Genomic DNA, 112409 nt, shown 5'->3' with positions numbered 1-112409 from the left:
GTCCTCGTGGCGGGCGATGTCGGCCTCGTGGGCCTGCCGGAACGCGGGTCCGAGGTCTTCGGCCACTGCGACGGCGGAGTTGATCGCGCCGTAGATGTCGTCGAAGCCGTCGGCGACTTCCTTCTCCAGCGGGAACTCGGTGTCGGAGCGCTCCGCGAGGATCCGCATGACGTTCGCGATCGACGTCAGGGCCTCGGGCAGGCCTTCGATCATGGCGAGGATCTCCATGGCGCTCTCGGGCTCGTAGGCCTGGGCCGCCTGCTCCATCTCGGCGGCCAGTTCCTCGAACCTGAACCCGGAATCGGTGCTCATGCTGCGTACTCCTTGGCTGGCGGGAGGTGCGGGAACGTTCTTGGCGGGACGAGCGGCCGTATCGCCGAGGAGGTCGGCCTCGGTGTCCTGGTCTCGCTCGGCGGCGGCCTGCTCTTCAGCCGCGGCTTCGTCTTCTTCGAGCTGGGCGCGGATCTCCTCATCACGGGCTTCGCGCTCGGCGCGGGCCCGGCCGACGAGGAACTGGTAGAGGCGCCGGCCGGGGAACATCAGCCAGCCGAAGCGGAGCTTGCGGCCGAGTGGAGTGGTCACCATCCCGAGGACGCCGAGGGCCGCGCCGAGCGCGACGGAGAGGGCTCGACGGGCCTGGAAGCGTGCGGCGGAGCGGCGCAGGGCTCGGCGTGCGGCCTTCCGTGCGGGGGCCTGTAGGGCGGTTACCCGCCTGCGGTGTGCTGCTTCCTGCACCCCGGTACGGCCTTGGGCGACTGCACGTTGAGCGTTGCGATCCCGTGCAGCCCGGGTGGCACGGACGGCCTTGTCGCGGACGGCGGCGGCCTTGCCCATGGTCTGGGCGAGGGTGCGGGCCGCCAGACCGTGCGCCTTCCTACCGGTGGAGGCGCTGCGCTCGGCGGCCTTTGTCGCCCGCCGGGTGTCGGCGACCTGTCGGCGGGCCTGAACTGCAGCCGTGCGGGCGGCGGATCGGGTCGGGGCCTGTGTCTTGGCCTGCGAACGCAAGCCGGCGACCTGCCCTGCCCGGCCGCCAGCCAGACGGCCAGCGGCCTGCCCGGCCCGCTGACGGACGGATGGCGTCACCGCCTTGGTGGATGAGCTGCCGGATCGGCCACCGGCGGTGCCGGCCGCGCGGTGGCGGGCCTGCCCACCAACACTCCGACGAGATCCAGATCCACCACCCGTACGCGGGCTAGTGCGGGGCTGAGAGGGGATCCGCCCCAAGGTGCCGCGACCTTTGCCGCCCCTGGCGGTCCGGTTGGCGACAGGGGCGGGCTTGGCCGCGGGCTTCTTCTTGCGGTCCTTGGCTCGCTGGTGGGTTGCGGCAGTACCGAGGACGGCGGCGCCGGTCATCGCGATCGCAGCGGCGATCGGGCCGCCGGCCAGTGCGGCGGTGGCCAGCAGTCCGGCGGCGGTATTCGTCCCGGTCAGGGACAGCGGACCCACGGGGAAACCGCCCGGGGTGTGCTCCACCTCCTTGGCCCCGGCGGTGGGCTCCGTCGGGGCCGGGCTGGTCGTGGTTTCTTGAGGCGGGGCCTGCGGTTCGACGGTGGTCTCGGTCATGCTGAACGTGCTCCTTCAGGGGAGAAGAGGGCCCGGCCGACGCTGTGAGAGGTAGGCGGCCGGGCCCTGCTGAGTGGTTCAGGGACGTCGGGCTCAGGTCATGCACCAGCCGGAGTCGCATCCGGGGTCGGTGTCGTCGAAGGGGAGGGTGTCTACGCCGTCGGGGATTGCGGCCCGCAAGGGCCGGCCGAAGCGGGTCAGGTAGACGTGGTCCTTGCCGAGCGCGTCGCGGCGCTGGTTGAGGAGGTCTTCAAGCTGGCAGGCCTTCTCGAAGAGTTCGGGCTGTTCGCGGCGCATGTCGTGCCAGGCCTCGGGCCGGTGGAATGGGCAGAACCAGCACGACGACTTCGGGGGAACCGGCAGGCCGGCGGAGCGGATGATGCGGGCGCAGTCGATGCGGCGAATCCCGCGTTCCAGCAGCGGGTACTCGATCTGCTCGTACGGCTCGCAGCGGCGCTTGTTCGCGCGGCCGATCTCATCGAGGCTGATGCCGATCCCGACCGTGGCCGGCTGGTCCTTGGTGGCGCCGCGTCGTTTCAGCTCCCGGCCGATGACCTTGATTTTGTAGTCGGCGGTGCAGGAGCGGGTGCCGGGGGCTCCGTTGCTCATCCGGACCGGGATCTTCAAGGACTTCGAGCCCTCGCGGGTGAGTTCCCCGTACAGGGTGCGGGTCTCCTTGGAGCGGACCATGACCCGGTCCAGGAGGACCAGCTCCAGGCCGTGCTCTTCGGCGTAGGGGCGGGCGTAGTGGTCGAGGTAGGCCATGGTGCCGGGGTTCTCGGAGTCGTCCCCGACGTTGGCCATCAGGAACGTCCGGTAGTCGATCTCACCGGTCGCGGCGAGGACCATGGCGGCCATGGACTGCCAGCCACCACCGAAGCTGAACGCCTTGAGATTCTCCGGGGCCGTCATGCCATCGCCCCGGTGGTGAGTGGGTGGTGCTCGCCCTCGCGGGTGGCGAGGATCTGCTTGCGGCCCCAGGACTCGCTCATGCCGTACGCCTCACCGAGCGCACGGGCGGACAGGGGGCGTGCGGCCTGTACGGATTCGGCGTACGTGCGGCGGGCTTCCTGTCGCAGCCGCTCCAGTTCGGCCTCCTCGTACACGTCCTCCAGCACCGGATCCCCGCCAGGGGGTGTGGGCTGTGCGGGGACGATGTGCGGGGTGTGCGGATCTGCTGCCCGCACACCATCTGCATGGGCGGTGAGCTGCGGCAACGCGTCTCGTGCGGAGAGATGAGGGGTTTGCGGGATCTCGGTGTCAGGGCGGTCGATCTCGACCGTGTCGGGGGTGTGCGGGACCCGTACGGGCTCCTCCGCACGCACCCCGTACGGCTGAGCGTCCCGTGGCTGCGGGCGGTGATGGAGGACCTTGGCGACGAGGTCGGAGCCGAAGTAGATCGACCCGACCGGCAGCGACGTGGCCAGGAGCACCAGGGCATAGTTCGCGGGGTTCCACTCGGCCAGCCGCATCCACTCGACCTCGGTCGAGTGGAGCGCCGGCACGAGCCCATGGACGTAGTTCAGGACCAGCGACGCGCCTGTGTAGGCGGCGAGGACCCGCAGGGCGAATTTGCGGTCCTCGTCGGTCAGGACGAGCGCGGCCACGAGCGCGAGGGCCATCAGTCCGTCGACCACGAACGGGTACAGCGTGGCCGCCGTGTCGTCCGCGCCGATTGCCCTGGCCACGTCCCGCAGGGCGTTCCAGGAGACGCGGAAGGCCATGGCGACTACGACGACCAGGGCGAGGACGAGCGCGGCCTTGGCCTTGCGGTTCATGCCGCGTCCCCCGGCATGCTCGTGTTGGCGGTGCGGTTGGTCGCGTCCCGCCGGGCCGTCAGGACCCGGTTGCGGGCCCGGCGGATCCGGCGGGCGTCGAACTCGGACGCCGGCCGGTCGAGCTGCGAGATCAGCGCGTCGAGCAGGTCGACCTCCGCCAGGATCAGCGGCATCTCACGCTCGATCGCGTCCAGCTCCGCGTCCGACGGCTCCAGACCATCGGACCACGGGGTAACAACGTCGTGAAGTGCGACGATGGGCTTCATGGGTTTGCTCCTTCTGAGGAGGAACAGGACTCAGCGGCCTCCGGCGTTCCAGCGCTGGGGGCCGCACTGCGTTGGGGGGTTCAGCGGTTGACGACGGGCTTGTGCAGGTCGCGGTGGTGGAGCGTGACCGTGTGTCCGCCGCCCGTGAGCAGGAGGGACAGGGTCCGGGCGACGGTCGCGGCGCGGTGCCGCCCGCCCTGGCACCCCATGGCGATGACGAGATCGCCACCGCCGGGCCCGGCCGCGAACGCGTCGACGGCGAGCAGGGTCGCGGTGATGAGCGGCATGATTCCGGGGGTGGCGAGCACTGCGTCGCGCACGGGCTCGTCCTCGGCGGTCAGGTACCGCAGCTCCGGCGACACGTGCGGGTCCCGGAAGTGGCTGCGCAGGTCGAGCGTGAGGTGAGCCGCGGGCGGCGCCGCGTGCAGGTAGCCGAACGAGACGATCTCTACGTTCACAGCAACTCCTTTGGGCAGGAGCGGGGGTTCCGGCTCCCCACCACCCCGCCCGTACGACACCCCAGAAGGGAGCCGGACGGGCGGAGGAGGCAGACGGCCGCCGCACCATCAGTGCGGCGGAGGGTCGAACGACGCGAGGGGCGCTCCTGCCCGCACCGGTCCAGTGCGGGCGGGGCCCAGGGTCTTAGCGGATCACTGCTGCCTCCGTGGAGGATGCGGGTGAGGGAAGGCTTCGCCACCGCCGTTGCCGCAGCGGAGGGCCCGAGCCTTGATCGGTGCGTCATCGTCACTGCTCTGACGCCAGCAGGCCGCCTGCGCGAATCGGTGCAGGGTGGCGTGCCGCCGACGACATCACCCGGTCGTCGCGGGGGCGGTCTCACTCTTGCCGCCACGTGCGTTGGGGCCACGCTGTACCTCCCCACACCCAAGTCCGGGTGGCGCCTGCCAGGCGCATAGGGGGAGCCGGTGTCCATCACGGCGGTTTGCCCCCGGACCCTCGCCCTAGGCACCTACCGCGACCGCCGACTCGCGTCAGCCCCGCACGATCACTCTTCAGTTCTCAAGATGAAGCCGGTGACTCTTCCGACGAGCGCGGTAACCCCGAAGGGCTCCCGTAAGAACGGGACACGCCGGACGCCAAGAGGTACTGCGGGCACTCGGAGCAGCCCAAAGAAGGCCCCTCATGAGTTGGTTGTCAGCGACTGAGCCGCCGTTTCCGGTGGCCTCGTTGCTTGTGGCAAGCCTGTCCGGGCAGAGCTCCGGAATCGAATGACGGCTTGTCATATGAGGCCTGCCGCTCGCTCGCTGCCCTCCGAACAACATGGTGCACCTAGTGCACCATGTTGGCAAGTGGCTCGACCGAGGTCTGGAGGGAATGGATCCAGGGAGACTGGTGTACTAGGTGCAACACCTGCGAGCGGAGGAGCACCCCGATGACCGAGTTTCGAGGGCAGCCGGCATACCTTCAGCTGGCCGACGACCTGCGGGAACGCATCCGAAGCGGCGACCTGCCCGACGGTTCCGCGCTGCCTTCGGCGCAGGACCTGATCAGCAGCTCCGGTGCATCAAGCACCGTGGTGAAGAATGCCGTGTCCCTGCTGCGAGCGGAGGGGTACGTAGTCGGGCACCAGGGCAAGGGGGTCTTCGCCCAGTTTCCGCCGCGGCTCTCGGATCACTCGCGCGGCGCCGCAGATTGGGCCTTGCCGCTTCTGCAAGCAGGCGTGGAGGTTGAAGCAGCTCTGCGCGAGGCGTTGAGCAAGGTCGGAACCGGCGCAGCGAGCAGCGAAGCGGCCCTTGAGCGCTGGCATGTGGCGTTCGCCAACCTGCCGGAGAGAGTCAAGGACCGCTTGGGGAAGTCTTAGCGGCTGCCGTCGGACACGGCCGACCATGCGTCGCCGATCAGCTGCTTAAGGCTGGACCGCTCGGGCTTCCAACCGAGATCAGTTGTGATCCGGGAGATGTCGGCCACCAGCCGCGGTGGTTCGGGCTGAGGTGCGCGGTGCACTACAGGCACATCCCTGCCGGATACCCGCTCCACCGTGGCGACGATCTCCCCCATGCTGGCTGCTGTGGCACCGACGTTGTAGATCCGGTAGGCGGCCGAGACATCAGCCTCAAGGGCCAATACATAGGCCCGCGCTAGGTCATCTACGTGCACGAAGTCCCGGACTGCGTCCCCGTCGCCGTTCATTTCTAGGTGCGGGTAGCGGCCGGCAGCCACGGCGACCGCCTTCGGAATGATGCGGCTCTCATCCGTGTCCCCTACGCCGCTGACGGCGCCCGAGATGTTGAAGCACCTCAGGCTCACGGCCTTGACCCCTCCGGCCTCTGCTCGGGCCCGGAGGGCTTCGTCTGCGGCCAGCTTCGACGTCCCGTAGGGATTGCTCGGAGCGGGCACGGTGTCCTCGCCGATGGGCTGCTGCTCGGGCGCTCCGTAGACGGCCGCAGTCGAGCCAAGGATGACCGTAGGGGTTTCCGATCCTGCCGAGGTAGCAGACAGCGCATCGAGCAGTGCCACCGTGCCGCCAGCGTTGACGGCCTGGTACTCCGCCGGTCGCTCGAAGGACTCGCGGACTCGGGTCAGAGCTGCGAGGTGGCAGACGCCCTGGACACCGTCGAGAGCTGCCCTCAGGGCCGCCTCGTCCCGGATGTCGCCGTGGAAGACCTGGGAAACCGGCAGCTCCGGACGGGGGCTACCGGCCGGCCGATGCGTGAGCGCCACAGGTTCGTGGCCTGCCTCGGCGAGCCGTCGTACAACCGCGTTGCCCACGAATCCGTAGGCGCCGGTAACAAGTACGCGCACTGATCTGCCTCTCATCCCAAAATGAGCCCGCGGTGCTGCCACGCCAGGTCTAGGCACGCGGCGGCAGCGGACGCCAGGGGTTCGTTGTCCAGTAGACGTCGGATGTTGGCCTCGGTGAACTCGACCCCGGCACTCCTGTCGCCAGGCCGTCCAGCGATGACCGTGCCCTCGGAATTCCGGGACACCATGCTGGAGAAGACGGAGTCGTACACGTCGGAGTCGATGACCACCACGCTGAGGATCTCGCCGGCCAGCGTGAGCGGGTCTAGACCGATCCCGAAGCAGTACGGGCGCACCTTGCCCTCACGACGGGCATGGTTGAGGGTCCGGAACGGTTCGGTGGAGTCGTAGTCGATCGGCTCGCCGCTGCTGCCGTCGGCCTCGGGGTCCCCGAGGAACTCCTCCGCGTACTCCCGGAGCACGTTGCGCCAGAGGTTGAAGTCGTTTGACTGGTCCCAGGGCATGACGGACGAAGGCTGGAAGACCCCGGCTGGCATGACGTGGTAGTTCCCGCCGGCCAACGCGACGTTGCTCGCGGAACGGTGGTGGAGCGGGAACGAAGCACCTTCCGGGCCGAGCCGAATGGTCAGGGTGTCGATGGACGGCAGCAACGCCCTGTGGCCGAGGTCGAAGGGATCTCCGACCAAGCTCCGGAAGGGAAGTTCCGCCCAGCTCGGATCGCTGATCCATCCCGGATCACTGCCGGTCTTCAGCCAGGCGCTCGCTAGCTCGTGCGCCACGCCTTCGCAGACGTCAGCCATGTCGAAGTAGGTCGTGTAGCCGAAGGACAGCTTCGGCTGGCCCTCAGCCTGAGCAACATCGAGCAGGCGGAAACTCGGTCGATTGACGAACAGGGACGGGCGGTCGATCATCCGGATCGCCTGGGTGTAGCGATCGAACTTGGTGCCTTGAGGGGCGAGAGGTCGGACGCCCTCAGATTCCTTCTCCTGCCCAGTGATTTCCGGTGGGCTGGTCTGGGTGAGCCAGGCCAGCTCGATGTCTGCGAAGTCGACCGGTGCGGGCCACATCCAAGATTCGCGGGTGAGCACCGGACTGTTGCCAGCGCGGGAGAGGTCCGGGTACAGCCGGGCTGCAGCCTTCGTGAGATCCGCCCGGTGGCGATTGAGCTCGCGGCGGGTCATGCGCCAGCGCCGTTGGTCGTCCACCGCGGCGAGTGGCCCCTCCCTGGTGGGGTCGCCGGCCGGGACCGCGACCGCGACTACAGCCTCCGCCGACGGGAGTAAGCCGAGCTCATCCTCCGGGAGCGCCAGCGCACGGGCTAGCCTGCGGAGCTCGTCCATGTCTCGGATGCTGCGCTTGCCGCGTTCGAGCAGCGAGACGTAGGACTGGTCGTAGCCGAGCAGGTCGGCAAGATCCTGCTGCTTGAGCTTGTGGAGTGCCCGGTAGGCCTTGAGGACGTCGGCCAGGTTCGAGCCGTCGGGAGGGGCCGCCCGTTCTGTATCGCTGGCGAGCCAGTGGGGCGACGAGTCGGCTGCCGCGGTGCGTACGGGGCTGCCTGAGACCGCGTTTGAGATCTGTCAGCGGATGCGTTGCAGTGGTCGTCGTCCGGTCCGGACGACGGGCCTGCCGCGTGTGAGCCGTCGCAGTATGACGTCGGTCATGGCCCAGCGGATCATGGTTTCGGAGTGGGCCGGGCTGCGTTCGTAGTCGCAGGCCAGGCGCCGGCGCATGGTGATCCAGCTGAACGTACGCTCTACCGCCCACCGCTTGGGCTGGACCTGGAAGCCGCGCTGTCCGGGCTGTTTACGGACGATCTCCACGGTGCGGCCGAGGATCTCCTGGGCCCAGACCACGAGGCGGCCGGCGAATCCCTGGTCTGCCCAGATCAGCCGTACCGTCGGGTGGTCCAGGCGGGTCCACAGCAATGGCCGCTTGGCGCCGTCCCGGTCCTGGACACTCGCTGCAACGACGTGCACGGCCAGCAGCAGGCCGAGGGTGTCGGTGACGATGAACCGCTTGCGGCCCTTGGTCTTCTTGCCCGCGTCGTAACCGCTGGTCTCCTTCGGCACGGTGTCGGCGGCCCGCACGGACTGCGAGTCGATCAGAGCGGCCGACGGTTCTGAGGAGGCTGGATGGCTAGACGCCGACCACCGCAGCCCAGGGACAATCGAGGGCGGTACACGAAGACCGGCATACCCCTTTGGTTCGGTGTCGCCGCGGTCGTGCTGCTCGTCGTCTCCTATGTCCGCTAGTAGTTGACGGCAGTTTTTGCCGGCAACGTCACCGCACGCCGGAGAAATCCGGCAGACGGGTGGGTGGCTTCTGCGTCTAGCTGCCCCACCGGGAGCCCTGGACGTCGGGTGGGGCGGGCGAGCTGCCACTGAAGGGCGTTGACTGGATCTCGGACGAGTTGGGTCGCGCACCGAGCCCGGAGCCCATCAGCTACCCAACTCTCATCCCGTGTGCCGTCGACCCGCACCTCGTGGAACGGGTGCCGTGTCGGGCCTGCTCGGCTCTGCCGGGGTCGATGGCAGACGGCATGGGAGAAGGCGCGCAGCCCAGGCGGTAGAAATCACTTGTAGTCGCGAGATCGATACTCTCTGTAGCCAGTCATCTGTGCCCAACTTTGCCATATCGCGCGGGGCTGGTCACAGATTCCGAAAACCGCCCGAACCCTGTGTCCAGTGCGTAAAATCTGCTCACCGACGCGCAGGCTGCAACCCGCACGGAACACTGCGGGGAGACGGGGTGGGCATGAAGCACAAGGTATTCCTTGGGTACTCAAAGAACCCTCAGGAAGTTTCTCAAGAAATCCTCCATGCAGCGAGTACGATCAATAAGAGCGGGATCGCCGAAACCCAAACTTGGGAAGACACTCCAGCAACCGGTCGCTTGATTATCGAGACCGTCCTCAAAGCAATCGACGACAGCACGATCTGTCTGTTCGACGTCACCACCCTGAGTCAGAACGTGCTCTTTGAAGTCGGCTACGCATTCAGCCAGCAGAAGCATGTGGTGCTGTCATTCCGAAAGACGAAAGAATCGCTGCCCCTTTGGCGTGCCTTCGATGTATTCTCCACGATCGGCTGCATCTTCTACGAGACAGGACCTGAACTTGCTGGAAGGTTCCTGACAGGCCTCGCAGCCGCAAGTGAAAGGACGCTCTGGGACGACGTCTCCCAGACGCTAGACGCTCATGCCCCCAACACTCTCTTTTATGTTCCCACTTATCACACTTCCGAAGCAGAGCGAAATCTTCGCAGAATTATGGGCCGGGAAAAAGACCTCGGGACGAAAGTGACGACCGCAGATCCTGCAGAGCAAGGGTCTGCGCCCCTGGGCTGGTATGTGAATGCCGTCTACTCATCGACAGCCACACTGTTGCAAATGTCTGGCGAAGACCACGATCGCAACAGGCTACACAATGCGCGCACAGCGTTTATTGCAGGCTTGGCTAGAGGGCTAAATCGCCCTCTGATGATTGTTGTAGATGAAGAGTACCGTGGACCGGTCGACTACAAAGACATCCTCTATAGGTACCACAACAAGAAGAAGCTGTCGGAACATCTCAAGCTCTGGACAAAGAATGCGTTCGAGGTGTGGAATCGGGAGAATTTCACACCTGCGGCTACTAGCCCTCCGAAAGTTGCACTGACCGCCGAACTCAAGAACCTAAAGTTCGGAGAGTACGTAGCGGAAAACGAGGCAGATACACTCGACGAATACTTCGTTGAGACTGCTGAATACGAGGCCGTGCTGCGCGAAAATAGTGTGGTATTTGTCGGACGCAAGGGTATGGGTAAGTCCGCAAACATGATTCGGGCGTCACAAACACTCAGGAACGACAGGAGGAATCTCGTTTGCCTAATCCGCCCCACAAATTACGACATGGATGGCCTCGTCAGTGTATTGCAGTCACTAGGAGACGGGAACCAGGCCTTCCTTGTCGAGAGCTTTTGGAGGTTCCTGCTTTACTCTGAAATCGCCTTGTCTGCCGTTTCGGCAGCGGAGCGGTTGCCGGCGGGTATTGCTCCTGGCACCCCTATAGCAACCCTTCGTGACTACCTCAACCAAAAGGGCATCAGTGACGAGTTTTCGGTTCGCCTAGAGAAAGTGATCGAGGATTCTCGAACCGATTCCACACCTCGCGGCCAGTCGCTTCAGAAGCAGAGAGAGCGCATCACCCAGGCTTTGCATGGGGATGTCGTAGGAAACCTTAGGCGGCTTTTGGGAGAGGCCCTACGCGATCGCCATCGAGTCGCGCTGCTTGTGGACAATCTTGATAGCGCGTGGACACGGTCAGCTCAACTCCAGTCTCAAGCCTTTCTTCTTGTTGGCCTGCTAGGGACGGTAGGTCGCATCGCCGAGGATTTCCAGAAGGAGAATAATCGCCTGCGTTCCGTGAACGTGACGGTCAGTGTATTCCTCCGCTCGGACATTTACGACGAAGTCATTAAGGAGGCGCGGGAGCCCGACAAGATCAACACTAAGCGAATCGACTGGACTCAGCCAGAACTATTGAAGCGCGTGATGGAAGAGAGGTACGTGGCCTCGCGGCCGGCCGGAACGTCGCCTGATGAGCTGTGGCAGCGCTTCTTCTGTGAGGAAGTCGATGGTAGGTCAACTCTTGAACACATTCTCAGCGTGATCCTGCCGCGCCCTCGCGACCTCGTCTTCTTCTGTAAGGCTGCAGTTCTGAACGCGGCCAATGCGCGACACTCGGTGGTTGAAGAAGCTGATATTCGCGAGGCGGAAAAGAGCTACAGCAAATTTGCCCTGGATGCCCTAATAGTCGAATACGGGCCGACTATAAAGGGTCTGGTGGACGTCATCTATGAGTTCACGGGGAGCGAAAGGGTAATCCGTCGATCGTCAGTGCTTGAACTAATTGGAAGCGTCTTGGGTGACGCTGACGCAAAGGCGGTGGAAGAGTGTCTTGAAGGGCTATTGCAGATTTCATTCTTGGGTATTGAGGTGCGGGAAGAGGAGTTTGCGTACCCAGACAGAGCTGACGACCTTCGCAAGGCTAAGGTGCTCGCGCGCAATCTCTACCGCAAGACTAAGAGGGAGATGCGGTACCAGATTCACCCGGCATACCAAAACTTCCTGGATATCCTAGATGTGGAATAGCCGCCCACGGGGGATGTGGCCAACACGGCGACCTGAAAGGCATCTCATGCCGGACGAACTCGAAGAACTGCGCAATGCTGTCTGGAGCGCTGATTGGGTCGCCGAAAACCCTTCTCCGCTCCATCAGCAACAATTCCATCACTACCTGCTTGAGCAGTACAAAGTTTACGTCGAGATGGCGGATAGGGTGAGTGCTCGACGAGCTTTGACTAACTCATTCTTCCTGGCGGTAAATCTCGCCGCAATCGGCGCATTCGGCACTGTCGTAATGAGGGACTTCGCGCGACAGAGCGAAGTCGTTCCATTGATCGCCAGCCTAATCCTAATGGGTCAGTGCTTCACTTGGTTTCACACTCTCCGTTCGTACCGAATGCTAAGCAAGGCTAAATACTCGGTCATCGAAATACTTGAAGAGAAACTCCCTGCCCGAGTCTACTCCAAAGGGGAGTGGGGGGCTTATGTGAGATCAGGGAAGAAAGGGAGATATCTTCGGTTGACGACTGCAGAACAGATGATGCCTATCATCTTTGGGGCTGGTTACTTTTCGGTCCTTCTCTATTCAATCTGGTCGTGGTGACCATGATTGGATTGCATGTAAGGTCATCTCGCACCGCGGTGTGCCGCCGGTGACATTGTGAACTCTCGGGATGTCGGTCAGCTTCAATCGCTTCTTTCGGCGAGAGGCTGGTGTTTCCTGCGAAGTGGATAAGGCTTCTGGGGTGTTGGTTTCGAGTTGGCAGAAAGTATTCAGCAGAGCCTGTGGATTCTTTATGAACTGCTATCTAGAGTCGCCTTCGTCCGGCGCCGTTTCGTCGTCGTTGAGGACGCGCCAGGCGCGCCGCTGATCCTTGTACGCGCCCAGCCCGCCCAGGTCCTGGGGTCGGTCCTTGCAGGAGGCGTCCCGCCGGGGCCTTCAGGCGCTTGTCGACTGCCGTACATGGGGCCGGGGGCGTTGGCGATGCGCGTGGGTGGTCACATCCTTGACGGCAACTCTTGACGGCAACGGTTACGCACGACGGCGACACGCAAATGATCAGGATGTGAGGGTTGGAAGGTGGGAGAGCAGGTTGCCCGAGGTCATCCTCATAACTGGGGGAGCTTACAAAGCAGATGTCGGCGGTTCGAAACCGTCCGCGCCCACCAGCCAAAAGACCCCCCGCCGATCACGGCGGGGGGTCTTTTGCATCCAGATCTGACTTCAATGGGAGCGGACTGGGAGCGCCGCCCGCTTCGCGCCGTGTGCCCTGCACGACGTGCGCGTAGACGTTCATGGTGACGGCGATCTGCGACTGCCCGAGGACTCCATGACGACCCGGGGCGGAACGCCGGCAGCGGTCACCACCGTCGCCGTCCCATGCCGCGCGTCATGCAACCGAATGACCCGCAGCCCGGCGTCCGTGGCCACATGCCGAAGCCGAAGAACCCGTCACTTAGAACTCATCGAGACCGAGGTCTGACCTAAGCCTGTTTCGCAACAGGCTAAGACTGCGACTGGCTCTACGTAGATGATCCTCAAGGCCTTCGGGTAGGCGGACCGAGGTTGCTCAGCGTGCACCAGCTACGGAAGTTGAGCCAGACTCCCTTCGTGCGGGCACAGCCGCTGCCTCCTACCGTCTGGGCGCTGATTGCCCTCTGCGGTAGCCGGCCGAGCCCCTCTGAGCTCCCAGCGCGTTGCTGTGCGCCCTTCCTGCTCCTCGGAGCTTCCGGCACGGTGCAAGGGGTGCTCATGTCGGGTGAGCGGGAGGGAGCGGGGTGACGCAACCGAGGTGCGGCGCGGTGACCAAGCGCGGAGGGCGGTGCCGGAACAAGGCGATCGTCGGGAGCGGCCAGTGCGCCAAGCACCAGGGGCGCTGGACTCGACAGGGAAACGCGCAGGTAGAGGCCAAGGAAGCTCAAGCCAAGATGCGGGAGCCGCGGAAGAAGAAGTGGGCCTGGTGGTGAGCGGCCTTTGCCCTCCATGGCCGACATCGACGGAAGCCGTCGGTGACGACCGGGCCGCGTGGGAGCTCACCGGCGACGCAGAGTCGGGTTGAGCCCGGCAACTCCGAGCTGGGGTCCACCAGCGAGAAGCCCCCTGCCGTTCACGGCGGGGGGCTTTCGCGTGGGTTCGGGCTGGGGTGGTTCGGGTGGGTGTGTGGGGCGGTGACGGGGCGTTCGTGGAGCGGGATAGTGGGGGTATGTGCCGATCGATTAAGACGTTGCGTCCGCCCGCGATTCCGGAGAAGGCGACCGAGGAGGAGATCAGGGCCGCCGCCTTGCAGTACGTGCGGAAGGTGTCCGGTTTCAGGGTGCCGGCCGCGCACAACCAGGAGGTGTTCGTAGCCGCCGTCGACGCGGTCGCGGAGGCTACGAGGGAGCTGCTCGAGGGGATTCACGTCAGGGGGGCGGGGGCTGCCGTGGCCGGGTGAGGGCAGGGTGGGCGGAGGGTCGGGCGCGGGGTCAGGCGGCTGCCGGGACGGCGTTCTCTTCCAGGGGGACCACCGCGACGGGGCAGCCGGTGTGGAGCAGTACCGCGTTGGTGACGGAGCCCAGGCGGGGGGAGAGCGGGCGCTTGCGGTGGCGGCCGATGACGAGCAGGTCCGCGGCCTGGGAGACGGCCACCAGGTGACCGGCCGCGTCGCCGGGCGCCGACACCTGCTCGATCTCCACCTCCGGGAACCGGTCGGCGTACGGACGCAGGTGCGCGGCTGGGCGTCCTCGCCCAGTACGGGGTCGTCGTCAAGGCCCGGCTCGTTGAAGCCCCCGGCCAGGGCCGCGCCGATGCCGTTCATGGAGAGGCGGGCGTGCACGATGCGCAGCGTGGCTCCGGCCGTCAGGGCTTGGGAGATGGCTCATTCCAGGGCCCGGGTGCTGTTCGCGGAACCGTCGACGGCGGCGATCACGGGGCGCGGGCTCCGGCCCATGGCGGGCTCCTCGGGGGCAGCGGTGCGTGGACTGTGCCTTGGGGGAGGGGGCTCCGGGCGGGAGTGGGGAAAGTCCCGAGTGGGGCGGGACCATCGGCCACTCCCGTGGTGGGGAGGGGAGCGCGGGTTCGGGGCGGGTGGGTGTGCGGGTGCGTGGACGGGTGGGTGGGTGCGCGGGGACGTCGGGCCGGGTCGGCTCAGGAGGCGTGGCCCGTGCGGCGGCGCAGGATCCAGGCTCCGGCGCCCAGTGCACTGGCCACGAGGGCGCCGCCGATGGCGATCTGGCCCGGGCTCATGGAGCCGACGCTGCCGCCGAGCCCACCGCGGGCGGCGCCCGGGGTGATGTTCAGCGCCACGGTGACGCGTTCGCCGCCGGGGCCGCCGCACTCGAAGGTGACGGGATGTGAGCCGGCGCTGATGTTCCGGGAGGTGATGGCGGAGCCGAAGAGGTTGGTCGCCTCGGCGTTCCCGGGGGTCAGCCAGACGTCGCCGAAGGCGCGGGAGGTGGCCTTGCCGGTGCGTGTGCCGCAGCCGGTGACGTTGAGGCTGACCCGGCCCCCGGGGGCGACGTTGGTCGGGGAGACGCTCCCGGAGGGCTGGGCCTGGGCGACGGTCGGTGGAGCGGCTGCGGCGAAGGCGACGGTCGCGGCGGCGACGGCCAGCAGGCGGGGGAGGGGGCGGTACCGGCGGGGGCTGTGGGGGGTGGCGGGCATGGAGAGGACTCCTCGGGCTCCGGGAACGTCGCGGCGCGGATTCGAGTGCGCACCGTTCTCTGGACGCTAGGAGCCCGGCGCGGCCCCGGCGATCGCTGCCGGGTGAACGGGTGAGCCACTGCTCCGCCCGGGGGAGGCGGGATGGACCGGGCGGCGTGAGTGGCTTGGGTGGGGATGGGGTCCGGGTCTGGCCCCGGGCTCGGCCGCGGGCCTCCGTGCCCGGGGCGCTTTATCGGGGCAGGGGCAGGGGCAGGGGCAGGGGCGGCGGGGGCGGGAGCAGGGGGTGCAGGGGCCGAGGCGGAGCTTTGGGCGCCAGTGCCCGGGTCAGGTACCCGGAGCGGAGCGTGTGTGGGACCGGGGGCGGAGGTTGGACCACCGGGGGGCCTGAGCCAGGCGGCCGAACCGGGACAGGGTTCAGGGCCCCGCAGCCTGGGTTGGGCAATCGGAGTTGGGGCGGGGCTGGCGCCCCGAAGTCTTGGGGCGAGGCTGCTTCGGAGCCGGAGCCGGGGCCGGGGCCGGGGCCGGAGCCGGGGCCGTAGCCGGGGCCGGAGCCGTAGCCAAAGCTGGGGAGCGAGACGTAGCCGTAGCTGGGACCGAGCCCGAGCCCGACCCGGAGCCGTAGCTGGGGAGCGAGACGTAGCCGTAGCTGGGACCGAGCCCGAACCCGAGCCGTGGCTGGGGAGCGCGCCGGAGTCTGGGGCTGGCTGCCGGAGGGCCGGGTGCGCGGGTTGGGGGTCGGCTCGGGGTGTGAGGGCGTGGGCCGGAGGTGCGCGGGTTGGACCCGGGGTGTGGGGCCGGAGGGGAGTCGGTGTGCGGCCGGTGAGGGGTGTTCGAGGGAGGCGGTGCGGGTTGGTGGGGGAGGGCGGCCGGGCGTGGGTGGGGGGTTAGGTGGCGGCGGGTGGGGCGGGGCGGCGGACTACGAAGGCTGCCAGGGAGCCCGCTGCGAAGAGGGCGATCAGGGAGATCGCCGTGCCGAGCCAGGTGGTGCCCAGCCACTGGGTGCCGAAGTAGCCGAGGGCGACGCTGTAGCCGGCCCAGGCGATGGCGGCCAGGACCGACCAGGGCAGGAAGTCCCTGACCTTGCGGTGGGTCTTGCCCGCGCCGAGGGAGACCACCGAGCGGCCGGCCGGGGCGAAGCGGGCGACCACCACCAGGGCGCCGCCGCCGCGCGCGAGGGCGGTGCCGAGGCGCTCGTGGGCCCGGGTGAGCCGGCGGGAACGGGCGATGGCCCGGTCGAGACGGGCACCGCCCCGCCTGGCCAGCCGGTACGCGGCCATGTCGCCCAGTACCGAGGCGGTGACGGCCGTCACCAGCAGCGCCAGGATGTCCGGCACCTGGGACTGCACGGGCACGGGTCCCGCGGCACCGGCTGCCGCCGCGGCGGCAGCAGCAGCCGTGACCACCAGAACCCCGCTGGGCAGCACCGGCAGGAACACGTCGAGCAGGATGGACAGCGCCACGAGGGCGTAGATCCATGGGCTCGAAGTCAGCGAGCCCAGAGTCTCAAGCAAAACGGGACTCCCCAGTCCGGTTGACGTGCCTCGGCGTGAGGCGCCGCGACGTCGCGGGGAGCGGCAGGGGCGGCTGACAGCGGAACAGCGTACGCCGGGCGTCCACGGGCCGGGCGCCCGGGGCTGTGCTCCGGCGTGACGGGTCGCCCCGCCGCGCGTCAGAGGGGAGGTGTGAGGTCACGGTCCAGGACCGTCACCAAGCGGGGGCCCTTGCGTGCCTGGTCCAGGCTCAGCCGCGCGGAGCGCCCCGACAGCGCGAGCGTCATGAGCTGGTTGCCGAACCACGGGCCGCCCGTACGCCGCCAACTCAGCGGGGGCCGGCCCGTCCGGCCGTGCCGGGAGAAGCCCCGGCCCAACCAGCGGCCCGTCCGCGACCAGCCCAGCCGGAAGCCCCATTTCACGGCGGTGTGGATGGAGTTGTGGACCGGGGAACAGGTGAGCTGGAACACCTGGGCCGTGCTGGGTATTCGGGGTTCGGCCACGTACGCGTGGTGCACGTCCCCCGAGAGCACGCAGACCGTCGCCGGCGCCCGCGGGCCCGTGCCCACCTCCTCGATCAGGTCGCTGAGCATGGCGAACGAGGCCGGGAACGCCGCCCAGTGCTCAAGGTCGCTCCGCCGGCGCAGGTTCTCCCCGATACGGGCCCACCTCGGGCCCCGCTCCCCGCGGCACAGGGCGGCATTCCACACCTCCGCGTCGTGTACGAGCGGAGGCATCAGCCAGGGCAGTGACGAGCCGATGAGGAGGTGGTCGTAACCCCCGTGTCCGGCCAGGGCGTTCTCGCGGAGCCACTGCCGCTCCGCCGGGTCGAGCATGGCCCGCCCGTCCTCGGCGAGCAGCCGGGCGGCCCGGGTGTCCACCATCAGCAGCCGGGACCGGCCGAAGTCGCGGCGGTAGCTCCAGCGCACCTTGGCCGGGTCGGCGTCCGCCGAGGTGGCGAAGGCCCGTAGCGCGTCGGTGCCGTCGGGGGTGGCCCGGACCGCCTCCAACACGGGGTCGGCCGCCAGCTCGGCGGGGGAGAGGTTGCCGAGGTGCTGGTACACCCAGTACGACATCAGGCCGCTGACCACCCGCTCCTGCCACCACGGGGTGGCGCGCATCTCCGCCAGCCACGCGGCGCTGGTGTTCCAGTCGTCGATGACGTCGTGGTCGTCGAACATGTGCAGGCTCGGGACGGTGGACAGGAGCCAGCGGATCTCCGGGTCGAGCCAGGACTCGTAGTAGAGCCGGGTGTACTCCTCGAAGTCCGCGACCTGGGCGCCGGGGGCCTCGCGGAGGTCCCGCCGGGCCGCCAGCCACTGGCGGGTGGAGCGGGAGAGCTGGTCCGCGTACACCTGGTCGCCGAGGAGGAGCAGGACGTCGGGCCGCACCGCCTCCGGGTCGGCGGCGAGATCGGCGGCGAGGGTGTCGAGCGCGTCGGGGCCGTGCGGTCCGCGCCGGTCGGCCGGCGGGGCGGCCTGGCGGCAGGAGCCGAAGGTCAGGCGGAGGTCGGGAGCGGTCGTGGAGCCCGGCCTGCCCGCGGGAGGGGTGGTGATGGTGCTCGGCGGGAACTGGCTGTCGGGCAGGGGCCAGACCTTGAGTCCGTCGAGGAGGACCTCGTAGGCCGTGGTGGAGTCCGGGGTGAGGCCGGTGACGGTGATCAGGGCGTAGTGGTGGCCGGCTATCTGGAAGGTGTGGACGCTGCCGCCGGAGCCGTCGGCGCAGCGGACCTCGGCGGTGCACGGGCGGTCCGCCTCGATCCATAGCGTGGCGGAGTCGCCCGCGTCCCAGTCGACGTGGCGCAGCAGCGGTCCCAGGCGCAATGCCCCCATGCAACTCCCCCTCCTTCATCAGACGTTGCCGTTTGATCACCGTACGACGGGGAGGGGGTGGTCCACCTCCCCCTGGCGGGGGAAAGATCCTTGGCCAGGGGTGGGGTGGGGTGGAGAGCGGGTGGGTGGGGGCGAGGTGCGTGTGGGGTGCGTGTGGGTGTCAGCAGGCGTTGAGGATGTTGACCAGGGCCGTCTTCTCCGTCGAGTCCATGCTCAGGGCCCAGTACTGCTTGACCCCGACCCACATGCGCGCGTAGGTGCAGCGGTAGGCGGTGCGCGGCGGCAGCCACTTGCCCGGGTCGAGGTCGCCCTTCGACTGGTTCACGTTGTCGGTGACCGCGATGAGCTGCGGGCGGGTGAGGTCGTTGGCGAACTGCTGGCGCTTGGTGGTGGTCCAGGAGTTGGCGCCGGAACGCCAGGCCTCGGCGAGGGCGACGACGTGGTCGATGTCGAGGTCGGAGGCGGCCGTCCAGGTGGCGCCGTCGTACTCGGAGTACCAACTGCCGCTGACGGCCGCGCAGGCGGAGTCCTGGACCACGCCCGAACCGTCGCGCTTGAGGACGGTCTCGCGGGTGTTACAGGTACCGGAGACGGTGCTCCAGTGGGGGAAGAGGTCACGGCTGTAACCGGTGGTGGAGCCTTCGGTCTTCGGGGTGACGGTCGCGAGGTAGGAGCGGGCGGCCGCGGCGCTGATGGGGGTGGGAGGGGAGGCGGCGGCGGTGGGGGCGGTGAGGAGGGTGGTCAGGGAGGCCACCGCGAGTATGGAGGCGAGCGCGCCGAGTCGACGCGCGTAGACGGAGGGCGTGGAGGGGTGCTTGGAGGGCATGAGGGGCTCCTGGGTGGGGGTGGGGGATGGGGGTGGGCGGGTGGGTGCGCTGTGGGGCGTGGCCATGCTGGCCGCGCCGGGTTTCGTGGGGGTGGGCGCAAGGTGACAGTTTGAAGGCATGAGCATGTCATGGCGAGGTGGGTGACAGGCCTTGGGGTGGGGGGAGTTGGGATCCGGGGTGGGGTTGGGTGGGGGTGGGGCTAATGTCCCGGTCCCGGTCCCGGCTCTGTCCCCGGCTCTAGATGATTGATTCCAAGGGGTAGCTGAACGGACGCGAGGGTGCCCACTCTCAGTTTGTGACGACCGAGATAGACACCCTCGCAACTGCACTGTACGTGCGGGTCGATGACCTTTTGAAGGCTTCGCCGCATCTTGCTCCGTGGCGGCCGCGGGTGGGTCTGGAGCCGAAGCTCAGCGATGCGGAACTGGTCACCCTGGCGGTGATGCAGGCCCTGCTGGGCTTCGTCTCCGAGGCCCGCTGGCTGCGCCATGCCCGTGCTCACCTGCGGCATCTCTTCCCGTACCTGCCGCAGCAGCCGGGCTGGAACAAGCGGCTGCGGCGGGCGTCGGGCCTGGTCAGGCAGGTCCTGCGTGAGCTGGCCACCGACACCGCCCTGTGGGGCGATGACGTGTGGATCGTGGACTCCACACCGGTGGAGTGCGGACGCTCCCGCGAGACCGCGAAACGCTCTGACCTGGCCGGATGGGCCGAGTACGGCTACTGCGCCAGCCACTCACGGTTCTTCTGGGGCCTGCGCCTGCACCTGGTCTGCACTCTGCACGGCCTGCCCATTGCCTTCGCGCTGACCGGAGCCAAAGCCGTCGAACGCGAAGTGCTGCTGGACATCTTCCAGGTAGAACCGGGACTGCTCGCCAACCGGCCACCACCGACGCTGCTGGCGGACAGGAACTACTACGGCCGTGCCTTCGAGAGGGACCTCGCCGACCTGGGGGTCCGGCTGCTGCGGCCGGCCCGCAAGGGTGAACCCGAGCGGGCCGGAGCCGAACTGTTCAAGCCACTGCGCCAGCTGATCGAGTCGGTCAACCAGACCCTCAAGGGACAACTCGACCTCGAACGGCACGGCGGCCGCACACCCGCCGGGGTCACCGTGCGCGTCCTACAGCGACTCCTCGCCCTGACCGCCGCGATATGGCACAACCACAAGACCGGTGGACCGGTCATCCGATCACTGACCGTCTACGACCACTGAAGCCTTGGAATCAATCATCTAGTTCGAGTTCGGCCCCGGCTCTCGCCCCGGGCCCGTTTCGGCGGCGGGACCGGCCGTCGTGGTGGCGGCGGGCATGGCAACGGCGCCGCGCCCGGTCGTTCCGGGGGCGGCGCCGTGGTCTGGAATCAGAGCCTGGTGGGGAATGGGTTGTTGTGGACCGAGTTGGAGTTGTAGGTGGTCCGGTCCTTGCGCAGTTGCTCGGTGCGCTCCAGCTCGATCAGGCGTCCCTCCGCCGGCTCCGGGCGGCGGCGCTTTTCCCGGCGCAGCGATGTGGCGACGGTGTACATACAGCCCCACGGTCCCCACCAGGGGGAAGGCGATCAGTTCGGTCATGACGCTTGCCCCGCGGGCGCGCTCTCGGCCTGCGCATTCCAGTGGTTCGGTGTGCCGTGGCCGACCGCACCTTCTGTTGTCAGTGCGGATTGCGAGGCTGAGGCCATGGAGACCACGTTGCAACTGACCATCGACTGCGCCGATCCGAAGGTGATGGTGACGTTCTGGACCCAAGCGCTGGGCTACCTGCTGGAGCCGGCGCCGGACGGGCACGCGACCTGGCGCGCGTACTGGGAGGGCATGGGGGTACCCGCGGAGGAACTGCCCGATGGGGTGGGGGAGGTACCGGAATCGATCGTGGATCCGTCCGGGCGGGGGCCCCGGGTGTGGTTCCAGCAGGTTCCGGAGCCCAAGGCCGGCAAGAACCGGGTGCATCTGGATCTCAAGGTCAGCGGTGGGCGCGGGGTTCCGATGGAGCTGCGGACGCGGCGGGTCGACGAAACGGTGGAGCGGCTGACCGGGGCGGGGGCGAGTGTGCTGCGCGTGCTGGACGAGTTGGAGACGCACTACGCGGTGGTGCTGCAGGACCCTGAGGGGAACGAGTTCTGCGTCGCTTGAGCCGGCCGGCCCGGGGTGGGGTGGCTTGGTCGGTCAGGTGTGCCCGGCGGGGTGGGTCCGCTGGGCGGGGCGGGACTTGGTTGTTGGGGTCTGGCTGGGTGGCCGGGTTGGGCCGGCCTGCGGACCGGGTGTGGTCTGCCCATTGGGTCGCCCGGGTCGGAGAGTGTCCCCGGCTGTCTAGGTGTGGCCCGCCTGGGTCAGGTGGAGTGAGGCTGGCTACTTGGGTCTGATTGCCCGGGGCCGACTGTCGGGGTGGGTTGCGCCTTGGGCTGGCCGCTCGGGGGAGGCTCGCTGGGGGAGGTCAGCCGGGGGTGGCCCGTTCGGGGCGGGTTGCCGGGCCGTCGGGGCTTGGCTGGGTGGCCCGGCCAGCCAGGGCAGGTTGCTTGGGCCTGACTGTCCGGTCCTGCTGGCAGGGGCGGGAGGACACCGAATCCGATTCCCCGGGTCAGGCCGGCTGGGCTTGGCGGGGCAGGCTCGCTGGGGCAGGGCCCTTGGATCGGGTCCCCCGGGAACGGTCCCCCAGGTCTGGTCGGCCGGGTTAGGGCGACCGGGGCGGCTCCCTGGGTTTGGCTGCCCGAGTCGGGCTTGCTGGGGCAGGCCGACCTGGTCAGGTGATCCGGGTCAGGCCGGCCAGGTCAGGCCGATCGGTCAGCCGACTCGGGGCCGCCACCCGGGTGTGGCCGGGCGGGGTAAGTCGCCCGGGGCGGTCCGCGGGTTTGGTCGCTCGAGTCAGGCTTGCTGGAGCGGACTTGCCCGGGTCAGGGTTGCCCGGGTCAGGGTTGCCCGGGTCAGGCCGATCGCGGCAGCGACCGGGGGGCACAACCCGGGGCTGGCGGCTCTGGGTAGGCCGACCCGGAGGGGGCCCTGGGTTTGGCTGCCCGAGTCGGGCTTGCTGGGGCAGGCCGGCCGGGTCAGGTCGGTCGGGTCGGTCGACCGGGGGTCGCCACCGGGTCTGGCTGGGCGGGGTGGGTCGACCGGGGGCGGCCCGCGGGTTTGGTCGCTTGAGTCAGGTCTGCTGGAGCGGACTTGGCCGGGGCAGGTTGCCCGGGGTAGGCCGATTCGGTCAGCTGGCCGGGGGGCTAACCGGGTCTGGCTTACCGGGGTGGGTCGACCGGCGGCGGCCCTATGGGTTTCGCTGCGCGGGTCAGGTTGCCCTGGGTGGACTGACCGGGGCAGGCCCGCCGGGGCAGGTTCGCCAGGGGCGGTTTGCCCGGGATGGGCCCGCCGGGTCAGGTCGGCCGGGTCAGGCTGCGCGGGTCAGGCCGATCGGGTCAGGCTGCGCGGGTCAGGTCGGCCAGGTCAGGCTGCGCGGGTCAGGTCGGCCAGGTCAGGCAGCCCGGGGCAGGTCCGCCAGGTCAGGCAGCCCGGGGCAGGTCCGCCAGGTCAGGCTGCGCGGGTCAGGTCGGCCAGGTCAGGCAGCCCGGGTCAGGTCGGCCAGGTCAGGCTGCGCGGGTCAGGTCGATCGGGTCAGGCTGCGCGGGTCAGGTCGGCCAGGTCGGGCTGCCTGGGTCAGGTCGATCGGGTCAGGCTGCGCGGGTCAGGTCGGCCAGGTCGGGCTGCCTGGGTCAGGTCGGCCAGGTCAGGCTGCGCGGGTCAGGTCGGCCAGGTCGGGCTGCCTGGGTCAGGTCGGCCGGGTCAGGCTGCGCGGGTCAGGCCGATCGGGTCAGGCTGCCTGGGTCAGGTCGGCCAGGTCAGGCAGCCGGGGCAGGTCCGCCAGGTCAGGCTGCGGGGGTCAGGTTGTTTGGAGGGTGAGGGTGATGGAGCCGTCGGGGGAGGTGGTGAGGGTGACCGTGGTCAGGTCGAGGACGTGGGCGGTGGGGCCGTGAGCGGCGGCGCGGGGGCCGACGCCTATGACCCGCATGCCCGCGGCCTGGCCTGCGGCGATGCCGGCGGCCGAGTCCTCGAAGACGATGCAGTCGGCCGGGTCCACGCCGAGGGCGGCGGCGCCCATGAGGAAGCCCTCCGGGTCGGGCTTGCTGGCCTGCACGGACTCGGCGGTGATCCGGACCTCGGGCATCGGCAGGGCGGCGGCCGTCATCCGGGCCGTGGCCAGGGCCATGTCGGCGGAAGTGACCAGGGCGTGCGGGAGGGTGCTGAGGGCGGCCATGAAGGCGGGCGCGCCGCCGATCGGGACCACGCCCTCGGTGTCGGCGGTCTCACGGGCGAGCATCACCGCGTTCTCGGCGAGGTTCTCCTCCATGGGGCGGTCCGGGAGGAGGATCGCCATCGTGGCGTAGCCCTGGCGGCCGTGGACCACCTTGAGGGCTTCCTCCGGATCCAGGCCGTGGGCGACGGCCCAGTCGTACCAGCAGCGCTCGACCACCGCGTCCGAGTTGACGATGGTGCCGTCCATGTCCAGGAGCAGGGCCTTGGCGGTCAGGACGGCGGGGGCGGTGGTGGTGCTGGCCGGCATCGGAGGGGCTCCAGACGGGACGGGAAAGAGAAGAAGTGGTTCCGTCCACCGGTCAGGGAGTGAGGACGGAACCACTTTGTTCCTGAACAATACAAAACGGGGAGGGGTGCTCGCCACCGGATCCGGTGTGTTCTATCCCTCCAAAGCGCGGCGGGTCGCCGGCCCGTAGACACCCCAAGGGTCCTCGTCGATGTCGTTGTACGCCTGGAACGTCGAGACCGCCGATTCCGTACGGGCGCCGTACCTGCCGTCGTACTTGCCGCGGTAGATGCCCTGCGCTGCCAGCAGGCGCTGGAGCTTCTCCACTTCGGGGCCCGAGTCCCCGTACCTGAGGGTCGGCCCCGCGGGGGGCCGGGAGGTCGGCGCGGAGGAGCGGCTCGGGGTGGGGGACGCGGTGCGGGACGGGGTGGCCGAGGGGGTCGACGAACGGCTCGGGGTGGGAGACGGCGAGGGGGACGCGGACCGGGAGGGGCTGGGGGAAGGTGACGGGGACGGGCCGGTGCTCTTGGCGGGCTGTGACGGGGTGACCTGGGTGAGGCTGATCGGGGGCGAGGAGGGCTTCGCGTCGAGGAGGGTGGTCTCCGGCGCGGCCGAGCCCGAGAACGCCCTCAGGACGAGGACCGCTGCGCCGATCACCGTGGCGGCGGCCGCGGTGATGGGGAGCGCGCGGATGCGGCGGCGCGGGGGCTCGGAGGAGTGCGCCCCGTCCGCCCCGTCCGTGCCGTATGTCCCGTCCATCCCGTACCCGTAAGCCGGGCCGGCCTGGTCCCACGTGGGGGCCTCGGGCGACCCGTACGAGCCGTGGGCCCCGGGCGTCGCGTGCGGCTCGTGCGGCGCGTACGCCGGGATCGGGCGCAGCTGCATCGTTTCTTCGGGCAGGGAGGCTACGGGTGTCCCGTACGCGGGAGTCTCAGCCCCGGGCGGCAGTGGCGCGGTGCGGGTCGGGTCGGTGGTGGGTCGTGGCGTGGTGGCCGCCTGGCCGGGGCGCGGCGAGGCGGTCTCTGGCCGGCCTGCGTCCGGGTGCGTCGTGTCCGCCTGGACGGGGCCTGGTGTGGCCCCCGTCGGGCCCGTCGGGCCTGGATGGGGCGGAGTGGTCTCCGGCCAGCCTGCGTGGGGTGGCGTCGTGCCCGCCTGCGGCGGGTGTGGTGTGGCGCTCGCCTGGACCGGGTGTGCCGTGCTGCCCGGCTGGGCGGGGTGTGCCGCGTTGCCCGGCTGGGCCTGGTGTGCCGTGTTGCTCGCCTGGACCGGGTGTGCCGCGTTGCCCGGCTGGCCGGGGTGTGCCGTGCTGCCCGTGTGGCCGGGGTGGGGTGGGGGGTTCGGCGGGGTGGGGCCGGGGGTGGGTGGGGTGGGGTTGGGGAGGGATACGTAGGGGCGGACGCGCAAGGGTTGGAAGCCCGGTGGGCAGTCGCAGGCCCCTCCCTTGGTGCTGCATTCCGGACATTGTTCAGTGCTCACTCGAATCCCTCCCCTGGCCGCTGCCTGCGATTATGCAGACCTCCGGTAACCCGCCCAAGCCGCCCGACAGGCCATAACCGGACACACCGCTCAGGATGGAGGAGTCGATCAGGCCCGAGGAGGAGCCGATGGTGCAGGACGTGACCACGGAGCCCGACCCGCGGAAGCGGGCATCCGGCCCCAGCGCCGAACACGCCTCACGCGAGGTGCTCGTCTCCATCGGTGCGCTGCTGCTGGGGCTGCTCATCTCTTCGCTCGACCAGACGATCGTCTCGACGGCCCTGCCGACGATCGTCAGCGATCTCGGCGGGATGTCGCACCTGTCGTGGGTGGTCACGGCCTACATGCTCGCCTCGACGGCCGCCACGCCGCTGTGGGGCAAGCTCGGGGACCAGTACGGGCGCAAGAAGCTCTTCCAGTCCGCCATCGTGATCTTTCTGATCGGGTCCGCCCTGTGCGGCCTGGCGCAGAACATGCCGCAGCTCATCGGCTTCCGCGCGCTGCAGGGGCTGGGCGGCGGCGGGCTGATGGTGCTGTCGATGGCGATCGTCGGAGACATCGTCCCGCCGCGCGAACGCGGCAAGTACCAGGGGCTCTTCGGCGCGGTATTCGGGGCCACCAGCGTGCTGGGCCCGCTGCTGGGCGGACTGTTCGTGGACCACCTGTCGTGGCGCTGGGTCTTCTACATCAACCTCCCCATCGGTCTCGTCGCACTCGTCGTCATCGCCGCGGCCTTGCGCATCCCGGTGCGCACCGAGAAGCACACCATCGACTACCTCGGCACCTTCCTCATCGCCTCCGTCGCGACCTGCCTGGTGCTCGTGGCCTCGCTCGGGGGCACCTGGGGCTGGAGCTCCCCGGAGATCATCGGGCTCGCGGTACTCGGCCTCGTCCTGCTGGTCGCCTTCGTCATCGTCGAGCGGCGGGCCGTGGAGCCGGTGCTCCCGCTCAAGCTGTTCCGGATCCGGACCTTCACCCTCTGCTCGCTGATCAGCTTCATCGTCGGTTTCGCGATGTTCGGCGCGATGGTCTACCTGCCGACCTTCTTGCAGGTGGTCCAGGGCGTCTCCCCGACCATGTCGGGCGTCCACATGCTGCCGATGGTGCTCGGACTGCTGATCACCTCCACCGTGTCCGGTCAGATCGTCAGCCGCACCGGGCGCTGGAAGGTCTTCCCGATCGCGGGCACGGCCCTGACCGCCCTCGGGCTGCTCCTCCTGCACCAGCTGGAGCGCACCAGCTCCACCTGGGAGATGAGCCTCTACTTCTTCGTCTTCGGCGCCGGCCTCGGACTGGTCATGCAGGTGCTCGTCCTAGTGGTGCAGAACTCGGTCAGTTACGCCGACCTCGGTGTCGCCACCTCGGGTGCCACCTTCTTCCGCTCCATCGGCGCCTCCTTCGGCGTCGCCATCTTCGGCACGATCTTCACCAACCGGCTCGACGACGAGCTGGCCGGTGCGCTCAAGGGGATCCCGCTGCCGCCGGGGCTGGACGTGAGCACACTGGAGGCCGACCCGCGCGCCATCGGCGCCCTCCCCGCCGCGCTGCGACCGCGCGTGCTCGACGCCTACTCCACCTCCATCACCGACGTCTTCCTCTACGCGGCACCCGTGGTGCTGGTGGCCTTCGTCGTGGCCTGGTTCCTCAAGGAGGACAAGCTGCGCGGTTCGGTGACGGCGCCCGATGTCACCGAGACCCTCGCCTCCAACCCCGTCCAGCGCTCCTCGCGGGATGAGGTCGCCCGCGCCCTGACCGTGCTCGGGACCCTCCAGGGCCGCAAGCACGTCTACGAGAAGATCACCGCAAAGGCGGGCTACGACCTGCTGCCCGCCGCCAGCTGGCTGCTGCTGCGGATCAACAGGTACGGCAGCGCTGACCCAGCCGTCCTGGCGGAGAAGACCATGGTGCCGCTGCGGGCCATCACGGACGCGGGCCGCCAGATCGAGGAGCGGGGGCTGGCCGTCCGCGACGGACTGCCGCTCGTCCTGACGGCGAAGGGGCGCGAGAGCGCGCTGAAACTGTCCGCCGCGCGGGAGGAGTCGCTCGCCGAGCTGCTCGGCGACTGGTGGACCGCGGACCGCCCGACCGACCTGTCCGAGCTGGTTGCGGAGATCAACTCCGAGCTCTGCGGTTCCGTCGACGAGGAGCCCTACGAGACCTTGGCCCGCCGGGACCATTCCGCCAGGTGACCCATTCCGTTGTCAGGTGGGTGACCCACTCCGCCAGGTGACCGGTCAGACCAGGCGCTTCTCGAACCAGTGCTCGGCGTAGGGACCGGAGCTGTACGCCGGTATCTCCGCGTACCCCTGGCGCGCGTACAACGCACGGGCCTCCACCAGGTCGGACCGGGTGTCCAGCCGGACCCGCTCGGCGCCCAGCGCGCGGCCCGCGTCCTCCAGGACCCGGAGCAGGGCCGCCCCGCCGCCCGTGCCGCGGGCGCGCGGGTCCACGTACACCCGGGTGAGCTCGGCGGTGACGGGGTCCAGGAGACGTATCCCCCCGCAGGCGAGGGGCAGTCCGTCGAGTCTGCCGACCACGAATCGGCCCGTCGGCGCGGTGAGCTCGTCGTCCGGGAAGTCCAGGAGGCCCTGGTCGATCTCGGCCTCGGTGACGGACCGCCGCCAGTACCGGCCGGCGACCTCCGCGTAGTACGCGCGGCGCAGCAGCGTGGCGTCCGGGGTGGTGAACGGCTCGGCGGCAACCTGCCAGGTCCCGGCCGGGGACGGGGTGGTGAACGAGTTCGAAGCCGAAGCCGAAGCCGAAGCCGAAGCCGAAGTCGAAGTCGAAGCCGAAGTCGCCGTCGACGGCGCGGTTGCGGTGGTGGGTGAGGTCGCGGTTGTGGCTGCCGCCGTGGTCGTGGTGAGCGTCTCTCTGCTGGTCATGACGTCATTGTGGAGCGTCCTCCGGCCGCCCGCGTTGGAATATCCACAGGACCGGGCCGATGATAGGAAAAAGGGCAAACCGCACTCACGAAGGGCGTGACCGTCATGTCTGAGCATCCTGACTGTGCCCTGATCCGTCGCGCCTACGGGGCCTTCGGCCAGGGCGACATGGAGAAGCTGAGCACGATGATGACGGCCGACGTCATCCAGCACGTCCCCGGCAGCAGCCCCATCTCCGGGCATCACAAGGGGCGGGAGGCCGTCTTCGACCTCTACCGCCGGCTCGGCGAAGAGACGAACGGGACATTCCAGCTTCACCTGGATAAATTGCTTGCGGACGGTCGCGGCCACGTCATGAGTTTCCACACAACGCGCGCGGACCGCGGCGACCGCGGGATCGAGATCCACGACGGCATCTTCTTCACGATCGTCGCCGGGAAGATCAGTGACATCGACATCTGCACCGAGGACATCGACGAGACCGACTCCTTCTGGAGCTGAAGGAGCCGGGGGGGAAGGCCGGGAGAAGCCGAAGAGGGGCCCGGAGCATCCGCTCCGGGCCCCTCCGCATGCTCACGCCTGCTTCGGCGCCGCCTGCTGCACGACCTCGAACGACCACACCGACGAGCCCGTGGCAGCGGGCTTCGGCCGCTCCGCGCCGTCCGCGCCGCCCTCGGCACCCGCCGGACCACCACCCGGGCGCCCCGCGCCGCCACCCTGGTGGGCCGCCTTCATGGGCCCCTCCATCCACGCCTGGAAGTCCGCCTCGGAACGCCACCGCGTGTACACGAGATACTGGTCCGTGCCCTCGACGGGCCGCAGCAGCTCGAACCATTCGAAGCCGTCCGAGCTCTCCACGGAGCCCGCACGGGAGGCGAACCGCTGCTCCAGAACCTCCCGCTGTTCGTCCGGGACGGTGAGGGCGTTGATCTTCACGATGCTCATGCCCGCCATCCTAGGTATCGCGCGGGGGATATCGTCGTCCGGGTAAATGAAGCGCGCGGTATGAAACGCGGTACGAAACGCGGCAGCCAGGCGAAGTCAGGGTTGCGGTCAACAGGGCGGGAGGCCGGCGAGGCGTGGCTAACGCGGCGGAGCACAGTGGTGCGAACGGACATGCCGGGGTCATAGGCGGTAGCGGCGGCGGCAGGCTCGGGGCGGCACGCCTCATGCTGTGGGCACTGGCCTTGCTGCTCGCCGTCAGGCAGGCCGCGGTCGTGCTGCGCGTGCCACCGGGCGAGTGGCTCAGCGGCTTCCACCTCCCGGGCAGCCTCCCGGGCTCGCTCTACACGAGCGGCCAGTTCACCGGGACCCCCTTCGCGGGGTTGGTCCTCAAACCGCTCCTGGGCCTGGCCGCGCCCTCCCTGGAGGTGGCCTGGACCTGCGTGACGCTGCTGCTCGTGGCCGCCATCGGGCTGGTCGCCGCGCGCGCCCTGCCCGACCCCGTGCCGCGGCGCACCGCGCTGCTCGCCGCGCCCGTGCTGGTCACGCTGATGATGGTCTCGCTGCCCGTCCGCGAAGCCGCCCTGCCCGGGCAGACCGCCGTACTGCCGGTGCTGCTGGTGCTCCTCGCCGTGTTCCGGGTCCCGAGCGGGCGCTCCTCCGGGTTCCTGATCGGCCTGGCCGCAGCCCTGCAGCCCGCGCTGCTGCTCTTCGCGCCACTGCTGTGGCTGTCCGGACGCAGGGCCACCGCGCGCTCCGCCGCCGTGACCTTCGCCGGTGCCACCGCGCTGTCCTGGGCGGCCCTGCCCAGCGACTCGTGGACGTACTGGGTCCAGCACCTGGCCGGGACCGGCCTCGGCGGCGCACCCGGCAGCATCGCCAATCAGTCGGTGCACGGCGCCCTGCTGCGCCTGGGCCTCTCCGGGCCCGGCGAGATCCTGCTCTACGCCGCCCTCGCGGCCCCGATCGTCTGGATCGGCCTGCGCCGCGCCACCCGCTACGCCCGTGACGGCCAGCTGCTGCTCGCCGTCGCCATCACCGGCTGCGTGGCCGTCGCCGTGTCCCCGACCGGCTGGCGCCACCAGATGCTGTGGGTGCTGCTCGCGGTCGCCGGCAAGGTCGGCAAGCGGGCAGCGGACCGGCCGGTGTGGCCGGTGGCCGTGGTCCTCGCCATGACCCTGCCGAGCGACGTGCTGCTGCCCAACCTGGTCGCGCTGGCCCCCGTACGGGACAACGTGCTGCTGCTCGCGGCCCTCGCGGCGGCCTGCGCCGTGCCGTTCCTGCCGCGCTCCTCCCCGTACTGGCGCGAGCCGGTCCCCACCGCCTACGGCCGGCCCGCGCCCGCGCGGTGGGCGCGGGTGCCGCTGCTGCCGTTCTGGCGGCGCGTGCTGTCGCGTCCGAACCTGCTGCTGGAACTGCTCCTGATACGGGTCGGGTACTCGCTCTACTCGCACATCCGGGCCGCCGCACCCACCAGCCGCACCCTCGCCGAGGGCAACGGCAGCCAGATCCACGGGATCGAGCGGGCGCTCGGCATCGACATCGAGCACGCCGTGAACCACGCCGTCGTGAACACGCCCTGGCTGGAGGCGTTCTTCAACTTCTACTACACCTCCTTCCACTTCGTGGTCCCGCTGGCGATCCTGGCCGTCCTGTACTGGCGCCGCCCCAAGGACTACCGCTGGGCGCGGGCCTCGCTGGGCCTGGCCACCGTGCTGGCGCTCATAGGTTTCTGGCTGTATCCGCTGGCGCCGCCGCGGCTGATGCCCGGCATGGGCTACGTCGACACCGTGCACGGCGTGCAGGACCTGGCGAACCCGAGCTACGGGGCCATGACCGCGATCTCCAACCAGTACGCGGCGATGCCCTCGCTGCACTTCGGCTGGTCGCTGTGGTGCGGGATCGTGATCGTGATGATCGCGCCGAAGGGATGGCAGAAGCTGCTGGGCGCGCTGCATCCGGCGATCACCGTGTGCGCGATCGTCGCCACGGCGAACCACTGGGTGCTCGACGCGGTCGGCGGGGCGATCGTCGTCGTGGCCGGGTTCGGGCTCGTCTACGTGCTGTCGGGCCCTCGGGGCGATGCGGTGCCGGCCGGGGTGGCCGTGCCGCGGCCTCGGCGGCCGGAGCGGGTCGGAGCGGGGTCCGCGGGGCGGACTCGGGCGTAGCCGGCGGGTTGGCTGGCCGCCTGTGTGGCGACGAAGGGGTGCCGGGGCGGGGTAACAGCCCGCCTCGGCACCCCTTCGCGATGGATCGCCGCGTTCTGTCAGGATCCGCCCGAGGGGCGGCTTGCGCCACCCGGGGCGGGGCGGGGCGGGGTTGGGTTGGGCGTGGCGGCGGAGCCGGGCGGGCCCTGCGGGGCTGTCCCCTACCCACCCTTCGCCCGTTCCCCGGGGCTGCGCCCCGGACCCCTGCGGGGCTGCGCCCTGCGCCCCGGACATGCCCCGGGGGATGTGCCCCGGGCACTGCGGGGCTGCGCCCCGGGCATGCCCCGGGGGCTCCGCCCCCGGCCCGCCCGGCCCGCCGGGCTGCTATTGCGTCGGTAGGTGGGCGACTACGAGGGCTATGGCCGCCCGGGCCGTGTCCGCTTCGCCGAGGATGGTGGTCTGGCGGGGGCCGCGGATGCGGAAGCGGCCGTCGGGGAGGGGTTCGACGGCCGGGGCGGTCACGGCGAAGGGGTGGCCGGCGGAGGCGCTGAACCACAGGGTGAAGTGGCTGGTGTACGGGTACAGCCGGCGCAGTTCCGGCTCCTCGCGGGCGGCCTCGATGAGGGCCAGTACCCCCTGGCTCATGGGCTCGGAACCGCCGCCGAGGTCGACCATCCGCTGCCACGTCGTGGGCAGCCGCTGCCATCGTCTCGCGCTGGGGTCCTCAAGGTTCATCCGGGCAGTCTGGGGTCCGGTCCGCCGCCAAGGCAATGATCTCGCAGGTGGCGAGACGGTAACGACCGGCGACCGGCCAGTAACAACCGAGGGACGGCAGGGGCCGGGCGTGGGAGGTGAGGCCCCTGCCGTCCTGGATCACGGGTCAGCCGTGGCTGACCCGCAGTTCCTTGATGCCGTTCAGCCAGGCCGCGCGCAGTCGGCGCGGGCCCTCCCCGGCGAGGCGCAGGTCGGGCAGGGCGTCGGCCAGGGCGTTGAACATCAGGTCGATCTCCATGATGGCCAGCGACTTGCCGAGGCAGAAGTGCGGGCCGCCGCCGCCGAAGCCCAGGTGCGGATTCGGGTCGCGGGTGATGTCGAAGACGTCGGGGTTCTCGAAGACTTCGGGGTCGTGGTTGGCGGAGGAGTAGAACATGCCGACGCGGTCGCCGGCCTTGATCTTCTGCCCGCCCAGTTCGGTGTCCTGGGTGGCGGTGCGCTGGAAGGACACCACGGGGGTGGCCCAGCGGACGATCTCCTCGGCGGCGGTGGAGGGCCGGGTGCCCTTGTAGAGCTCCCACTGGTCGGGGTGGGTCAGGAAGGCGTGCATGCCGTGGCTGATGGCGTTGCGGGTCGTCTCGTTGCCCGCCACCGCCAGGAGGAGGACGAAGAAGCCGAACTCGTCGGAGCCCAGGTTGCCCTGGCCCTCGGCCGCCACCAGCTGCGTGACGATGTCCGTGGCCGGGCACTCCTTGCGCTCGGCGGCCAGGTTCATCGAGTAGCCGATGATCTCCGCCGCGGCGTTGCCGCCGACCTCGGCGGTGATCGCGTACTCCGGGTCGTCGTACGCGATCATCTTGTTCGACCAGTCGAAGATCCGGGACCGGTCCTCCTGCGGTACGCCGATCAGCTCGGCGATGGCCTGCAGCGGGAGCTCGCACGCCACCTGGGTGACGAAGTCGAAGCTGCCGTCGGCAGAGGCCTCCAGGGCCTCCGCGACGATCTTGCGGGCCCGGTCGCGCAGGGCGTCCTCCAGCCCGCGGATGGCCCGCGGCGTGAAGCCGCGCTGCACGATCTGGCGTACGCGGGTGTGTTCCGGCGGATCCATGTTCAACATGATCAGTCGCTGGGCATCTATCGCATCGCGCTGGATGTGCTCGTTGAAGCGGATGATCGCCGTGTTCGTCGTGGAGGAGAACAGCTCCGGGTGCGTGGAGATGTACTTGACGTCTGCGTGCCGGGTGACGGCCCAGTACCCCTCGTCGTCGAAGCCGGTGATGCCCCGCGGCTGCGGGCACCACCACACGGGTGCGGTCTGCCGCAGTTGCGCGAACTCGGGGTAGGGGACCCGGTCTTGGAGTACGTCAGGGTCGGTGGCGTCGAAGCCTTCGGGCAGTGCGGGGCAGGTCATCGGGCGGCTCCAAAGTCTGACGGCCCATCAGAAGTTGGCTTGAAGGTAGTAACGAGTTCTAGAAGTGACAAGGGGCCCCGCGCCAACTGTTGCGTGTGGAATCCGTGTAAGCCGCGTGCAAGACCCTTGCGTACCGGGTGTTCTGGTCATAAGACTGCGGGGAGAACTAGAACGCGTACTAGTTCGGGCGGGGCGCCGGGACGGCCCGTCCGTCGCTGAGGCGCGCTAGCCGATGCGCGCTGTGCGCTACGCAGGAGCAGGAGAGGACGAGCTCATGGCCGCGGAACCCGTCATCGTCGAAGCCGTACGCACCCCGATCGGCAAGCGCGGGGGCGCGCTCGCCAATCTTCACCCCGCCTACCTCCTCGGCGAGACCTACCGCGAGCTCCTCGCCCGCACCGGAATCCAGCCCGACTGCGTGGAGCAGATCGTCGGCGGCACCGTCACCCACGCCGGCGAGCAGTCGATGAACCCGGCCCGCAACGCCTGGCTGGCCATGGGCCTCCCGTACGAGACCGCCGCGACCACCGTGGACTGTCAGTGCGGCAGCTCCCAGCAGGCCAACCACATGGTCGCCAACATGATCTCCGGCGGTGTCATGGACATCGGCATCGCCTGCGGGGTCGAGGCCATGACCCGCGTCCCGCTCGGCTCCGGCTCCAAGCACGGACCGGGCAAGCCCTTCCCGGACGAGTGGAACGTCGACCTCCCGAACCAGTTCGAGGCCGCCGAGCGCATCGCCCGCCGCCGGGGCCTGACCCGCGAGGACGTGGACCGCCTCGGCGTCCTGTCCCAGGAGCGGGCCGCCGCCGCGTGGGCCGAGGAGCGGTTCAAGCGCGAGACCTTCGCCGTGCAGGTGCCCACCACCGAAGCGGAGCAGGCCGCCGGCCAGGGCATGTGGCGGCTCGTCGACCGGGACGAGGGCCTGCGCGACACCTCCATGGAGGGCCTCGCCCGGCTCAAGCCGGTCATGCCGACCGCCGTGCACACCGCCGGCAACTCCTCGCAGATATCCGACGGCGCCGCCGCCGTGATGTGGGCCTCGCGCAAGATGGCCCGCGCGCTCAAGCTGCGGCCGCGCGCCCGGATCGTCGCCCAGACGCTGGTCGGCTCGGACCCGCACTTCCACCTGGACGGGCCGATCGACGCCACGCGGGCCGTGCTGGGCAAGGCCGGCATGTCCCTCAAGGACATCGACCTCGTCGAGATCAACGAGGCCTTCGCCTCCGTCGTCCTCAGCTGGGCCCAGGTCTTCGACCAGGACCTGGAGAAGGTCAACGTCAATGGCGGCGGCATCGCGCTGGGCCACCCCGTCGGCGCGACCGGGGCCCGCCTGATCACCACCGCCCTGCACGAGCTGGAGCGCCGGGACAAGGAGTTCGCGCTGATCACCATGTGCGCGGGCGGCGCGCTGGCGACGGGCACCATCATCCAGCGGCTGTAGCACCTGCTGCGCCGCCTTTGGACCCTGTGGGATGGGATCGCGAAGGCCCCGGTGGCCGGACCTGGGGAGGTCGGCCGCCGGGGCCTTCGCATGCGCTGCGCGGGCACCGCGCAGTACCGCTCGGGTGCTGCTGCGGTACCGCTTCGTCTGCTGCCGCTGGTGGGTTTAGTACCAGTGGTGGTTCTGCCAGAAGCTCCAGGCGCCCTCGGGGCTGCCGTAGCGGGAGTTCATGTAGTCCAGGCCCCACTTGATCTGGGTGGCCGGGTTGGTCTTCCAGTCCGAGCCCGCCGAGGCCATCTTCGAGGCCGGCAGGGCCTGGACCAGGCCGTAGGCGCCCGAGGAGGAGTTCGTGGCGGTGTGGTCCCAGCCGCTCTCCCTCGAGACGATGTTGTTGAACGCCGCGAACTGGCCCGGGTCCTTGATCATCTGCTGGGCGATCGCCTTGGCACTCATCGGGGCGGCCTGCGCCGGAACCGCGGCCAGCATGGAACCGGCGACTCCCAGGGCGAGGACGGTACCGGCGAAGGCCTTCTTCGAAGCGGCGATGCGGCGGATGACGGAGTGGGACACGGACGGGCCTTTCGACGGGGACAAGGGCGGCCGCAAGCACGCCGGAGACGTGCGTGAGCCACTCACGCGAAGGAGAGGGGTTCGTCGGCGGAAGCGGGAGAACCGGGACCGGGGATGAGCCCGGCCGATCTCCGTCCGCCTTGCGACTCATCCAGTTCTACGGGGGTAGAACGCACCTGGCAACGCCCCCTCTTACTAGTGGCCCTCGCAGCCGGGGCGCAACGGCCCCCCTCGGCGCGGGTGGGCATCACCGCTGGTGGGAGCCCGTGTGCGGGGGTGAGCAGGGGACGTTCAAGGACTACTATCCCGCCTCGTATGTGACCTAGGTCCTGTGGGGCGGGTCACCGCCGGGAGCCCCGGATCTCACCCTCCGTGGCTGGTCGTATTCCTTTCGGAGGAAGGTGTGGTGGCGGATCCGGCCCCTGGATCGAAGGCCACGGGGGCGTCGAACGCCGCTTTTCGAGTGGCCCGCCGCAATGCCTTCAGCAGGGTCGCACCGAGCGTGAGGGTCAGTACGACGGTCAGCGCGGCCCGGCCCAGGTCCCAGCCCAGCGAGGTGGCCAGGCAGTAGGAGAGGAAGCGCGCGAGGTTCGCCGCGACCGGGTCCCCGGGGTGGAAGGAGATGCCCTGGCCCATGCCCTGCAGGATCACCCAGCCCTGCAGGTTCATGATCGTGCCGTACGCGAACGAGCCGAGGAACCCGTACAGCGCGAGCATCGCCAGCTCGGCCCGCCCCCGGATCCGGTCCGGCCCCGGCAGCAGCCCGGCGCCCAGCGAGAACCAGCCCATGGCCAGCATCTGGAACGGCATCCACGGTCCGACACCGCCCGTGAGCAGGGCCGACGCGAACATGGTGACGGCGCCCAGGACGAAGCCGAAGCCCGGGCCGAGGACCCGGCCGCTCAGCACCATCAGGAAGAACATGGGCTCCAGGCCGGCCGTACCGGCTCCGAGGGGGCGCAGCGCGGCCCCGACCGCGGCGAGTACGCCGAGCATGGCGACGGCCTTGGCGTCCATCCCGTCGTCGGCGATGGTCGCGACGACCACGCCGACGAGGAGGGGGAGCAGGGCCGCGAAGAGCCAGGGGGCGTCCTGGGCGTGGGCGAAGCCGGACTGGCGGTCGGCGAGGAGCGGCCAGCCGAAGGCGGCGAGACCGATGAGGGTGACGAGGACCAGGGCGGCGGCGGCACGGGGGCCGATGCGGAGGGGGCGGGAACGGGGGCGGGCGGCCTGGGTGGCCGGGGGCGGGGTGGCCGGGGTGGCCGGGGTCGGGGTCGGGGTGGGGGCGCTCATGAGTCCTCCCGGGCGGAGAGGGCTGCTGCGACCTGGGAGACCGTGAGCCAGTGGCCCGGGGCCAGGATCTTGGCCACCTGCGGGGCGAAGGCGGGGGAGGAGACGACGACCTCGGCGGTCGGGCCGTCCGCGACGATCTCGCCGCCGGCGAGGATCACCACGCGGTGGGCCAGCTCGGCGGCGAGCTCCACGTCGTGGGTGGCCAGGACGATGGCGTGGCCGTCGGCGGCGAGCCCGCGCAGGATCTCCACGAGGCGGGCCTTCGCGGCGTAGTCCAGCCCGCGGGTCGGCTCGTCGAGGAGCAGCAGGGCCGGGCGGCCGGTCAGGACCAGCGCCAGGGCGAGGGCGAGGCGCTGGCCCTCGGAGAGGTCGCGCGGGTGGGTGTCGTCGGGGACGTCGGGCAGGAGCGCGGCGACGAGCGCACGGCAGGTGCCGGGCGCCTGGCCGGCGTCGTGGTCGGCGGCGGTGCACTCGGCTGCGACGGTGTCGGCGTAGAGGAGGTCGCGGGGCTCCTGGGGGACGAGGCCTACGCGGGTCATCATCTCTGGGGGCGGCGTGCGGTGGGGGGTGCGGCCGCTGACCGTCACCTGGCCGGTGGTGGGCTCCAGCGTGCCGATGAGGGTGGCGAGGAGGGTGGACTTTCCGGCGCCGTTGCGGCCCATCAGGGCGATGGTCTCGCCCTTCGACACCGTGAGGGTGATGTCGCGGAGGACTTCGGCGCGGCCGCGGCGGAGGGAGACGGCCTTGACCGTGGCCGGGGTGACCCCCGTGACCCCGGTGGCTCCGGTGGCTCCGGTGGCTCCGGTGGGGTCGGCCGGGGCCGGCTGGGGGGTGCGGAGGACGCGGCGGCGCAGCCGGGCGAGCAGGCCGGGGCGGGAGCCCTGCGGGCGGCTGTCCCCTACCCACCCTTCGCCCGTTCCCCGGGGCTCCGCCCCGGACCCCTTGTGGGGCTCAGCCCCGGACCCCGCCGGGGGCTGCGCCCCGGACCCCGCCGGGGGCTGCGCCCCGGACCCGTCACGGGGACCCGTGCCGGGTGCGGCCTGGGACTGCGCCCTGGACCCCGTCGGGTCCTGAGCTCCGGTACCGGCGTGGGGCTGCGCCCCCGACACGGCGTGGAGCTGACCCCCGGATTCGGTACGGGATCCCGTACCGGGCACGGCCTGGGGCTGCGCCCCGGCACCGGCTTGGGGCCGCGCCCCCCGGTCCGGCGTTGGCGGGTTGGTCGTGGTCAGGAGGGTGCGGAGGGGGGCTGCGCGGCGGCGGGCGTCGCGGATCGAGAGGGGGAGGGGGGACCAGGCGGCCAGGCGGCCGAGGGCTACCACCGGGGGGTGGACCGGGGAGATGGCCATGATGTCGGAGGGGGTGCCCAGGAGGGGGGGTGCGCCCGGGGAGGGGAGGAGCAGGACGCGGTCGGCGTACTGGACGACCCGCTCCAGGCGGTGTTCCGCCATCAGGACGGTCGTGCCCAGGTCGTGGACAAGGCGTTGCAGGACGGCCAGGACTTCTTCCGCCGCCGCCGGGTCGAGGGCCGACGTCGGCTCGTCCAGGACCAGGACGCGCGGGTGCGGGGTCAGGACCGAACCGATCGCCACCCGCTGCTGCTGTCCGCCGGACAGGGTGGCGATGGGGCGGTCGCGGAGGTCGTTCAGGCCGAGGAGGTCGAGGGTTTCCTCGACGCGGCGGCGCATGACGGAGGGCGGCAGGCCCAGGGACTCCATGCCGTAGGCGAGCTCGTCCTCGACGACGTCCGTCACGAAGTGGGCCAGCGGGTCCTGGCCGACCGTGCCGACCACGTCCGCGAGCTCCCGCGGCTTGTGCGTGCGGGTGTCGCGGCCGGCGACCGTGACCCGGCCCGTGAGGGTGCCCCCGGTGAAGTGCGGGACCAGGCCCGAGACCGCGCCGAGGAGGGTGGACTTGCCGACGCCGGAGGGGCCGACCAGGAGGGTCAGCTCCCCTTCCGGGAGCGTGAAATCGGCGTGCGCGAGGGAGGGGGCGACCGCGCCCTCGTACGTCACCGATACGTCTTCGAAACGGATCACGGGGGCTTATGCCTCCTTCGGTAGCGGGGCCACCAGTGCCGGGAGCAGGCCGATCAGGATCGCAGCGGCCGGCCAGAGCGGGAGGGTCGGGACGACCAGGGGGACGACGCCGGGGCGCAGGGCCTCCGGGTCCAGGGACGCGGCGCGGATCAGCAGCGCCGCCACCGCCGCGCCCGACCCGGCGACCAGCCAGGCCCGTACGCCCCACCGGTCCGGCCGGTACCGGGTCCGGATCGACCGGCGGCCGCCGAGACGCAGCCCGGCCAGGGCCAGGAGGAGGGAGAAGAGGAGGAGGGTGAGGCCGTATCCGGCGCCCTCCGCCGCGAGCAGCCCGTACGTACCCGCGCACATGCCGAGCAGCCCGCCGAGGGTGAGCACGTTGGTGGTGTGGCGGACGGCGGCGGGAACATGTGCGGTACGGCCGTAGCCGCGCGCGTCCATCGAGGCGGCGATCGCGACGGAGCGTTCGAGTGCGCCTTCCAGGACCGGCAGGCCGATCTGGAGGACCGCCTTGATCCCGCCCGTGGGGCGGCCGCGCAGGCGGCGGGCCGTACGGAGGCGGACCACGTCCGCGACCATGTTCGGCGCGAAGGTCATCGCGACGACGACGGCGACGCCGACCTCGTACAGGGCCGCGGGCAGGGACTTCAGCAGCCGCGCCGGGTTCGCGAGGGCGTTGGCGGCGCCGACGCAGATGAGGAGCGTGGCCAGTTTCGCGCCGTCGTAGAAGGCGAAGACGAGCTGTTCGGCCGTGACCCGGCCGCCGAGCCGGATGCCCTGCGTCCAGTCCGGGAGCGGGACCTCGGGGAGGGTGAAGAGGGTGTGCGCGCCGGGGATGGGGGAGCCGAGGAGCATGGAGAAGACGAGGCGCAGGCCGATGACGAAGAGCCCGAGCTTGACGAACGCCCCGTAGGAACGCGCCCAGGGGGCGTCGGTACGGCGGGCCGCGACCACGTACCCGGCGACGCCGACGATCAGGCCGAGGAGGAGCGGGTTGGTGGTGCGGGAGGCGGCGGTGGCGAGCCCGAGGGCCCAGAGCCACCAGGCACCCGCGTGCAGGGCGTTGCCACGCGTGGCCTCGGGGGCTTGCCAGATTTTTTTGTACGTCGGCACGTGCTGGGTGCGGATCGCCCCGGCGGGGGCGTTCGGGCTGGGCGGGGTGGGGACGTCGCCTGCGGGGCCGTGGTGGGTGCGCCCGGCCTGCGGCCGGGCTGGGTTCCCACCCGCACCACCCGTGCGGGTCGACGGGCGGGTGCGGGTGGCCCTGGTGGGTGGCTGAGCGCCGTCGGCGACCGCCCCGCCGTTCTCCGTGGGACCGTCCGTCATCGGGTGCGGCGGCGGGACTGCCAGAAGCCGGCTGCGCCCAGGGCGGCCACCGCTGCGATGCCCGCTAGGAGGCCCGCCGACGGGCCGCCGGCGCCCTCGGAGTCGGCGGCGGGCTTGCCCGTGGCCGTGGCGGTGTCCGCGATGGGTTCGCCGCAGCCCTGCTTCGGGTAGCCCGAGATGGCGCACAGCAGCGCCGCGCTGTTGTAGCGCAGCGGCTTGGCCACCTCCGCCAGCGCCTCGGCCGTCGTGGCGTCCGGGCCGACCTGCGCGCAGGCCGTGCGCGGAGCGTCCTGCGGCGGGGTCTCGCCCGCCTGGGCTTCGGCGGGCGTGCCGAAGTCGATGACCAGGGCGATCCGCTTCTTGCCCGCCATCGGGGCGGTGGCCGAGCAGATGGCCGCGAAGTCGGCGTCCGCGCGCGGTGGGGCGGCCTGATCGGCCGCGTCCTTGCTCACGACGAAGTGGAAGCCCTGCACGGAGCCGTCCGCCGGGCGCAGCGAGGAGGGGCCCTGGGTGGCGTACGCCCACGTGCCGCCGGCGCCGTCCCAGAACGACCAGTAGCGGTAGGTCGAGGCCAGGGCGGGGGACGCGGCCAGCACCGTCAGGATGACACCGAGCACGAGGACCGGCAGAGCCGGACGGGGGCGGCGCATCAGAGCTGGTTCCGCTTCCGGCGGCCGCTCAGCACGATGCCGATGCCCATGCCGGCCGCCGCGCCCGCGAGGATCATCCACCAGACGTTGCTGCCGCCGGAGTCCTTCTCCTTCTTCTCGTCCTTCTTGTCCGCCGGCTGCTCCGACGCCCTCGCGGAGGCGTTCTGCGGCGCCGGGCCCGTCGCGTTCAGCGCCGCGACCAGGTCGGTGCCGCCGAAGGACTTCGGGTCGGTGCCGGTCGCGTGCGCGGCCAGGATCAGGGTGCCCAGCCCGGCCGGGCTGCCCTTGGACCACTCGGCGGAGTTGGCCTTCAGCCACTCCAGCGCGCCCGCCGCGGACTGCTTGTGTCCGGCCGCGGCCAGGGCGATGACCGCGTCGGCGGTGTTGCCGGTGTCCGGGGTCGGCTGGTCGGCGCCCGGGGTGACGGCGGTGAGGTGGCCGTCCTTCTTCAGGGCTTCTGCCAGGTATCCGGCCGCGCCCTGGGCGGCCGCCGCCGGGTCACCGGCGGTCGCCGGGCAGGCCAGCGGGGCCGCGGGGGTGTCCGTAGAAGAAGGGGAGGTGGGAGGGGAGACGAACGTGCCCATGCCGAGGCCGGCCAGGACCGCGGCGGCTGTGGCGTCGGCGTTGGCGGGCAGCTTGCCGTCGGCGGTCGGCTGGTAGGCGAAGGCGCCCCGGTCGGCGGCCGGCTCGGCCGAGCAGCCCAGCTGGAAGGCGAGCAGCCCCTCGTACGCGGACTTGCCGGCCTTGGACGTGACCTCGGCCGGCTTCTCGCCCGCCGCCGAAAGCGCGCTGATCACCACGGCGGTGGAGCTGGCCTCGCTCGGGGAGCCGGGGACGTAGGCCCAGCCGCCGTCCGCGTTCTGGACGGACTTCAGCCAGTCCACGGCCTTCTTCACCGTCGCGTCCTGGCCGCCGAGCAACTTCAGCGCCTGCACGGCCACCGCGGTGGCGTTCGTGTCGAGCATCGTCTTGGCGTCGCACGCCGCCGTGACGTCCGCGCGGAAGGAGGAGAAGCCGCCGTCGGCGCACTGCTGGCCGACGAGCCAGTCGACGGCCTGCTGGGCGGGCTTGACGCCGACGGTGTTCTGGGCGAGGAGCGCGAACGACTGCCGCCACACCCCGTCGTACGTCGGGTCGTTCTTGCCGAAGAGCCCGGAGGGGACGACGGGCGCCGGGGACGGCGTCGCGACATCGGCGAGGGCCGCGGGGGCCGCGCCCACGCAGAGCACGGCGGAGACGGCGAGCGTGGCGGCGCTGCGGCGGACGTTCATGGCGGGGCGGTGGCCTCTCGTGCTGGGGACCCGGAGGCAGGCAGCACAGCGGCGGAGGCTGGCACCGGGCTCCGGCTCCGTTTACCTCGACGGTGCCGGCCGCCGGAGGGCCCGGCGGCACGAGCCGCGCACCTCCGGCACGGGGCAATCCGGCTCCCCGCCCCGATGCTGCCGGGGCGGGTCACGGTTGCGGGTCAGCGCCGGATTCGCACCGGCTTCCCCCCGTACGGAAGTGTGGACGACGCCCGTACTCTACCGGCCCGTAGCTCCGGTATCGGGTGGCGCCGCCCACCCGCACCCCTTACACGGCGCGGTACGTCACGGGGTCGCTGCCCGGCACCGCCTCCGCGCGGCCCTGCTTCACCAGACGCCGCAGGTGGGCTTCCGCTTCGGAGACGGCGATGTTGCGGGAGCCGTACGGGATCTGCTCCCAGGGCCGGTTCCACTCCATCCGCTCCGCCAGTGCCCACGGGGTCAGCGGCTCGCCGGCCAGCAGTTCCCGCAGCCCGGTCAGCCGCTCCTCGTGGTGGTCCAGGAGCTCCCGTACGCGGGCCGGGGCGTCGGTGAAGGCGTGCTGGTGGGCCGGGAGCACCTCGGCGGGCTGGAGGCGGCCGATGCGTTCGAGGGAGTCGAGGTAGTCGCCGAGGGGGTCGGTGACCTGCTCGGAGGAGGGGTCCTCGTAGAGGCCGATGTGCGGGGAGATCCCGGGCAGCAGGTGGTCCCCGGAGAAGAGACGGCCGTTGCCGGGCAGGTTCGCCGGGTGCTTCTCCTCCAGGTGCAGGCAGACATGGCCGGGGGTGTGCCCGGGGGTCCAGATCGCCCGCAGCCGGCGGCCGGCCAGCGGCAGCAGCTCGGCGGGCACGATCTCCCGGTCGGGGACGGCGGCCCGCAGCCCCGGGAGGGTGCTCATGCGGCCGCTCGCGCGGGCCGCGCGCAGCGGGGCGATGTGCTCCTCGGGAGCTCCGGAGAGGGCCAGCTTCTCGCTCATGTAGTCGAACCAGACGCCGGGTTCGGAGGCCCGGGTCCGCACCACGATCTCGCGGTCGGCGGCGTGCATGGCGATCCAGGCGCCGGACGCCTCGCGGACCTGGCCGGACAGCCCGTGGTGGTCGGGGTGGTGGTGGGTGATGACCACGCCGTGCACGTCGGCGACGGCGATGGAGAGGGCGCCGAGGCCGGCGACGAGGGTGTCCCAGGATTCGGGGGCGTCCCAGCCGGTGTCGATGAGGACCGGGCCGCGGTCGGTGTCGAGGACGTGGACGAGGGTGTGGCCGAGCGGGTTGTCGGGGATGGGGACCTTGATGCCCCACACGCCGCCGCCGTGATCGGTGACGTGAGGTGCCACGCCTGGGGTGTCCTCTGCCATGAGGGGCTCCGCTCTAACGAGAACAGGTCTAACGAGAACAGGTCTAACGCCAACAGGTCTAACGCCAACAGGTCTAACGCCAGCAGGTCTAACGAGAACGTGTTGCAATAGTCGCCCAAGTCGACCACTTCTGTGGGCTCCTGACTAGTCGTTGGATCTTCGGGGTGTCGGGCGAAGTGGCGAGGGGGCGGTTCGGTCAGGGCCGTGGACTCCTAGAACTAGAACTGGTATCAGTTCTGGAACGCCAAGCCGCAGGAGGCATCAGCCATGACCGAGCTCGTGGAACACGGAAAACTGTTCATCGGCGGTGAGTGGACGGATCCGCTGGGCTCCGACACGATCAAGGTCGTCTCGCCCCACACCGGGCAGGTCATCGGCAGCGTCCCGCACGCCTCGAAGGCGGACGTAGACCGGGCCGTCGCCGTGGCCCGCAAGGCCTTCGACGAGGGCCCCTGGCCGCGCACCACGCTCGAAGAGCGGATCGCCGTGGTGACCAGGATCAAGGACGCCATAGCCGTCCGCCACGAGGAGATCGCCCGCTCGATCAGCTCCCAGAACGGGTCCCCGTACTCCTGGAGCATCCTCGCCCAGGCCCTCGGCCCGATGATGGTCTACGACGCCGCGATCACCGTGGCCCGCGACTACCCCTACGAGGAGTTCCGCCAGGGCGTCCTCGGCCCGATCCTCGTCCGGCGCGAGGCCGTCGGCGTCGTCGCCGCCGTCATCCCGTGGAACGTCCCGCAGTTCGTGGCCGCCGCCAAGCTGGCGCCCGCGCTGCTCACCGGCTGCACCGTGATCCTCAAGCCGTCCCCGGAGGCGGTCCTCGACTCCTACATCCTCGCCGACATCGCCCGCGAGGCCGGACTGCCCGAGGGCGTGCTGTCGATCCTGCCCGCCGACCGCGAGGTCAGCGAGTACCTCGTCGGCCACCCGGACGTGGACAAGGTCGCCTTCACCGGCTCCGTGCCCGCCGGCCGGCGCGTCATGGAGGTCGCCTCGAAGAACCTCACCCGCGTGACCCTCGAACTCGGCGGCAAGTCCGCGGCCGTCATCCTCCCGGACGCCGACCTCGACACCGCCATCGCCGGCATCGTCCCCGCGGCCTGGATGAACAACGGCCAGGCCTGCGTCGCCCAGACCCGCGTCCTCGCCCCGCGCAGCCGCTACGAGGAGGTCGCCGAGGCACTCGCCGCCGCGGCCTCCGCGCTGGTCGTCGGCGACCCGCTGGACCCCGCGACGCAGATCGGCCCGCTGGTCGCCAGGCGGCAGCAGCAGCGCTCCCTCGACTTCATCCGGATCGGCCAGGAGGAGGGCGCCAAGGTGCTGTCCGGCGGCGGGCGTCCGGCGGGACAGGGCCTGGACCAGGGCTGGTACGTGGAGCCGACCCTCTTCGGAGACGTCGACAACTCGATGCGGATCGCCCGCGAGGAGATCTTCGGCCCGGTCGTCTGCCTGATCCCCTACGGCGACGAGGCGGAGGCCCTACGGGTCGCCAACGACTCGGAGTTCGGTCTCAGCGGCAGCGTCTGGACCGGCGACGTGGAGCACGGCATCGACTTCGCCCGGCAGGTGCGGACCGGCACCTTCAACGTGAACACCTTCAGCCTGGACATGCTCGGGCCGTTCGGCGGCTACAAGAACAGCGGCGTCGGGCGGGAGTTCGGCCCGGAGGGGCTGAGCGAGTACCTGGAGCACAAGATGATCCACCTCCCGGCAGGGTACGTACCCCCCGCGGCCGGTGCGTGATGGGTGACCGGTGGCACGTCGAGGTGGACCGCGGGGTCTGCATCGGCTCGGGGATGTGCGTGAACCACGCACCCGAGGGCTTCGCCCTCGACTCGGCGCGGCAGTCGCATCCGCGGGTGGCGGAGACGGACGCGAGCGAGCCGGTGCTCGCGGCGGCGGAGGGGTGTCCGGTCGAGGCGATCGCGATCACCCTGCTGGACAGTGGCGAGGCGGTGTTCCCTCCGGAGGAGTGAGGGGGCCCGGGGCGGGGGCCCGGTCCGGCCCCGGCCTCGGAGTCGCAGGACGCGGCAGCGCCCGGCGTGTGGTTCGCGCCGGGCGCTGCTCGTTTGTGCGTCAGCTGATGAGGGCGTCCGGATCAGACGCTGAAGTCGCCGAGCTCCTTGGACAGGATGTCGTTGTCGCCCTGCTGGATGTGCAGCACGACGTTGTTCCAGCTGAGGTGGAGCAGGTTGACGCGCCAGTTCCCGTTGGGGCAGATGTCGTCCTCGGAGGGGGTCGGCGGCGCGGCGAGCGTCACGTTCCGGAAGGTGATCTGGCCGTTGCGGGGGGTGAAGTTCGTCGTGTCGCCCACCGGGTTCGGAGTGAAGGTGCCCTGACCGGGGGCGATGTTGCCGCCCCGGTTGCTGCACACGTACTCGGCGGTCACGGACTCTGCCGTGAGGAAGGCGGCCGTCGGGTCGTTGCCGAGGCCGGCTGCCTTGCCGCTGCACTGGAGTCCTGCGGTGGTGGATGCGGTGCAGGTGATCGCACCGATGAAGTGTTCACCTTGGGCCGTGGCCGTGGACATGCTGGCGGCGGTGGCAACAAGCGTCATGGCTGCAGCGGCGAGAGCGCGTCGCATCTGTGGGTCTCCGTGTCTTCGCTGGGACGGTGGCGGGTGCCGGACGCCCAGGGGGGCGAGTCGACCCACTAGGTATGACGCCCCCGAGACGGAGTCATGCACACATTGCGACGGATGGAGTACGAAAAGTGACCGATCGGTGTCCGGCTCGCCGCCGGTACCGGTCGACAGCGCCGTCGCCGCCGTGGCCCCCACCCGGTCGGATCAGGCCTTTTTCGGCGGCGCTTCAGGTGCCTTATCCGGGGCCGTGAGGTCGATCAGGCGGCAGACCGTTTCGATGTCGATCTTCACCTGGGCGATCGAGGCCCGGCCCGACAGCCAGGTGATCAGCGCCGAGTGCCAGGTGTGCTCGATCACCCGGACCGCCGACAGCTGCTCCGCCGTCGGCGGGGCGTCCAGGCCCATCGCGTCCAGGATGATCGCCGTCGTCAGCCGGGAGACCGTGTCCACCTCGGGGCTCACGCTGCGGTCCGCGAAGGTGAGGGCCCGGACCATCGCGTCCGCCAGGTGCGGCTCGCGCTGCAGGGCGCGGAAGGCGCGCATCAGGGTTTCCGCGACCCGGGCCGCGGGCTCGTCCCCGGCCGGCGGGCGCTTGCGCAGCGTTCCGTGCATGTGCTGGAGCTGGTCCTGCATGGTCGCGACGAGCAGGTGCACCTTGGAGGGGAAGTACCGGTAGAGGGTGCCCAGGGCCACGCTGGAGGACTCCGCCACCTCCCGCATCTGCACCGCGTCGAAACCGCCCCGGCTCGCCAACTGGGCGCTGGCGTACAGGATCCGCCTGCGGCGTGCCTCCTGGCGCTCCGTCAGGGGCGGAGACGCCGGTGTGGTGACGGCTGGGGTCACGGCCTTCGCTTCCGCTGTCATCTGTCCCGTTCCGGTTCCAAGGCGTTCCAGTTCCAAGGCGTTCATGTCTGTGCCGGGGTGGCCGCGGGCGCTGCCCCGGGCCGTCGCGCGCCCAGCATGGCAGGCGCCCGAGCCGTGGCGCGAATCACCCGCCACCCCTCTTACGGTGTGGTTTCCGGCCGGTAGATTCAATGCTCTTCAACGGATCAAGTCTGAAACTTGTTCTACATTATCCGAGCGGTTACGCTCCGGCGAAAGTGCAGGGAGAAGGGGGTCGAGAGTGACCGCAGAGGCCATGATGACGAGCCCTCTCACGGGTCCGGCCGCCGACGGCAGCCGCCCGTTGCGGATCGCACTCCTCACCTATAAGGGGAACCCGTTCTGCGGTGGCCAGGGCGTCTACGTCCGCCACCTCGCGCGCGAGCTCGTGAAGCTGGGCCACCGTGTCGAGGTCATCGGCGCGCAGCCCTACCCGGTGCTCGACACCGACGCCCTCACCGGCGCCGGCGCCACGCTCACCGAACTGCCCAGCCTGGACCTCTACCGCAGCCCGGACCCCTTCCGCACGCCCAAGCGCGACGAGTACCGCGACTGGATCGACGCCGTCGAGGTCGCGACCATGTGGACCGGCGGATTCCCCGAGCCGCTGACCTTCTCGCTGCGTGCCCGCCGTCATCTCGCGGCCCGCGCGGGCGAGTTCGACGTGATCCACGACAACCAGACCCTCGGCTACGGGCTGTTGGCGGACCTCGGTGCCCCGCTGGTCACCACCATCCACCACCCCATCACCGTCGACCGCGAGCTGGACCTGGCCGCCGCCAAGGACCGCAGGAAGCGTGCCTCCGTGCGGCGTTGGTACGGGTTCACGCGCATGCAGGGCCGTGTGGCCCGCCGGCTGTCCTCCGTGCTCACCGTCTCCGGCTCCTCCAAGAAGGAGATCGCCGAGCACCTCGGTGTCCGGGGCGAGCGCATCCACGTCGTCCACATCGGCGCCGACACCGACCTCTGGTCGCCCGATCCCGCCGTGGCCGAGGTGCCCGGACGGATCGTGACCACCTCCAGCGCCGACGTCCCGCTCAAGGGGCTCGTGCACCTCGTCGAGGCGCTCGCGAAGCTCCGTACCGAACAGCCCGACGCCCACCTCGTCGTCGTCGGCAAGCGCGCCGAACAGGGCCCGGTGGCCCGCGCGATCGAGACGTACGGACTCCAGGACGCCGTCCGCTTCGTCAAGGGCATCACCGACACCGAGCTCGTCGACCTCGTCCGCAGCGCCCAGATCGCCTGCGTGCCCTCGCTGTACGAGGGCTTCTCGCTGCCGGCCGCCGAGGCCATGGCCACCGGCACCCCGCTCGTCGCCACCACCGGCGGCGCGATTCCCGAGGTCACCGGACCCGACGGCGAGAGCTGCCTGGCCGTGCCGCCCGGCGACGCGGGCGCGCTGGCCGCCGCGCTGGGCCGGCTGCTCGGCGACGGCGAACTGCGCACCCGGCTCGGCGCCGCCGGCCGCGAGCGGGTGCTGTCCCGCTTCACCTGGGCCAAGGCCGCCGAGGGCACCGTCGTCCACTACCGCGCCGCCATCGAGCGGGCCGCGGCGCAGGCTCCCCGGTCCCGGGCCCCGAAGTCCCGTACCGCCCGGTGACCTCCCCCTTCCGTCCGATGCAGTTCCCCTCCCCACCCCGCGACCGCGAAGGCAGGACCACGTGCTGACCGTCGATTTCTCCCGGTTCCCGCTCGCCGCAGGCGACCGCGTACTCGACCTGGGCTGCGGCGCAGGCCGGCACGCCTTCGAGTGCTACCGGCGCGGCGCCCAGGTGGTCGCCCTCGACCGCAACGGCGAGGAGATCCGCGAGGTCGCCAAGTGGTTCGCCGCGATGAAGGAAGCCGGCGAGGCCCCGGCCGGCGCCACCGCCACCGCCATGGAGGGCGACGCCCTCGCGCTGCCCTTCCCCGACGAATCCTTCGACGTCGTCATCATCTCCGAGGTGATGGAGCACATCCCCGACGACAAGGGCGTCCTCGCCGAGATGGTCCGCGTCCTGAAGCCCGGCGGGCGCATCGCCATCACCGTGCCGCGCTACGGCCCCGAGAAGATCTGCTGGGCGCTGTCCGACGCCTACCACGAGGTCGAGGGCGGCCACATCCGCATCTACAAGGCGGAGGAACTGCTCGGCAAGATGGAGTCCGCGGGCCTCAAGCCGTACGGCACCCACCACGCGCACGGCCTGCACTCGCCGTACTGGTGGCTCAAGTGCGCCTTCGGCGTCGACAACGACAAGGCGCTGCCCGTCAAGGCGTACCACAAGCTCCTGGTCTGGGACATCATGAAGAAGCCCGCGCTGACCCGGCTCGCGGAGCAGGCCCTGAACCCGGTCATCGGCAAGAGCTTCGTCGCCTACGCCACCAAGCCGCACCTCCCCGTGGGCGCGGCAGCGGCCGTGGGCGCCGCGCAGTGAGCTCTCCCGGGCGCACCGCACCCGAACACCTGGTCCTGGACGGCGTACTGACCGCCGACCAGGCCGCCGCCACCGTCGCCGGGATCCTCGCCGCGCAGCGCGCCGACGGGGCCATCCCCTGGTTCCGCGGGCACCACCTCGACCCGTGGGACCACACCGAGGCCGCGATGGCCCTCGACGCGGCCGGCGAGCACGAGGCCGCCGAGCGGGCCTACGACTGGCTGGTCCGCCACCAGAACGACGACGGCTCCTGGTACGCGGCCTACGCAGACCGCGAGGACGGGGTCGACACCCGCGAGCCGCAGGACGCGAGCCGGGAGACCAACTTCGTCGCCTACCTCGCCGTCGGCGTCTGGCACCACCACCTGTCCACCGGCGACGAGGCCTTCCTCGACCGGATGTGGCCCGCCGTGTACGCGGCCGTCGAGTTCGTCCTGCGGCTCCAGCAGCCGGGCGGCGAGATCGGCTGGAAGCGCGAACCGTCCGGCGAGGACGTCGCGGACGCGCTGCTGACCGGCTCCTCCTCCATCCACCAGGCGCTGCGCTGCGCGCTGGCCATCGCCGAGTACCGGGGCGATCCGCAGCCGGACTGGGAACTGGCCGCGGGCGCCCTCGGGCACGCGATACGCCGGCACCCCGAGCGGTTCCTGGACAAGTCCCGCTACTCCATGGACTGGTACTACCCCGTCCTCGGCGGGGCGCTGACCGGCGCGGAGGCGAAGGCCCGGATCGAGGAGCGGTGGGAGGAGTTCGTCGTCCCGGACCTCGGCGTACGGTGCGTGCTGCCGAACCCCTGGGTGACCGGCGGGGAGTCCTGCGAACTGGCGCTCGCGCTGTGGGCGACGGGGGAGTCGGACCGGGCCCTGGAGATCCTGCGCTCGATCGGCCACCTGCGGGCCGACAACGGCATGTACTGGACCGGGTACGTCTTCGACGACCGGGCGGTCTGGCCCGTGGAGCAGACCACCTGGACGGCGGGCTCGCTCCTCCTCGCGGTGGCCGCCCTGGGCGGCGACGAGGCCACCGGCATGGTCTTCGGCGGGCTGACGCTGCCGGCCGGCCTGGAGCCGGACTGCTGCGGCTGACGGCTGACGGCTGACGGCTGACGGCTGACGGCTGACGGAAGCGGGCACGGGCGCGGCGGCCCGTGCCCGTGCCCGCTTCCGTGTCGCCCTGTCCGCTCGCGCACGCGTCAGCGCACGGCGGCGTAGTCCTCGGGGTCGTGCGGACGCCCCTCGGTGGAGACGTCGAACCGGATGATGCGCAGGGGCTCTGGCGCCGTAGTCGGACGGGGCGCGGGGTGGGCGGGCAAGGCACCCGCGGTCGCCGTGTACTTCTTCACAAGAGCCCCCCGGGCGAAGTCCAATTCATCAACTCTCGCCCGTAGGACCCACGGCCGGCACGGATGGTTGCCCTCATGTCCCGGAATTCCGGAAGGACACCAGACACGGGACCCCGGACACGGGACACGGGACACGGGACACCGGACACCGCCTAGCGGCGGTAGAGCCTGCCCGCGACGGCGTGGCCGATGACCAGGTAGGCGACGGCCGCGATGCCGTAGCCGATCACCACCTGGACCCAGTCGCGGTGGAAGGTGAAGAGGTCGTAGGACCAGCCGGCCAGCCAGCTCGCCGCGTCGTGGATGAAGTCGACCAGTGCGTTCCCCTGGTTGGCGTCGAGCAGGTACAGCAGGATCCACAGGCCGATGATGAAGGCCATGATGTCCGCCACGACCGCGACGACACGGCCGGCCTGGCTGCTTCCTCTGGTGTGCACTCGCGTGTGTGTGGGCATGCCGCGCTTCTGGCCGCTCCCGGGCGCGGCAAACCCGAACGGGTCCCCCGGGTGGCGGAGCCGGGTGGTCGGGGTGAGGCTGCGGGGGACGCCTCAGTCCCCGGAGGAAACCCGTGTCCCTACCCACCACAGCCGTCCGCTTCCGCCGTGCCCTCACGGCGGTGCTCCTTTCCTGTGCCCTGCTCGGCGGTGCCACCGCCTGCGGCGCGGGCGGTGGCGACAAGACCGCCGCCGGTCAGGCCGACGAGGTCTCGGTGGCCATGGCCGCGTTCGCCGAGGCCGACGCGGCGGCCTCCGCGGAGGACGCGGAAGCGGCTGCCGCCACTCCCTCACCCAGCACCCCGGCGGAGAAGCAGAAGTTCGCCAAGACCCGCTTCGTCGCCAACGCGGGGCTCGCGGCCGGTGCCACCTACCAGTGGATCGTCAAGCCGTACAAGGCCGGCAAGTTCAAGAAGGGCACCAAGGGCCGCACCTTCGCCCTGGTCAAGGCGGGCCTCGCGGGCGCCTTCGCCTACAACCGGCTGAAGGCGGCCAGCGAGAACGCCAAGGGCGACCCGCTGCTGTCGAAGGCCGTGGGCCCGCTGACGGCGGGCATCGAGTCCCTCAAGGGGCTCGGCTCCAAGCTGCGCAAGGGCCAGGCGGGAGACGCCGACATCAGCTCCTTCGAGAACGTCATCAACGGCGTCAAGGAGGCCGGGGAGAGCGCGGGCGCCACGGTGACCGAGAAGATCCCCAGCGCCGGGCAGCTGACCGGCTGAGCTCAGCCGCCGCCTTCCCGATGTCGAGGCCCATTCACACAGGTGGAACGGAACAGGCCGGACCGGAATGCTTCGGTCCGGCCTGTTCCGTTCCACCTGTTTGAATGGGCCGGTGATCGAGTACGTGGTCCTCGCCGGCGCCGCCGCCGCAACCGGCTGGCTGATGCGCCGCAAGCACCTCCGGCGCCAGGCCGTCGCGCCGGTGCCCGGCATCCCGTGCATGGCCCGCCGCCCCGCGGGCGCCGGCCGCTGGCGCAGCGGCCGGGTCTACGCCGACCAGGGCGCGGCCCGCTGGGTGCCCGGCCGGGGCGAGCCCGTGACCTTGACCGGAGCCCGCGCCACCGGCGTACGGGCGCCCTCCGTGAAGGAGGGCCTCTCCATCAACCCGGGCTCGCGCATCGTGACCTGCGCGTTCGGGGGAGCCGAGTCCGGACCCGCCGGGGGCATGGAGATCGCCGTGATGCCGCTGGACCTCCGGGAGCTCCTGGCGGCCCTCCCGGAGGCCGCCCCGGGGTCCCTCCCGGAGCCCTTGCCGGAGGAACCCCCGGACGCCGAGCCGCGGTAGCCGCGACGCACCCCGGCGGGCCGCGGGTGAGCGGGGACCGGAGGGTGAGCGGGTCCGCTAGGTGTTCAGCTCCGCCAGGACCCGCAGGGTGTGCGGGTCGGGGGCGGTCAGGAGGAGGTCGGTCACCGGGCCCTTGCGCCACAGCTCCAGGCGTTCGGCGATCCGCTCCCGCGGTCCGACCAGGGAGATCTCGTCCGCGAAGGCGTCCGGGACGGCCATGACGGCCTCTTCCCTGCGCCCGGCCAGGAACAGCTCCTGGATCCGGTGCGCCTCCTCCTCGTAGCCCATCCGGCCCATGAGGTCGGCGTGGAAGTTGCGTGCCGCGTGCCCCATCCCGCCGATGTAGAAGCCCAGCATCGCCTTCACCGGGAGGAGTCCCTCCGCGACGTCGTCGCAGACCTTCGCCCGGGCCATCGGAGCGATCATGAAGCCCTCGGGGAGCTCGGACAGCGAGGCCTGGTAGACGTCCGTGCGGGTCGGCGACCAGTAGAGGGGGAGCCAGCCGTCCGCGATGCGGGTGGTCTGGGCGATGTTCTTCGGGCCCTCCGCCCCGAGCAGGACCGGCAGATCGGCCCGCAGCGGGTGGGTGATGGGCTTGAGCGGTTTGCCGATGCCGGTGCCGTCCGCGCCCCGGTACGGGTGGCTGTGGAAGCGGCCGTCCAGTGCGACCGGGGCCTCGCGGCGCAGCACTTGGCGGATGACGTCCACGTACTCCCGGGTCGCCGTCAGCGGGCTGGAGGGGAAGGGGCGCCCGTACCAGCCCTCGACCACCTGCGGGCCGGACAGGCCGAGGCCCAGCATCATCCGGCCACCGGACAGGTGGTCCAGGGTGAGGGCCTGCATGGCGGTGGCGGTCGGGGTGCGGGCCGCCATCTGGGCGATGGCGGTGCCCAGGCGGATGCGCGAGGTGTGCGCGGCGATCCAGGTGAGCGGGGTGAAGGCGTCCGAGCCCCATGCCTCGGCGGTCCACACGGAGTCGTAGCCGAGGTTCTCGGCTTCGGCGGCGAGGTCGAGGTGGTCCGGGTTGGGGCCGCGGCCCCAGTAGCCGAGTGCGAGTCCGAGGCGCATGTGACGGTCCCCTCCACGAATCTGACGATGCGTCAGGTGACTGTAGGGCAACGGCCCCCCGCCCGGAAGGGCGGGGGGCCGTTGTGCGCGAGCGTGCTCGGGATCAGCCGCGCTGGATGCCCGAGGTGTCGTTCAGGACGCCGCGGCGGCCGTCCTGGGTCTGGGCGATCAGGGTGGCCGGACCGTGCTGCTCCACGGCCAGGTACCAGGTGCCGGGCGCCAGCTCCGCGATCGGGGCGGGGCTGCCGTCCTCGCCGAAGAGCGGACGGGCCACCGGAACGGCGAACCAGAACGGCGTGAAGTCCGCCGCCGGAGCGGGCTGCGGGGTCGCGTCCTGCGGGGCCTGGGGCTGCTCGTGGCCGCCGCCGTACGGCGCGACCGGCTGCGGGACGGCCCCGTACGGCTGCGGCTCCTGGCCGCCCGGGTACCCGTACCCGGCGCCCGGCTGCGGCTGGCCGCCGTACGGCGGGACGGCGGCGGCGGCGGGCTTCGGGTCCGGGATCAGCTGCCCGGCGAGCGCGGGCACCTTCGACCCGAAGAGGGTCACGCCGGCCAGCACGGCTGTGGCGAGGAAGCCGATGACGGCACCCGCGCCCAGGTCGGCCCCGGTCGGGCAGGTGATGAGGCCCCAGAGCGCGGACCAGGCGGCCGCGACGGAGAGCACCGTGCCCCAGGCCTGGAAGGGCAGGCCCAGGAGCTGGCGCCCAGCGGGCTGGAGGCGGGCGGCGACGAGCAGGCCGACGGCGATGAACGCGAGCAGGAAGATGCTCGGCAGCGCCAGGCGGTACGAATCGGTGTCCCACGCGCTCGGTGCGTCGAAGTTGGGCGCGGAATAGAAATCGAGGAACGAGGCGATGAACAGCAGCGCCGCTGCTCCGATCACCACGCCGTCGCCTCGAGTGAGGGATCGGATGTTCACGTCTTAGGTGTCCTTCTCGGTCTCGTCGTCTCGTGGTGCCGTGGGTGCCCGCCGTGACGCAGGGGGGCGGGCGGCACCATGGTACGGAGCTTTGCCGCGGCCGAGAGGAGCGGGGCTGCGGGCCGCCCGGAGGGACGGTCCTGGTGGCCCTACCCGCCGAGGAAGCCGACGATGCCGTCCGCGATGCCCTGGGCCGCCTTCTGGCGCCACTCCGGACTCGACAGCTGCGCCGCGTCCTTGGCATCACGCATGTTGCCGCATTCGATGAACACCTTGGGCCGGGTCGAGAGGTTCAGTCCGCCCAGATCGTCGCGGACGACCAATCCGGTACCGCCGCCGAGGTAGTTGGCGGGGGCGGAACCGGTGGTCCGGGCGAAGTTCCCGGCGATCCGCTCGCCGAGTTGCCGGGACGGTCCGATGATCTTCGCGGTGTCGGCGCCGCCGCCCTTGACCTTGGCGGGGAGGATGACGTGGAAACCGCGGCTGCCGGCCGAGGCCCCGTCCGCGTGGACGGAGACCACGGCGTCGGCGACGGCCTCGTTGCCGATGCGGGCGCGTTCGTCGATGCACGGGCCGAAGGGGCGTTCCTTGCCGGCCTCGTGGGTGAGGACCACCTTGAGGCCCTTGGCCTCCAGGACGGTGCGCAGGCGGCGCGACACGTCCATGCTGAACTCGGCCTCCATATAGCCGGAGTTGGTGGTCGTGCCGGTGGTGTCGCACTCCTTGCGGTTGGTGCCGATGTCCACCTGGCGGTTGATCTCGCTGGTGTGCTTGAAGTTGCCCGTGTTGTGACCGGGGTCGATCACGACGGTGCGGCCGGCGAGGCCATTGGCGGCGGCGGGGTTCGGCACGGTGCCGGTCCCTCCGGGGGTCGCGCCGGGGGCCGGGCTCGCGGCCGGAGCCGATGCGGATGCCGATGCGGATCCCGGTGCCTGGGGCGGGGAGGATGCCGCCGACGCCGCGAGCGGCATCACGATCCGGGGCGGCCGCGAGTCGTCGCCGACGCCCCCGCTCAGCACCTCGGTCAGTACCCACCCGGCCAGAGCGGCCGGGGCGATCGCGGCCACCGCGACGACCAGGGTCGACCGGCGGATGTACCAGGGCCGGTCCGGACTGATGGACGTCGAGGACTCGGGGAGCGGCGGGGGGCTTTCGTCGTAGCGCACCCGGCGATGCTAGACCGGCGGTCGGCCGGGTGTACGGACCGTGGGCCATCCGGGGGCGCGGTGCGCTTATATGCTCCGCTGACGTGTCAGGCGCCGAGCCGCCGGGTGCCGTCGCCGCCGCCGGGCGCTGTGCGCGGGTGCGGCGCCGTTGCCGGGGGGCGCTGCCCCCGGACCCCCGCGCCTCAAACGCCGGCGGGGCTGGATTTGGCCGGGTCGCCTCCACGTGAGGGCCGGCGGGGCTGGATGCGTCCGGCGCCGTCCGCCTGGCGGGGCGGGATGAATCCAGCCCCGCCGGCGTCTGAGGCGCGGGTCCGGGGAGAGCCCGGCTGGGGGTCCCCCCGGACGGAGTCTGGGGGATGGTGGAAGGGCGGGTAGGGGACGGTCCCGCGCAGCGGCACACCCGGCAGCCCTGCCAAGAAGGGGTCAGATGCCTTCGCCCGTGCGCCGGAGCACGCGGAGGGAGTCGGTCACGGAGACCTCCTCGAAGGCGCCGGAGGCCAGGGCGCGCAGGTAGATGCGGTACGGGGCCTGGCCGCCGTCGGCCGGGTCGGGGAACACGTCGTGGATGACCAGCGTGCCGCCCTCGGCGACGTGCGGGGCCCAGCCTTCGTAGTCGCCCGTGGCGTGTTCGTCGGTGTGGCCGCCGTCGATGAAGACCAGGCCGAGCTTGCCGCCCCAGGCCGCGGCGACCTGCGGCGAGCGGCCGACGATCGCGATGACGTGGTCCTCCAGGCCGGCCTTGTGCAGGGTCCGGCGGAAGGTGGGCAGGGTGTCCATCAGCCCGATCTCCGGGTCCACGACGCTCGGGTCGTGGTACTCCCAGCCGGGCTGCTGCTCCTCGCTGCCCCGGTGGTGGTCCACGGTGAGCGCGCTCACCCCCGCCTCGCGGGCGGCGTCGGCGAGCAGGATCGTGGAGCGCCCGCAGTAGGTCCCGACCTCCAGCAACGGCAGCCCGAGCCGCGCCGCGGAGGCGGCCGCCTCGTAGAGGGCGAGCCCTTCCCCTACGGGCATGAACCCCTTGGCGGCCTCGAAGGCGGCGAGGGTCTCCGGCTTGGGGCTGGCCATGGTGTTCCTCCTGCGGGGTGGGGCGGCACACGGCGCACGTCGGCGTACATCGGCGGCCCATGGTGCCTTACCGGCTGGTACGACGCCATGCCCGGGGGCCGGCCCACCGCGCCGGGGCTCGTGTGGTAGCGGCGGTGGCGGTGGTCCGCGTGGGCACCGGCGCCATGGATGGCCGTGCTCGACGCGGTCCGCCCGCCAGCCCGGCACACCTCGACGCGGTCCGCCCGCCAGCCCGGCACACCTCGACGCGCGCCGGCCTACCGCACCGCCGGCACGCCCTTCGACGCCGCCGATCCCGCGGTGCGCCTACGCACGTTTGCGATCCGGCTGGATTTGCGCACCCGCAACACGCTGCCCATTCGAGTCAGTTCGCTCGAAGAGATGGTTCCTCCATTCCACATCAGCAACCGAAAGCCCTTCCGGAAGGGGCAAGCCACTCACGTAGGCGGCCCCTGCCCAGGAAGTTCCAAACAGTCTCCCCGGCCCCTTCCTGTAGAGCCCGACGATTTGCGGAGCGCCTCCGCTCTGCGGATCGGCACCGCCCTCCAGAGATTCACAGAATGCACCGAATTCGGCGCGACTTGTACCGCCCGCATCCGATCGCTTCCACTCCGCCGCCGCATTGTTCAGGGATCCCTTTCCACTCCCCAGCAGCACCAGCCCAGAACTGCAGCCCGGCATCGGAGGGTGCTCGGATGTCCAAGCCTCATCGGCGGCGCTGTACTTCAATATTTGAAACCCGAACTCGCAGGACACACCCTCACCCTCCCTCGTCGCGTGCACGAGTTGCACGTCCCGGCGCTCGGGAATCGGGAGGGCGGACCACGCGTGCTCGACTATCTCTCTGAAGAGCGACTGGCTGGAAAGGATCCCTCTGGGGGCAGTCGATTCGTGACTCAGGATTTCGACAACGGTCGGGAGCACCAGGGCAGGGAAGAGCACATGACCCACATACCCGAAGGCATCCGGAGAATTAGGGGAAGAGAATGTCTTCCTGACCCCGTCCCAATGATGGGACGAGTTGGCCCAGGAGACTCTGCTGTCGGTCGCAATATAAACCGAAGCGGGGCCTCGCTGATCAACTCCAACCCAAGCGGCAAGACTGGTCAAGTCGCCTCCTGTCCTTGACACTTGTACCGAACTCCTTGGATGATCGGCTGGCAACTCCGGGGGCTTCCATTACGAGGGAGCGGCGAGGTGCCCACAGTGGCGGTTGTGACACCGCCTGCATCCTGTGCCCGCGGTTTTGGTGGCCGGCCGCACCCGTGCGGCCGGCCATTTAGCTCTGCGCCGGGCCGACATCAGGATGATCGCCCCCGCGCGACGCTCGCGGCAAGTACCGGCCGTCGCCGCTGACCGGGCGGGTGTACCGGTGCCGCAGCCGGCTGCGAGCTTCTTCACGGAACCAGCACCCAAGCCAGTCCGGCAGTTGGACGCGGGCTGCCCTACCCGCCGCCCGTGAGGAAGGCCGCCAGGCGGGCCGCGTGCGGGGGTGGGGACGTCGGGTGGAGGAGTTCCGTGCGGTGGACCAGGCGGGGGGTGTGGACCGGGATCGCCGTGGTGCCGGGGAAGGTGGCGGCCAGGGAGAGGGGGAGGGCGGTCAGGCCGTGGCCGGCGGCGGCCAGGGCGGCCAGGGCGTGCGGGTCGGTGCCGTGGTGGTGGATGCGCGGGTGGAAGCCGGGGGTGTGGCTGACCTCGCGGAGCCGGGCCAGGGGGACCGCCGTGTCGGGGGCGTCGATCCACTGCGCCTGCGCGAGGTCGGGCAGCCGGACCGAACTGCGCCGCGCCAGGGGGTGGTCGTGCGGGAAGAGCACCGCCAGGCGCTCCTCGGTGACGGCGAGGGTGACGGTGGGGCCGAGGTCCGGCAGCGGGAGGGGGTCGCTGGGCGCGGCCACTCCGTCCACGAGGCCGAGGCCGGCGCGGGCGGTCAGGACCGCCTCGACCACCGCGTCCCGCCCCAAGACGTGCAGGTCGACCTCCACCGGCCCCTCGGCGCGCAGCCGGGCCAGGGCCTGTGCGAGCGCCGGGCCGAAGGCCGCGGGGGAACAGGCCAGCGTCAGCCGGGCATCGGGGGCCCGGTGCAGGCGGGCGATGTCGGCGCGGGCCGCGTCCAGGCGCAGGAGCAGCGCGGGGGCGTGTTCCATCAGCCGGACCCCCGCCTCGGTGGGGGCGACGGGCCGCCGCTCGACCAGCCTGGCGCCCAAGTCGGCTTCGAGCGCCGCGATGTGCTGGGAGACGGCCGACTGCGTGTAGCCGAGGACCGAGGCGGCGGTGGAGAAGGAGCGGTGTTCGAGGACCGCCACGAAGGTGCGCAGCAGATGCGGATCCATGTGCATCAGTATCGCTTATGGGAGTAGTGCGGATCATCGTTGGACGTGATGGGCCGCGGGCTCGGAGGATGGTCGTCATGATGAACGTGAACCGGACCGCCGCTACGGCAACCGCCCGCATCGCCCTGATCGCGGACCGCTCCGACGCCGTACGCTCCCACGCCCGCGTCCCCGGCCTGCTGGAGGCGCTGCGCCTGCGCGAGGGCCTGGACCTGGACGCCTACTGGATCCCCACCGGGGAAGCCGGCGAGGGCGTGGACGGCTTCGACGCCGTCTGGGTCCTGCCCGGCAGCCCCTACCGCAGCGAGGACGGGGTGCTCACGGCGATCCGGGACGCCCGCGAGAACGGCATCCCCTTCCTCGGCACCTGCGGCGGCTTCCAGCACGCCCTGCTGGAGTTCGCCCGTACCGTCTGCGGCCTCGACCGGGCTGCGCACGCCGAGAACGACCCCGCGACCGCCGAGCAGGACGCCGTGGTCGTCCCGCTGGCCTGCTCGCTCGTGGGCCACGAGGGGACCGTACGGGTCACTCCCGGCTCCCGCGCCGCCCGGCTGCTCGGCGCGGACCGCACGCAGGCGCGCTACCACTGCAACTACGGCCCGAACCCGCTCCACTTGGACCTGCTGCGGGCGCACGGCATGACCTTCACCGGCGCCGACGAATCCGGCGACATCCGCATCGCCGAACTGGCCGAGCACCCCTTCTTCCTGGCCACCCTCTTTCAGCCCGAACTGGACGGCGACGGCACCCGCGCCCACCCGCTGATCGCCGGCCTGGCCGCGGCCGCCGTGGAGCACGCGCGCACCCCCCGGACGACGCGGGCCTGACCGGCAAGATCCGAACGAGGCGGCCTAGTCCCGTCGCCGCCTGCGGCAACCGGGTCAACGCGCCCGGCTGCTCAGGACGCAGTTCGGGTAGTCGTTGTCCGGATCGCCGATGGCGGTCCAGAGTTTCAGGACCTTGCCTTGCCTCAGGGCGGCGTAAGAGTCGGGTTCCCGCACCATTTCGGGGTGGGCGGCGCTGAAGCCGACGTCGTGAGCGGTGTCGAAGGAGATGGTGAGGAAGCTCTGCTCTTCGTTGGAGATCTGCTTCCAGGTGCCTGTTCCGGACCAGGTCAAACTGTCGTACCAGTCGACGCCGACGCAGACCTCATCGGCGAGGAACGTGCCGTCCCGGCTCAGCGTGAGGGTGCCGCCGTCGGCATCGATCCACGTGGTCGTGAGCGCGGCCGACTCCAGGACGACCGGTTTGCCTTCGGGCGGCGGCATGACGGTGAGCCTGCCGCAGGCCGTCAGGGCGAGGGACATGGCGACCACGATCAGCGCGGTACGACAGGAACGCAGCACAATCCACCCCCGGCGAGTTCCGCAGACCGCGTGCGCGACCGATGGGCTCAGGAACTCGTATCGCACTCTGGCACAAGGATTGAACGCGTTCAAGTCGTCGTGGTCGGCAGCCGCTCCTCACGAGGTGGTGAGGCGGTACGGCTGTGAGGGCACTGTCTTTCCACTTGTGGATCCCTTCATTCCGTCCGTGTTCTTCCCACTCGTCCGACCTCGTCTTCGGGGTGCAGATGAACTGGCCCTAACCTGAGGCGAGTTTGACGGAGCGGACCGGACGGCCGCCCGCAGGGGATCACCGGGGGACGGGCAGCATGGGCAGCGGGAGCAATGACGAGCACGCCGACGGCGCCGACGGCGGCATAAAGCCGCTCGCGGCCGGTGATCCGAGCCGGATCGGGCCGTACCTGCTGCTCGGGCGCCTCGGTGCCGGCGGGATGGGCCGGGTGTTCCTGGCCCGCTCCGAGGGCGGGCGTACGGTCGCCGTGAAGGTGGTGCACGAGGAGCACGTGGCCGACGCGCAGTTCCGGGCCCGGTTCCGCCGGGAGATCGACGCCGCCCGGAAGGTGGGCGAGCGGTACACCGCGCCCGTCCTGGACGCCGACCCCGACGCCGAACGGCCCTGGGTGGCCACCGGGTACGTACCCGGGCTCTCGCTGGAGCAGATCGTGCGCCGGCACGGCCCCCTGCCCGTGACCTCCGTACACGCCCTCGCGGACGGACTGCTGCACGCACTGAAGGACATCCACACCGCCGGGATCGTGCACCGCGACCTCAAGCCGTCGAACGTGATGCTCACCGTCGAGGGCAGCCGGGTCATCGACTTCGGGATCTCGCGGGCCCTGGAGACCTCCGTCGAGTCACTGCTCACCAGCACCGGCATGGTCGTCGGCTCGCCCGGGTTCATGTCGCCGGAGCAGGTGCGCGGGCAGCGGGCCGGGGCGAAGAGCGACGTGTTCACGCTCGGCTGTGTCCTGATGTACGCGGCCACGGGCGAGCTGCCCTTCGGGCACGGCGCCAGCAACCAGCACGCGGTGATGTTCCAGATCGTGGAGGGCGAACCGGCGCTGGAGCGGGTGGCGGACCCCTCCCTGCGCGCGCTCATCGGCCGCTGCCTGGTCAAGGGCGTGGAGGACCGGCCGGGCGTGGACGAGCTGCTGGCGGATCCGGAGCGGATGCGCCCGGCGGTGAGCGGCGGGGCGTGGCTGCCGCCGGAGGTGGTGGAACGGCTGGCCCGGCAGGCGGCGCGGCTGCTCGACGCGGAGGCGGTGCCCGCGGCGGTGGAAGGCGGGGGCCCGGGGGATACGCAGACCCCCGACCGGGAGACGGTCGGGCTGCGGCCGGAGGCGGGTGCGGCAGCTGAGCCCGGCGGGTCCGCGGAGCCCGGCGGGTCCGGCGAGCAGGTCGTCGAGGTCGTCGAGGTCGTGGAGGTCGTCGAGCCCGTGGGCGGGGCGGTGGCCGCGCCGGCGGGCGGACAGTGGGCCGGTCCGGCGGCCGGACCGGCCGTCGGCAGCGGTGGCGCGGAGAACGAGCGGCGCGGGGCCCGGCGGCGGTGGACCGTCGCCGTGCCCGCCGTCCTGGTGCTCACCGTCGGCGGGGGCACGGTGGCCCTGCTCCAGCCGTTCGGCGGCGGTGGCGACGGGGCGCAGGCCTCGCCCCCGGCGAGCAGTGCGCCCGTGACGCCCGGCGCCTCCGCGGGCTCCCCTTCGGCGGCGAGCGGGTCACCCGCCGCCCCGGGCGGTCCGAACTCCGAGAGCCCTCAGGCCGCCCAGAGCCCGCCCGTACCGGTGCCGGACGGCCAGGTCGGCGCCGCGGCGGGTGCGGGGGCCCCCGGCGGAGGCTCGGGCACCCCGGGCGGCAGCAGCGCGAGCCAGGGAGGCGGCGGTGGCCCGGCCGCCGGAGGCACCGGTACGGGCACCAGCCCGAGCGCCACCCCGGGCGGCTCGGGCTCGCCGAGCGGCGGGGGCTCCCCGAGCGGCGGTGGTTCGCCCAGCGGCGGTGGTTCCTCCGGCGGCACCGACGCGGTCCCCGCGTACTTCACCGGCACCTGGACCTACAAGGGCGACTTCAACATCGGCCAGCCGGAGACGGTGACCATCACCCGGTCCGGGGCCGTCCGGCTGATCACCGAATCCAACATGGGTCACTGCGAGAACATCGCCAAGGTGACCTCGCTGGCCTCGGGCGGCACCCGGATCAACATCGGCTCGGCAGCGGTGGACAAGTCCAAGTCCACCAGCCAGTTCTGCGGGGTCCTGGACCCCTCCTTCTTCACCAAGAGCCTGCCGGCCGGCCTCCAGCACAACGTGGGCCCCTCGCACGGCGAGGGCTACTACTACGAACGGTCCTGACGTCCGTGCGGTGTCAGGTGGTGCCGTTGGCCAGGCCGGTCTCCCAGGCCCATCCCGCGATGCCCACCCGGTTGCGCACCGCCAGCTTCGCCTGGATGTTGGCGACATGGGTCTTGGCGGTGCCCGGCGAGATGAACAGCTCGGCGCCGACCTCGGCGTTGGTCAGGCCGCGTGCGACGAGCAGGGCGATCTCGCGCTCCCGCGCGGTCAGGGGGTCCTCGGCCGCGGTGCGCGGCTCGGGAACCGGCTGCGGCGGCCGGGCTTGCGGTCGGGGTTCCGCGGACAGGCTGCGCAGCAGCCGGACCGTGAGCTGCGGGCTGATCAGGGTGTCCCCGGCCATCGCCGCCCGTACGCCCTCGATCAGCAGGTTGGGGCCCGACCGCTTCAGCAGGAAGCCGCAGGCGCCGTTGCGCAGCGCGGTGTGCACGTAGTCGTCGAGGTCGAACGTCGTGACGACGACGACGCGGACGGGGTGTTCGGCGGTCGGGCCCGCCAGGATCCGGGTCACCTCCAGGCCGTCCAGGCGCGGCATCCGGATGTCGGCGAGCACGACGTCGGGCCGCAGGGAACGGGCGAGTTCGACCGCCGTCTCGCCGTCGGCCGCCTCCCCGACGACGGTCATGTCGGGCTGTGAGTCGAGGATGAGGCGGAAGCCGTTGCGTACGTCTTCCTGGTCGTCGGCTATCAGGATGCGGGTGGTCACGGGATCATGATGCCGTGGCGTGCGATCCGGTGGCGGGAAGGACCGCGGTCACGCGCCAGCCGTCCCGGTACGGGCCCGAGGTGAAGGTGCCGCCGCAGGCGCGGACGCGTTCGGCCAGTGCGAGCAGCCCGCCGCCGCCCCGGACGCCCCTGGCGCCCCGTTCGAGACGGGGGAGCGCGGGCAGGTGCGAAGAGCGGCCGCGGCCGCCGTCGTTGGTCACGCTGACCTCGACGGTCCTACGGTCCGTGCTGAGTGCGACGCGTACGCCGGCTGCTCCCGGCGCGTGACGGCGTACGTTGGTGAGCGCTTCCACCACGACCCGGTGGACCGTGGCGGCCCCCTCGCGGGAGAGCGCGTCGGTCACGTCCGGGGCCAGGTCGAGGCGGGCCGGTATCCGTCCCGTCTCGCCGAACCGGTCCACCACATCGCCGAGTTGGTCCATGCCGGGAAGGACCGTACGGGCGCCGCCCGCAGCCTCGTCTCCGGTCGGCCCGCCACTGTCGCCGCCGTCCCTGTCGTCGCCGCCCGCGCTCTTGTCGGTGTCCTCGTCGGCCGCGTGCAGCATCCGGACCGTGCGGTCGATCGAGGCCAGTGCCGCGAGTCCGGCCCGCTCGATCCGTTCCAGTGCCCGGACCGCCGCCGCCGGATCGTGCTCGGCCACGAACCGGGCCGCCTGGGCCTGCACGACGATGCCGCTCACGTCGTGGGCGACGAAGTCGTGCAGATCGTGGGCGAGTTCGAGCTGTTGGGCACGGCGCGCTGCGAAGACCGCCTGCCGGCGGCGGTCCGCCGTCAGGCGGGGATAGCCGCCGACGACGACCGAGACGGCGATCGGCGCCGACCAGAAGGACACCAGGCCGAGGCGCTCGAAGAAGGAGGCGTCCGGTACGAGCGGGAGGGTCCAGACGGCGACGGCCACGGCGCCGAGCCCGCCGCCCGTCAGGAGCCGGCGCCGGGGCGACCAGCGCACCGCCGCGGTCAGGAGCAGCAGCACCGCTCCCACGGCCGCCAGGTGCCACGACGCTCCTTCGGCCGTTCCGCGTCCGGGCCAGCCGAAGGTCGCCACCAGGAGCAGGACGCCGGCGCCGCCCGTGGCGGCCCCGGTCCACTCGCGCGACCGCGGCAGGCAGCCGAAAGCAGCGAGGGCGATCGCGACGGCCGCGAGGGCCGGCAGCGGCCGTACGCCCAGGAAGAGCGTGGCGGCACAGCATGCGGCGGTAAGGACGCCGACGACGGAACGGTCCCGGTGTGCCATGCCCATGATCTTCACCCCCACGACCTTAGGCCGTCTCTTTCGGTGGCCTCTGCCGAACGGCATAGAGGGGTCCACCGAGCCCCCGAGCGGATCTCCCCATCGGCCGATGGCCGCGGACCGGCCCGCTGCCGGAGGCTGATGCCACACCGAACGGCGGCTCAACCGGTCGCCGGGATCAAGGAGTTCACCATGCTGCGCAATACCACTCTTCGTACGTCCGTCGTCGGCATCGTCGCACTGGCGGTCATCGGCGGCCTCGCTGTCTCCGCCTCCGCCTCCGCCTCCGCCTCGGATGAGGCGAAGAAGTCGCCGAAGGAATCGAGTCTCACCGGCTCCGCCACGATGGACCGGGCGGACGGCCAGCAGGTCCGCTTCTCCTTCGACGCACACGGCTTCGCACCGGCCGAGCCCGACGAGCCGGACGCCCCGGCCGGCACCTCGCGCGGCACCTTCCGGTTCAGCCACTACTCCGCCGACGGCAAGCAGGGCGCGTACGCCGAAGGCCGTATCGACTGCCTGCTGACCGGCGGTCCCGTCGCGACCGCCACCGGCATCATCACGAGCTCCGACCTGCCCCCCGGCGCCGTCGGCAAGCGCGTCGGCTTCACCGTCTACGACGGGAAGGGCGACGGGAAGAAGGACCGGGTCGGCTACAGCTGGGCCGTGTCCGCCTTCGACGGTCCGGTGGTGGCGAAGTGCCTGAGCGCCGCACCGTACGAGACCGTCGGGAGCGGCGACTTCAAGGTCGTGCACGTGCTCCCGCCGACCCCGTCTGCGGACTCCGCGAACTCGGCGGACTCCGCGAACTCCACGAACTCTGCGAACTCGGGGAACAAGGAATGAGCGCGGCCGTGGAACGCCAACCGAGCCGTCGAGTGGTGCGCCTCGCCGCCCTCGCCGCGCTCGCCCCGCTGCCCACGGGGCTCTGGCGGATCGCCGGAGCGTTCGGAGTGCCGCTCGGCTTCTCCGGGGGCGACCCGCTGGCGGACGTCAGCTTCGGCAGCGGCTTCTCGCTCTACATGATGGGCCTGAGCGTGTTCGCCGAGGCGCTGGGATTCCTCACCCTGGGCCTCGTGCAGCGCTGGGGCGAAGTCACCCCGCACTGGCTGCCGTTGGTCGGCGGCAGGCGCGTACCGCCGCTCGCCGCCGTGATCCCCGCCGGCCTGGGGGCCGCCGCGCTCACCCTGCTGGGAGTCCTGGGGGCGATCGGCTGGAACGACCCGGAGAACATGGGCGCCCCCGGTTCCCCCACGGGCGTGGCGTACTGGGTGATGACGGCCTGCTACCTGCCCCTGGTGGCCTGGGGGCCGCTGCTGGCGGTCGTCACCGTGGCCTACCACCGCCGCCGGAGGGCCGCGGCTCCGGGCGGCCGGCTCGTCCTTGCGTGAGGCTCCGGCCCCGGCGACGGCGGCGGGCCCCAGAGTGAGAACACGTTTCAGTTCTGACCTTCCGTCAGAATGCAACGTGTTCTACTCTGCCGCGCATGGGCATCGGAATCACACAGGAACAGCGGGAGTTGGCCGAAGCCGTACGCGGCTGGGTCGCGCGGGCCGTGCCGCCCGAGGAGGTGCGCAAACTCCTCGACACCCCGCCGCAGACGGGCTCGCGGCCCGCCTACTGGGACGGGCTGCTCGCCTCCGGGCTGCTGGAGCCGCACCTGGAGGGCGGCACCCTGCTCGACCTGGCCGTCGTGGTGGAGGAGGCCGCTCGGGCGGCGCTGCCGGGGGCGTACCTGCCGAGCGTGCTGGCCTCCGCACTCCTGGACCGGGCCGGGGCCGAGCCCCTCGGCGGGCGGGTCGGGGCCGTAGCGCTCGGGCCCGGGGACCTGACCGCCGTCGCCGTGGAGGGCGGGTACCTCCTCGACGGGACCGCGCCGCCGGTGCTCGGCGCGGGGGAGGCCGACCTCGTGCTGCTCGCCGCCGAGACCGCCCACGGGACCCGCTGGTTCGCCGTCGGCGCCGCCGCGCTGGACATCCGTACGCAGGCCAGCGCCGACCCGACCCGGCCCACCGCCGAGGTCCGCGCCCGCGGGGTCACCGCCGGGCCGGGGGCCCTGCTGGAACTCGACGCCGCCCTCGTACGGGACCTCGCCTGCGTGCTGTTCGCCGCCGACGCCTGCGGCACCGCCGGCTGGGCGCTGCGCACCGCCGCCGAGTACGCGAAGGTGCGCGAGCAGTTCGGGCGGCCCATCGGGCAGTTCCAGGGGATCAAGCACCTGTGCGCCGACATGCTGGTGCGCGTGGAGCAGGCCCGGGCGCTCGCCTGGGACGCCGCGCAGGCCATGGAGGAACCGGCCGAGGTGCGCTCGCTGGTGGCCGCACTGGCCGCGGGCACCGCGCTCGACGCCGCGTACTCCTGCGCCAAGGACTGCGTCCAGGTGCTCGGCGGCATCGGCTTCACCTGGGAGCACGATGCCCACATCTACCTCCGCCGGGCCCTCGTCGCCCGCCAGCTCCTCGGCTCCGGCGACGGCCACCGGGTCCGGGCCGTACGGCTCGCCGCCGCCGGCGCGCGGCGCGAGCTGCGCCTGGAGCTGCCCGCGCTGGCCGAGACCCACCGCGCGAAGGCCCGTAGCGCCATCGCGGACGCGGCCGGGCTCGACCCCGCCACCGCCCGCCGGGTGCTGGCGCCCACCGGGTACGCGGCCCCCTACCTGCCGGCCCCGTACGGGCTCGGCGCCGGTCCCGTCGAACAGCTCGTCGTCCAGCAGGAACTGGCGGCCGCCGGGGTCAAGGTCGCCGACCTCGGGATCGCCACGTGGGTCGTGCCGTCCCTCCTCGCCTACGGAACCCCCGAACAGCAGGAGCGCTACCTGCTGCCCACGCTGCGCGGGGACGTCACCTGGTGCCAGCTCTTCTCCGAGCCGGGGGCGGGCTCCGACCTCGCCTCACTGCGGACGAAGGCGGAGCGGTCGCCTTCCGGGGACGGCTCCTGGCTGGTCAACGGGCAGAAGGTGTGGACGAGTTCCGCACACAGCGCCGACTACGGGATCCTGCTGGCCCGCACCGACCCGGACGCCCCCAAGCACAAGGGGCTCGGCTACTTCATCGTGGACATGAAGACCCCCGGGATCGACATCCGGCCGCTCAAGGAGATCACCGGCGAGGCCCTCTTCAACGAGGTCTACTTCGACGACGTGCCGCTGCCGCCGGACGCCCTGGTGGGCGCCGAGAACGGGGGCTGGAAGGTCGCCCGCAACACGCTGGGCAACGAACGCGTCCACATGGCCGACCAGATGACCTTCGACACCGGTCTGGAGGCGCTGCTCGCCCGCTCCGCCGAACTCGAAGGCGGGTACCGGGTGCGGATCGGGGCCCTGGCAGCCGAGGCGCACGCCCTGGCCTGCATCGGGCTGCGCACCACGCTCCAGCAGGTCTCCGGACTGGAGCCGGGCGCGGGCGCGTCCGTACGCAAGCTCGTCCAGACCCCGCACCAGCAGCGGACCGCCGAGCTCACGCTCGAACTGCTGGGTCCCGCGGGCGCGGTGAGCGAGGGGGCGGGGAAGCGGGCGGTGCACGGCATGCTCATGTCCCGCTGCCTGACCATCGCCGGGGGCACCACGCAGGTCCAGCTCAACGTCGTCGCCGAGCGGATTCTCGGCCTTCCCAGGGACTGAAGCGAACCGAAGGGCAGTGGGGACAGAGATGAAGTCGTACATCGTGGGCGTCGGCATGACGAAGTTCGAGAAGCCGGAGTCGAGGGACTGGCAGTACTGGGACATGGCGAAGGAGGCCGGCGACGCGGCGCTCGCGGACGCGGGCATCGACTACGGGCTGGTCGAGCAGGTACCGGTGGGCTACTGCTTCCAGGCCTCCACGGCCGGCCAGCGGGCCGCGTACGAGCTGGGACTGAGCGGGGTGCCCGTCTACAACGTCAACAACAACTGCGCGACGGGCTCGACGGCGCTGATGATGGCGCGGCAGTTCGTGGAGGGCGGGATCAACGACTGCGTGCTGGCCTTGGGCTTCGAGAAGATGAAGCGCGGCGCGCTGGGCGGGGGCGCGGACGGCGGGGACTTCAAGACCTCGCCGGTGGCCCGGCACTACGGGATCATGGCCGCCGGGCACGGCTTCGAGATGTCCCCGCCGACCGCGCAGATCTTCGGGAACGCGGCGCGGGAACACATGAAGCTCTACGGGACCACCGCCGCGCAGCTGGCGGCGGTCGGGGCGAAGAACCACCGGCATTCGGCGAACAATCCGAACGCGCAGTTCCAGGACGTCTACACGGTGGAGGAGATCCTCGCGGCGAAGACGATCCACGAGCCGCTGACCAAGCTGCAGTGCTCGCCGACCTCGGACGGGGCCGCGGCGGCGGTGGTCGTATCGGAACGCTTCGTGGAGCAGCACGGGCTCGGTGAGCGGGCGGTGGAGATCGTCGCCCAGTCCATGACCACGGACACCGAGGCCTCCTTCGCCTCCGGCTCCTGCATCGACGTGGTCGGCAAGCCGATGACGGCGGCGGCGGGTCGGGCGGTGTTCGCGGCGTCCGGGCTCGGCATCGGTGACGTGGACGTCATCGAGCTGCACGACTGCTTCTCGATCAACGAGCTGCTGACGTACGAGGCGCTGGGTATGTGCGAGGACGGCGGCGCCGGGGAACTGGTGGAGTCGGGCGCCACGACGTACGGCGGCCGCTGGGTGGTGAACCCCTCGGGCGGCCTCATCTCCAAGGGCCACCCCCTGGGCGCGACGGGCCTTGCACAGGCGGCGGAACTGGTCTGGCAGCTCCGCGGCACCGCGGGCCCCCGCCAGGTCTCGGGAGCCCGCGTCGGCCTCGCCCACAACATCGGCCTGGGCGGCGCGGCCGTGGTCACCCTCCTGCGGCGGTAGCTCCGCGGGCCTGGGCCTGGCCGGTGGGGCGCCTCAATCGCCGGCGGGGCTGGATTTTGGCTGGCGTCGGCTTGTACGTGGCCGTGGGGCGTTGGCTGCGGGTGGGCCGGTGCCGGGGTCGGGGTGGGGTGTCGGCCTGGACTGCATGATTTAGGCGCCCCCTGTTCCGCTTCGACAGTCGTGGGGTGCACCTGCGCCACAAATCACGCTTTACGTCCAGGCCGACACCCCACCCCGCCCCCGTCCCCGTCCCGGCACGCCTCCCGCCCCATCCCGGCTGTCTTCAGCCCCGCCGGCGGTCGGGCTATGCAGCCGTCCGCCGATCGGGCTATGCAGCCGTCCGGTGGTTGGGGTTTTCAGCCGTCCGGCGTTTGAGGACCGGGGTCTGGGGCGGAGCCCCAGGGGGTCCGGGCGCAGCCCGGTACCCTTCCCAGCCCGTCCGGCGTTTGAGGACCGGGTCAGGGCCGGGCCCTGGGAACGGTGGAAGGGCGGGTAGGGGACTTCGCCCCGCGCAGCGGCCGGGGCAAGGTGCGGCGCCGCGTCCGGAAGGCAGCCGCGGCCGTGCCGCACACGCCGACGGGGCTGGGGATCCGGCCGGCGGCTCAGGCGCGGGCCGCCGCCGGACTCAAGGGGGCCAGGGCCGGCATCAGGCGCAGCGCGTTGTCCCGGTTGATCGCGAGGTGGTGGGCCGGGGTGAGGGCCGAGTCGGCCGCCAGCGCCGGGACCGCGATGTCAGTGACCATCTCCGCAGGGCAGGCCGGCCAGTCGCTGCCGAAGAGGATGCGGTCGGGGGCCGCCATCGCCAGCAGGGTGCCCGCCGGGGACATGGGCCCGGCCGTGTCGTAGTAGAAGCGGAGCAGGTGGTCCCGGACCATCGCCGGGTCGACGGGCGGGGTGAGCGCGCCCGCGAAGGCCTGTACGCGGGTGGCGATGTGCGGGAGGAAGCCGCCCGCGTGCGGCAGGATCACCGACAGGTTCGGGAACCGGTCCAGGGTGCCCTTGTGGATCATGTTCAGCGCGGCCCGCGTCGTGTCCAGGAGGAAGTCGCACAGGAAGTTCGGGATCCCCGGAACGGCCACCGCCCCCGGCCCTCCGCCCGCTCCTGGGCCCCCGCCCGGCAGTGGCAGGTTGTGCGGGTGCGTGTCCACGACGGCGGACCGCTCGTCGAGTTCGGCGAAGAGCGGGTCGTAGGAGGGGTCGCCCAGGTAGACGCCCCCGTAGTTCGCCGTGACGTTCACCCCCACCGCCCCCAGCTCGTCGAGCCCGCGCCGCAGCGCCCAGCGCGAGACCTCCGGGTCGTCGAGGAAGAGCGGGGCGTGGAACGCGAAGCGGCCCGGGTGCGCGTCCGTCACCTCCGCCGCCGCCCGCAGGGTGACGGCCGTGGCCTCGCGCAGCTGCGCGGACGTCGCGTAGCGCGCCGGCAGCATCGGCTTGAGGACCGCGGTGGCGATCCCCGCCCGGTCCATCAGGTCCAGGGCCGCCCCCGCATCCCAGCGTGCCCACGGCGGCAGGGCCCTGCGGTTCACCAGGCCCTGTCCCTCGGCCCACTCCAGCCACTGGGGGGCGCAGAAATGGTGGTGGACGTCGATCCGGTGGCGGCTGCCGTCGTCCGGCGGGGTGAGGTCTGCGATGTCCGGCATGGGGGGACCTTATGGCGGGGCCGCGCGGGTGCTCGCGGGACAGGTCGGGGACCCGGCCGATCCGCTCAGGCGGGCGTAGTTTCGGGCCCGAACGGGGTAAGCCGTGTTTCTCGGCGTTATGCGGGCCGCGGGCAGAGGGAGGGAGGTGGCTGGACAGTCGAGCAGCCCCCACGAGAGGTCTGAGCCCGTGACGACCGAACCCGCAGTCGCAGTGAGCGACGGCCTCCCCGTCGACGAAGCCGTGGCGGCCGTGTCCATGGGCACGCCGGAATACCGTACGTGCCCCTACCCGGTCTACCGGTCGCTGCGCGAGCAGGCCCCCGTCTGCAAGCTGACGACGCGCCACGGGGTGGACACGTATCTCATCACCCGGTACGAGGACGCCCGGCTCGCGCTGTCCGATCCACGCATCGGCAAGGACATGCACGAGGACGGCGTCGACATCTACCACGCGGTCTTCGGGAACACCTGCGACGCCCTCGACGACAACCTGCTCTTCGCCGACCCCCCTCGGCACACCCGGCTGCGGCACATCGCCCACGAGGCCTTCACCCCGCGCCACGTCAAACTGCTGCGCCCCCGCATCGAGCAGCTCGCCGGCGAACTGCTGGCCAAGTGCCCGACGGACACCACCGTCGACCTGATGACCTCCTTCGCCCTGCCGCTCCCCATCATGGTCATCTGCGAACTGCTCGGCATCGTCGGGGACGAGCGCACGGACGTCCTGAAGTGGTTCGGGCAGGTGACGCGCTCCCGGTTCAGCAAGGACATGGCTGACGACCTGGCCGCGGCGGAGCACTGGCTGCGGGACTACTTCACGGGTCTGGTCACCCGTAAGCGCGCGGAACCCGCCGACGACTTCCTCACCGTGCTGATCCAGACGCAGCACGAGGACGGGGCCCTGACCGACGACGAACTCGTCTCGATGATGTGGGTCCTGCTCTTCGCCGGCCACAAGACCACCACGTACCAGATCGGCAACGCGGTCTTCTCGCTGCTCTCCCACCCCGACCAGCTCGCGCTCGTCCGGGAGGACCGCGCTCTCCTGCCCCAGGCGATCGAGGAGCTCGTCCGGTTCGAGTGCTCCGTGGAGACCTCCACGTTCCGCTACGCCCTGGAGGACCTGGAGATCGGGGGAGTCGCCATCCCCCGGGGCTCCCTGGTCCAGATCGCGCTCTCCTCCGCGAACCGCGACCCGGAGAAGTTCGCGGAACCGGACACCCTGGACGTGACGCGCCAGGGGCTGCAGAGCACCCACCTGGGCTTCGGCCACGGCCCCCACTACTGCCTCGGCGCCCCGCTCGCCCGCATGGAGCTGGAGACCGCGCTGACGGCCCTGCTCGACCGGTTCCCCGACATGGTCTTGGCCACCCCGGAGCCGGGCCACGAGGAATGGCTCAAGGGGCCCTTCCCGGCCTTCCGCGGCCTGGAGAAGCTGCCGGTCGCCCTGGACCCCTCGCGGACGGTCGACGACTGGACGGTGCCCGCCTCCGGCTGAGTCGAACGTCGAACACCCCGCCCGCCCCGCCGATCCTCCGGAAGGATCCGCGGGGCGGACGCATGTCCGGCAGGGCTTACGAGGCCTGCGGCGCCTGCGGGGCCTCCAGCGCCGGGTCGACCACCGACTCGCCCCGGGAGGCGCGGCGGATGCAGTCCGCGAGGTCCTCGACCGGGCCGTCCCGCAGGACCAGGCCCGCCGCGCCGGCGGCGAGTGCGGCCTCCGACAGGCCCGGATGGGCGGAGCCCGTCATCACCAGGATCCGGCACTCCGGATCGTCCTCCAGGAGCACCGCGACGCGGTCCACCGACTCCGTCAGCGCCACCGCCGGGCGGGCCAGTGCGCAAGCCACCACCTCGATGTCCGGCTGCAGGCCGAGGAGCACCGTCAGGGCCGGGTTCGGCGGGTCCAGGAGCACCCGCAGGGATCGGGCAGGGCGCTGGGAAACGGGCATTTCGTCCACCCCGTCAGGGTAGGTCCTCAGGGGTGCCGCGCGCCGAACAGCGCCGCGAAGAAACAGACGGCGGCGACGGACACCGCCCAGGGCGGCGAGGCGGTGGACCACCCAGAGCGGATGGAAAGGATAAAGACGAAGAGAGCAGACCGTCAGGTTCCGGACCGCTATGTGATCTCTATTTCATCGGGCGGCGACGGTGCGGTGATGCATCGTGAGATCTTCCGGGTGGTCGGGTGACGTTGCTGTTCAGGGGCTCGGCGGGTGTCGGGGTGGGGAGTGGATTCGGAATGCCGGCGGTGGCGGTCAATCCGCGCCGCCCATGCCCTGGTTTCCCATTCGCTGCGGGTGCGGCCATATTCGGGGAGTCGCTCCCAACTCCCCTGAAATCGCGGCAGCGGACGGAATCGCGCCACGGTGCATTCGAGCATCACGGGCCGTCGCGCAGCCTGTCGGGTCTGCCCCGCTCCGGTGCCGGGGAGCGGCCGGGAGGGGTCGGCCGTGACGCTGGCAGCCGTCGCGTGGCTCCGAACGACCCGTCGCAGAGGGGGATCTGACGCAAGGTCAGCGGTCTTCCCAAGTGCTGGGGCGTGCGTTATACATTCCTTCACCGGCAACCTAGAACGCGTTCTAGGGCGCCGGTCCCGCATACGACCTCGGTGCGGCCGACGGTGCGGACGGCCGCGCCGAGGTCTTCCAGGGCGCCGCGCTTGCGCAGTCGGCGCCCGCCACACAGCCGGTGCCCCAAAGACGGTGTTTCCAACACAGGGAGCAGCACGCCCATGCCGATCGATGCCGCCAAGGCCCTCGCCGCAGAACCCCGCCAGGGGAACATCGCCTGGGACCACAAGGACATCCAGCTCTACCACCTCGGACTCGGCGCGGGGACCTCCCCGAACAACCCCGGGGCCGCCACCGACCCCGACGAGCTGCGCTACACCCTGGAGTCCAAGCTCCACGTGCTCCCCAGCTTCGCGACCGTCGCCGGCTCCGGCATGGCCATGATGGGCGGCCTCGCCGCCCCCGGCATCGAGGTCAACCTCGCCAACGTGCTGCACGGCAGCCAGTCCATCGAGCTGCACCGGCCCATCCCGGTCAAGGGGCAGGCCGCCTCCACCGCCAAGGTCGCCGCGGTCTACGACAAGGGCAAGGCGGCGGTGATCGTCCTGCGCACCGAGGTCGCGGACGCCGACGGGCCGCTGTGGACCTCCGACGCGTCGATCTTCGTCCGCGGCGAGGGCGGCTTCGGCGGCGACCGCGGCCCCTCCGTCAAGGCCGAGCAGCCCGAGCGGGCGCCCGACCGGGTGGAGGAGCGCAAGATCCGCGAGGAGCAGGCCCTGCTGTACCGCCTCTCCGGAGACTGGAACCCGCTCCACGCGGACCCCGAGTTCGCCAAGATGGCCGGCTTCGACCAGCCGATCCTGCACGGCCTGTGCTCGTACGGGATGACCCTGAAGGCCGTGGTCGACACCGTCCTGGACGGCGACGTGTCCCGCGTCCGCTCCTACCGCACCCGCTTCGCCGGGATCGTCTTCCCCGGCGAGACCCTGCGGATCCGGATGTGGCAGGAGCCCGGCCGGGTCCTCGTCACGGTGAGCGCCGCCGACCGGGACGACGCCCCGGTCCTCGCCGACACCGTCGTCGAACACGGCTGAGCGGATCCGGCAGCCGAAGCACGCGCAACCCCGCAGCCGCAGACACACAGAAGGAGCCGCACCGTGCGCGCAGCACTCCAGAGCGAGATAGGCCAGGACAAGCTCGAAGTCGTCGAGGACATGCAGGCCGTGGGCTTCGGCCCCGGCAAGGTCAAGATCCGCATCAAGGCCACCGGCCTGTGCCACTCCGACCTCTCCGCCATGAGCGGCGTCCTCCCGCAGCCCGCCCCCTTCATCCCGGGCCACGAGGGCTCCGGCGTGATCACCGACGTCGGTGACGGCGTCACCAGCCACAAGATCGGCGACCGGGTCCTGGTCTGCTGGCTCCCGCCCTGCGGGCACTGTCCCTCCTGCAGGCGCGGCCAGGGCCACCTGTGCCTGGAGGCCTTCGGCAACGTCGCCACCCCCAACTTCCAGCGCGGCGACAGCAGCATCTTCGGCTTCGCCGGCACCGGCACCTTCGCCGAGGAGATGGTGGTCCCGGCGGGCTGCGCCGTGCCGATCCCCGACGACGTGCCCTTCGACATCGCCGCCCTGATCGGCTGCGGAGTCACCACCGGACTCGGCGCGGCCATCAACACCGCCAAGGTGGAGGCCGGTTCCTCGGTCGCCGTCATCGGCTGCGGCGGCGTCGGCATCTCCGTCATCCAGGGCGCGAAGGTCCAGGGCGCCGCCCAGATCATCGCCGTCGACCCGGTCGCCTCCCGGCGCGAGGCCGCGCTGCGCTTCGGCGCCACCGAGGCGGTCTCCCCGGAGGAGTTCGCCGACGCCAAGAACCGCATCACCGCGGGCGAGGGCTTCGACTACGTCTTCGAGGTCGTCGGCAAGTCCGCGACCACCAAGACCGCCTACGACATGACCCGCCGCGGCGGCTCCGTCGTCGTGGTCGGCGCAGGCGCGCTCGACGACAACTACTCGATCAACATGTTCTCCCTCTTCTTCGACGAGAAGAAGATCCTGCCGTCGATGTACGGCGGCGGCGACGTGCTCCGCTCCTACGAGCGCACCATCGCGCTGTGGCGGGCCGGCCGGGTGGACCTGGCGGGCCTGATCACGCACCGCGTGCAGCTCGCCGAGATCAACGACGCGCTCGACCAGATGCGCACGGGCGTGGCCCTGCGCACCTGCATCGAACTCTGACCCGTTTCGAGAGGAACCGTACGGATGTCACTGCCACTTGAGGGACTCGTCGCCATCGTCACCGGGGCGGGCCGCGGCCTCGGCCGGTCCGAGGCGATCGAACTCGCCCGGCTCGGCGCGAGCGTGGTCGTCAACGACTTCGGGCAGCCCGGCCGCGACGGCTCGGGTGAGGCCTCGGCCGCCCCGGCGGAGGAGGTCGCGGCGGAGATCCGGGCCGCGGGCGGACAGGCGGTGGCGCACCTGGGCGACGTGGCCGACTTCGAGCAGGCGCGCGAGCTGGTCGAGCTGGCGGTGAACAGCTTCGGCAAGCTCGACATCCTGGTCAACAACGCGGGCATCCTGCGCGACCGGATGGTCTTCTCGATGTCGGAGCCGGAGTGGGACTCGGTCATCCGGGTCCACCTCAAGGGCCACTTCAACACGACCCACTTCGCGTCCGTGCACTGGCGCGAACGCTCCAAGGCGGCCGGCGGGCCGGTCTACGGCCGGATCATCAACACCTCCTCCGAGGCCTTCCTCGGCGGCTCGGCCGGCCAGCCCAACTACGCGGCGGCCAAGGGCGGCATCGTGGGCCTGACCACGTCCACCGCCCTGGCGCTGGCCAAGTACGGGGTGACGGCCAACGCCATCTGCCCGCGCGCCCGTACCCGGATGACGGAGGACGTCTTCGCGGGCTTCCAGGTCCCGGAGGAGGGCAAGCTCGACGCCCTCGCCCCCGAGCACGTCTCCCCGCTGGTCGGCTACCTGGCCTCCCCGGCCTCGGCGAAGGCCAACGGGCAGCTGTTCGTGGTCCACGGCGGCATCGTGGTCGTCATGGAACGCCCCAAGGTGGCGGCGAAGTTCGACACCACCAAGGAGTCCTTCTCCTACGAGGAACTCGACGAGCTCCTCACCCCCCACTACGACTCCCGCCCGCCGAACGAGACCTTCGCGGCAGCGGAAGTCCTCGGCCTGAAGCACGACGGCTGACGGGGCGGCAGCAGCCGCCGGCAGCCCCCAGCGGCAACCAGGAGTACGGATTAACGCGCCGGGCCCGGGGTGAGGAACCCCGGGCCCGGCGTCGGTTCCGGTGGACGCTAGGAAATTTGAATGCGTTCAATTACCGTGGGGGCGGGTCAAGGGGACCCGAACCCGGGTCGCTGTCCGGGCAGATGGGGGAGGAACGCGCGTGAACCGACGGGCATGGAGGCCGGCAGCCCTGGCGGCCGCGGCGATGGCGCTGACGGCGTCGTGCGGCTATGCCGCGGGGATCTACTCAGCGCGCATTCCCGCGGACCGGCTGGAGGGGCGGTGGGTCGGCGCGGGGGGCGCCTCCCTGACCTTCCACGCGGACCACACCTTCACCGGCGAGAACCTCGACACGTACCCCGTCGCGTCGCGGTGCACGAACCCCGCGGACCCCGCGGGCCCGGCCTCGGGCACCTGGGCGTTCTGGGCCCCCAGCGAGCCCGGCTCCACGAGCTTCACCGTGCAGGAGAGCGCCACGCGCGGCAGCAGCGTGGCGCTGTCCTTCGGCGACCAGGGCTGCGGCGTGACCGTCTACCTGTACGGCGGCGACGACGACCCCTCGATGTGCCCGGCCCGCGATGCCGACGCGGGCTGCGCGACGACCGGATACCTCCGCCGGAGCGGCGAGGACGGATAGTCCGCCACGCCGCCTCCGGCCCGGCCGGCCTCAGCCCAGCGGTGCCTGCTGAAGCGGGACCGGCCGGGTGGGGGCCGGGGGGAGGGGGATGGGGTCCAGGCGGATCGGCGGGGGCGGGGAGACCGGGAGGGTCATGCCCAGGAGGCCGCACGGGACCTCGGGGGTGGCGTACGGGAGGTGCAGGCGACCCTCCGGGGTCCAGCGGCCCGTTCCGCCGAGCCAGCCGGCCGGGGCGCCGAGCCGGAACACGTGCCGGTCGGTGGGGCGCCACAGGGCCAGCCCGGCCACGGAGCCGCCGTAACCGTCGCCGGCCTCGTCCACGCGTAGGGCGACCCCGCAGCTCTCCGGCATCAGCACCTGCCCCGGCTGCACCGCGAAGGGCGTCGCCGTGGCCCCGACGGCCCGCAGGCACTCCGGGAAGCGGACCGGGCGGGCGCTGCCCAGGACCCCCCAGCCGAGCCGGGGTTCGCCCGGCGCGTCCGAGCGGATCAGCAGCAGCCCGCTGTCGGGGTCGGCCAACAGCAGCCGGTCGTTGCTGGCCTCCGCGATCTGGAGCAGCGGCGAGACCTCCCCGGCGCGCCGCAGGTCCACGGCCACCGCCTTGGTCACCGGCCCGCCCGGGCCGTCCAGTTCGCGGTCCAGCGCCAGCAGCCGGCCCGTCCGGTCCAGCCAGACCCCGCCCGAGCAGCGCCCCGGGATCCGGGCGACCCGCTCCGGCCCGAAGGGGACCCCGGCCACCTGCCAGACCATGGTCGAGGTGGCCTCCACGGCCAGGGCGAAGGCCCCGTGCCCGTCGGGGGACGGGGGCAGCAGGGTGACCCGTACGCCGTCGGCCGCCGGGATCGCGCCGAGCTGCAGCTCCCCGGTCCGGGGCCCGGCGCCCGCGTCGCCGCCGCCGGTCGGGTACAGCAGCGCGAAGGCGTGCCGCTCCGCCACCCGCCGGTGGATCAGCACCCGCCCGTCGGCCAGCGGCAGTACCTCGCTGTCGGCCTCCTCGGGCTGCGCCAGGGGCAGCGGCACCGCGTACGGCTCGGGACCGGTCAGCGTCCAGCGCTCCGGATAGCGGGCTTCGCCCTCCCCGGCCAGCCGGGCGGCGTAGGACCCGTCCGCGGCGATGGTGAACGGGGCCGTCGTCGTGGTCTCGATGGCACAGACAGTCATCGCACTCTTCCTTAGTGGACACTTTTGCTTCAGCTGGGGGCGGGATCCTCGGGGGTGCGGAGCGCCGGAGGTCTCTTCGCTGCTGCTGGTCGTGGTCAGGCGCGGTTCGTGGGTCCTTCGGGTCGGGTGGTGTAGGCGTATCCGTCGGCTCGTTGGATGAGGCGGAAGTGCTTGTGTCTGATGCTCTGGACGAGGCCGTGTGTGGTTCTGATGTTGAAGTTGCCGTTGGAGCGGACAGCGATCCGTCCGGTGTGGGTGCCGATCTTCTTGCCGGTGGGGACGACGGCGCGGGCGAGGTCGCCGGTCTGGTAGCCGAAGAACTGCTTCTGCCTGGGCAGGCGGAGGCGGGGGAAGCCGTACTTGTCGGTGCGGGTGCGGGTGTAGGTGCCGCGTCCGGTCGCGGTGACCGCGAGAATGCGGGCCAGCGTACGGGTGACCGTGTCGAGTTCGCCGACACACAGGGCGTCGAGGGTTTGGGTCTTCGGGATGCCGGTCCGCTGCCGGTTCCACTTGGTGCGGCCACCGGATGCGGTGCGCACCGAGGGGAAGGCGGTGTCGAGGGCGCGCCAGAGTGCCCAGCGGGTGGCGTTGACGGCTGCCGCGTCGTGGAGCGGGGTCTTGGCCTGGCTGAGGATGCGGGCCAGCCGGCGCGGCGATTGCTTGAGGAAGTCTTCGACGGGCCGGTTGGACTTCTTCTCGTTGCAGGGGATGCAGGCGGTGCACAGGTTGGTGATGCGGTCGCTGCCGCCGCGTGAGCGGGGGTGGATGTGGTCGATGTTGAGGGGCACTCCGGTGGCACCGCAGTAGGCGCATGTCCTGTCCCATTTGGCGAGGAGGTATTCGCGTACTTCTGTGCCGTGCAGGGTGCCGTGCTGGTATTCGGCGCCCTCCAGCGGTCCGCCGTGGGAGATGGCATGGGTGTCGAAAGCGACGCGCTCCACGTGCACCGCACGGACGGGTGCCCAGCGTGCGAGCCGGGTGGTCCACGACATGGTGGTGTCCACTCGGTGACGCAGTGACGGGGCGAGCCACCCCTTGGGGCGGCCCCGGTTGGAGAAGCGCGGCGCGCGGTAACGCAGGTTGCGGGTGCGCCTGCCGCGCCGGTAGGCGGCGCGAGCGGTGAGTTTGTCCCGGATCGCGCTGCCCCGATGGGTGAGCTCGATCGCGTACAGGCCACGGCGTTCACCGTCTCGGACGGTGAAAACGGCGATCCCGGTGTGCTTCGAGCCGGGGTCGATTCCGAGGTCCACACCGTCCACTTCCGATGCGGAGACCGTGCGGTCCTTGAGCCGGATCACGAAGGGGGTGTGTCGGGCCACGACCGCCCGGCCCTGGTCGAGGAGTTTGCGGGCCCTTGCAGGGCTGCTCGGTTGGAGCGGATAGCAGTGCTTGTCCAGGACGAATACGACAGGGTGGCCCTCACGGACCTTCTCCCCAACCTGAGGGTTGGGGGTGACGCCACCGATGTTGGGTGAGGCATCGGCGGTCTCCCCTCGCACATGTACCGCGTCGGGTGCCTTGCGGCATTCGAGTCCCGTTTCGTCCCCGATCCGGGGGGTGTCTGCTGACTCGAATTCGAGAGCAAGCTGCTGAGGAAGCACAGCCTGGTCGGTCTTCCGCCCTACGCGATACGTAGCCAACTTCGTTCACCTCCGATACGCGCCGTTGGCTGGTGCTGGTAACGGCCGCTTCCAACCGACGCGGCTGAAAGCCCCTCCCTCCGGAGGGGGATCCCGTTACCTGGCGGTCACCTCCTCGGTGGCTCCGCCGCAGAACGTAGTGATCGCGCTTCCTGCCGGACGACGCGACAACCCTCGCTTCACACATATGGGTGGCGGGGCCGGGATTCGGCTGTGGGGGAGACGGCGATTGTGCTGTGCGATATCGCGACTCCGCCGAGGGCAACCCGCTGTGGAAGGGTCTGGAGGCCGTGAAGCAGGGGCCGGCCAAGGAGGTCCCGGACGAGACCTGGTAACTGGGCCTCGGCGTGACCGCCGCCGACAAGGCCTTCGACGACCTGCGCGGCTTCCTGGTCAAGTAGCCCGCCGCGGACGGGCCGTCGCGCGGCCCGCCGTCGCGGGCCGTCCGTCGCGGGCCCGTCGGCACGGGCCCGCCGTCACGTGGCCCGTACGGTCCGGATCGGTCCGAGTCCGGAGAGGTCCGCCGACCGCGACTCCTCCGGCTCGGGGGCGAGTCCCAGCCGCTCCCGGACCTCGCGGGTCAGGGCGTGCCGGGCGCCCATCGCCCGCGTCACCTCCGCCAGCAGCTCCCGCCACATCGGCCGCGCCACCGCCTCCCCGTGCAGCGCGGCCACCCCGGCCGCCTGCGCGCACCGCCCGCGCAGGGTGACCGGATCGTCCGCCCCGAACAGTTCGCCGCGCCGCGGCAGTACGGAGTTCAGCAGCGGCAGCGCCTCCGCCGGCCGGTCCCGCGCGGACAGGGCCAGCGCGAGCCGGAACCAGGCGTCCACCGTCAGCCGGTCCCCGCTCCCGAGCAGCGCCTCCAGATCCGGTGCCAGCTCCTCCCACTGCGCGAGGTCCGCCGCCGGATCGACGGCCCGGGTGGTCAGCGCCAGCAGGTAGCGGGCCCGTAGCACCAGCTCCCCGGCCGGCCCCTGGTGCGCGTACAGCGCCGGCATCAGCTCCACCAGCAGGGCGCGGGCCTCCGTGGGGCGGCCCGCGCCCTCGGTGTGCTCGGCCAGCCGGAACCGCGCCAGCAGTGTCAGCGGATGCTCCGCCCCGAGGGCCGCCGTGCAGTCGCTGATCAGCACCCGCCAGGTGGGCAGCGTCTCCTGCGCGGTCCCCGCATCGGCGACCCAGCCGGCCATCACGATCCGGGCCGCGTACGTCTCCTCCCGCCCGTCCTCCAGCAGCCCCACCAGATTCGCCACGAGCACCCGCAGCCGGGCGGCGGCCTCCGCGTCCCCCCGCAGCCGCAGGACCGCGTCGCACAGCTCGCGGCGCGCGTCCGCGGCGAGCGAGCCCACCGTGCGCTGCTCGGCGTCCAGCCGCGGGATCAGGGAGAGCCACAGCTGGACCGCGCCGACGTCGTCGCCGGCCTTGGCCAGCTGGGTGACGTACTGGTACCGGGTGTGCAGGGTGAGGCTGTCGCTCTCCCCGAGCACCCGGCGCAGATCGCGCACGATGTCCGCGTACAGCTCGGCGGCCTCGCGCAGGGCGCCCGCACCCGCCAGGTACCAGGGCAGCAGGCAGCGGGCGTAGAGGGTGCGGCGGTCCTCGGGCCCGTGCAGTGCCTCCATGCGGGGCACGATCTCGCCGAGTAGCGCGGAGGCCTCCCCGAAGAGTCCGTCACGGGCGCAGGCGCAGGCCAGGTCGAAGCCGAACTCCACGGTCAGCGGGTCCTCGGCGCCGAACAGCCGGATGGTGTCGGCGAGCAGCTCGCCCAGCGCCAGCCGCGCGATCCCGGGATCGTCCTCCGCGCGCGCCACCCGGCCGCGCTCCACCAGCGCGGCCCGGATCCGGGCGCTGAAGACCTCGCTCGGGTCGGGATCGGCGTACTCGCCCTCCAGTACCTCGTCTTCGTCCTCGTCGGGCTCCCGTACGGGCGGCGGCGCGGGCGGCAGGTCCGGCTCGGTCGGTACGTACGCCCCCGCACCGGCGGCCCCGGGCCCCGCGGGCGCGGCCGCCTCGGGTGCCGCCACCGGGGCGGCGGCCGCCGCGAGCGTCCGGCTCAGCGTGCGCAGCCGGTCCACCACCTGCGCGGCGTTCGCCGGCCGGTCCGCCGGATCCTTGGCCAGCAGTTCCATGACCAGCCGGTCCACGGGCGAGGGCACCGGCAGGTACGCGCTCGGCGGCGGCGGAACCTCGTGCACCTGCTGGTACATCACCTGGAGCAGGCCCCGGTCCAGGGTGAAGGGCGGCCGCCCGGTCAGCATCGTGTAGAGCAGGCAGCCCAGGGCGTACAGGTCGGTCCGCCCGTCCACCGGCCGGCCGTCGCACTGCTCGGGCGCCATGTAGGCCGGGGTGCCGACCATCCGGGCACCGGTGAGCTTCGTGTGGTGGGTGTCGTTGTCCTCCAGGAAGCGGGCGATCCCGAAGTCGAGGAGCTTGACCAGCCCGCCGTAGGTGACCATCACGTTGCCGGGCTTGAGGTCCCGGTGGACCACCCCCGCCTCCGGCCCGTGCGCCGACTCCAGGGCCAGCGCGATCTGCTCGGCCCAGGCCAGCGCCTGCGGGAGCGCGGGCAGCCGCTGCGCGAGCTCCTCCGCGAGCGAGCGGCCCCGTACGAGCTCCATGACGATGTACACGAGGGGTACGTCGTCCTGCGCCACGCTGTTGTAGTCGTACACGGCGACGATGTGGGGGTGCGCGAGCCGTCCCGCCGCCGTCGCCTCCCGGCCGAGCCGGGACACCAGCTCGGGGACCAGCGCCGGATCGGCTTCCTCGCGGATCAGCTTGATCGCGACCTTGCGGCGGATGCGCCGGTCGATGCCCTCCCAGACCTCGCCCATGCCGCCCACGTCCAGGCGCCGGACCAGCTCATATCGGGCGTCGAGCACTTCTCCGGCACGCATGGATCCCCCCGTTTCCCCTGCCGCCGCAGACAGTATCCGCATCAGCTCGCGGATGGGACGGGAAGACCGGGGCCGGTCGCCACGGACGGTAGCCTTGGCCTGTGCCCCGTCTCTCTGAAGTCATCGCCGCGCTGGACGCTCTGTGGCCCCCCTCGCGGGCCGAGGAGTGGGACGCCGTCGGCACCGTCTGCGGCGACCCCGACGCCGAGGTCACCCGGGTCCTGTTCGCCGTCGACCCGGTCCAGGAGATCGTCGACGAAGCGGTGAAGCTGGGCGCCGACCTGCTCGTCACCCACCACCCCCTCTACCTGCGGGGCACCACCACCGTCGAGGCCGGCACCTTCAAGGGCCGCGTCGTGCACACGCTGATCAAGAACGACATCGCGCTGCACGTCGCCCACACCAACGCCGACACCGCCGACCCGGGCGTCTCCGACGCCCTCGCCGGCGCCCTCGACCTGCGCGTCACCGGCCCGCTGGTCCCCGACCCGAGCGACCCCGCCGGCCGCCGGGGCCTGGGCCGGCTCTGCGAGCTGGACCGCCCCGAGACGCTGCGCGAGTTCACCGCGCGCGTCGCCGCCTGGCTCCAGCCGACCGCCCAGGGCATCCGGGTGGCCGGTGACCCCGACGCGATGATCCGCAGGGTCGCCGTCAGCGGCGGCTCCGGCGACAGCCTCTTCGCGCAGGTCCGGGCCGCCGGTGTCGACGCGTACGTCACCGCCGACCTGCGCCACCACCCGGTGTCCGAGGCCCGCGAGCAGAGCCCGCTCGCCCTCGTCGACGCCGCCCACTGGGCCACCGAATGGCCCTGGTGCGAGCAGGCCGCGGCCCAGCTCGACGCCGTCTCCGAGCGCAACGGCTGGGGTCTGCGGACCCACGTCTCGCGCACGGCCACCGACCCGTGGACGGCGCACGCGCCGTCCGTGACATCCCCTTCGATCTCCCCTTCTCTCCCTGGAGCCCCCAACTGAACGCCGAGCCCGCCGACCAGATCCGACTTCTCGACGTCCAGGCCCTGGACGTCCGGCTGTCTCAGCTGACCCACAAGCGCAAGATGCTGCCCGAGCACGCCGAGGTCGACTCGCTGACCAGCGACCTGGCCCAGCAGCGCGACTTCCTCGTCGCCGCCCAGACGCAGGCCACCGACGCCGCCCGCGAGCAGACCAAGGCCGAGCAGGATGTGGACCAGGTGCGCCAGCGCGCCGCCCGCGACCAGTCCCGCCTGGACACCGGTGTCGGCATCTCCGCCCGCGACCTGGCCAACCTGCAGAGCGAGGTCGTCTCCCTCGCCAAGCGCCAGGGTGACCTGGAGGACGTGGTCCTGGAGGTCATGGAGCGTCTGGAGGGTGCGCAGGAGCGCGTCACCGAGCTCACCGACCGGGTCGCCTCCCTGGAGGCCAAGCTCGTCGACGCCACCGCGCGCCGCGACGCCGCCACCGGCGAGATCGACGCCGAGGTCGCCGGCATCGCCAGGGACCGCGAAGTCATCGTCACCACGATGCCGACCGCGCTGATGGCCCTGTACGAGAAGATCCGCGTGAAGCAGGGCGGCGTCGGCGCCGCCCGCCTGTCGCAGCGCCGCTGCGAGGGCTGTCGCCTGGAGCTCGACCTCGCCGAGGTCAACGAGATCAAGGCCGCCGCCCGCGACCAGATCGTCCGGCACGAGAGCTGCGGCCGCATCCTGGTCCGCATGGCCGACTCGGGCATCTGATGCCGCGGTTCGTTGTGGAAGCCGACGGCGGCTCCCGGGGCAACCCGGGGCCCGCCGGGTACGGCTCCGTCGTCCTCGACCCGGTGACGGGCGAGACGCTGGCCGAGCGCGCGGAGTACATCGGCGTCGCGACGAACAACGTGGCCGAGTACAAGGGCCTCATCGCCGGGCTGAAGGCCGCCCGCGAGCTGGACCCGGACGCGGTGGTCCTCGTACGCATGGACTCCAAGCTCGTCGTCGAGCAGATGTCGGGCCGCTGGAAGATCAAGCACCCGGACATGAAGCCGCTCGCGGCGGAGGCGGCGAAGGTCATGCCGCGCGCCCAGGTGACGTACGAGTGGATCCCGCGCGAGCGGAACAAGCACGCGGACCGGCTCGCGAACGAGGCGATGGACGCGGGCAAGCGCGGCAAGCAGTGGGAGCCGTCGAACTCCTCCGCAGCCCTGGACGCCTCGGCGGCCCGTGCGCTGGCGTCCCCGCAGGGCCCTGCGGGTGACGCGGCGAAGGGTGCCGCAGCCGTCCGCGCCGCCCTCGCCTCCGGCGGTGGTACGCGGACCCGTGCGGGCGCCGCTGCGGGCGGGACGGCCGGCTCCGCACCGGCCGTCGCCGACACCCTCTTCGGGGACCCGGCTGACCTGGCGGGCCCGGTGGAACTCCCGGTCGGGGCCCCGGCTTCCGGGCCGGACCTGGCCGGTCGGGCCACCGGCACGGGCACGGCTGCCGGTCCGGCCACCGACACGGGCACGGGCACGGCCGCCGGCACGGGCACGGCCGCCGGCACCGCTTCCGCCCCCGCGGCGGGACAGGGCTGGGGACCCGACATGGGACCCCCCGCCACCTTCGTGCTGCTGCGCCACGGCGAGACCGCGCTGACCCCGCAGAAGCGGTTCTCCGGCAGCGGCGGCAGCGACCCGGAGCTCTCCGAGGCGGGCCGCCGCCAGGCCGCCGCCGTCGCGGAGTCGCTCGCTGCGCGCGGCACCATCGAGACGGTGATCAGCTCCCCGCTGCGGCGCTGCCGGCAGACCGCGCAGGCCGTCGCCGACAGGCTCGGGCTCACCGTCGCCGTCGAAGAGGGCCTGCGCGAGGTCGACTTCGGCGCGTGGGAGGGGCTGACCTTCGCGGAGGCGCGCGAGCGCCATCCCGAGGACCTCCAGGCGTGGCTGGACTCCCCGAGGGCCGCCCCCACGGGCGGCGGCGAAAGCTTCGCTTCGGCCACCCGCCGCATCTCGGCGACCAGGGACCGGCTGCTCGCCGAACACGCGGGCCGCACGGTGCTCCTCGTCTCGCACGTGACGCCGGTCAAGATCCTGGTCCGGCTGGCGCTGGGCGCCCCGCCGGAGGCCCTGTTCCGCATGGAGCTCTCGGCGGCCTCCCTGTCGGCGGTCGCCTACTACGCCGACGGCAACGCCTCGGTCCGCCTCCTGAACGACACGTCCCACCTGCGCTGAGCCACCGCGCCCGGCCGCACGACGAGGCCCCCCGCCCCGACCGGGCGGGGGCCTCGTCGTCATCCCCGTCGTCATCCCCGAGCCGCACCGCACCGCCGGTTGGTAGAAAGGGGTCACGCGAGGACAGCAGGAAGGACCGCCCATGCCGCCGTACCCGTCCGGCTTCCGGTAGCACCCCCAGGAAGGCCCTGGGGTGCGGCTGGAGGCTCTCCTTGTCCCGCACCGCCCACCACGTTCCCGCCCGGCGCACCCCGTTCGCGGCGCGCGACGCGCTCGCCCCGCGGCACGCGGGATTCGCCGGCCCCTGGCGCCGAGTGGACCTGCGCACCCTGCGCTACTCCGCCGCCGAGCTCCGTACCGCGGCGAAGGAAGGCCGACGCCCGCAGCCACGGGAGGTCCGCCGCGCCTTCGACAGCTGGCGGTACTGCTGCGCCTTCGGGGGACCCCTGTCCGAGGCCGCCAACCTGGCCGAGCGCGTCGCCCGCGCCCGGGTGCGTACCGCCTGCCGCGCCGCGCTCCACGACCCCGAGCCGGTCATCGAGCCCTACCGGCCCCGCTACGGGGCCCACTGGGAGGCCTGAGCGCGGGTACCGGTACGACGAAGCCCCCGCACCCGAACGAACGGGAAAGCGGGGCTGTTCGTCGACAGACGAGCCGGCCTGTACGCCGGGTTCTGTCACCCGGTGACCTCGCGGTCGCCGGGGAGACGGCCATCCATCTAGGACCGGCGTTGCCGCCGGCCTCGTGCGGTCTACCCGCGAACTCGGGCGGGCAGCCCTCGAACGTTCGCGCAGGGCCGTCCGAAAACGGCCCCTCTTGACCTTGCTCCGGGTGGGGTTTACCTAGCCGCCTGAGTCACCTCAGGCGCTGGTGGTCTCTTACACCACCGTTTCACCCTTACCGGGGGCCGAAGCCCCAGGCGGTCTGTTTTCTGTGGCACTGTCCCGCGGGTCACCCCGGGTGGCCGTTAGCCACCACCCTGCCCTGTGGAGCCCGGACGTTCCTCGGCGGGATCCGGGGATCCCGACGCGGCCGCCCGGCCGACTCGTCTGTCGTGCCGCCCATCGTACCGGCTGCGTCATCACGGCTTGACCTTGACGCAACGGCAGGGTTTCTACTGGAACCCATGCGGATCGGAGAGATCGCCGCGCTCGTCGGGGTCACCACCCGGGCGATCCGGCACTACCACCACGTCGGCCTGCTCCCCGAGCCGGACCGGCGCCCCAACGGCAATCGCGCCTACAGCGTGCGCGAAGCCGTCCGGCTGGCCCGGGCACGGCCCGCCGCGAGGCCGTGCGGGCCGTGGTCCCGGTGTCCGTACGCTGCCTCGTGCTTCACGAGCTGCGCGCGTCTGCCTCGCTGGCCCGGTGGGCGCTGCGGCGGCCGCCGCACGGGGTGCGGCCCGCAGACCACGCGGCCCCGTACACCGGACCGCAGACCCGCCCACTGGTCGACGCACTGCGGCAGCCCACACCCCCGTGACGGGCTGCCACAGTGGTGACTGTGTGCGCCGAGCGTGACAAGCCGGTGCGCGCCTGTCTTGTCGAAAACGGCACGGCTCGAAAACGGGCTGCCCCGCCGGGTCGGACAAGATCCGAAAGAGACGGCCTAGCGGACCAGCGCGAAGGTGGTGGCCGCGACGGCCGCGCCCACCGCGGTGCCCGCGAGGACCTGGGCGAGGGTGTGGTCCTTCAGCGCGACCCGGGACCAGCCGACGACGGCGACCAGCGGGTAGGCGAGCAGCAGCCAGGGCCCGTAGGTCAGGGCGAGCATGGCGACGCTCCCGGAGGAGACGGCCGCGTGCACGCTGATCTTCCAGACGGGGGTCACGGCGAGCAGGGCCGCGAGGGTGACCAGCATGGCCGCGATCAGCGCGATCATCGTGCGGGGCGAGCCGAGCAGTGCCATCAGCAGGATGCCGGTGGCGACCGAGCCGATGATGAACACCATCACGGTGATGCGCTGTTGGCGCTGACCGACGTGCCGGTCGGCCCAGCGGCCGCGCCGGATGCCGTACTTGATGAAGGCCAGCGGGATGACGGCGCTGAACAGGCAGCCCAGGAGTCCCCAGCCGATCCCGGCGAGGCCGGCGGTGTGCCAGCCGATCAGGAGGGTGTCGGCGATGATCCAGGTCTTGGGATCGAGCCCGTTGGTGATCAGGCGGGCGGATCGGGACTCGGCGGGCTGGGTGAGCGTGGCGGTCACGCCGTGGCCTCCTGGCTGGTGCTGGTGCTGGTGCTGGTGCTGGCGCCGGTGCCGGCGGTGGTGAGGAATGCGTTGGCCACGGCGGAGTGGTAGATCCGGGCGAGCTGGATGAGTCGCAGTACTTCGGCGGAGAAGTCGAGTTCGTCGATGCCGGCGGTGGCCGCCGGCTCCTGGGTGCCGTGGAGCGGCAGGACCCCGCGGGCCTTGCCCTCGCGGGCCGCCCGCATCCACAGGGCCTCGGCCGCCGGGCTCGTCGCCGGGTCGAACCCCGCGTCCAGGGCGGCGCGGTGCGCGCGCTCGCGGACCTCGTGGGCGGTGTAGGCGTCCAGGGTCAGCGCGGCGTCGCGGATCTCGATCACCCGCCGGTACAGCCGCAGGCGCGGGCTGCGCAGGAGTCCGGTCTTCAGGACGATGTCGGGGGTGACTGCGGTCAGGTCCTGCCAGAGCGGCTGGAGCTGCCGGTGGTGGCGGCCGTCCTGGACGGTGCGCCAGGCCACGCCGAAGGCCGGGATGCTGCTCCCGATGAGGATGAAGCCGATCGCCAGGTACTTCAGGGCGTCGGTGACGTTGTCGACCGCGATGTCGCTGGTGGCGTCCGTGAGGCCCGCGAGGCGGCTCGCGATGTACCCGGCCCGCAGCAGGGTGTAGAGCACGCCGACGGCGGTTCCGATGCCCATGAGGCGGACGCCGGTGCGCAGCCACAGGGCGCTGGCGTGCCGGGCGCTGCCCCAGAAGAGCCAGGTGGCGGTGGCCATGGCGATGCCGAGGTAGACGACGAAGAGGAGGTAGTAGACCGTGGCCCAGCCGTTGCCCGCGGTCTCCTCGAAGAAGTCGGTCATCTCGTGGGGCCGCGGGACGAAGAAGACGAAGAGCACGGCCATGGCCGTCATAGCGGTGAGGGCGGCGTAGTGCCGGGCCCGCAGCCGGCGGCCGGTCTCCGGGCGGGCGATGGCGACGACGAAGTCGACGACCGCGCCGGCCGCGATCACGCCCAGCCAGTGCTTGACGAGGGTGGAGAGGTTGTTGACTCCCGCCCAGTCGTCCAGGGTGCGCATCACGCCGGGGAGGCGGAGCGTCATGGAGACGGTCAGGGCGGCGAACGCCGTCCACAGGGCCCGCTGTTTGACCGACCGGACGGCTGAGGGGGCGCGCCAGAGCGTCACCGCCCAGAGCATGGCCAGGATGGCGATTTCGAGGTGTTTCACTTCACGACCACGTGTTTCGAACGGGGTGCCCGAGGGCGTCATGGAGGCGTACGAGACGGTCCTCGGCCTCGCTGGAGGTCGACTGCGTCGTGTTGTAGCGGCCGGCCCGCTCGTGGATGAGCGTGGCCAGGGTCTCGGCCTGCCGCTCCTGCGGGCTGGCGAACTTGCTCCGCCCCATCAGGTGGGCCAGGCGGTCGATGTCGAGGCCGAGTTCCTCGTCGATCGATTCGGTCCTGCGCGCGACGTTCCTGATCCGGGCCGCCTCGGTGCGGATGATCGAGGCCACGGGCAGCTCGGGGCGGTCGAGTCCGGAGACGGCCGTGTGCGTACGCGTCAGCAGGCGCTGGAAGTGCTCGGAGGCCCGGGCGATCTCCCGGTCCGAGGGCTGTTCGGGCATGTCGAGTTCGGGAGCGACGTGGCCGAGGAGCATGTGCGAGATCTCGTGGAGGACGATCTGCACCTTGAGGATCTCGGCGGCGACGGCGTCGTAGAAGACGAGGTCGGCGACGTCCAGTCCGAGCCAGATCCCGCAGGGCAGGGCCGGGTCGGGGGGTCCGTCGAGGGGCAGCAGGATCAGCGGCCGGCCGCGCTGCGCGGCTATGCCCTCGCAGAAGGCTTCCAGGTCGAACGGCCGGGGGATGACGAGCCGGTCCGCGACGGCGGCGCACTCCGCGTCGGCGCGCTTCCACCAGCGCATGGTCGCCCTCCCCGCCCGTCATCGCCCAGTCCGTACACCCGATCGGGTCTGAGAGTAACCGGAAGCACAGCAGGGGCTGACTGAGGACGTATCGGTGGCCGGAATATGGCTGATGGGGTGAGGCGCGTGGCTGATTCGCGCCTCAGGACTCCTTGCCGCGGCGGCGGCGCGGCTTCACATCCGGAAGCCCTTCGGCCTTCCGGAGCTGCTTGATCAGGCCGGTGACGGACCGCATGGAACCGGCCGACAGCCCGCTGAGGCGGAAGGCCGCGGCCTTGACCTGCTCGTCCTCGAGGACCTGGGCGAACTCGTCGGCCGCGGCGGCCTTGCCCATCTCCTCGCGCAGCCGCGCGATCCGCTCCTCGATCCGCTGCTCGATCGCCTGGGCGTTCTCGCCGTCGGCCAGGTACCCGACGGTGACGCCGAAGAAATTGGCGATGGCGCGGATCGAGTCGATGCCCGGGTTCGGGTTGTTGTTCAGGCGGATGGTCTGGACGGTGCCGTGCGAGACGGAGGGTCCCGCCAGCTTCTTGGTGCCCTCGGCGATCTCTTGGTACGTGTACGGACCGCGGCCCGCCGGGTGGATCGTCTCGATCAAGAAGCCGAGGCGGTCACCCATGGTGTCCCGCCGGCCGGTGGGGGTCTCCTCACCCATCACCGTCACTGCTCCCGTCTACGGCTGGATCACATGGTCCAGTACTAAATCATCGTCGACATTATCTACCTGCCTAGATGGCTTTCGCCACACAGTGCAACGAACTGCGTCTACCCAGCTAGCGGACCCCGGGGAATGTGACCCACGCCATATTGCCCGCGGGGCGCCGCGTAGGAGCTTGACAGGCCATGTGTGCCGCGGCGTATCTTCGTCCAGCCGTCTAGCCCACTAGATGGTTCGGCGCTCAACCGCTCGACGCGATGCGTCTAGCCGACTGAGCGGCGGAGCCGGTGGGCGGGACGGGAAGGGGGAGGAGTCGCGATGCCGTCACGGCGGCAGGCTCCAGGTGCAGGGCCAGGGGGTCGGCGCGCTCGCCCGTGGGCTGAGGTACGGGGGTCCTCAGCCCGGGGCGGGCGAACCGCTCGCCGACGGGAGCCGACGCCCGTCGGCGGGGTCCGGCGGAATCCAACGGGGGAGCCGCCGCCGGACGACACGGTCCGGCCGCGGCCCGGGACGCGATCCGAGGCGCGTCCCGGGCCCGAACTGGCTTTCCCTTCCGTCTGTTTGAATGATCACGTCAGCATGGATGAGCAAGGAAGACGTGATTCGCAGTGGGGCGACAGTTCAGATCGGGATGGGCCATCGCGGGGGCGATGTTTCTGCTGACCGCGTGTGGCGACGGTGGAGGCTCGGCCGTCGACGGTGCGTTCGGCAACGGTCTCGCCGGGGAGGGCAAGGGAGTTGCGGACGTCAAGAAGGCGCCTCTCGCGTAGAAGGACACCATCTCGCTGATGTTCTGCACGGACATGCCCGACGCCGAGGGCCGGACCGTGTACGGGGTGACGCTGCGCTCCTACGCCCTCAAGGACGGGAAGCTGGTGGCCGAGCGCAGTTCCGTGCTGCCGAGCCGGTTCAAGCCCACGGCCGGCTGCAAGGGCGATGGTGGCCCGCGCATGACGGCCCACCACGCGTTCAGCCAGGACCTCACGATGGTGGCGGGCCTCTCCAAGGACTCCCGGGCCGCAGTTGTCGACACGTCGACGGGTGCGGAGATCGCGCCTCCCGATCCGGACGCCTTCGGCAAGGACCTGGAGTCGAGCGCCGCTGTCTTCCACCCCGTGACCAACCAGCTCTGGTACGACTCTGACGAGGTGAAGCCGCCGAGGTACTTCCGGGACCCCAAGGGCGGTGCGGGAACCCAGAAGATGGTGCCGTACGCGCAACTCCCGAGCCGCATGGCCAAGGACGGGGTGACCGCCGCCACGATCCTGGCGGCGAACGAGGACGACTCGCCCGTCTCGCCCTCGGGGGTGGTGGCGGGGTCCAACACCAACCTGGGGCTCGGCTTGTTCCGGGTGAATCCCAACGATGAGGGACTCCTGAAGGAGATCAAGTCGCCTGCCCTGCGCGCGCCCGGTGCGCTCCCCGGGGACACCGGCACGAAGCAGTTCTGCGACCCGGCCCTCTGGCGTAACGACACCACCCTCGTCTGCCGGTACGACAGCCTTGAGCAGCTCACCTTCAGCGCGGACTACCAGCGCGTCACCAAAACCGAAAACCTGCTCCCCGAGAGCGACCGGCACCCCGGAGACCCGACGCCCTCCCCGGACGGCAAGAGCTTCGCCTTCCTGTCCGAGACCGACAGGGACCAGTGGGTGCTCTACCGGTCGGACTTCGCCACCCCGGGCGCTCAGCCGGTGAAGATCGCCGAACTGGAGCAGCCTCTCGACGGCGCCGCCGACCACCAGGTGTCGCTGATCCGCTGGAGCTGACGAAGGCCGGCGGTCTCGGGCCGGCAGCGCCCGTTCGCGGTGAGGGGAGGGGCCCGTCAGCGGCCACTCAGCCGGACAGCATCACGCTGCTGACCCGGCCCGCCATCCGGTCCAGTACCGAACCGGGCGCCAGGCCGCCCCGCAGCAGGACGAACCGGGACGGGGGCAGCCCCGTCATCGCCTTCACTTCACGGCTCAGGTGCGCCTGGTCGTGGTAGCCGCACGCCGCCGCCACCTGCGCTGCCGCCGTCCCGGCAGCCAGCATCCGCAGCGCGTGCTGCAGCCGGAACACCCGGGCCATGGCTTTGGGCGACAGGCCCACCTGCTCGCGGAACCGGGCCCGTACGGTACGGGCGCTCCACCCCGTCGAGGCGCTCACCCGGGCCAGGGAGCGGGTGTTCGCCCAGAGCTCGCAGAGGGCTCCGCCGACCTCGGGCGCGGGGGAGGGGCCGTGGTCGAGGCGGGCGCAGAACAGCTCGTCGAGCAGGGCGAAGCGCTCGGTCCACGAGGGGAGTGCCTGGAGCCGTTCGGTGAGGTAGCGGCCCTGCGCTCCGAGTACGTCCACCAGATCTATGTGGGCGTCCTCGAAGTGCCACATCGGGACGCCGAACAGCCGGTAGCAGCCCTGCGGGGTCATGTTCACCTCCAGCCCGTGCACGACCCCCGCGTGCACCCCGACCGCCGGCACCGTGCGCGGGCCGCTGATCATGGCCCGTGCGACGGGCCGCAGTTGGGCGGTGGCGAGGTCTTCCGTACGGGAGACCCACAGGCCCTCGGAGAAGCTGAAGACCAGCGTCACGCAGCCCGTGGGCAGCTCCAGTCGGAGCCTCGGGGCCATGAACTCGGTGTGGAATCCCGTGTAGTTGATGATGAGCGGCCGCAGTGCGGCGGCCGGTGCGCGTCGGCGCGCTGATCGTATGCCCGGGGCGGCGGCGGGCATCGTGGGTACGTCGAAGGCGTCGGCCGAGCCCATGTCCGGGCCCTCCCCCCGCTGTTGCGCGGCAGGTGGTACCGCGCGGTCGGCCGATGATGCCAGGTCACAGGGGACGATGGCCAGAGTGATCCGACGGCGGATCCGGGCCGTTGCCCCTGCCGGCAGGCCGGAATGCCGTCAGCTTCTGGCTCCGCCACCGCTGACCCGCTCCCGGGAGCCGGGGCGGGGCGTCCGCCGCCGACGCCCCGCCGCGCCCCGAGCGCCGAGCCCCGAGCCCCGAGCCCCGCGCCGCCTAGGCCGGTGCGAACAGCACCTTCGCCCGACCCGGGTCCGCCTCCGTCAGCCGGACCCTGATGCGGTCGCCCAGCGGCAGCTCCGCCGACGTGGACTCCACGCGGCCGATCACCGCCGGCTCCGCCAAGTGGACCGTGCCGACCAGCGGCTCCCGGTCCTTGACGTCGATGACCGTCGCCTCGAAGGTCTCCCCGACGCGGTCCTTGAGCAGCGCCGCCTCCACCAGGTCCACGGACTCCCGCTCCGCCGAGTTCGCCAGCCGGGTCCCGTCCGACATCTCCTTCGGCAGGGAGTCGAGCGCCTCCAGCGCCCACCCGGGGGGTTCGGCTCCCGCCACGGCCGCGACGCACAGCTCACCCGTGTACCGGTCGACGAGCCGGCGCAGCGGCGCGGTGCAATGGGCGTACGGGGCCGCGACCGCGGCGTGCAGCACGGGGTCCGGGGTCAGGCCGCCGGTGAAGAGCGTGTAGCCGGCGCCGCGCAGCAGAGCGGTGCACTCCTGGAGGAAGGCGGCGTGGGCGGGCCGGTGCGGATCGAGCCCGCGCACGAGCTCCGCGTACGGGACGTGGTGCGGCCAGTCGATCCGCAGGGCCTTCGCCGCCCGGCGCAGCCGCCCGACGGCTCCGTCGGGGGCGGTCGGCAGGGTCCGTAGGATCCCGGTCCCGGCGGCGAGCATCAGCTCGGCGGCGGCCATGCCGGTCATCAGGGAGATCTGCGCGTTCCAGCCGTCGGCCGGGAGCGGAGCCCGGTAGGCCAGGCTGTACGAGCCCCCGTGCTCGACGATCTCCTGCTCGGGCACGTTCAGCGAGATGCCCCCGCGCTCCGCCTCCAAGGCCTCGCGCAGCCGCCCGATGTCCTTCAGCAGGGCCAGCGGCTCCTCGGCGGTACCCGCGTCGATGGCTTTCTGGACGGCGTCGTAGTCGAGTTTGGCCCGGCTGCGCACGAGTGCTCGGCGCACGTCGGTGCTCTCCACCCGTCCCTCGGCATCCAGGTCGAGCCGCCACAGCAGGGCCGGGCAGGTCTGGTCGGGGAGCAGGCTGGCGGCGCCCTCCGAGAGCACGGCCGGGTGCAGGGGGACCTTCTCGTCGGGGAAGTAGAGGGTGGTGACCCGGCGGTGGACCTCGCTGTCGAGGGCGCCGCCGGGGGTGACGTAGGCGGCGACGTCGGCGATGGCGTAGTGGACGCGGTAACCGCCGGAGGCGCGCTTCGCCAGGTGCATGGCCTGGTCCAGATCGCGCGAGGCCGGTGGGTCGATCGTGAAGAAGGGGATGTCGGTGGCGTCGAAGTCCGGCAGGAGGGGGTGTCGTACCGCCTGCTCGGCCTCGGCGAGTACGGGCGCCGGGAACTCCTCCGGCACCTCCAGCTTCGTCCGCAGTTCACGCAGCGCGGCCCGCAGAGCAGCCCCGTCTGCGCCGGTCATGATCATATGACGGCGTGGCATGAGCCGAGCCTATGGCCGGTGGGCCCGGGCGGCACGGCGAGCCGTCTACCCTGGTCGGGGGCCGCACCCCCGCCGCTGTGCCGTGCCCGTCGAAGGAGAACCACCGTGCTCGTGCTGCTGCCGCCGTCCGAAGGAAAGGCCGCCGGCGGCTCCGGCGCACCGCTGAAGCCGCAGACGCTCTCGCTGCCGGGGCTGGCCGAGGCCCGGGCGGCGGTGCTGCAGGAGCTGGTCGAGCTGTGCGTGGGCGACGAGCTGAAGGCCCGCGAGGTGCTCGGCCTGAGCGAGGGCCTGCGCGGTGAGGTCGCCAAGAACGCGGAGCTGCTGACGGCGGTCGCCCGCCCGGCCGGGGAGATCTACACGGGCGTCCTGTACGACGCTCTCGGCCTCTCGACCCTCCCGCCCGCGGCGGCGTCCCTGGCCGCAGACTCCCTGCTGGTCTTCTCGGGCCTGTGGGGTGCGGTCGGGGTCGCGGACCGCATCCCCTCCTACCGCTGCTCGGTGGGCGTGAAGCTGCCGGGGCTGGGGGCGCTGGGCGCGTTCTGGCGCGAACCGATGGCCTCGGTGATGCCGCAGGCGGCGGGGGAGGGCCTGGTCCTGGACCTGCGGTCCTCGGCGTACGCCTCCGCGTGGAAGCCGAAGGGAGAGGTGGCGGGCCGTACGGCCACGGTCCGGGTCCTGCACTCGCAGAAGGTGGACGGGGTGGAGAAGCGGTCGGTGGTGAGCCACTTCAACAAGGCAACCAAGGGCCGCCTGGTCCGCGACCTCCTGTCGGCGGGTGCGGTTCCCGCGTCTCCGGCGGAGCTGGTGACGGCCCTGCGGGACCTGGGCTTCACGGTGGAGGCCGAAGCGCCGGCGAAGCCGGGCACGTCGTGGTCCCTCGACGTGGTCGTCACCCAGATCCACTGATCCGTCGTCACCCGGGGCGGTTCGCCGGCCCGGGTGGACGCGGTCACTGCGCCTGCTGGGTCCCGTAGGCGCGGGAGGAGGCGTCCGCCTGGGCCAGCCTGCGCAGTGCCGCGAAGATCGTGTCGCCCAGGACCGTGCCGACGGCGGCCGATTCGACCCGGTCCTCCCGGGCCACTTCACGGCCCACGTACGCGAGGTCCGCACGGGCCACCACCTCGGCAGCCTCCGCGTACGCGTCGAGCACCTCGGCGAAGCCGCCGTGACCGGCCCGCTCCAGCGCTGCCAGCGCGGCGGCCAGCGCCTCCCCGGCCGAGGAGTCCGGGTCCGCCTCCCAGCCGCGCCGCTCGATCATCCGGGCCACCTTCGCCCGCGCCAGGTCCGTCTCGGCGTCCGGCTCCCCGCCGTGCCCGGGCACCAGGAGGCCCGCCACCGAGCCGAGCAGGTCGTGGACCGACCGCTCCTTGTCGTCGATGGCGCGGATCACTTCCCCGATGGCCGCCACGGGGAGCTTCCCCACCTCCAGGAGGCCGCGGATCAGACGCAGCCTGCGCCCGTGCGTCTCGTCGTAGCGCGCCTGGTTGGGGCTGCTGAGCTGACCGGCCGGGAGCAGGCCCTCCCGTAGGTAGTACTTGATCGTCGGTACCGGTACCCCGGTCCGCGCGCTCAGCTCTCCGATGCGCATCTTCGCTTCCGTCCGTCCCTCGGTCCCTTGCGTGTGCCCTGCCCATCATAGATAGTGGCACTACCGGATAGCGGCGAGTGCCACTATCCATTCATGTTCCGGGGGTTAGAGAGATGCCGCTCGTGTTCCCGCGTGCTTGGCACCGTCCGCTGATGGTGCTCGCCGCCTCGATGGCCTTATGGGCGGCCGGTTCCGCCATCGGCCTGCTCGTCGACGACCGGACCCTGGTGGGCGCCCCGATCTGGGCCAAACCCTTCAAGTTCGCCGTCTCGCTCACCGGCTACGCCGTGAGCCTGGCCTGGATGCTCGCCCTGCTGGAACGGGCCCGGCCCCGGCTGGCGCGGCCCGCGTGGTGGGCGGGCACGGTGGTGGCGACGGCGAGCGGTGTGGAGATCGTGCTCATCACCGCGCAGGCCTTCCGCGGCCGGCAGAGCCACTTCAACCGCGCCACCCCCTTCGACGCACGGCTGTACGACGCCATGGCCGGGACCATCGTGATGCTGTGGCTGGGTGCGCTGGTGATCGCCGTCCTGCTGTTCCGGGCCCGGATCGCCGACCGGGCCACCACCTGGTCGATCCGGATCGCCGCGGCCCTGGCGCTGGCCGGCGCCGGGCTCGGCTTCCTGATGACCCAGCCGACGGCCGCGCAGCGCGCGATCGGCGACGACGAGGCCCCGATCGTGGGCGGACACGCCGTGGGGGTGCCCGATGGCGGCCCCGGCATGCCGCTCACCGGCTGGTCCACCACCGGCGGCGACCTGCGCATCCCGCACTTCCTGGGGATGCACGCCCTCCAACTGCTGCCGCTGCTCGTCCTGCTCCTGGTCGTCCTCTCGGCGCGGTTCCCCGTACTGCGCGAGGAGCGGGTACGGCTGCGCCTGGTACTGATCGCGGGCGCGGTGTACGGGGCGGTGCTGGCCCTGCTGACCTGGCAGGCCCTGCGGGGTCAGCCGCTGACCGCGCCGGACGGGACGACGCTGGGCGCGGCCGGGCTGATCCTGGCGGCGGGCGGAGCGGGTACGGCGCTCGCCCTGCGCCGGCGGACTCGCAGCGGTCCTGAAGCGCCGGCCCGGCGGGATCCGGCCCGGCAGGATTCGAAAGAGACGGCCTAGGGCCTGTCGTCAAACTCCTGTCGTCGCCCGAAGGGCGGCCTCGCGGCGTCTGGTGCGTGCTCTCGGCGTGCCGGGCGGAAGCCCGCGTACTGGACGTACGTGGGCTTTCGCCCGGTGCGGCGAGAGTGCGTGCCAGACGTCGCGAGGCAGACAGGAGTTTGACGACAGGCCCTAGCGGCCCAGGGGCCAGGCGACCGTGGCGGGGGTCTGGTCGGAGGTGCCGGCGTAGGTGGCGCACGCGTCCGTGAGGGTTTCCAGCAGGGTCAGCGGATCGACGAGCGGATGCTCCATGCCGCGGAGCCAGGCCACCGAGAGGTCACCCGGCAGTGCGGCCGGCGGTACCAGGACGTAGCTGCCCCGGCAGTGCCACCGCAGCCCGGGGTGTTCGTCCATCGTCTCGGGATGGCAGTCCAGTTCGCAGGGCCACCACTCGTCCTCGTCCTCGGGCGTACCCCGGGTCGCGGTGAAGAAGAGCATCCGGGCCTGGTCGCCCGTACCGCCCGATTCCGCGACCGGACCGACCTCGATGCCGGCGGCCAGCAGGCGTTCCAGCGCGCTGTGCCCGGCCTCCAGAGGGACGTCCAGGACGTCGTGGACCATGCCCGTCGCGGTGATGAAGTTGGCCGCGGGCTGGTTGCGCGCCCAGCGTTCGACCTGTGCGCGGTCCGTCGTGGACTGCGTCTGCCAGGCGAAGGAGACGGGGTGTCGTGCGGGCGTCGGACAGCCGATCCGGTCGCACGAGCACCGGTAGCCGGCGGGATGCGCGGCGGGCGAGATCGGCAGACCCGCCGCGGCGACGGCCAGCAGCAGGGCTTCGCGTTCTCGTGCGGGGTCCGCGGCGTCGGGTTTCGGCTTGCGGCGCAGCCACTGGGAAATCCTGCTCTGCTCGCCGCGTTTGACGCGGCCCGACTCAGACCCCATCTGTCCCCTCACCTACACCGTTGCCCCGGCAGACCCTCACATGTTCCCACCATCCTGGGCGCCGGGTGACCGCACCCCCCGGCCAGGACTCCCACATAACCATAGAAATCGGCCATATGTTCTCGGCCATCAGGGGGTCATGAGTTATCCCACCCCGCCCCGGCCCCGCCCAGCACCGCATCCACCAGCGCATCCGCGTACGCGTGCGTGAGCGGCGCCGTGCGCAGCAGCCAGCGGTAGGTCAGAGGTCCGAGCAGCATCTCCACGGTCAGCCGCAGGTCGGTGTCCGGCGGGAGCTGCCCGGCCTCGCGGGCCGACCGCAACCGCTCCTCGTACAGCGCGAGCTGGGGCTCCAGCAGTTGCTCGGTGAAGCGCGCCCCGAGCTCGGGGTCGGTGGCGCCGGCCGCCGTCAGGGCGCGCGCGGGGGCCGCGTACCGCTCGTCGGCGAACTCGTCCACCGTCGCCCGCAGTACGTACTTCAGGTCGGCGGCCAGATCCCCGGTGTCGGGGAAGCCGGTCCACGCCCCCTCGGACCGCGCGTCCCCGGCGAGCGCGACCGAGGCGTCCAGCAGGACCGCGGCCTTCGACGGCCACCAGCGGTAGATGGTCTGCTTGCCGACTCCGGCGCGGGCGGCGATGGCCTCGATCGTCAGCTTGTTGTAGCCGACCTCCCCCACCAGGTCGAGCGCCGCGTCCAGGATGGCCCGCCGCGAGCGGTCGCTGCGGCGCGTGGCGTCCGGGGACCGGGAGGCGGAGGAGGGGCCGGTACCGGGATCGGGGAGGGGACTGGAGCTCATTTCGGCAACTTATCAACCTCGAACCACTCGTCTTTCAGCCGTTCGGGAAACCACCCAATCAGTTCACTGCGCCGTCCCCGCCGAGGAGAGACGATTCTCTTCTCATCACCGTGAGGAGCCTTCATTGCGCAGAGACGCCACACCCCGGCGCTACCTGATGTGCCCACCCGCGCACTTCAAGGTCACGTACTCCATCAACCCGTGGATGGACCCCACGAAACCGGTGGACCTGCCCCTGGCCATGACCCAGTGGGAGGACCTCCGCGACCGCTACGTGGCCCTCGGCCACACCGTCGAGACCCTCGTCCCCGACCGCGGTCTGCCCGACATGGTCTTCGCGGCCAACGGCGCCCTCGTCGTCGACGGCCGGGTGCTCGGCGCGCGGTTCGCGTACCCCGAGCGGGCCGCCGAGGCGGAGATCCACCTCGACTGGTTCCGCGGCCACGGCTTCCAGGACGTGCACGAGCCGTCCCACGTCAACGAGGGCGAGGGTGATTTCGCCGTCACCGCCACCTACATCCTGGCCGGCCGGGGCTTCCGCTCCAGCCCGCTCTCGCACGACGAGGCCCAGGAGTTCTTCGGCCGCCCGGTCATCGGTCTCGACCTGGTCGACCCGCGCTACTACCACCTGGACACGGCCCTGTCCGTGCTCGACGGCGACGAGATCATGTACTACCCGGACGCCTTCTCCGAGGGCAGCCGGGCGGTCCTGCGCCGGCTCTTCCCGGACGCGCTGATCGCCGGGGCCCAGGACGCGGTCGCCCTCGGGCTCAACGCGGTCTCGGACGGCCGCCACGTGCTGCTCCCGCAGGAGGCGACCGGACTCCTCGCACCCCTGCGGGCGCGGGGGTTCGAGCCGGTCCCGATGGACCTGGGGGAGCTGCTCAAGGGCGGCGGCAGCGTGAAGTGCTGCACGCAGGAGCTGAGGCCCTAGCCGGCCGCGGTCCCGACGGGCCCGGGCCCGCGGGGGCTCAGGTCTCCGCGGGCCCAGGCTTCAGCGGGTTCAGGTCCTCGGGGGCTCAGGCCTTCGCGGGCTCAAGCCTTCGCAGGTTCAGGCCCCCTGCGGCGGCGGCCACTCCTGGCCCCAGTCGGCGTTCCGCGCGGCCTTGTACAGGTCGCCGTGGCGCTTGGTCACGTTGACGTGGGTCTGCCCCTCGGACTCGGGTCCGCACAGCTCCAGCAGGACCAGCCCCTTGCGGATCTGCGGCCTGCGCGTGATCCGGGAGGCGGCCGGCTCCACCGGGAAGCGGGTGGCGGCCACGTAGCTGAACTTCTCGTCCTCGTAGGAGAGGGAGCCGCCCTTGACCTGCCGGTGCAGGGAGGACCGGCTGACCCGGGCCGAGAAGTGGCACCAGTCCTTGCCGACCTCGATCGGGCAGGTCCCGTCGTGCGGGCACGGGGCCGCGACCTGCAGCCCGGCCTCGATCAGCTGGTCGCGGGCCTCGCGGATGCGCAGGTACCCCTCCGGCGTGCCCGGCTCGATCACCGCCACCGCCTGACCGGTCCGCGCCGCCTCGGCGACCACCTCGCGGCGGGCCTCCGGGGTCAGTTCGCCCAGGACGTACGAGACCGTCACCAGGTCCGCCGCGGGGAGCGTCAGGCCGGCCCCGATGACGGTCCGCCGCCACTCGGCGGCCCGCAGCGTGGAGGAGGAGGAGGCCGCGGCCAGCTCCTTGCCGAGGTCCAGGGCCGGGTCCGCCCAGTCCAGTACCGCCGTCTCGCGGGGCCCGCCCCAGATGGCGTCCGCCGCCCAGGCCGCCGCGCCGGTGCCGCCGCCCACGTCCACGTGCGAGGCCGGGGACCAGCCCGGGGCCGCCTCGGCGAGCCCGCCCAGGGCGGACCGTACGGCCTCGAAGGTGGCGGGCATCCGGTACGCCGCGTACGCGGCCACGTCGGAGCGGTTGCGCAGGACGGGGGTATGGGTGGGGATCTGGCCGCGGTAGTTGGCGATCAGCCGCTCCACGGCGGCCGTGGCCTGCTTCTGCGGGAGGCCTTCGAGCAGTCCGGCGAGGGCGCTGCGCAGGGTTTCGGCGGTGGTGGTGGCGGTGTCGTTCACCCGCCAAGTTTACGGGGGCCGGGGCCGGGCCGGGGCCGGGCCGGGGCCGCAGCCCGGACCCGGCCCGGACGATCAGCGCGCCGTCACTGTCACTGTCGCCGTCGCCGTCGCGGGGCTGGTCCGCCAGGGGCGGCACAGGACGACGAAGCAGAGGACCGCCATCAGGGCGCAGGTCGCCTGGACCACGGCCATCGGTACCGCCGTGTCCTCGCCCGCGATGCCGACCAGGGGGGAGGCCACGGCTCCGACCAGGAAGGAGGAGGTGCCGAGCAGGGCGGAGGCCGAGCCGGCCGCGTGCGGGGCGCGCATCAGGGCCTGCGCGTTGGTGTTCGGCAGCACCAGGCCCATCGCGGACATCAGGACGAACAGTCCGGCGCAGATCGGGAAGAGCCCGACCTCGCCGAAGACCCCCGCGGTCATGAGGAGCAGGGCGGCCGAGGCCGTCATGACGACCGCGAGTCCGTACCCCAGCACCTTGTCCAGGCGGACCCGGCCGACCAGCAGCTTGCCGTTGATCTGGCCCATGGTGATCAGGCCGAGGGAGTTGAGGCCGAACAGCAGGCTGAAGGTCTGGGGCGAAGCACCGTAGATCTCCTGCACGACGAACGGCGAGGCGGAGATGTACGCGAACAGCGTCGCGAAGGCGAAGCCGCCGGCCAGCGTGTAGCCGGCGAAGACCCGGTCGGCGAGCAGCCCGCGCATGGTCCGCAGCGCGGCGCCGACGCCGCCGGTCTGGCGCCGCTCGGGCGGCAGCGTCTCGCCGAGCTTGCGCCAGACCAGGAGGGTCAGGAGGGCTCCCACGAGGGTGAGGACGCCGAACACCCCCCGCCAGTCGGCGAAGCGCATCACCTGGCCGCCGATGAGAGGGGCGATGATCGGCGCCACGCCGGATATGAGCATCAGGGTGGAGAAGAACCGGGCCATCTCGTCCCCGTCGTACAGATCGCGCACGACGGCCCGCGCGATCACGATCGCGGCTGCGCCGGACAGGCCCTGGAGCAGCCGGAAGGCGATCAGCAGCTCGACGGTCGGGGCGAAGGCGCAGATGGCGGTGGCGAGGACGTAGACGACCAGGCCGGCGAGCAGGGGGCGCCGACGGCCCCACTTGTCGCTCATCGGGCCGATCACCAGCTGGCCCAGGGCCATGCCGGCGAGGCAGGCGGTGAGGGTGAGCTGGATGGTCGCGGCCGGGCTGTTCAGGTCCGTGGTCACCACCGGCAGCGCCGGCAGGTACATGTCCATGGACAGCGGGGTGAGCGCGCTGAGTCCGCCGAGGATGAAGGTGACGAGCAGTCCCGTCCGGCGGGCGGCCGTCAGGGGAGGGGTGCTGAGAGGGAAGGGAGTCGTGGGTGACGAATCCTTCGAGGGCGCTGTCGCGTGGCCTCGCTCCGGCATACGGAACTCCAGTCTTCTTATCGTGTCTTCACACCCCCGGATCGCCTCATGTTCTCAGCAATCGGAACGTCCCGGGGCGGATGTCCCGTGTGACGTAGCCTGCGGCCCCATGAGCGCACGCGTGAAGAAGACCGCCGTAGTGACCGGAGCCGGCTCGGGAATCGGCCGCTCCGTGGCCCTGACCCTGGCCGCCGCCGGATGGTCGGTGGCCGTGGCGGGCCGCCGGGCCGAGCCGCTGGAGGAGACCGCCGGGGCCGCGCGGGCGGCCGACGCCGGCGCCGACGTGCTCTGCGTCCGGGCCGACGTGAGCGATCCGGACGACGTCGCCGCGCTGTTCGAGACCGTGCGGGAACGCTACGGGCGGGTCGACCTGCTCTTCAACAACGCGGGCACCTTCGGCCCGGCCGGAGTCCCGCTGGAGGACATCTCCTACGAGGCCTGGCGCTCGGTGGTCGACGTCAACCTCACCGGCTCCTTCCTCTGCGCGCAGGCGGCCTTCCGGGTGATGAAGGCCCAGGACCCGCAGGGCGGCCGCATCATCAACAACGGCTCCATCTCCGCGCACGTGCCCCGGCCGAACTCGATCGCGTACACCGCGACCAAGCACGCCATGACCGGCCTGACGAAGTCTCTGTCGCTGGACGGACGCCCGTACGGGATCGCGTGCGGGCAGATCGACATCGGCAACGCGGCCACCGAGATGACCGAGCGGATGCAGACCGGGATCATGCAGGCCAACGGTCAGCTCGCGGTGGAGCCCGTCATGGACGCGGCCGACGTGGCGCGCACGGTGCTGCACATGGCGGAGCTCCCGCTGGGTGCCAACGTGCAGTTCGCGACGGTGATGGCGACCGCGATGCCGTACATCGGGCGCGGCTGATCCTGTACGACGGCGCGGCTGATCCTGTAGGACGGCCCGGCTGATCCTGTACGACAGCGCGGCTGATCCTGTACGACGGCCCGGCTGATCTTGTGCGGCCCCGGGGGAATGCCCGCCCGGAGGCCGGGGTTGAGGTGATCATGACGATCGAAGTACTGCGCTACACCGCCTTCTCCGACGATCCGCAGGGCGGAAACCCGGCCGGAGTCGTGCTCGACGCGAGCGGTCTGGACGACGCCGCCATGCTGGAGGTCGCCGCCGAGGCGGGCTACAGCGAGACGGCCTTCCTCACCGCCCCGCCCGAGGGCCTCGGCGGTGAGCCGGGGAGGGCCTTCTCCGTGCGCTATTTCAGCCCGAAGGTGGAGGTCCCGTTCTGCGGGCACGCCACCGTGGCCACCGCCGTCGCGCTCGGCGAGCGGGTCGGCCCCGGCGAGCTGCTGTTCGCGACCCGGGCGGGCACCGTGCCCGTGTCGGTGACCCGGGAGGGCGGCGGTCTGCGCGCCACCCTGACCAGCGTCGCACCGCACACCGAGGACCTGGACCCGGCCGACCTCGCCGAGGCCCTGGCCGCGCTGGACTGGCCGGCCGCCGACCTGGATCCGGCGTTCCCGCCGCGGATCGCCTACGCCGGCGCCCGCCACCTGGTGCTCGGCGCCGCCACCCGGGCCCGGCTCGCGGACCTCGACTACGACTTCGCCCGGCTGGAGGCGCTGTTGCGGCGCCTCGACATGGTCACCGCGCAGCTCGTGTACCGGGCGGGCCCGTTGGAGTTCCACGTACGCAACCCCTTCCCGGTCGGCGGCGTCGTCGAGGACCCGGCGACCGGCGCGGCCGCGGCCGCCTTCGGCGCGTACGCCCGCGAGGTCGGCCTGGTCCCGGCCGACGCCGTCCTGACCCTCCACCAGGGCGAGGACATGGGCCGCCCCGGCGTCCTGACGGTGGAGCTCCGCTCCGGGGACCCCCGGGTCCGGGTGGGCGGCGCGGGGGCACTGATCCCGTAGTGCGGATCGAGACGTACGACGTCCTGCCCTCCGGGCTCGCCGAGCAGGTGGCGGGTCTGGAGGCGCAGGCGTGGCCCGGGTCGTCCCCCGGGCACGACCCGGCGCTCGCCCCGCGCGCGGTCCTGCTCCTGGACGCCGGCGGACGGGTCGCCGCCTGCCTGGCGCTCCTCCACAAGCCGGTCCGGCTCGCGGACGGGCGTACGTACGGCGCGGCCGGGCTGAGCGGCGTGGTCACCCGGGCCGACGTACGGGGGCGCGGGTACGGGAGCCGGCTGGTGGCGGCGGCCCGCGCCGGGCTCGCCGCCGATCCGGCGGTGGACCTGGCGCTGTTCAGCTGCGACCGGGAGCTGGTCCCGTTCTACGAGGCGGCCGGCTTCGAGGTGCTGCCCGGCACGGTCCTGGTCGGCGGCACCCCGGCAGAGCCTCTCGCCACGGACGCCCCGGGCCTCGACAAGACGGTGCTCGGGGCGTTCCCGGCCGACTCCGCGGACGGTGAAGGCCGCGCGGACCAGGTCCGCGCGGCCTTCACCGGCATCCGCGTCCCCCTCTACCCGGGGACGATCGACAGGCTGTGGTGAGTCAGGAGCCGCTCGGCTCCGGCCCCTGCGCCGCGGACTGGGGCGTCGGCTCCGGCTTGCTGCGCTTGGCCTGCGACGGGGCCAGGAACAGGGCGAGCACCGGCACCAGGTACAGGGCCCACACGACGACCTGGAGCACGGTCGGGTCCGGCTGGAAGTTGAAGGTGCCCTTCAGCAGGGTCCCGTACCAGCTGTCCGGCGGGATCGTCGAGCTGATGTCGAAGGCCTTGTTGGTCAGACCCGGCAGGAAGTCGGCCTCCTGGAGGTCGTGGATCCCGTACGCGAGCACGCCCGCGGCGACCACGACCAGCATGCCGCCGGTCCACGTGAAGAACTTCGACAGGTTGATCTTCAGCGCGCCCCGGTAGAACAGCCAGCCCAGGGCGATCGAGGACCCGATGCCGAGCAGCACGCCGATCAGCGGGCCCGCGCCGTCACCGGCCGCGTGCACCGAGCGCCACACGAACAGCGAGGTCTCCAGGCCCTCCCGGCCGACGGCCAGGAACGCCGTTGCCACCAGGGCGCCGGTGCCCATCGCGAGCGCCGCGTCGAGCTTGCCCTGGAGCTCGGCCTTCAGGTGCCGCGCGGTGCGCTTCATCCAGAAGACCATCCAGGTGACCAGGCCGACCGCGACGATCGACAGGGTGCCGCCGATGGCCTCCTGCGCCTTGAAGGTCAGTTCCTGCGTGCCGAATTCGAGGCCCGCGCCGAAGGCCAGGGACAGGGCGGCGGCCAGGCCGACGCCCAGCCACAGCGGCCCCAGCTTGTCCTTGTTCCCGGTCTTCACCAGGTACGCGATAAGGATGCAGACGACGAGGCTGGCTTCCAGCCCCTCGCGCAGTCCGATCAGATAGTTGCTGAACACTTCGGTTTTCCCCGTCCCCTACGCGAACAGCGTCCGGCCCCACCAGTCGTCCTTGTCACGGACGCCCGGCGGGACGGCGAAGACGGCCGAACCCACGTGCTGGATGTATTCGTTGAGGACGTCGGCCTTCGCCAGCTGGCGCTGGATCGGGACGAACCCCTTGCGGACGTCGCGCTGGTAGGCGAGGAAGAACAGGCCCGCGTCGAGGCGGCCCAGTCCGTCCGTGCCGTCGGTGAAGGAGTAGCCGCGGCGCAGGATCGTCGCACCGTTGTTGGTGTCCGGGTGCGCGAGGCGGACGTGCGCCTCGGGCTTCATCGCCTTCAGGAACGGCTCGTCGCGCTCCTTGGACTTGCCCACGGGGGCACCCTCGCCCTTGTCGCGGCCGAAGATGTCCTCCTGCTCGCCCAGGGGAGTGCGGTCCCAGATCTCGATGTTCATCCGGATCCGGCGCGCCACGAGGTAGGAGCCGCCGGTCAGCCAGTCGCTGCCGTCGCCGGCGCCGACCCACACGTGCTTGTCCAGGGCGGCCTTGTCGGTGCCCGAGATGTTCCGGGTGCCGTCCTTGAAGCCCATCATGTTGCGCGGGGTCTGCTCCTCGGGCGTGGTCGAGGAGGTCTTGCCGAAGCCCAGCTGCGACCAGCGCACCGCCGTCTTGCCGAAGCCGATGCGGGCAAGCTGGCGGATGGCGTGCACCGCGACCTGCGGGTCGTCGGCGCAGGCCTGGACGCACAGGTCGCCGCCGGAGCGGGCCGGGTCGAGGTTGTCGCCGGGGAACAGCTCCAGGTCGATCAGGGCCTCGGGGCGCTTGCCCTCCAGGCCGAAGCGGTCCTTGGCGAACAGGCCCGGCCCGAAACCGATGGTCAGGGTGAGGCGGGAGGCCTTGAGGCCCAGCGCCTCGCCCGTGTCGTCCGGCGGGGACTGGGGGTGACCGCCGTAGCCGCCCTCGCCGACCGGCTGACCGGCCGTCATCAGGCGGGCCGCCTCGGTCCAGTCCTTGAGGAGCTGGACCAGCTCGGCGCGGTCCTTCGTCTTCACGTCGAAGGCCGCGAAGTGCAGGCGGTCCTGGACCGCGCTGGCGATACCGGCCTGGTGCTCGCCGTGGAACGGCACGGCCGCACCGGCGGCGGCCGCCGAGACCATGTCGGGGCCCGAGGTGAGGGCGGCGGCCGTACCGCCGGCCGCCGCCGCGCCGAGCGCGAGGCCCGCGCCGCCCCAGCCCAGGACGGCCCGGCGCGAGGGCGCACCCTTGCTCTGCTCCGACGCGCCTTCGGGCGCGTCGTCCTGTGCGGACTCCTGCCCGGACACCGACTCGCTCATGTGAGGATCTCCTGCCTGCTCTGCTGTTCCGGAGTTACTTCGCGACCGCGGCGGCCAGCTTCGAGAGCGGCTCGCCCAGGGCGCTGACGCCGTCGGAGAGCTCCTTGCGCTCGGCCTCGCCGACCTTGTCGTACGAGGTGAACTCGTACGCGGCCTTGTTCGGGCGGTACTTCTCCAGCAGGGTGTTCATCGCGGCGAACTGCTTGTCCAGCTCGGCGGTGAGCGCGGGGTCGGTCTTCGAGGTGACCGGCTTGAGCAGCTCGTACGCCTTCTCCGCGCCCTCGACGTTGGCCTTGAAGTCGACCAGGTCGGTGTGGCTGTAGCGCTCTTCCTCGCCCGTCACCTTGCCGGTGGCGACCTCGTCGAGGAGCTCCTTGGCGCCGTTCGCCATCGAGGTGGGGGTGATCTCCGCCTGGCCGACCTTCTTCTGCCACACGGCCAGGTCGGCCATCAGGGTCTCGGCGAGCTTCTTGTCCGCGTCGTCGATCTTGTTCTCGGCGAAGAGGGACTTCTCCAGCTTGTGCCAGCCGGTCCACTCCTGGCCCGGCTCCAGGCCGTCCTCGCGGACGTCGACCTTCGGGTCGATGTCACCGAAGGACTCGGCGACCGGCTCGGTGCGCTCCCAGCCGATGCGCGAGGGGGCGTACGCCTTCTTCGCGGCCTCGACGTCGCCGGCCTTGACCGCGTCCGCGAAGGCCTGCGCCTTGGGGATGGTCTCGTCTGCCTGCTCCTGCACGTACTTGCGGTACGCGGCGACCGCGGCGTCGGCCTCGGGGCTGCGCTTCTCGACGGTGCCCGTGCCGGTGGCCTTGACCTGCTGGCGGATGCCGTCGCCCTTCATGCCGGGCTTGCAGGCGATCTCGTAGTCGCCCGCCTTGAGCTCGGCGGTGATGGTGGCCTTGGTGCCGGGGCCGATGTTCTCGCGCTCGGTGACGATGCGGTCGTCGGGGAACAGGACGTAGAGCTCGGTGACCTTGGAGCCCTTGTTCTCGACCTCGATGGTGACCTTGCCCGCCGGGAACTCCTTCGCGGAGACCTCGCAGGCCGAGTCGGAGGCCGCCACCTTGATGACGCCGTCGCCGGACGCGTCGCTCTTCTCGGAGCAGCCGGTGACCGCGGTGAGGGCGGCCACGACGGCTGCCGCGGTGACGACGGTGAGGCGGGCGGGGCGCATAGGGGACTCCTGGCAGTCTGGCGTTCGGCAGACGACCGCCCCGATCGGGTGGGGGCGGCCGGTGAGGCGGACCTAACTTAACCGAGGCTTACCTGACCCATACCGGTACGTCCAGTGATTCAGCCCACACATGCGAGGGCCGGACACGGGGCTGTTACGGACGCCCCACGCCACCCCCATGACCGGGTCAAGCCGAGGTCAAGCCGCCGTGAGCGTTCCGTACGGCGGCACGGGCGGCTCCCGGTGTCCCCGGCTCGGCGTCCCGTACGGGGACCACCAAGGGCGCCCCGGTCCGCGGGTGCGGGAGGACTTCCACCGACTGGCGGTAGACCCGGCTCAGCAGCCCGTCCTCGAACACCTCCGCGGGCGGGCCGTCCACCGCGATCCGGCCCTCGTGCAGCACGGCGACCCGGTCCGCGTACGCCGCCGCCAGGCCCAGGTCGTGCAGGACCACCACGACCCCGTCCCCGGCCGCCGCCCGCTCCCGGCAGATCCGCAGCACCAGCTCCTGGTGGCGAAGGTCCAGCGCCGCCGTCGGCTCGTCGAGCAGCAGCAGCGGGGCCCGCTGGGCCAGTACGCGGGCCAGCGCGACCCGGGCCCGCTCGCCGCCGGAGAGCGCCGAGAACGGGCGGGCGGCGAAGCCCGTCACCTCGGTGGCGGCCATGGCGGAGGCCACCGCCTCCTCGTCGGAGTCGGCCGCGTCGGTGCCCGCCCAGGGGGCGCGGCCCATCCGTACGACGTCCTCCACCGGAAAAGGGAAGGCCAGTGCGGCTGTTTGGGGGAGCACCGCCCGGCGCAGGGCCAGCTCGGGGGCCGGCCAGTCGCCCACCGGGCGCCCGTCGATCCGCACCTCCCCGGAGGCGGCCGGCAGGTCCGCGGACAGGGCCGCCAGCAGGGTGGACTTGCCCGCGCCGTTCGGCCCGACCAGGGCCAGCACCTCCCCGGCCCGCACGGTCAGCCCGATCCCGGCGAGCACCTCGCGCCCACCGAGCCGTACGCGCAGGTCCGTGACCTCGGCGAGCGGCGCACCGGGGGCCGGCCGGGCGGGGAGGGTGCGCTTGTTCCCGCGAAGGCGGAGTGCGGCGAGGCCGGGACGCAGCCGGACGCTCATGCCCAGCCTCCTTGCTTGCGGCGGGTGCGGCGCAGCAGCCAGAAGAAGAACGGGCTGCCGAGCAGGGCGGTCAGGACTCCGAGAGGCAGCTCGGCGGGCTGGGCGAGGGTCCGGGCGGCCAGGTCCCCGGCGACCAGCACCACGGCTCCGGCGAGCGCGCTGCCGGGCACCAGGAACCGGTGGCCCGGCCCGTTGGCCATGCGCAGCAGGTGCGGCACGAGCAGCCCGACGAAGCTGATGATCCCGGCCACCGCGACGGCCGCCGCGGTGAGCAGCGCGACGAGCAGGATCAGCGCGAGCCGCAGCCGCTCCACGTCGACGCCGAGGTGGCGGGCCGGGCGCTCGCCGAGGGACAGCAGGTCCAGCTTGCGGGAGTACCAGGGGGCGATGGCCAGGCCGACCAGCGCGCAGGGCAGGACGGCGAGCACCTTGGGCCAGGTGGCCTGGGCGAGGGAGCCGAGCTGCCAGAAGGTGATCTGGTTCACCTGGCCGCTGTCCGCGAAGAAGATGAACAGGCCGATCAGGGCGCCCGCGAAGGCGTTGACGGCGATGCCGGTCAGGATGAGGGTGACGACCTCGGTCCGGCCGCCGTTGCGGGAGAGCAGGTAGACGGCGCCGACGGTGATCAGCCCCGCGACGAACGCGCAGGCGGTGACGGTCCAGTTGCCGAAGAAGGTCAGGCCCAGCCCGATCGCGGCGACCGCGCCGACGGCCGCACCCGCCGAGATCCCGATGACCCCCGGCTCGGCCAGGGGATTGCCGAACACCCCCTGCATCAGCGCCCCGGCGCAGCCGAGGCTGGCCCCGACGAGCAGGGCCAGCACCACGCGCGGCAGCCGTACGTTCCACAGCACGCTCTCCCCGACCCGGTCGAGGGCGGCACCCCCGAGCCCGAGGCGGTGCTGCACCGACCCGATCACCTCCCCGAGCGGGATCTCGTAGGCACCCACCCCGGCGGAGACCAGCGCGAGCAGCACGAGGACCGCGGCCAGGGCGCCGGTGAGCCAGGCGGAACCCCACCGCCGCCGGGGCGGTGCGCCGGCGGCGGTGGGGGCGGCCCGGGACGCCGCCGGCTCGGGAGCGGGAAGGGGGTCCGCTCCGGGCGGCGGCCCGGGGGCTTCGGGGGCTTCGTAGGAGAGGGACACGTCAGGAGGCCTTGCCGTAGAGCTGGGTGATGAGGGAGGTCAGGACCTGGTCGGTGCGCGGGCCGTAGTTGAGCAGCACCCCGTCGTCGACGGTGATCACCCGCCGGTCCATTCCGGCCGGGGTCTGGGCCACGCCCGGGATCTTGACCAGTCCGTCCACGCCGCCGACGGACTCCAGGCCCTTGGACATGACGAGGATGGCGTCGGGCGCGGCCGCCGCCAGAGCCTCGCTGGTGATCGGGGTGAAGTCCTTGCCGAGCCCCGACTCCGGGCCCGTGTCCAGCGCGCCGGCCGCCTCCAGCAGGGAACCGGCGCCGGAGTCGGAGCCGCCCATCAGGTACACGGAGGCCGTGCCGCGCAGGTAGAGGAAGGCCACGCGCGGCTTCTTGCCCGAGGCGGGCAGGGCCTTGCGGGCGGCGGCGATGCGGTCGGCGGTGCGCTGGTTCAGCTGCACGCCGGCCTCCTTGACGCCCAGCGCGGCGGCCACCGTGTCGGTGCGCTTCGCCACGTCCTCCAGGGACTTGGCCGGGGCCACCACCAGGAGGGGGATGCCCGCGTCCCGGATCTGCTGGATCGCCTCGGCGGGGCCGGTCGTGGTCTCGGCCAGCACCAGGGTCGGACGCAGCGACAGCACGCTCTCGGCGGAGACGTCGTGGCCCCGCGTCACCACCGGGAGCTCCGCCGCCTGTTCGAAGGTGGCGGTGATGTCCTTGGCGACGACCTTGGGGCCGAGTCCGAGGGTGTAGACGATCTCGTTGAGGCCGCCCGTCAGCGGCACCACCCGGTCCGCCGAGGTGACGGTCACCCGGGCGCCGTCCGCCGAGGCCACGGTCGCCGGAAGGACGGGTACGGGTGCCGGGGCGAGCGGGTCCACCCGGTCCGGGACGGCCGGGGCGCCCGCTCCGGTGGCGGGGGAGGGGGTGGCCGTACCTCCGCAGGCGCTCACGCCGAGTGCCAGGACCACGGAGGTCAGGGCGACGGCGAAGCGGGACATGCGGGTTGACGCGGCGGGCGTAGGCACGAAGGCACCGTCCTGATCGTCCGACTGGGAGCGGGAGTGGCTGGAGACGAGTCCCGGTT

The 112409-nt window shown here is 71.7% G+C and carries 101 protein-coding genes, 1 other RNA gene and 5 pseudogenes (1 of these 107 running past the window's edge); 42 read left to right on the top strand and 65 right to left on the bottom strand.

Annotated features, from left to right (window positions below; all coding sequences use genetic code 11):
• From AC3IYI_RS12270 to AC3IYI_RS12250, 5 genes are all read right to left on the bottom strand, one after another.
• A protein-coding gene (locus AC3IYI_RS12270) for a hypothetical protein (RefSeq protein WP_489410211.1) crosses the window boundary here: on the bottom strand, positions 1-1563 show its 5' portion. It extends 42 nt beyond the left edge of the window; only the first 1563 of its 1605 coding nucleotides appear in the window; it begins with the start codon at positions 1561-1563; the stop codon falls past the left edge of the window.
• Positions 1564-1656: 93 nt separating this feature from the next.
• Positions 1657-2475 (bottom strand): phosphoadenosine phosphosulfate reductase, encoded by an 819-nt coding sequence (locus tag AC3IYI_RS12265; protein WP_489410210.1) that lies wholly within the window; start codon positions 2473-2475, stop codon positions 1657-1659.
• Positions 2472-3341, bottom strand: coding sequence for a DUF2637 domain-containing protein (locus AC3IYI_RS12260; protein ID WP_489410209.1), 870 nt, complete (start codon positions 3339-3341; stop codon positions 2472-2474). Before AC3IYI_RS12260 ends, AC3IYI_RS12265 begins: the two co-directional genes overlap by 4 nt.
• Positions 3338-3607: a DUF6284 family protein gene (locus AC3IYI_RS12255; protein WP_489410208.1), complete on the bottom strand. Its 270-nt coding sequence runs from the start codon at positions 3605-3607 to the stop codon at positions 3338-3340. Before AC3IYI_RS12255 ends, AC3IYI_RS12260 begins: the two co-directional genes overlap by 4 nt.
• An 80-nt stretch (positions 3608-3687) precedes the next feature.
• The gene (locus AC3IYI_RS12250; protein ID WP_489410207.1) at positions 3688-4065 is read right to left on the bottom strand and encodes a RapZ C-terminal domain-containing protein; all 378 of its coding nucleotides are present in this window, start codon (positions 4063-4065) and stop codon (positions 3688-3690) included.
• Positions 4066-4997: 932 nt separating this feature from the next.
• On the opposite strand from AC3IYI_RS12250, the gene AC3IYI_RS12245 reads away from it, so the two are divergent.
• Positions 4998-5426 (top strand): winged helix-turn-helix domain-containing protein, encoded by a 429-nt coding sequence (locus AC3IYI_RS12245; protein ID WP_489410206.1) that lies wholly within the window; start codon positions 4998-5000, stop codon positions 5424-5426.
• On the opposite strand, the gene AC3IYI_RS12240 is transcribed toward AC3IYI_RS12245, so the two are convergent.
• The 4 genes and pseudogenes from AC3IYI_RS12240 to AC3IYI_RS12225 form a co-directional block, all read right to left on the bottom strand.
• Entirely contained in the window at positions 5423-6367 is a 945-nt protein-coding gene (locus tag AC3IYI_RS12240) for an NAD-dependent epimerase/dehydratase family protein (RefSeq protein WP_489410205.1), read from the bottom strand. The genes AC3IYI_RS12245 and AC3IYI_RS12240 overlap by 4 nt on opposite strands.
• Positions 6368-6378: 11 nt before the next feature.
• Positions 6379-7668, bottom strand: coding sequence for a helix-turn-helix domain-containing protein (locus AC3IYI_RS12235; RefSeq protein ID WP_489410204.1), 1290 nt, complete (start codon positions 7666-7668; stop codon positions 6379-6381).
• A gap of 6 nt (positions 7669-7674) precedes the next feature.
• Positions 7675-7794: pseudogene (locus AC3IYI_RS12230) on the bottom strand (helix-turn-helix transcriptional regulator); the annotation flags it as partial.
• Positions 7795-7905: 111 nt separating this feature from the next.
• Positions 7906-8448 (bottom strand): annotated as a pseudogene (locus tag AC3IYI_RS12225) (transposase); the annotation flags it as partial.
• A gap of 634 nt (positions 8449-9082) precedes the next feature.
• Here AC3IYI_RS12225 and AC3IYI_RS12220 point away from each other — a divergent pair.
• Together AC3IYI_RS12220 and AC3IYI_RS12215 are read left to right on the top strand one after the other, a co-directional pair.
• Complete coding sequence (locus tag AC3IYI_RS12220; protein ID WP_489410203.1) at positions 9083-11458, top strand: P-loop ATPase, Sll1717 family; 2376 nt, start codon at positions 9083-9085, stop codon at positions 11456-11458.
• Positions 11459-11504: 46 nt separating this feature from the next.
• Positions 11505-12035 (top strand): RipA family octameric membrane protein, encoded by a 531-nt coding sequence (locus AC3IYI_RS12215; RefSeq protein WP_489410202.1) that lies wholly within the window; start codon positions 11505-11507, stop codon positions 12033-12035.
• Between the two features lie 586 nt (positions 12036-12621).
• Here AC3IYI_RS12215 and AC3IYI_RS12210 read toward each other — a convergent pair.
• Positions 12622-12863, bottom strand: a pseudogene (locus tag AC3IYI_RS12210) (tyrosine-type recombinase/integrase); the annotation flags it as partial.
• A 772-nt stretch (positions 12864-13635) separates the two neighbouring features.
• On the opposite strand from AC3IYI_RS12210, the gene AC3IYI_RS12205 reads away from it, so the two are divergent.
• Positions 13636-13866: a DUF2277 family protein gene (locus AC3IYI_RS12205; protein ID WP_489410201.1), complete on the top strand. Its 231-nt coding sequence runs from the start codon at positions 13636-13638 to the stop codon at positions 13864-13866.
• A gap of 31 nt (positions 13867-13897) precedes the next feature.
• On the opposite strand, the gene AC3IYI_RS12200 is transcribed toward AC3IYI_RS12205, so the two are convergent.
• From AC3IYI_RS12200 to AC3IYI_RS12180, 5 genes are all read right to left on the bottom strand, one after another.
• A complete protein-coding gene (locus tag AC3IYI_RS12200) occupies positions 13898-14107 on the bottom strand; it encodes a universal stress protein (protein ID WP_489410200.1) in 210 nt (69 codons plus the stop codon).
• Positions 14108-14558: 451 nt separating this feature from the next.
• Positions 14559-15074, bottom strand: a complete 516-nt coding sequence (locus AC3IYI_RS12195; RefSeq protein WP_489410199.1) for a hypothetical protein — start codon at positions 15072-15074, stop codon at positions 14559-14561.
• 884 nt (positions 15075-15958) lie between these two features.
• A complete protein-coding gene (locus tag AC3IYI_RS12190; RefSeq protein WP_489410198.1) occupies positions 15959-16585 on the bottom strand; it encodes a DedA family protein in 627 nt (208 codons plus the stop codon).
• A 158-nt stretch (positions 16586-16743) separates the two neighbouring features.
• On the bottom strand, positions 16744-18396 hold the full coding sequence (locus AC3IYI_RS12185; RefSeq protein ID WP_489410197.1) for an alkaline phosphatase D family protein: 1653 nt from the start codon (positions 18394-18396) through the stop codon (positions 16744-16746).
• 160 nt (positions 18397-18556) lie between these two features.
• Positions 18557-19222 (bottom strand): HNH endonuclease family protein, encoded by a 666-nt coding sequence (locus AC3IYI_RS12180; protein WP_489410196.1) that lies wholly within the window; start codon positions 19220-19222, stop codon positions 18557-18559.
• Positions 19223-19518: 296 nt separating this feature from the next.
• Here AC3IYI_RS12180 and AC3IYI_RS12175 point away from each other — a divergent pair, with 296 nt between their 5' ends.
• Positions 19519-20433 carry an IS982 family transposase gene (locus AC3IYI_RS12175; RefSeq protein WP_489408433.1) on the top strand — a complete coding sequence of 305 codons (915 nt, stop codon included), beginning with the start codon at positions 19519-19521 and terminating at the stop codon, positions 20431-20433.
• Positions 20434-20579: 146 nt separating this feature from the next.
• On the opposite strand, the gene AC3IYI_RS12170 is transcribed toward AC3IYI_RS12175, so the two are convergent.
• On the bottom strand, positions 20580-20741 hold the full coding sequence (locus AC3IYI_RS12170; protein ID WP_489410195.1) for a hypothetical protein: 162 nt from the start codon (positions 20739-20741) through the stop codon (positions 20580-20582).
• Positions 20742-20892: 151 nt separating this feature from the next.
• Here AC3IYI_RS12170 and AC3IYI_RS12165 point away from each other — a divergent pair, with 151 nt between their 5' ends.
• Positions 20893-21345, top strand: a complete 453-nt coding sequence (locus AC3IYI_RS12165) for a VOC family protein (protein ID WP_489410194.1) — start codon at positions 20893-20895, stop codon at positions 21343-21345.
• 1732 nt (positions 21346-23077) lie between these two features.
• Here the strand turns inward: AC3IYI_RS12165 and AC3IYI_RS12160 are convergent.
• Positions 23078-23758 carry an HAD-IA family hydrolase gene (locus AC3IYI_RS12160; RefSeq protein ID WP_489410193.1) on the bottom strand — a complete coding sequence of 227 codons (681 nt, stop codon included), beginning with the start codon at positions 23756-23758 and terminating at the stop codon, positions 23078-23080.
• Between the two features lie 132 nt (positions 23759-23890).
• Positions 23891-24622: a peptidoglycan-binding domain-containing protein gene (locus tag AC3IYI_RS12155; RefSeq protein ID WP_489410192.1), complete on the bottom strand. Its 732-nt coding sequence runs from the start codon at positions 24620-24622 to the stop codon at positions 23891-23893.
• 719 nt (positions 24623-25341) lie between these two features.
• On the opposite strand from AC3IYI_RS12155, the gene AC3IYI_RS12150 reads away from it, so the two are divergent.
• Entirely contained in the window at positions 25342-27402 is a 2061-nt protein-coding gene (locus AC3IYI_RS12150; RefSeq protein ID WP_489410191.1) for an MDR family MFS transporter, read from the top strand.
• A 45-nt stretch (positions 27403-27447) separates the two neighbouring features.
• On the opposite strand, the gene AC3IYI_RS12145 is transcribed toward AC3IYI_RS12150, so the two are convergent.
• Positions 27448-27879: a GNAT family N-acetyltransferase gene (locus AC3IYI_RS12145; protein ID WP_266913117.1), complete on the bottom strand. Its 432-nt coding sequence runs from the start codon at positions 27877-27879 to the stop codon at positions 27448-27450.
• A gap of 321 nt (positions 27880-28200) precedes the next feature.
• Between AC3IYI_RS12145 and AC3IYI_RS12140 the strand changes: the two genes are divergently transcribed.
• Entirely contained in the window at positions 28201-28596 is a 396-nt protein-coding gene (locus AC3IYI_RS12140) for a nuclear transport factor 2 family protein (protein ID WP_489410190.1), read from the top strand.
• Between the two features lie 72 nt (positions 28597-28668).
• Here the strand turns inward: AC3IYI_RS12140 and AC3IYI_RS12135 are convergent, their stop codons facing one another.
• Positions 28669-29040, bottom strand: a complete 372-nt coding sequence (locus AC3IYI_RS12135) for an antibiotic biosynthesis monooxygenase family protein (protein WP_489410189.1) — start codon at positions 29038-29040, stop codon at positions 28669-28671.
• A 224-nt stretch (positions 29041-29264) separates the two neighbouring features.
• Here AC3IYI_RS12135 and AC3IYI_RS12130 point away from each other — a divergent pair, with 224 nt between their 5' ends.
• Positions 29265-31205: a bifunctional glycosyltransferase 87/phosphatase PAP2 family protein gene (locus AC3IYI_RS12130; RefSeq protein ID WP_489410188.1), complete on the top strand. Its 1941-nt coding sequence runs from the start codon at positions 29265-29267 to the stop codon at positions 31203-31205.
• Positions 31206-31568: 363 nt separating this feature from the next.
• On the opposite strand, the gene AC3IYI_RS12125 is transcribed toward AC3IYI_RS12130, so the two are convergent.
• Positions 31569-31919, bottom strand: coding sequence for a DUF6193 family natural product biosynthesis protein (locus AC3IYI_RS12125; RefSeq protein ID WP_489410187.1), 351 nt, complete (start codon positions 31917-31919; stop codon positions 31569-31571).
• A 145-nt stretch (positions 31920-32064) separates the two neighbouring features.
• Positions 32065-33309 (bottom strand): cytochrome P450, encoded by a 1245-nt coding sequence (locus AC3IYI_RS12120; protein ID WP_489410186.1) that lies wholly within the window; start codon positions 33307-33309, stop codon positions 32065-32067.
• Positions 33310-33583: 274 nt separating this feature from the next.
• Between AC3IYI_RS12120 and AC3IYI_RS12115 the strand changes: the two genes are divergently transcribed.
• Positions 33584-34753, top strand: coding sequence for a steroid 3-ketoacyl-CoA thiolase (locus AC3IYI_RS12115; protein ID WP_399384143.1), 1170 nt, complete (start codon positions 33584-33586; stop codon positions 34751-34753).
• 165 nt (positions 34754-34918) lie between these two features.
• Here the strand turns inward: AC3IYI_RS12115 and AC3IYI_RS12110 are convergent, their stop codons facing one another.
• The 7 genes from AC3IYI_RS12110 to AC3IYI_RS12080 form a co-directional block, all read right to left on the bottom strand.
• On the bottom strand, positions 34919-35323 hold the full coding sequence (locus AC3IYI_RS12110; protein WP_489410185.1) for an aggregation-promoting factor C-terminal-like domain-containing protein: 405 nt from the start codon (positions 35321-35323) through the stop codon (positions 34919-34921).
• A 363-nt stretch (positions 35324-35686) separates the two neighbouring features.
• Positions 35687-36616, bottom strand: coding sequence for an ECF transporter S component (locus AC3IYI_RS12105; protein ID WP_489410184.1), 930 nt, complete (start codon positions 36614-36616; stop codon positions 35687-35689).
• On the bottom strand, positions 36613-38655 hold the full coding sequence (locus AC3IYI_RS12100; RefSeq protein WP_489410183.1) for an ABC transporter ATP-binding protein: 2043 nt from the start codon (positions 38653-38655) through the stop codon (positions 36613-36615). The genes AC3IYI_RS12105 and AC3IYI_RS12100 overlap by 4 nt, the downstream gene beginning before the upstream one ends.
• 6 nt (positions 38656-38661) lie before the next feature.
• Positions 38662-40005, bottom strand: coding sequence for an energy-coupling factor transporter transmembrane component T (locus AC3IYI_RS12095; protein ID WP_489411511.1), 1344 nt, complete (start codon positions 40003-40005; stop codon positions 38662-38664).
• Positions 39978-40631 carry an SCO2322 family protein gene (locus AC3IYI_RS12090; protein WP_489410182.1) on the bottom strand — a complete coding sequence of 218 codons (654 nt, stop codon included), beginning with the start codon at positions 40629-40631 and terminating at the stop codon, positions 39978-39980. The genes AC3IYI_RS12095 and AC3IYI_RS12090 overlap by 28 nt, the downstream gene beginning before the upstream one ends.
• Complete coding sequence (locus tag AC3IYI_RS12085; RefSeq protein ID WP_489410181.1) at positions 40631-41902, bottom strand: SCO2321 family membrane protein; 1272 nt, start codon at positions 41900-41902, stop codon at positions 40631-40633. Before AC3IYI_RS12085 ends, AC3IYI_RS12090 begins: the two co-directional genes overlap by 1 nt.
• Positions 41903-42203: 301 nt before the next feature.
• Positions 42204-43268, bottom strand: a complete 1065-nt coding sequence (locus AC3IYI_RS12080; RefSeq protein WP_489410180.1) for a Strvi_7410 family MBL fold metallo-hydrolase — start codon at positions 43266-43268, stop codon at positions 42204-42206.
• A 267-nt stretch (positions 43269-43535) separates the two neighbouring features.
• Here AC3IYI_RS12080 and AC3IYI_RS12075 point away from each other — a divergent pair, with 267 nt between their 5' ends.
• Entirely contained in the window at positions 43536-45014 is a 1479-nt protein-coding gene (locus AC3IYI_RS12075) for an aldehyde dehydrogenase (protein ID WP_489410179.1), read from the top strand.
• Complete coding sequence (locus tag AC3IYI_RS12070; protein WP_489411510.1) at positions 45014-45247, top strand: ferredoxin; 234 nt, start codon at positions 45014-45016, stop codon at positions 45245-45247. Before AC3IYI_RS12075 ends, AC3IYI_RS12070 begins: the two co-directional genes overlap by 1 nt.
• Positions 45248-45369: 122 nt before the next feature.
• Here the strand turns inward: AC3IYI_RS12070 and AC3IYI_RS12065 are convergent, their stop codons facing one another.
• Together AC3IYI_RS12065 and AC3IYI_RS12060 are read right to left on the bottom strand one after the other, a co-directional pair.
• Positions 45370-45828: a hypothetical protein gene (locus AC3IYI_RS12065; RefSeq protein WP_489410178.1), complete on the bottom strand. Its 459-nt coding sequence runs from the start codon at positions 45826-45828 to the stop codon at positions 45370-45372.
• Between the two features lie 231 nt (positions 45829-46059).
• Positions 46060-46719: a TetR family transcriptional regulator gene (locus AC3IYI_RS12060; RefSeq protein WP_489410177.1), complete on the bottom strand. Its 660-nt coding sequence runs from the start codon at positions 46717-46719 to the stop codon at positions 46060-46062.
• A gap of 259 nt (positions 46720-46978) precedes the next feature.
• Here AC3IYI_RS12060 and AC3IYI_RS12055 point away from each other — a divergent pair, with 259 nt between their 5' ends.
• The 3 genes from AC3IYI_RS12055 to AC3IYI_RS12045 all read left to right on the top strand — a co-directional run bounded on the left by AC3IYI_RS12055 (position 46979) and on the right by AC3IYI_RS12045 (position 50236).
• The gene (locus AC3IYI_RS12055; RefSeq protein ID WP_489410176.1) at positions 46979-48337 is read left to right on the top strand and encodes a glycosyltransferase family 4 protein; all 1359 of its coding nucleotides are present in this window, start codon (positions 46979-46981) and stop codon (positions 48335-48337) included.
• Between the two features lie 61 nt (positions 48338-48398).
• Positions 48399-49151, top strand: a complete 753-nt coding sequence (locus tag AC3IYI_RS12050; RefSeq protein WP_356516012.1) for a class I SAM-dependent methyltransferase — start codon at positions 48399-48401, stop codon at positions 49149-49151.
• Positions 49148-50236, top strand: a complete 1089-nt coding sequence (locus tag AC3IYI_RS12045; RefSeq protein WP_489410175.1) for a prenyltransferase/squalene oxidase repeat-containing protein — start codon at positions 49148-49150, stop codon at positions 50234-50236. Before AC3IYI_RS12050 ends, AC3IYI_RS12045 begins: the two co-directional genes overlap by 4 nt.
• A 107-nt stretch (positions 50237-50343) precedes the next feature.
• Here the strand turns inward: AC3IYI_RS12045 and AC3IYI_RS12040 are convergent, their stop codons facing one another.
• Entirely contained in the window at positions 50344-50493 is a 150-nt protein-coding gene (locus tag AC3IYI_RS12040; protein ID WP_489410174.1) for a hypothetical protein, read from the bottom strand.
• Between the two features lie 152 nt (positions 50494-50645).
• Positions 50646-50948, bottom strand: a complete 303-nt coding sequence (locus tag AC3IYI_RS12035) for a hypothetical protein (RefSeq protein WP_489410173.1) — start codon at positions 50946-50948, stop codon at positions 50646-50648.
• A 113-nt stretch (positions 50949-51061) separates the two neighbouring features.
• Between AC3IYI_RS12035 and AC3IYI_RS12030 the strand changes: the two genes are divergently transcribed.
• Together AC3IYI_RS12030 and AC3IYI_RS12025 are read left to right on the top strand one after the other, a co-directional pair.
• Positions 51062-51706, top strand: coding sequence for a hypothetical protein (locus tag AC3IYI_RS12030; RefSeq protein WP_489410172.1), 645 nt, complete (start codon positions 51062-51064; stop codon positions 51704-51706).
• A 112-nt stretch (positions 51707-51818) separates the two neighbouring features.
• Complete coding sequence (locus AC3IYI_RS12025) at positions 51819-52271, top strand: hypothetical protein (RefSeq protein ID WP_489410171.1); 453 nt, start codon at positions 51819-51821, stop codon at positions 52269-52271.
• A 57-nt stretch (positions 52272-52328) separates the two neighbouring features.
• Here AC3IYI_RS12025 and AC3IYI_RS12020 read toward each other — a convergent pair whose 3' ends face one another.
• The 6 genes from AC3IYI_RS12020 to AC3IYI_RS11995 form a co-directional block, all read right to left on the bottom strand.
• Positions 52329-53339 (bottom strand): LLM class F420-dependent oxidoreductase, encoded by a 1011-nt coding sequence (locus AC3IYI_RS12020; RefSeq protein ID WP_489410170.1) that lies wholly within the window; start codon positions 53337-53339, stop codon positions 52329-52331.
• A 103-nt stretch (positions 53340-53442) separates the two neighbouring features.
• Positions 53443-54258, bottom strand: coding sequence for a hypothetical protein (locus tag AC3IYI_RS12015; RefSeq protein WP_489410169.1), 816 nt, complete (start codon positions 54256-54258; stop codon positions 53443-53445).
• Between the two features lie 149 nt (positions 54259-54407).
• A complete protein-coding gene (locus AC3IYI_RS12010) occupies positions 54408-55424 on the bottom strand; it encodes an N-acetylmuramoyl-L-alanine amidase (protein WP_489410168.1) in 1017 nt (338 codons plus the stop codon).
• Positions 55425-55847: 423 nt separating this feature from the next.
• The gene (locus AC3IYI_RS12005) at positions 55848-56489 is read right to left on the bottom strand and encodes a class I SAM-dependent methyltransferase (RefSeq protein WP_489410167.1); all 642 of its coding nucleotides are present in this window, start codon (positions 56487-56489) and stop codon (positions 55848-55850) included.
• 306 nt (positions 56490-56795) lie between these two features.
• Complete coding sequence (locus tag AC3IYI_RS12000) at positions 56796-57413, bottom strand: hypothetical protein (RefSeq protein ID WP_489410166.1); 618 nt, start codon at positions 57411-57413, stop codon at positions 56796-56798.
• A gap of 521 nt (positions 57414-57934) precedes the next feature.
• Positions 57935-58819, bottom strand: a complete 885-nt coding sequence (locus AC3IYI_RS11995) for a LysR family transcriptional regulator (protein WP_489410165.1) — start codon at positions 58817-58819, stop codon at positions 57935-57937.
• Between the two features lie 80 nt (positions 58820-58899).
• Between AC3IYI_RS11995 and AC3IYI_RS11990 the strand changes: the two genes are divergently transcribed.
• On the top strand, positions 58900-59646 hold the full coding sequence (locus AC3IYI_RS11990) for a CTP synthase C-terminal region-related (seleno)protein (protein ID WP_489411509.1): 747 nt from the start codon (positions 58900-58902) through the stop codon (positions 59644-59646).
• A 54-nt stretch (positions 59647-59700) separates the two neighbouring features.
• Here the strand turns inward: AC3IYI_RS11990 and AC3IYI_RS11985 are convergent, their stop codons facing one another.
• Entirely contained in the window at positions 59701-60126 is a 426-nt protein-coding gene (locus AC3IYI_RS11985; protein WP_489410164.1) for a hypothetical protein, read from the bottom strand.
• 347 nt (positions 60127-60473) lie between these two features.
• Between AC3IYI_RS11985 and AC3IYI_RS11980 the strand changes: the two genes are divergently transcribed.
• Entirely contained in the window at positions 60474-62510 is a 2037-nt protein-coding gene (locus tag AC3IYI_RS11980) for a serine/threonine-protein kinase (protein WP_489410163.1), read from the top strand.
• Between the two features lie 13 nt (positions 62511-62523).
• Here the strand turns inward: AC3IYI_RS11980 and AC3IYI_RS11975 are convergent, their stop codons facing one another.
• Entirely contained in the window at positions 62524-63213 is a 690-nt protein-coding gene (locus AC3IYI_RS11975; RefSeq protein WP_489410162.1) for a response regulator, read from the bottom strand.
• A 4-nt stretch (positions 63214-63217) separates the two neighbouring features.
• Positions 63218-64474, bottom strand: a complete 1257-nt coding sequence (locus AC3IYI_RS11970; protein WP_489411508.1) for a sensor histidine kinase — start codon at positions 64472-64474, stop codon at positions 63218-63220.
• Between the two features lie 183 nt (positions 64475-64657).
• Here AC3IYI_RS11970 and AC3IYI_RS11965 point away from each other — a divergent pair, with 183 nt between their 5' ends.
• The 4 genes from AC3IYI_RS11965 to AC3IYI_RS11950 all read left to right on the top strand — a co-directional run bounded on the left by AC3IYI_RS11965 (position 64658) and on the right by AC3IYI_RS11950 (position 69300).
• Positions 64658-65311, top strand: coding sequence for a hypothetical protein (locus tag AC3IYI_RS11965; protein WP_489410161.1), 654 nt, complete (start codon positions 64658-64660; stop codon positions 65309-65311).
• An 8-nt stretch (positions 65312-65319) separates the two neighbouring features.
• Entirely contained in the window at positions 65320-65856 is a 537-nt protein-coding gene (locus AC3IYI_RS11960) for a hypothetical protein (RefSeq protein ID WP_489410160.1), read from the top strand.
• Between the two features lie 95 nt (positions 65857-65951).
• Positions 65952-68084: an acyl-CoA dehydrogenase family protein gene (locus tag AC3IYI_RS11955; protein WP_489410159.1), complete on the top strand. Its 2133-nt coding sequence runs from the start codon at positions 65952-65954 to the stop codon at positions 68082-68084.
• 28 nt (positions 68085-68112) lie between these two features.
• A complete protein-coding gene (locus AC3IYI_RS11950) occupies positions 68113-69300 on the top strand; it encodes a thiolase C-terminal domain-containing protein (protein WP_489410158.1) in 1188 nt (395 codons plus the stop codon).
• Between the two features lie 602 nt (positions 69301-69902).
• Here the strand turns inward: AC3IYI_RS11950 and AC3IYI_RS11945 are convergent.
• On the bottom strand, positions 69903-70940 hold the full coding sequence (locus AC3IYI_RS11945; RefSeq protein WP_489410157.1) for an amidohydrolase family protein: 1038 nt from the start codon (positions 70938-70940) through the stop codon (positions 69903-69905).
• A 187-nt stretch (positions 70941-71127) separates the two neighbouring features.
• Between AC3IYI_RS11945 and AC3IYI_RS11940 the strand changes: the two genes are divergently transcribed.
• A complete protein-coding gene (locus tag AC3IYI_RS11940) occupies positions 71128-72438 on the top strand; it encodes a cytochrome P450 family protein (RefSeq protein ID WP_489410156.1) in 1311 nt (436 codons plus the stop codon).
• A gap of 76 nt (positions 72439-72514) precedes the next feature.
• Here AC3IYI_RS11940 and AC3IYI_RS11935 read toward each other — a convergent pair whose 3' ends face one another.
• On the bottom strand, positions 72515-72892 hold the full coding sequence (locus AC3IYI_RS11935) for a response regulator (RefSeq protein ID WP_489411507.1): 378 nt from the start codon (positions 72890-72892) through the stop codon (positions 72515-72517).
• A 782-nt stretch (positions 72893-73674) separates the two neighbouring features.
• On the opposite strand from AC3IYI_RS11935, the gene AC3IYI_RS11930 reads away from it, so the two are divergent.
• From AC3IYI_RS11930 to AC3IYI_RS11915, 4 genes are all read left to right on the top strand, one after another.
• Complete coding sequence (locus AC3IYI_RS11930; RefSeq protein WP_489410155.1) at positions 73675-74547, top strand: MaoC/PaaZ C-terminal domain-containing protein; 873 nt, start codon at positions 73675-73677, stop codon at positions 74545-74547.
• A 63-nt stretch (positions 74548-74610) separates the two neighbouring features.
• Entirely contained in the window at positions 74611-75687 is a 1077-nt protein-coding gene (locus tag AC3IYI_RS11925) for a Zn-dependent alcohol dehydrogenase (RefSeq protein WP_478688765.1), read from the top strand.
• Between the two features lie 24 nt (positions 75688-75711).
• Positions 75712-76656: a 3-oxoacyl-ACP reductase gene (locus AC3IYI_RS11920; RefSeq protein ID WP_489410154.1), complete on the top strand. Its 945-nt coding sequence runs from the start codon at positions 75712-75714 to the stop codon at positions 76654-76656.
• 199 nt (positions 76657-76855) lie between these two features.
• On the top strand, positions 76856-77332 hold the full coding sequence (locus AC3IYI_RS11915; protein WP_489410153.1) for a hypothetical protein: 477 nt from the start codon (positions 76856-76858) through the stop codon (positions 77330-77332).
• 30 nt (positions 77333-77362) lie between these two features.
• Here AC3IYI_RS11915 and AC3IYI_RS11910 read toward each other — a convergent pair whose 3' ends face one another.
• The gene (locus AC3IYI_RS11910) at positions 77363-78493 is read right to left on the bottom strand and encodes a hypothetical protein (RefSeq protein ID WP_489410152.1); all 1131 of its coding nucleotides are present in this window, start codon (positions 78491-78493) and stop codon (positions 77363-77365) included.
• Between the two features lie 95 nt (positions 78494-78588).
• Positions 78589-79992: an RNA-guided endonuclease IscB gene (iscB, locus tag AC3IYI_RS11905; protein ID WP_489410151.1), complete on the bottom strand. Its 1404-nt coding sequence runs from the start codon at positions 79990-79992 to the stop codon at positions 78589-78591.
• 386 nt (positions 79993-80378) lie between these two features.
• Between iscB and AC3IYI_RS11900 the strand changes: the two are divergent.
• Positions 80379-80534: pseudogene (locus AC3IYI_RS11900) on the top strand (ABC transporter substrate-binding protein); the annotation flags it as partial.
• A 75-nt stretch (positions 80535-80609) separates the two neighbouring features.
• On the opposite strand, the gene AC3IYI_RS11895 reads toward AC3IYI_RS11900, so the two are convergent.
• On the bottom strand, positions 80610-83027 hold the full coding sequence (locus AC3IYI_RS11895; RefSeq protein WP_489410150.1) for a serine/threonine-protein kinase: 2418 nt from the start codon (positions 83025-83027) through the stop codon (positions 80610-80612).
• Between the two features lie 101 nt (positions 83028-83128).
• On the opposite strand from AC3IYI_RS11895, the gene AC3IYI_RS11890 reads away from it, so the two are divergent.
• The 4 genes from AC3IYI_RS11890 (at position 83129) to AC3IYI_RS11875 (ending at position 86767) form a co-directional block, all read left to right on the top strand.
• A complete protein-coding gene (locus AC3IYI_RS11890; RefSeq protein ID WP_489410149.1) occupies positions 83129-83998 on the top strand; it encodes a Nif3-like dinuclear metal center hexameric protein in 870 nt (289 codons plus the stop codon).
• Positions 83995-84738 carry a zinc ribbon domain-containing protein gene (locus tag AC3IYI_RS11885; protein WP_489411506.1) on the top strand — a complete coding sequence of 248 codons (744 nt, stop codon included), beginning with the start codon at positions 83995-83997 and terminating at the stop codon, positions 84736-84738. Before AC3IYI_RS11890 ends, AC3IYI_RS11885 begins: the two co-directional genes overlap by 4 nt.
• Positions 84738-86186: a bifunctional RNase H/acid phosphatase gene (locus AC3IYI_RS11880; RefSeq protein ID WP_489410148.1), complete on the top strand. Its 1449-nt coding sequence runs from the start codon at positions 84738-84740 to the stop codon at positions 86184-86186. Before AC3IYI_RS11885 ends, AC3IYI_RS11880 begins: the two co-directional genes overlap by 1 nt.
• Before the next feature lie 212 nt (positions 86187-86398).
• A complete protein-coding gene (locus AC3IYI_RS11875) occupies positions 86399-86767 on the top strand; it encodes a hypothetical protein (protein ID WP_489410147.1) in 369 nt (122 codons plus the stop codon).
• Positions 86768-86832: 65 nt separating this feature from the next.
• Here AC3IYI_RS11875 and rnpB read toward each other — a convergent pair.
• Positions 86833-87234, bottom strand: an RNA gene (gene rnpB, locus AC3IYI_RS11870) — RNase P RNA component class A.
• Between the two features lie 78 nt (positions 87235-87312).
• Here rnpB and AC3IYI_RS11865 point away from each other — a divergent pair.
• Positions 87313-87465, top strand: a pseudogene (locus AC3IYI_RS11865) (MerR family DNA-binding transcriptional regulator); the annotation flags it as partial.
• 50 nt (positions 87466-87515) lie between these two features.
• Positions 87516-87668, top strand: a complete 153-nt coding sequence (locus AC3IYI_RS11860; RefSeq protein ID WP_489411920.1) for a hypothetical protein — start codon at positions 87516-87518, stop codon at positions 87666-87668.
• A 126-nt stretch (positions 87669-87794) separates the two neighbouring features.
• On the opposite strand, the gene AC3IYI_RS11855 is transcribed toward AC3IYI_RS11860, so the two are convergent.
• The 4 genes from AC3IYI_RS11855 to AC3IYI_RS11840 form a co-directional block, all read right to left on the bottom strand.
• Positions 87795-88391 (bottom strand): hypothetical protein, encoded by a 597-nt coding sequence (locus AC3IYI_RS11855; protein WP_489410146.1) that lies wholly within the window; start codon positions 88389-88391, stop codon positions 87795-87797.
• On the bottom strand, positions 88388-89596 hold the full coding sequence (locus AC3IYI_RS11850) for an MAB_1171c family putative transporter (protein WP_489410145.1): 1209 nt from the start codon (positions 89594-89596) through the stop codon (positions 88388-88390). The genes AC3IYI_RS11855 and AC3IYI_RS11850 overlap by 4 nt, the downstream gene beginning before the upstream one ends.
• Before the next feature lies 1 nt (position 89597).
• On the bottom strand, positions 89598-90293 hold the full coding sequence (locus tag AC3IYI_RS11845) for a hypothetical protein (RefSeq protein WP_489410144.1): 696 nt from the start codon (positions 90291-90293) through the stop codon (positions 89598-89600).
• Between the two features lie 142 nt (positions 90294-90435).
• Positions 90436-90948, bottom strand: coding sequence for an XRE family transcriptional regulator (locus AC3IYI_RS11840; RefSeq protein WP_489410143.1), 513 nt, complete (start codon positions 90946-90948; stop codon positions 90436-90438).
• Positions 90949-91739: 791 nt separating this feature from the next.
• On the opposite strand from AC3IYI_RS11840, the gene AC3IYI_RS11835 reads away from it, so the two are divergent.
• Positions 91740-92720, top strand: coding sequence for a hypothetical protein (locus tag AC3IYI_RS11835; RefSeq protein WP_489410142.1), 981 nt, complete (start codon positions 91740-91742; stop codon positions 92718-92720).
• Positions 92721-92787: 67 nt separating this feature from the next.
• Here the strand turns inward: AC3IYI_RS11835 and AC3IYI_RS11830 are convergent, their stop codons facing one another.
• Both AC3IYI_RS11830 and AC3IYI_RS11825 read right to left on the bottom strand, forming a co-directional pair.
• The gene (locus AC3IYI_RS11830; RefSeq protein WP_489410141.1) at positions 92788-93693 is read right to left on the bottom strand and encodes a helix-turn-helix domain-containing protein; all 906 of its coding nucleotides are present in this window, start codon (positions 93691-93693) and stop codon (positions 92788-92790) included.
• 253 nt (positions 93694-93946) lie between these two features.
• Positions 93947-95389, bottom strand: a complete 1443-nt coding sequence (locus tag AC3IYI_RS11825; protein ID WP_489410140.1) for an RNB domain-containing ribonuclease — start codon at positions 95387-95389, stop codon at positions 93947-93949.
• A gap of 105 nt (positions 95390-95494) precedes the next feature.
• On the opposite strand from AC3IYI_RS11825, the gene yaaA reads away from it, so the two are divergent.
• Positions 95495-96295 (top strand): peroxide stress protein YaaA, encoded by an 801-nt coding sequence (yaaA, locus tag AC3IYI_RS11820; RefSeq protein ID WP_489410139.1) that lies wholly within the window; start codon positions 95495-95497, stop codon positions 96293-96295.
• 43 nt (positions 96296-96338) lie between these two features.
• Here the strand turns inward: yaaA and AC3IYI_RS11815 are convergent, their stop codons facing one another.
• Positions 96339-96977: a MerR family transcriptional regulator gene (locus AC3IYI_RS11815; RefSeq protein WP_489410138.1), complete on the bottom strand. Its 639-nt coding sequence runs from the start codon at positions 96975-96977 to the stop codon at positions 96339-96341.
• Between the two features lie 152 nt (positions 96978-97129).
• Here AC3IYI_RS11815 and AC3IYI_RS11810 point away from each other — a divergent pair, with 152 nt between their 5' ends.
• Positions 97130-98089 (top strand): hypothetical protein, encoded by a 960-nt coding sequence (locus tag AC3IYI_RS11810; protein ID WP_489410137.1) that lies wholly within the window; start codon positions 97130-97132, stop codon positions 98087-98089.
• 171 nt (positions 98090-98260) lie between these two features.
• Here the strand turns inward: AC3IYI_RS11810 and AC3IYI_RS11805 are convergent, their stop codons facing one another.
• Positions 98261-99010 carry a bifunctional DNA primase/polymerase gene (locus AC3IYI_RS11805; RefSeq protein ID WP_489410136.1) on the bottom strand — a complete coding sequence of 250 codons (750 nt, stop codon included), beginning with the start codon at positions 99008-99010 and terminating at the stop codon, positions 98261-98263.
• A 137-nt stretch (positions 99011-99147) separates the two neighbouring features.
• Positions 99148-99807 carry a TetR/AcrR family transcriptional regulator gene (locus AC3IYI_RS11800; protein ID WP_489410135.1) on the bottom strand — a complete coding sequence of 220 codons (660 nt, stop codon included), beginning with the start codon at positions 99805-99807 and terminating at the stop codon, positions 99148-99150.
• Positions 99808-99931: 124 nt separating this feature from the next.
• Here AC3IYI_RS11800 and ddaH point away from each other — a divergent pair, with 124 nt between their 5' ends.
• Positions 99932-100741: a dimethylargininase gene (gene ddaH, locus AC3IYI_RS11795; RefSeq protein ID WP_489410134.1), complete on the top strand. Its 810-nt coding sequence runs from the start codon at positions 99932-99934 to the stop codon at positions 100739-100741.
• Between the two features lie 117 nt (positions 100742-100858).
• On the opposite strand, the gene AC3IYI_RS11790 is transcribed toward ddaH, so the two are convergent.
• On the bottom strand, positions 100859-101863 hold the full coding sequence (locus tag AC3IYI_RS11790; protein WP_489410133.1) for a small ribosomal subunit Rsm22 family protein: 1005 nt from the start codon (positions 101861-101863) through the stop codon (positions 100859-100861).
• Between the two features lie 72 nt (positions 101864-101935).
• Positions 101936-103258 carry a Bcr/CflA family multidrug efflux MFS transporter gene (locus AC3IYI_RS11785; RefSeq protein WP_489410132.1) on the bottom strand — a complete coding sequence of 441 codons (1323 nt, stop codon included), beginning with the start codon at positions 103256-103258 and terminating at the stop codon, positions 101936-101938.
• Positions 103259-103367: 109 nt separating this feature from the next.
• On the opposite strand from AC3IYI_RS11785, the gene AC3IYI_RS11780 reads away from it, so the two are divergent.
• The 3 genes from AC3IYI_RS11780 to AC3IYI_RS11770 all read left to right on the top strand — a co-directional run bounded on the left by AC3IYI_RS11780 (position 103368) and on the right by AC3IYI_RS11770 (position 105717).
• On the top strand, positions 103368-104138 hold the full coding sequence (locus tag AC3IYI_RS11780; protein ID WP_489410131.1) for an SDR family oxidoreductase: 771 nt from the start codon (positions 103368-103370) through the stop codon (positions 104136-104138).
• Between the two features lie 140 nt (positions 104139-104278).
• Positions 104279-105139, top strand: coding sequence for a PhzF family phenazine biosynthesis protein (locus AC3IYI_RS11775; protein ID WP_489410130.1), 861 nt, complete (start codon positions 104279-104281; stop codon positions 105137-105139).
• Complete coding sequence (locus AC3IYI_RS11770; protein ID WP_489410129.1) at positions 105139-105717, top strand: GNAT family N-acetyltransferase; 579 nt, start codon at positions 105139-105141, stop codon at positions 105715-105717. The genes AC3IYI_RS11775 and AC3IYI_RS11770 overlap by 1 nt, the downstream gene beginning before the upstream one ends.
• A gap of 1 nt (position 105718) precedes the next feature.
• Here AC3IYI_RS11770 and efeU read toward each other — a convergent pair whose 3' ends face one another.
• From efeU to AC3IYI_RS11740, 6 genes are all read right to left on the bottom strand, one after another.
• A complete protein-coding gene (efeU, locus tag AC3IYI_RS11765) occupies positions 105719-106582 on the bottom strand; it encodes an iron uptake transporter permease EfeU (RefSeq protein WP_489410128.1) in 864 nt (287 codons plus the stop codon).
• Positions 106583-106600: 18 nt separating this feature from the next.
• Entirely contained in the window at positions 106601-107899 is a 1299-nt protein-coding gene (gene efeB, locus AC3IYI_RS11760; RefSeq protein ID WP_489410127.1) for an iron uptake transporter deferrochelatase/peroxidase subunit, read from the bottom strand.
• Between the two features lie 34 nt (positions 107900-107933).
• Positions 107934-109073 carry an iron uptake system protein EfeO gene (gene efeO, locus AC3IYI_RS11755; RefSeq protein WP_489410126.1) on the bottom strand — a complete coding sequence of 380 codons (1140 nt, stop codon included), beginning with the start codon at positions 109071-109073 and terminating at the stop codon, positions 107934-107936.
• Positions 109074-109260: 187 nt separating this feature from the next.
• Entirely contained in the window at positions 109261-110184 is a 924-nt protein-coding gene (locus AC3IYI_RS11750) for a heme ABC transporter ATP-binding protein (protein WP_489410125.1), read from the bottom strand.
• Positions 110181-111329 carry a FecCD family ABC transporter permease gene (locus AC3IYI_RS11745; protein WP_489410124.1) on the bottom strand — a complete coding sequence of 383 codons (1149 nt, stop codon included), beginning with the start codon at positions 111327-111329 and terminating at the stop codon, positions 110181-110183. The genes AC3IYI_RS11750 and AC3IYI_RS11745 overlap by 4 nt, the downstream gene beginning before the upstream one ends.
• A gap of 1 nt (position 111330) precedes the next feature.
• Positions 111331-112350 carry a heme/hemin ABC transporter substrate-binding protein gene (locus AC3IYI_RS11740; protein ID WP_489410123.1) on the bottom strand — a complete coding sequence of 340 codons (1020 nt, stop codon included), beginning with the start codon at positions 112348-112350 and terminating at the stop codon, positions 111331-111333.
• Between the last annotated feature and the right edge of the window lie 59 nt (positions 112351-112409).

Source organism: Streptomyces sp. GL_148 (genome assembly GCF_057834205.1).
This window is presented reverse-complemented; position numbering and strand designations above follow the sequence as displayed.

What these genes read in the sequence shown, in the direction of transcription:
- AC3IYI_RS12265 (WP_489410210.1), bottom strand. Translation starts at nt 2,475, where the DNA reads ATGACGGCCCCGGAGAATCTCAAGGCGTTCAGCTTCGGTGGTGGCTGG.
- AC3IYI_RS12260 (WP_489410209.1), bottom strand. Translation starts at nt 3,341, where the DNA reads ATGAACCGCAAGGCCAAGGCCGCGCTCGTCCTCGCCCTGGTCGTCGTA.
- AC3IYI_RS12255 (WP_489410208.1), bottom strand. Translation starts at nt 3,607, where the DNA reads ATGAAGCCCATCGTCGCACTTCACGACGTTGTTACCCCGTGGTCCGAT.
- AC3IYI_RS12245 (WP_489410206.1), top strand. Translation starts at nt 4,998, where the DNA reads ATGACCGAGTTTCGAGGGCAGCCGGCATACCTTCAGCTGGCCGACGAC.
- AC3IYI_RS12235 (WP_489410204.1), bottom strand. Translation starts at nt 7,668, where the DNA reads ATGGACGAGCTCCGCAGGCTAGCCCGTGCGCTGGCGCTCCCGGAGGAT.
- AC3IYI_RS12220 (WP_489410203.1), top strand. Translation starts at nt 9,083, where the DNA reads ATGAAGCACAAGGTATTCCTTGGGTACTCAAAGAACCCTCAGGAAGTT.
- AC3IYI_RS12215 (WP_489410202.1), top strand. Translation starts at nt 11,505, where the DNA reads ATGCCGGACGAACTCGAAGAACTGCGCAATGCTGTCTGGAGCGCTGAT.
- AC3IYI_RS12205 (WP_489410201.1), top strand. Translation starts at nt 13,636, where the DNA reads ATGTGCCGATCGATTAAGACGTTGCGTCCGCCCGCGATTCCGGAGAAG.
- AC3IYI_RS12195 (WP_489410199.1), bottom strand. Translation starts at nt 15,074, where the DNA reads ATGCCCGCCACCCCCCACAGCCCCCGCCGGTACCGCCCCCTCCCCCGC.
- AC3IYI_RS12185 (WP_489410197.1), bottom strand. Translation starts at nt 18,396, where the DNA reads ATGGGGGCATTGCGCCTGGGACCGCTGCTGCGCCACGTCGACTGGGAC.
- AC3IYI_RS12180 (WP_489410196.1), bottom strand. Translation starts at nt 19,222, where the DNA reads ATGCCCTCCAAGCACCCCTCCACGCCCTCCGTCTACGCGCGTCGACTC.
- AC3IYI_RS12170 (WP_489410195.1), bottom strand. Translation starts at nt 20,741, where the DNA reads ATGTACACCGTCGCCACATCGCTGCGCCGGGAAAAGCGCCGCCGCCCG.
- AC3IYI_RS12165 (WP_489410194.1), top strand. Translation starts at nt 20,893, where the DNA reads ATGGAGACCACGTTGCAACTGACCATCGACTGCGCCGATCCGAAGGTG.
- AC3IYI_RS12160 (WP_489410193.1), bottom strand. Translation starts at nt 23,758, where the DNA reads ATGCCGGCCAGCACCACCACCGCCCCCGCCGTCCTGACCGCCAAGGCC.
- AC3IYI_RS12155 (WP_489410192.1), bottom strand. Translation starts at nt 24,622, where the DNA reads ATGCAGCTGCGCCCGATCCCGGCGTACGCGCCGCACGAGCCGCACGCG.
- AC3IYI_RS12150 (WP_489410191.1), top strand. Translation starts at nt 25,342, where the DNA reads ATGGTGCAGGACGTGACCACGGAGCCCGACCCGCGGAAGCGGGCATCC.
- AC3IYI_RS12140 (WP_489410190.1), top strand. Translation starts at nt 28,201, where the DNA reads ATGTCTGAGCATCCTGACTGTGCCCTGATCCGTCGCGCCTACGGGGCC.
- AC3IYI_RS12135 (WP_489410189.1), bottom strand. Translation starts at nt 29,040, where the DNA reads ATGAGCATCGTGAAGATCAACGCCCTCACCGTCCCGGACGAACAGCGG.
- AC3IYI_RS12130 (WP_489410188.1), top strand. Translation starts at nt 29,265, where the DNA reads ATGCTGTGGGCACTGGCCTTGCTGCTCGCCGTCAGGCAGGCCGCGGTC.
- AC3IYI_RS12125 (WP_489410187.1), bottom strand. Translation starts at nt 31,919, where the DNA reads ATGAACCTTGAGGACCCCAGCGCGAGACGATGGCAGCGGCTGCCCACG.
- AC3IYI_RS12120 (WP_489410186.1), bottom strand. Translation starts at nt 33,309, where the DNA reads ATGACCTGCCCCGCACTGCCCGAAGGCTTCGACGCCACCGACCCTGAC.
- AC3IYI_RS12115 (WP_399384143.1), top strand. Translation starts at nt 33,584, where the DNA reads ATGGCCGCGGAACCCGTCATCGTCGAAGCCGTACGCACCCCGATCGGC.
- AC3IYI_RS12105 (WP_489410184.1), bottom strand. Translation starts at nt 36,616, where the DNA reads ATGAGCGCCCCCACCCCGACCCCGACCCCGGCCACCCCGGCCACCCCG.
- AC3IYI_RS12090 (WP_489410182.1), bottom strand. Translation starts at nt 40,631, where the DNA reads ATGCGCCGCCCCCGTCCGGCTCTGCCGGTCCTCGTGCTCGGTGTCATC.
- AC3IYI_RS12085 (WP_489410181.1), bottom strand. Translation starts at nt 41,902, where the DNA reads ATGAACGTCCGCCGCAGCGCCGCCACGCTCGCCGTCTCCGCCGTGCTC.
- AC3IYI_RS12080 (WP_489410180.1), bottom strand. Translation starts at nt 43,268, where the DNA reads ATGGCAGAGGACACCCCAGGCGTGGCACCTCACGTCACCGATCACGGC.
- AC3IYI_RS12075 (WP_489410179.1), top strand. Translation starts at nt 43,536, where the DNA reads ATGACCGAGCTCGTGGAACACGGAAAACTGTTCATCGGCGGTGAGTGG.
- AC3IYI_RS12070 (WP_489411510.1), top strand. Translation starts at nt 45,014, where the DNA reads ATGGGTGACCGGTGGCACGTCGAGGTGGACCGCGGGGTCTGCATCGGC.
- AC3IYI_RS12065 (WP_489410178.1), bottom strand. Translation starts at nt 45,828, where the DNA reads ATGACGCTTGTTGCCACCGCCGCCAGCATGTCCACGGCCACGGCCCAA.
- AC3IYI_RS12060 (WP_489410177.1), bottom strand. Translation starts at nt 46,719, where the DNA reads ATGACAGCGGAAGCGAAGGCCGTGACCCCAGCCGTCACCACACCGGCG.
- AC3IYI_RS12035 (WP_489410173.1), bottom strand. Translation starts at nt 50,948, where the DNA reads ATGCCCACACACACGCGAGTGCACACCAGAGGAAGCAGCCAGGCCGGC.
- AC3IYI_RS12020 (WP_489410170.1), bottom strand. Translation starts at nt 53,339, where the DNA reads ATGCGCCTCGGACTCGCACTCGGCTACTGGGGCCGCGGCCCCAACCCG.
- AC3IYI_RS12005 (WP_489410167.1), bottom strand. Translation starts at nt 56,489, where the DNA reads ATGGCCAGCCCCAAGCCGGAGACCCTCGCCGCCTTCGAGGCCGCCAAG.
- AC3IYI_RS11995 (WP_489410165.1), bottom strand. Translation starts at nt 58,819, where the DNA reads ATGGATCCGCATCTGCTGCGCACCTTCGTGGCGGTCCTCGAACACCGC.
- AC3IYI_RS11990 (WP_489411509.1), top strand. Translation starts at nt 58,900, where the DNA reads ATGAACGTGAACCGGACCGCCGCTACGGCAACCGCCCGCATCGCCCTG.
- AC3IYI_RS11985 (WP_489410164.1), bottom strand. Translation starts at nt 60,126, where the DNA reads ATGTCCCTCGCCCTGACGGCCTGCGGCAGGCTCACCGTCATGCCGCCG.
- AC3IYI_RS11980 (WP_489410163.1), top strand. Translation starts at nt 60,474, where the DNA reads ATGGGCAGCGGGAGCAATGACGAGCACGCCGACGGCGCCGACGGCGGC.
- AC3IYI_RS11970 (WP_489411508.1), bottom strand. Translation starts at nt 64,474, where the DNA reads ATGGGCATGGCACACCGGGACCGTTCCGTCGTCGGCGTCCTTACCGCC.
- AC3IYI_RS11965 (WP_489410161.1), top strand. Translation starts at nt 64,658, where the DNA reads ATGCTGCGCAATACCACTCTTCGTACGTCCGTCGTCGGCATCGTCGCA.
- AC3IYI_RS11955 (WP_489410159.1), top strand. Translation starts at nt 65,952, where the DNA reads ATGGGCATCGGAATCACACAGGAACAGCGGGAGTTGGCCGAAGCCGTA.
- AC3IYI_RS11950 (WP_489410158.1), top strand. Translation starts at nt 68,113, where the DNA reads ATGAAGTCGTACATCGTGGGCGTCGGCATGACGAAGTTCGAGAAGCCG.
- AC3IYI_RS11945 (WP_489410157.1), bottom strand. Translation starts at nt 70,940, where the DNA reads ATGCCGGACATCGCAGACCTCACCCCGCCGGACGACGGCAGCCGCCAC.
- AC3IYI_RS11935 (WP_489411507.1), bottom strand. Translation starts at nt 72,892, where the DNA reads ATGCCCGTTTCCCAGCGCCCTGCCCGATCCCTGCGGGTGCTCCTGGAC.
- AC3IYI_RS11930 (WP_489410155.1), top strand. Translation starts at nt 73,675, where the DNA reads ATGCCGATCGATGCCGCCAAGGCCCTCGCCGCAGAACCCCGCCAGGGG.
- AC3IYI_RS11920 (WP_489410154.1), top strand. Translation starts at nt 75,712, where the DNA reads ATGTCACTGCCACTTGAGGGACTCGTCGCCATCGTCACCGGGGCGGGC.
- AC3IYI_RS11910 (WP_489410152.1), bottom strand. Translation starts at nt 78,493, where the DNA reads ATGACTGTCTGTGCCATCGAGACCACGACGACGGCCCCGTTCACCATC.
- AC3IYI_RS11895 (WP_489410150.1), bottom strand. Translation starts at nt 83,027, where the DNA reads ATGCGTGCCGGAGAAGTGCTCGACGCCCGATATGAGCTGGTCCGGCGC.
- AC3IYI_RS11880 (WP_489410148.1), top strand. Translation starts at nt 84,738, where the DNA reads ATGCCGCGGTTCGTTGTGGAAGCCGACGGCGGCTCCCGGGGCAACCCG.
- AC3IYI_RS11845 (WP_489410144.1), bottom strand. Translation starts at nt 90,293, where the DNA reads ATGCGCTGGTGGAAGCGCGCCGACGCGGAGTGCGCCGCCGTCGCGGAC.
- AC3IYI_RS11840 (WP_489410143.1), bottom strand. Translation starts at nt 90,948, where the DNA reads ATGGGTGAGGAGACCCCCACCGGCCGGCGGGACACCATGGGTGACCGC.
- AC3IYI_RS11835 (WP_489410142.1), top strand. Translation starts at nt 91,740, where the DNA reads ATGTTCTGCACGGACATGCCCGACGCCGAGGGCCGGACCGTGTACGGG.
- AC3IYI_RS11830 (WP_489410141.1), bottom strand. Translation starts at nt 93,693, where the DNA reads ATGGGCTCGGCCGACGCCTTCGACGTACCCACGATGCCCGCCGCCGCC.
- AC3IYI_RS11825 (WP_489410140.1), bottom strand. Translation starts at nt 95,389, where the DNA reads ATGCCACGCCGTCATATGATCATGACCGGCGCAGACGGGGCTGCTCTG.
- AC3IYI_RS11815 (WP_489410138.1), bottom strand. Translation starts at nt 96,977, where the DNA reads ATGCGCATCGGAGAGCTGAGCGCGCGGACCGGGGTACCGGTACCGACG.
- AC3IYI_RS11810 (WP_489410137.1), top strand. Translation starts at nt 97,130, where the DNA reads ATGGTGCTCGCCGCCTCGATGGCCTTATGGGCGGCCGGTTCCGCCATC.
- AC3IYI_RS11805 (WP_489410136.1), bottom strand. Translation starts at nt 99,010, where the DNA reads ATGGGGTCTGAGTCGGGCCGCGTCAAACGCGGCGAGCAGAGCAGGATT.
- AC3IYI_RS11800 (WP_489410135.1), bottom strand. Translation starts at nt 99,807, where the DNA reads ATGAGCTCCAGTCCCCTCCCCGATCCCGGTACCGGCCCCTCCTCCGCC.
- AC3IYI_RS11785 (WP_489410132.1), bottom strand. Translation starts at nt 103,258, where the DNA reads ATGCCGGAGCGAGGCCACGCGACAGCGCCCTCGAAGGATTCGTCACCC.
- AC3IYI_RS11780 (WP_489410131.1), top strand. Translation starts at nt 103,368, where the DNA reads ATGAGCGCACGCGTGAAGAAGACCGCCGTAGTGACCGGAGCCGGCTCG.
- AC3IYI_RS11775 (WP_489410130.1), top strand. Translation starts at nt 104,279, where the DNA reads ATGACGATCGAAGTACTGCGCTACACCGCCTTCTCCGACGATCCGCAG.
- efeB (WP_489410127.1), bottom strand. Translation starts at nt 107,899, where the DNA reads ATGAGCGAGTCGGTGTCCGGGCAGGAGTCCGCACAGGACGACGCGCCC.
- efeO (WP_489410126.1), bottom strand. Translation starts at nt 109,073, where the DNA reads ATGCGCCCCGCCCGCCTCACCGTCGTCACCGCGGCAGCCGTCGTGGCC.
- AC3IYI_RS11750 (WP_489410125.1), bottom strand. Translation starts at nt 110,184, where the DNA reads ATGAGCGTCCGGCTGCGTCCCGGCCTCGCCGCACTCCGCCTTCGCGGG.